At 60.8% G+C, this 115,343-nt stretch carries 96 protein-coding genes and 1 tRNA gene (1 of these 97 running past the window's edge); 56 read left to right on the top strand and 41 right to left on the bottom strand.

Annotated features, from left to right (window positions below):
- Positions 1 to 677 precede the first annotated feature (677 nt).
- The 3 genes from AC07V8_RS07620 to AC07V8_RS07610 form a co-directional block, all read right to left on the bottom strand.
- Positions 678 to 875 carry a major capsid protein gene (locus AC07V8_RS07620; protein ID WP_494678966.1) on the bottom strand — a complete coding sequence of 66 codons (198 nt, stop codon included), beginning with the start codon at positions 873 to 875 and terminating at the stop codon, positions 678 to 680.
- Between the two features lie 239 nt (positions 876 to 1,114).
- Entirely contained in the window at positions 1,115 to 1,291 is a 177-nt protein-coding gene (locus AC07V8_RS07615) for a hypothetical protein (protein ID WP_494678967.1), read from the bottom strand.
- A 119-nt stretch (positions 1,292 to 1,410) separates the two neighbouring features.
- Positions 1,411 to 1,731 carry a hypothetical protein gene (locus tag AC07V8_RS07610; protein WP_494678968.1) on the bottom strand — a complete coding sequence of 107 codons (321 nt, stop codon included), beginning with the start codon at positions 1,729 to 1,731 and terminating at the stop codon, positions 1,411 to 1,413.
- 129 nt (positions 1,732 to 1,860) lie between these two features.
- Here AC07V8_RS07610 and AC07V8_RS07605 point away from each other — a divergent pair, with 129 nt between their 5' ends.
- Positions 1,861 to 2,181 (top strand): hypothetical protein, encoded by a 321-nt coding sequence (locus tag AC07V8_RS07605; protein WP_494678969.1) that lies wholly within the window; start codon positions 1,861 to 1,863, stop codon positions 2,179 to 2,181.
- A gap of 464 nt (positions 2,182 to 2,645) precedes the next feature.
- Here the strand turns inward: AC07V8_RS07605 and AC07V8_RS07600 are convergent.
- From AC07V8_RS07600 to AC07V8_RS07565, 8 genes are all read right to left on the bottom strand, one after another.
- Positions 2,646 to 2,721 (bottom strand) — tRNA-Thr (locus AC07V8_RS07600).
- A 71-nt stretch (positions 2,722 to 2,792) separates the two neighbouring features.
- Positions 2,793 to 4,283 (bottom strand): xylulokinase, encoded by a 1,491-nt coding sequence (xylB, locus tag AC07V8_RS07595; RefSeq protein ID WP_494678970.1) that lies wholly within the window; start codon positions 4,281 to 4,283, stop codon positions 2,793 to 2,795.
- 104 nt (positions 4,284 to 4,387) lie between these two features.
- Positions 4,388 to 5,788: a D-arabinitol 4-dehydrogenase gene (gene dalD, locus AC07V8_RS07590; protein WP_494678971.1), complete on the bottom strand. Its 1,401-nt coding sequence runs from the start codon at positions 5,786 to 5,788 to the stop codon at positions 4,388 to 4,390.
- Positions 5,789 to 5,890: 102 nt separating this feature from the next.
- The gene (locus AC07V8_RS07585) at positions 5,891 to 7,036 is read right to left on the bottom strand and encodes an ABC transporter ATP-binding protein (protein ID WP_494678972.1); all 1,146 of its coding nucleotides are present in this window, start codon (positions 7,034 to 7,036) and stop codon (positions 5,891 to 5,893) included.
- Between the two features lie 72 nt (positions 7,037 to 7,108).
- Positions 7,109 to 7,813 carry an HAD-IA family hydrolase gene (locus tag AC07V8_RS07580; RefSeq protein ID WP_494678973.1) on the bottom strand — a complete coding sequence of 235 codons (705 nt, stop codon included), beginning with the start codon at positions 7,811 to 7,813 and terminating at the stop codon, positions 7,109 to 7,111.
- Positions 7,814 to 7,833: 20 nt separating this feature from the next.
- The gene (locus AC07V8_RS07575; protein ID WP_494678974.1) at positions 7,834 to 8,649 is read right to left on the bottom strand and encodes a carbohydrate ABC transporter permease; all 816 of its coding nucleotides are present in this window, start codon (positions 8,647 to 8,649) and stop codon (positions 7,834 to 7,836) included.
- The gene (locus tag AC07V8_RS07570) at positions 8,646 to 9,575 is read right to left on the bottom strand and encodes a carbohydrate ABC transporter permease (RefSeq protein ID WP_494678975.1); all 930 of its coding nucleotides are present in this window, start codon (positions 9,573 to 9,575) and stop codon (positions 8,646 to 8,648) included. Before AC07V8_RS07570 ends, AC07V8_RS07575 begins: the two co-directional genes overlap by 4 nt.
- Positions 9,576 to 9,750: 175 nt before the next feature.
- Positions 9,751 to 11,031, bottom strand: coding sequence for an ABC transporter substrate-binding protein (locus AC07V8_RS07565; RefSeq protein WP_494679089.1), 1,281 nt, complete (start codon positions 11,029 to 11,031; stop codon positions 9,751 to 9,753).
- Here AC07V8_RS07565 and AC07V8_RS07560 point away from each other — a divergent pair.
- Genes AC07V8_RS07560 through AC07V8_RS07550 form a run of 3 tightly spaced genes read left to right on the top strand, consistent with a single transcriptional unit; the run spans position 10,958 to position 12,411 of the window.
- A complete protein-coding gene (locus AC07V8_RS07560; protein WP_494679092.1) occupies positions 10,958 to 11,311 on the top strand; it encodes a hypothetical protein in 354 nt (117 codons plus the stop codon). The genes AC07V8_RS07565 and AC07V8_RS07560 overlap by 74 nt on opposite strands.
- Positions 11,274 to 11,462: a hypothetical protein gene (locus AC07V8_RS07555; protein WP_494678976.1), complete on the top strand. Its 189-nt coding sequence runs from the start codon at positions 11,274 to 11,276 to the stop codon at positions 11,460 to 11,462. Before AC07V8_RS07560 ends, AC07V8_RS07555 begins: the two co-directional genes overlap by 38 nt.
- Positions 11,446 to 12,411 (top strand): sugar-binding transcriptional regulator, encoded by a 966-nt coding sequence (locus tag AC07V8_RS07550; protein ID WP_494678977.1) that lies wholly within the window; start codon positions 11,446 to 11,448, stop codon positions 12,409 to 12,411. The genes AC07V8_RS07555 and AC07V8_RS07550 overlap by 17 nt, the downstream gene beginning before the upstream one ends.
- Positions 12,412 to 12,515: 104 nt before the next feature.
- Here the strand turns inward: AC07V8_RS07550 and AC07V8_RS07545 are convergent, their stop codons facing one another.
- The 4 genes from AC07V8_RS07545 to AC07V8_RS07530 all read right to left on the bottom strand — a co-directional run bounded on the left by AC07V8_RS07545 (position 12,516) and on the right by AC07V8_RS07530 (position 16,929).
- Positions 12,516 to 12,815: a DUF6587 family protein gene (locus tag AC07V8_RS07545; protein ID WP_494678978.1), complete on the bottom strand. Its 300-nt coding sequence runs from the start codon at positions 12,813 to 12,815 to the stop codon at positions 12,516 to 12,518.
- The gene (feoB, locus tag AC07V8_RS07540) at positions 12,812 to 14,656 is read right to left on the bottom strand and encodes a ferrous iron transporter B (RefSeq protein WP_494678979.1); all 1,845 of its coding nucleotides are present in this window, start codon (positions 14,654 to 14,656) and stop codon (positions 12,812 to 12,814) included. The genes AC07V8_RS07545 and feoB overlap by 4 nt, the downstream gene beginning before the upstream one ends.
- Before the next feature lie 10 nt (positions 14,657 to 14,666).
- The gene (locus AC07V8_RS07535) at positions 14,667 to 14,891 is read right to left on the bottom strand and encodes a FeoA family protein (RefSeq protein WP_233212355.1); all 225 of its coding nucleotides are present in this window, start codon (positions 14,889 to 14,891) and stop codon (positions 14,667 to 14,669) included.
- A gap of 253 nt (positions 14,892 to 15,144) precedes the next feature.
- Positions 15,145 to 16,929 carry a DUF885 domain-containing protein gene (locus AC07V8_RS07530; RefSeq protein ID WP_494678980.1) on the bottom strand — a complete coding sequence of 595 codons (1,785 nt, stop codon included), beginning with the start codon at positions 16,927 to 16,929 and terminating at the stop codon, positions 15,145 to 15,147.
- A gap of 500 nt (positions 16,930 to 17,429) precedes the next feature.
- Between AC07V8_RS07530 and AC07V8_RS07525 the strand changes: the two genes are divergently transcribed.
- From AC07V8_RS07525 to AC07V8_RS07445, 17 genes are all read left to right on the top strand, one after another.
- Positions 17,430 to 18,560: an ABC transporter substrate-binding protein gene (locus AC07V8_RS07525; protein WP_494678981.1), complete on the top strand. Its 1,131-nt coding sequence runs from the start codon at positions 17,430 to 17,432 to the stop codon at positions 18,558 to 18,560.
- 508 nt (positions 18,561 to 19,068) lie between these two features.
- Positions 19,069 to 19,539 (top strand): transposase, encoded by a 471-nt coding sequence (locus tag AC07V8_RS07520; RefSeq protein WP_494678982.1) that lies wholly within the window; start codon positions 19,069 to 19,071, stop codon positions 19,537 to 19,539.
- 448 nt (positions 19,540 to 19,987) lie between these two features.
- Positions 19,988 to 21,643 carry a glycosyltransferase gene (locus tag AC07V8_RS07515; RefSeq protein WP_494678983.1) on the top strand — a complete coding sequence of 552 codons (1,656 nt, stop codon included), beginning with the start codon at positions 19,988 to 19,990 and terminating at the stop codon, positions 21,641 to 21,643.
- A gap of 67 nt (positions 21,644 to 21,710) precedes the next feature.
- Positions 21,711 to 23,036, top strand: coding sequence for a glycosyltransferase (locus AC07V8_RS07510; protein WP_494678984.1), 1,326 nt, complete (start codon positions 21,711 to 21,713; stop codon positions 23,034 to 23,036).
- Positions 23,033 to 23,938: a class I SAM-dependent methyltransferase gene (locus AC07V8_RS07505; protein WP_494678985.1), complete on the top strand. Its 906-nt coding sequence runs from the start codon at positions 23,033 to 23,035 to the stop codon at positions 23,936 to 23,938. The genes AC07V8_RS07510 and AC07V8_RS07505 overlap by 4 nt, the downstream gene beginning before the upstream one ends.
- Before the next feature lie 19 nt (positions 23,939 to 23,957).
- Entirely contained in the window at positions 23,958 to 25,100 is a 1,143-nt protein-coding gene (locus tag AC07V8_RS07500; protein WP_494678986.1) for an acyltransferase family protein, read from the top strand.
- 88 nt (positions 25,101 to 25,188) lie between these two features.
- Positions 25,189 to 25,992 (top strand): class I SAM-dependent methyltransferase, encoded by an 804-nt coding sequence (locus AC07V8_RS07495; protein WP_494678987.1) that lies wholly within the window; start codon positions 25,189 to 25,191, stop codon positions 25,990 to 25,992.
- Positions 25,993 to 26,043: 51 nt separating this feature from the next.
- Positions 26,044 to 26,985, top strand: a complete 942-nt coding sequence (locus AC07V8_RS07490) for a GDP-mannose 4,6-dehydratase (protein ID WP_494678988.1) — start codon at positions 26,044 to 26,046, stop codon at positions 26,983 to 26,985.
- A 41-nt stretch (positions 26,986 to 27,026) separates the two neighbouring features.
- Positions 27,027 to 28,004 carry a GDP-mannose 4,6-dehydratase gene (locus AC07V8_RS07485; RefSeq protein WP_494678989.1) on the top strand — a complete coding sequence of 326 codons (978 nt, stop codon included), beginning with the start codon at positions 27,027 to 27,029 and terminating at the stop codon, positions 28,002 to 28,004.
- A gap of 12 nt (positions 28,005 to 28,016) precedes the next feature.
- The gene (locus AC07V8_RS07480) at positions 28,017 to 29,498 is read left to right on the top strand and encodes a mannose-1-phosphate guanylyltransferase/mannose-6-phosphate isomerase (RefSeq protein WP_494678990.1); all 1,482 of its coding nucleotides are present in this window, start codon (positions 28,017 to 28,019) and stop codon (positions 29,496 to 29,498) included.
- A 17-nt stretch (positions 29,499 to 29,515) separates the two neighbouring features.
- Entirely contained in the window at positions 29,516 to 30,337 is an 822-nt protein-coding gene (locus tag AC07V8_RS07475) for an ABC transporter permease (protein WP_494678991.1), read from the top strand.
- Entirely contained in the window at positions 30,337 to 31,593 is a 1,257-nt protein-coding gene (locus AC07V8_RS07470) for an ABC transporter ATP-binding protein (protein ID WP_494678992.1), read from the top strand. The genes AC07V8_RS07475 and AC07V8_RS07470 overlap by 1 nt, the downstream gene beginning before the upstream one ends.
- Positions 31,590 to 32,990: a glycosyltransferase family 4 protein gene (locus AC07V8_RS07465; protein ID WP_494678993.1), complete on the top strand. Its 1,401-nt coding sequence runs from the start codon at positions 31,590 to 31,592 to the stop codon at positions 32,988 to 32,990. Before AC07V8_RS07470 ends, AC07V8_RS07465 begins: the two co-directional genes overlap by 4 nt.
- Positions 32,965 to 34,107, top strand: a complete 1,143-nt coding sequence (locus tag AC07V8_RS07460; RefSeq protein WP_494678994.1) for a glycosyltransferase family 4 protein — start codon at positions 32,965 to 32,967, stop codon at positions 34,105 to 34,107. Before AC07V8_RS07465 ends, AC07V8_RS07460 begins: the two co-directional genes overlap by 26 nt.
- Positions 34,108 to 34,233: 126 nt before the next feature.
- Positions 34,234 to 35,382 (top strand): glycosyltransferase family 4 protein, encoded by a 1,149-nt coding sequence (locus tag AC07V8_RS07455; protein ID WP_494678995.1) that lies wholly within the window; start codon positions 34,234 to 34,236, stop codon positions 35,380 to 35,382.
- A 154-nt stretch (positions 35,383 to 35,536) separates the two neighbouring features.
- The gene (locus tag AC07V8_RS07450) at positions 35,537 to 37,357 is read left to right on the top strand and encodes a GGDEF domain-containing protein (RefSeq protein ID WP_494678996.1); all 1,821 of its coding nucleotides are present in this window, start codon (positions 35,537 to 35,539) and stop codon (positions 37,355 to 37,357) included.
- A gap of 45 nt (positions 37,358 to 37,402) precedes the next feature.
- Positions 37,403 to 39,154 carry a DUF885 domain-containing protein gene (locus AC07V8_RS07445; protein ID WP_494678997.1) on the top strand — a complete coding sequence of 584 codons (1,752 nt, stop codon included), beginning with the start codon at positions 37,403 to 37,405 and terminating at the stop codon, positions 39,152 to 39,154.
- A 28-nt stretch (positions 39,155 to 39,182) separates the two neighbouring features.
- On the opposite strand, the gene AC07V8_RS07440 is transcribed toward AC07V8_RS07445, so the two are convergent.
- Positions 39,183 to 40,082 carry a LysR family transcriptional regulator gene (locus AC07V8_RS07440; protein ID WP_494678998.1) on the bottom strand — a complete coding sequence of 300 codons (900 nt, stop codon included), beginning with the start codon at positions 40,080 to 40,082 and terminating at the stop codon, positions 39,183 to 39,185.
- A gap of 162 nt (positions 40,083 to 40,244) precedes the next feature.
- Between AC07V8_RS07440 and AC07V8_RS07435 the strand changes: the two genes are divergently transcribed.
- On the top strand, positions 40,245 to 41,252 hold the full coding sequence (locus tag AC07V8_RS07435; protein ID WP_494678999.1) for an aldo/keto reductase: 1,008 nt from the start codon (positions 40,245 to 40,247) through the stop codon (positions 41,250 to 41,252).
- Between the two features lie 42 nt (positions 41,253 to 41,294).
- Here AC07V8_RS07435 and AC07V8_RS07430 read toward each other — a convergent pair whose 3' ends face one another.
- Both AC07V8_RS07430 and cadR read right to left on the bottom strand, forming a co-directional pair.
- Positions 41,295 to 42,176, bottom strand: coding sequence for a LysR substrate-binding domain-containing protein (locus AC07V8_RS07430; RefSeq protein ID WP_494679000.1), 882 nt, complete (start codon positions 42,174 to 42,176; stop codon positions 41,295 to 41,297).
- Positions 42,177 to 42,181: 5 nt separating this feature from the next.
- The gene (gene cadR, locus AC07V8_RS07425) at positions 42,182 to 42,637 is read right to left on the bottom strand and encodes a Cd(II)/Pb(II)-responsive transcriptional regulator (RefSeq protein WP_494679001.1); all 456 of its coding nucleotides are present in this window, start codon (positions 42,635 to 42,637) and stop codon (positions 42,182 to 42,184) included.
- 118 nt (positions 42,638 to 42,755) lie between these two features.
- Here cadR and AC07V8_RS07420 point away from each other — a divergent pair, with 118 nt between their 5' ends.
- Complete coding sequence (locus AC07V8_RS07420; protein ID WP_494679002.1) at positions 42,756 to 45,059, top strand: heavy metal translocating P-type ATPase; 2,304 nt, start codon at positions 42,756 to 42,758, stop codon at positions 45,057 to 45,059.
- 39 nt (positions 45,060 to 45,098) lie between these two features.
- Here AC07V8_RS07420 and AC07V8_RS07415 read toward each other — a convergent pair whose 3' ends face one another.
- Complete coding sequence (locus tag AC07V8_RS07415) at positions 45,099 to 46,712, bottom strand: bifunctional protein tyrosine phosphatase family protein/NAD(P)/FAD-dependent oxidoreductase (protein WP_494679003.1); 1,614 nt, start codon at positions 46,710 to 46,712, stop codon at positions 45,099 to 45,101.
- Between the two features lie 385 nt (positions 46,713 to 47,097).
- Between AC07V8_RS07415 and AC07V8_RS07410 the strand changes: the two genes are divergently transcribed.
- Positions 47,098 to 47,967 carry an MBL fold metallo-hydrolase gene (locus AC07V8_RS07410; protein ID WP_494679004.1) on the top strand — a complete coding sequence of 290 codons (870 nt, stop codon included), beginning with the start codon at positions 47,098 to 47,100 and terminating at the stop codon, positions 47,965 to 47,967.
- Positions 47,968 to 47,993: 26 nt separating this feature from the next.
- On the opposite strand, the gene AC07V8_RS07405 is transcribed toward AC07V8_RS07410, so the two are convergent.
- From AC07V8_RS07405 to AC07V8_RS07385, 5 genes are all read right to left on the bottom strand, one after another.
- Complete coding sequence (locus tag AC07V8_RS07405) at positions 47,994 to 48,596, bottom strand: DUF924 family protein (RefSeq protein WP_494679005.1); 603 nt, start codon at positions 48,594 to 48,596, stop codon at positions 47,994 to 47,996.
- A 52-nt stretch (positions 48,597 to 48,648) separates the two neighbouring features.
- Positions 48,649 to 48,879, bottom strand: a complete 231-nt coding sequence (locus AC07V8_RS07400) for an RNA-binding S4 domain-containing protein (protein WP_098493548.1) — start codon at positions 48,877 to 48,879, stop codon at positions 48,649 to 48,651.
- A gap of 30 nt (positions 48,880 to 48,909) precedes the next feature.
- Positions 48,910 to 49,197 (bottom strand): hypothetical protein, encoded by a 288-nt coding sequence (locus AC07V8_RS07395; RefSeq protein WP_494679006.1) that lies wholly within the window; start codon positions 49,195 to 49,197, stop codon positions 48,910 to 48,912.
- A 174-nt stretch (positions 49,198 to 49,371) separates the two neighbouring features.
- Complete coding sequence (ypfJ, locus tag AC07V8_RS07390) at positions 49,372 to 50,259, bottom strand: KPN_02809 family neutral zinc metallopeptidase (RefSeq protein WP_494679007.1); 888 nt, start codon at positions 50,257 to 50,259, stop codon at positions 49,372 to 49,374.
- Positions 50,260 to 50,373: 114 nt separating this feature from the next.
- The gene (locus tag AC07V8_RS07385; RefSeq protein ID WP_494679008.1) at positions 50,374 to 51,492 is read right to left on the bottom strand and encodes an SDR family oxidoreductase; all 1,119 of its coding nucleotides are present in this window, start codon (positions 51,490 to 51,492) and stop codon (positions 50,374 to 50,376) included.
- Positions 51,493 to 52,018: 526 nt separating this feature from the next.
- On the opposite strand from AC07V8_RS07385, the gene AC07V8_RS07380 reads away from it, so the two are divergent.
- From AC07V8_RS07380 to AC07V8_RS07370, 3 genes are all read left to right on the top strand, one after another.
- Positions 52,019 to 54,517 carry an acyl-CoA dehydrogenase gene (locus AC07V8_RS07380; protein ID WP_494679009.1) on the top strand — a complete coding sequence of 833 codons (2,499 nt, stop codon included), beginning with the start codon at positions 52,019 to 52,021 and terminating at the stop codon, positions 54,515 to 54,517.
- Between the two features lie 41 nt (positions 54,518 to 54,558).
- Positions 54,559 to 55,095, top strand: a complete 537-nt coding sequence (gene speG, locus AC07V8_RS07375; RefSeq protein ID WP_211444554.1) for a spermidine N1-acetyltransferase — start codon at positions 54,559 to 54,561, stop codon at positions 55,093 to 55,095.
- 164 nt (positions 55,096 to 55,259) lie between these two features.
- Positions 55,260 to 55,793 (top strand): PadR family transcriptional regulator, encoded by a 534-nt coding sequence (locus AC07V8_RS07370; protein ID WP_494679010.1) that lies wholly within the window; start codon positions 55,260 to 55,262, stop codon positions 55,791 to 55,793.
- A gap of 106 nt (positions 55,794 to 55,899) precedes the next feature.
- On the opposite strand, the gene sbcB is transcribed toward AC07V8_RS07370, so the two are convergent.
- Positions 55,900 to 57,333, bottom strand: a complete 1,434-nt coding sequence (sbcB, locus tag AC07V8_RS07365; RefSeq protein WP_494679011.1) for an exodeoxyribonuclease I — start codon at positions 57,331 to 57,333, stop codon at positions 55,900 to 55,902.
- 356 nt (positions 57,334 to 57,689) lie between these two features.
- Here sbcB and AC07V8_RS07360 point away from each other — a divergent pair, with 356 nt between their 5' ends.
- Positions 57,690 to 57,863, top strand: coding sequence for a DUF3563 family protein (locus tag AC07V8_RS07360; protein WP_231880138.1), 174 nt, complete (start codon positions 57,690 to 57,692; stop codon positions 57,861 to 57,863).
- 231 nt (positions 57,864 to 58,094) lie between these two features.
- Here AC07V8_RS07360 and AC07V8_RS07355 read toward each other — a convergent pair whose 3' ends face one another.
- Entirely contained in the window at positions 58,095 to 58,397 is a 303-nt protein-coding gene (locus AC07V8_RS07355) for an antibiotic biosynthesis monooxygenase family protein (RefSeq protein WP_098493538.1), read from the bottom strand.
- Between the two features lie 148 nt (positions 58,398 to 58,545).
- On the opposite strand from AC07V8_RS07355, the gene AC07V8_RS07350 reads away from it, so the two are divergent.
- Both AC07V8_RS07350 and AC07V8_RS07345 read left to right on the top strand, forming a co-directional pair.
- Positions 58,546 to 59,064 carry a DUF1269 domain-containing protein gene (locus tag AC07V8_RS07350; protein WP_494679012.1) on the top strand — a complete coding sequence of 173 codons (519 nt, stop codon included), beginning with the start codon at positions 58,546 to 58,548 and terminating at the stop codon, positions 59,062 to 59,064.
- 224 nt (positions 59,065 to 59,288) lie between these two features.
- A complete protein-coding gene (locus tag AC07V8_RS07345; protein WP_494679013.1) occupies positions 59,289 to 60,584 on the top strand; it encodes a solute carrier family 23 protein in 1,296 nt (431 codons plus the stop codon).
- 72 nt (positions 60,585 to 60,656) lie between these two features.
- On the opposite strand, the gene AC07V8_RS07340 is transcribed toward AC07V8_RS07345, so the two are convergent.
- Entirely contained in the window at positions 60,657 to 62,240 is a 1,584-nt protein-coding gene (locus tag AC07V8_RS07340) for a BCCT family transporter (RefSeq protein ID WP_494679014.1), read from the bottom strand.
- Positions 62,241 to 62,508: 268 nt separating this feature from the next.
- Here AC07V8_RS07340 and betI point away from each other — a divergent pair, with 268 nt between their 5' ends.
- Genes betI through betA form a run of 3 tightly spaced genes read left to right on the top strand, consistent with a single transcriptional unit; the run spans position 62,509 to position 66,347 of the window.
- On the top strand, positions 62,509 to 63,105 hold the full coding sequence (betI, locus tag AC07V8_RS07335) for a transcriptional regulator BetI (RefSeq protein WP_494679090.1): 597 nt from the start codon (positions 62,509 to 62,511) through the stop codon (positions 63,103 to 63,105).
- A gap of 41 nt (positions 63,106 to 63,146) precedes the next feature.
- Complete coding sequence (gene betB, locus AC07V8_RS07330) at positions 63,147 to 64,619, top strand: betaine-aldehyde dehydrogenase (protein ID WP_494679015.1); 1,473 nt, start codon at positions 63,147 to 63,149, stop codon at positions 64,617 to 64,619.
- A 57-nt stretch (positions 64,620 to 64,676) separates the two neighbouring features.
- Positions 64,677 to 66,347 carry a choline dehydrogenase gene (gene betA / locus AC07V8_RS07325; protein WP_494679016.1) on the top strand — a complete coding sequence of 557 codons (1,671 nt, stop codon included), beginning with the start codon at positions 64,677 to 64,679 and terminating at the stop codon, positions 66,345 to 66,347.
- Positions 66,348 to 66,598: 251 nt separating this feature from the next.
- Here betA and AC07V8_RS07320 read toward each other — a convergent pair whose 3' ends face one another.
- Complete coding sequence (locus AC07V8_RS07320; RefSeq protein ID WP_494679017.1) at positions 66,599 to 67,858, bottom strand: MFS transporter; 1,260 nt, start codon at positions 67,856 to 67,858, stop codon at positions 66,599 to 66,601.
- Positions 67,859 to 67,997: 139 nt separating this feature from the next.
- On the opposite strand from AC07V8_RS07320, the gene AC07V8_RS07315 reads away from it, so the two are divergent.
- Positions 67,998 to 68,912 carry a LysR family transcriptional regulator gene (locus AC07V8_RS07315; protein ID WP_494679018.1) on the top strand — a complete coding sequence of 305 codons (915 nt, stop codon included), beginning with the start codon at positions 67,998 to 68,000 and terminating at the stop codon, positions 68,910 to 68,912.
- A gap of 83 nt (positions 68,913 to 68,995) precedes the next feature.
- Here AC07V8_RS07315 and AC07V8_RS07310 read toward each other — a convergent pair whose 3' ends face one another.
- From AC07V8_RS07310 to AC07V8_RS07285, 6 genes are all read right to left on the bottom strand, one after another.
- On the bottom strand, positions 68,996 to 69,505 hold the full coding sequence (locus tag AC07V8_RS07310; protein ID WP_494679019.1) for a DUF1993 domain-containing protein: 510 nt from the start codon (positions 69,503 to 69,505) through the stop codon (positions 68,996 to 68,998).
- A gap of 93 nt (positions 69,506 to 69,598) precedes the next feature.
- Positions 69,599 to 70,183: a DUF4429 domain-containing protein gene (locus AC07V8_RS07305; protein WP_494679020.1), complete on the bottom strand. Its 585-nt coding sequence runs from the start codon at positions 70,181 to 70,183 to the stop codon at positions 69,599 to 69,601.
- 199 nt (positions 70,184 to 70,382) lie between these two features.
- The gene (locus AC07V8_RS07300; RefSeq protein WP_494679021.1) at positions 70,383 to 72,158 is read right to left on the bottom strand and encodes a glutamine--tRNA ligase/YqeY domain fusion protein; all 1,776 of its coding nucleotides are present in this window, start codon (positions 72,156 to 72,158) and stop codon (positions 70,383 to 70,385) included.
- 192 nt (positions 72,159 to 72,350) lie between these two features.
- Positions 72,351 to 73,145 carry a LytR/AlgR family response regulator transcription factor gene (locus AC07V8_RS07295; RefSeq protein WP_494679022.1) on the bottom strand — a complete coding sequence of 265 codons (795 nt, stop codon included), beginning with the start codon at positions 73,143 to 73,145 and terminating at the stop codon, positions 72,351 to 72,353.
- Positions 73,142 to 74,254, bottom strand: a complete 1,113-nt coding sequence (locus AC07V8_RS07290; RefSeq protein WP_494679023.1) for a sensor histidine kinase — start codon at positions 74,252 to 74,254, stop codon at positions 73,142 to 73,144. Before AC07V8_RS07290 ends, AC07V8_RS07295 begins: the two co-directional genes overlap by 4 nt.
- Positions 74,251 to 74,535 carry a 2TM domain-containing protein gene (locus AC07V8_RS07285; protein ID WP_494679024.1) on the bottom strand — a complete coding sequence of 95 codons (285 nt, stop codon included), beginning with the start codon at positions 74,533 to 74,535 and terminating at the stop codon, positions 74,251 to 74,253. The genes AC07V8_RS07290 and AC07V8_RS07285 overlap by 4 nt, the downstream gene beginning before the upstream one ends.
- Positions 74,536 to 74,764: 229 nt before the next feature.
- On the opposite strand from AC07V8_RS07285, the gene ugpQ reads away from it, so the two are divergent.
- The 6 genes from ugpQ (at position 74,765) to AC07V8_RS07255 (ending at position 81,822) form a co-directional block, all read left to right on the top strand.
- On the top strand, positions 74,765 to 75,541 hold the full coding sequence (gene ugpQ / locus AC07V8_RS07280) for a glycerophosphodiester phosphodiesterase (protein ID WP_494679025.1): 777 nt from the start codon (positions 74,765 to 74,767) through the stop codon (positions 75,539 to 75,541).
- Positions 75,542 to 75,665: 124 nt separating this feature from the next.
- Positions 75,666 to 76,253: a hypothetical protein gene (locus AC07V8_RS07275; protein WP_494679026.1), complete on the top strand. Its 588-nt coding sequence runs from the start codon at positions 75,666 to 75,668 to the stop codon at positions 76,251 to 76,253.
- 62 nt (positions 76,254 to 76,315) lie between these two features.
- Entirely contained in the window at positions 76,316 to 76,540 is a 225-nt protein-coding gene (locus AC07V8_RS07270; protein WP_494679027.1) for a hypothetical protein, read from the top strand.
- Between the two features lie 274 nt (positions 76,541 to 76,814).
- The gene (gene alaS, locus AC07V8_RS07265; RefSeq protein ID WP_494679028.1) at positions 76,815 to 79,439 is read left to right on the top strand and encodes an alanine--tRNA ligase; all 2,625 of its coding nucleotides are present in this window, start codon (positions 76,815 to 76,817) and stop codon (positions 79,437 to 79,439) included.
- A 123-nt stretch (positions 79,440 to 79,562) separates the two neighbouring features.
- Positions 79,563 to 80,117 (top strand): NUDIX domain-containing protein, encoded by a 555-nt coding sequence (locus tag AC07V8_RS07260; protein WP_494679029.1) that lies wholly within the window; start codon positions 79,563 to 79,565, stop codon positions 80,115 to 80,117.
- A 115-nt stretch (positions 80,118 to 80,232) separates the two neighbouring features.
- Positions 80,233 to 81,822: a rhomboid family intramembrane serine protease gene (locus tag AC07V8_RS07255; RefSeq protein ID WP_494679030.1), complete on the top strand. Its 1,590-nt coding sequence runs from the start codon at positions 80,233 to 80,235 to the stop codon at positions 81,820 to 81,822.
- A gap of 8 nt (positions 81,823 to 81,830) precedes the next feature.
- On the opposite strand, the gene AC07V8_RS07250 is transcribed toward AC07V8_RS07255, so the two are convergent.
- Positions 81,831 to 83,180 carry a hypothetical protein gene (locus AC07V8_RS07250; RefSeq protein ID WP_494679031.1) on the bottom strand — a complete coding sequence of 450 codons (1,350 nt, stop codon included), beginning with the start codon at positions 83,178 to 83,180 and terminating at the stop codon, positions 81,831 to 81,833.
- Positions 83,181 to 83,455: 275 nt separating this feature from the next.
- Here AC07V8_RS07250 and AC07V8_RS07245 point away from each other — a divergent pair, with 275 nt between their 5' ends.
- From AC07V8_RS07245 to AC07V8_RS07230, 4 genes are all read left to right on the top strand, one after another.
- Positions 83,456 to 83,683 carry a sulfurtransferase TusA family protein gene (locus tag AC07V8_RS07245; RefSeq protein WP_038491550.1) on the top strand — a complete coding sequence of 76 codons (228 nt, stop codon included), beginning with the start codon at positions 83,456 to 83,458 and terminating at the stop codon, positions 83,681 to 83,683.
- Between the two features lie 400 nt (positions 83,684 to 84,083).
- Complete coding sequence (locus AC07V8_RS07240) at positions 84,084 to 84,836, top strand: electron transfer flavoprotein subunit beta/FixA family protein (RefSeq protein ID WP_494679032.1); 753 nt, start codon at positions 84,084 to 84,086, stop codon at positions 84,834 to 84,836.
- 90 nt (positions 84,837 to 84,926) lie between these two features.
- Complete coding sequence (locus tag AC07V8_RS07235; RefSeq protein WP_494679033.1) at positions 84,927 to 85,856, top strand: electron transfer flavoprotein subunit alpha/FixB family protein; 930 nt, start codon at positions 84,927 to 84,929, stop codon at positions 85,854 to 85,856.
- A gap of 123 nt (positions 85,857 to 85,979) precedes the next feature.
- Positions 85,980 to 87,770 (top strand): acyl-CoA dehydrogenase, encoded by a 1,791-nt coding sequence (locus AC07V8_RS07230; RefSeq protein ID WP_494679034.1) that lies wholly within the window; start codon positions 85,980 to 85,982, stop codon positions 87,768 to 87,770.
- A 60-nt stretch (positions 87,771 to 87,830) separates the two neighbouring features.
- On the opposite strand, the gene AC07V8_RS07225 is transcribed toward AC07V8_RS07230, so the two are convergent.
- Positions 87,831 to 88,250, bottom strand: coding sequence for a TM2 domain-containing protein (locus tag AC07V8_RS07225; protein ID WP_494679035.1), 420 nt, complete (start codon positions 88,248 to 88,250; stop codon positions 87,831 to 87,833).
- A gap of 369 nt (positions 88,251 to 88,619) precedes the next feature.
- Here AC07V8_RS07225 and rpsP point away from each other — a divergent pair, with 369 nt between their 5' ends.
- The 11 genes from rpsP (at position 88,620) to AC07V8_RS07170 (ending at position 103,984) form a co-directional block, all read left to right on the top strand.
- Positions 88,620 to 88,874, top strand: coding sequence for a 30S ribosomal protein S16 (rpsP, locus tag AC07V8_RS07220; protein WP_038491540.1), 255 nt, complete (start codon positions 88,620 to 88,622; stop codon positions 88,872 to 88,874).
- Between the two features lie 59 nt (positions 88,875 to 88,933).
- Positions 88,934 to 89,497: a ribosome maturation factor RimM gene (gene rimM / locus AC07V8_RS07215; protein ID WP_494679036.1), complete on the top strand. Its 564-nt coding sequence runs from the start codon at positions 88,934 to 88,936 to the stop codon at positions 89,495 to 89,497.
- Positions 89,498 to 89,565: 68 nt separating this feature from the next.
- A complete protein-coding gene (gene trmD / locus AC07V8_RS07210) occupies positions 89,566 to 90,315 on the top strand; it encodes a tRNA (guanosine(37)-N1)-methyltransferase TrmD (protein WP_211470261.1) in 750 nt (249 codons plus the stop codon).
- 173 nt (positions 90,316 to 90,488) lie between these two features.
- Positions 90,489 to 90,881, top strand: a complete 393-nt coding sequence (gene rplS / locus AC07V8_RS07205) for a 50S ribosomal protein L19 (protein ID WP_211444528.1) — start codon at positions 90,489 to 90,491, stop codon at positions 90,879 to 90,881.
- A gap of 208 nt (positions 90,882 to 91,089) precedes the next feature.
- Entirely contained in the window at positions 91,090 to 91,764 is a 675-nt protein-coding gene (locus AC07V8_RS07200; protein ID WP_494679037.1) for a CoA pyrophosphatase, read from the top strand.
- 219 nt (positions 91,765 to 91,983) lie between these two features.
- Positions 91,984 to 92,940: a CobD/CbiB family protein gene (locus AC07V8_RS07195; RefSeq protein WP_494679038.1), complete on the top strand. Its 957-nt coding sequence runs from the start codon at positions 91,984 to 91,986 to the stop codon at positions 92,938 to 92,940.
- A gap of 197 nt (positions 92,941 to 93,137) precedes the next feature.
- The gene (locus AC07V8_RS07190) at positions 93,138 to 93,485 is read left to right on the top strand and encodes a DUF3579 domain-containing protein (RefSeq protein ID WP_098493512.1); all 348 of its coding nucleotides are present in this window, start codon (positions 93,138 to 93,140) and stop codon (positions 93,483 to 93,485) included.
- 205 nt (positions 93,486 to 93,690) lie between these two features.
- Positions 93,691 to 96,474 (top strand): bifunctional diguanylate cyclase/phosphodiesterase, encoded by a 2,784-nt coding sequence (locus tag AC07V8_RS07185; RefSeq protein ID WP_494679039.1) that lies wholly within the window; start codon positions 93,691 to 93,693, stop codon positions 96,472 to 96,474.
- 61 nt (positions 96,475 to 96,535) lie between these two features.
- Positions 96,536 to 97,927 carry a class II fumarate hydratase gene (fumC, locus tag AC07V8_RS07180; RefSeq protein WP_494679040.1) on the top strand — a complete coding sequence of 464 codons (1,392 nt, stop codon included), beginning with the start codon at positions 96,536 to 96,538 and terminating at the stop codon, positions 97,925 to 97,927.
- A 273-nt stretch (positions 97,928 to 98,200) separates the two neighbouring features.
- Positions 98,201 to 99,928: an autotransporter assembly complex protein TamA gene (locus tag AC07V8_RS07175; protein WP_494679091.1), complete on the top strand. Its 1,728-nt coding sequence runs from the start codon at positions 98,201 to 98,203 to the stop codon at positions 99,926 to 99,928.
- A 24-nt stretch (positions 99,929 to 99,952) separates the two neighbouring features.
- Complete coding sequence (locus AC07V8_RS07170; RefSeq protein ID WP_494679041.1) at positions 99,953 to 103,984, top strand: translocation/assembly module TamB domain-containing protein; 4,032 nt, start codon at positions 99,953 to 99,955, stop codon at positions 103,982 to 103,984.
- 15 nt (positions 103,985 to 103,999) lie between these two features.
- Here AC07V8_RS07170 and AC07V8_RS07165 read toward each other — a convergent pair whose 3' ends face one another.
- Positions 104,000 to 105,394 (bottom strand): MFS transporter, encoded by a 1,395-nt coding sequence (locus AC07V8_RS07165; RefSeq protein WP_494679042.1) that lies wholly within the window; start codon positions 105,392 to 105,394, stop codon positions 104,000 to 104,002.
- 180 nt (positions 105,395 to 105,574) lie between these two features.
- Between AC07V8_RS07165 and pabB the strand changes: the two genes are divergently transcribed.
- Positions 105,575 to 107,455, top strand: coding sequence for an aminodeoxychorismate synthase component I (gene pabB / locus AC07V8_RS07160; RefSeq protein ID WP_494679043.1), 1,881 nt, complete (start codon positions 105,575 to 105,577; stop codon positions 107,453 to 107,455).
- A 13-nt stretch (positions 107,456 to 107,468) separates the two neighbouring features.
- Here pabB and AC07V8_RS07155 read toward each other — a convergent pair whose 3' ends face one another.
- The 4 genes from AC07V8_RS07155 to AC07V8_RS07140 all read right to left on the bottom strand — a co-directional run.
- The gene (locus AC07V8_RS07155) at positions 107,469 to 107,900 is read right to left on the bottom strand and encodes an EamA family transporter (protein WP_494679044.1); all 432 of its coding nucleotides are present in this window, start codon (positions 107,898 to 107,900) and stop codon (positions 107,469 to 107,471) included.
- A gap of 70 nt (positions 107,901 to 107,970) precedes the next feature.
- On the bottom strand, positions 107,971 to 109,470 hold the full coding sequence (locus AC07V8_RS07150) for an efflux transporter outer membrane subunit (protein ID WP_494679045.1): 1,500 nt from the start codon (positions 109,468 to 109,470) through the stop codon (positions 107,971 to 107,973).
- A 62-nt stretch (positions 109,471 to 109,532) separates the two neighbouring features.
- Positions 109,533 to 112,754, bottom strand: a complete 3,222-nt coding sequence (locus AC07V8_RS07145) for an efflux RND transporter permease subunit (protein ID WP_494679046.1) — start codon at positions 112,752 to 112,754, stop codon at positions 109,533 to 109,535.
- A 7-nt stretch (positions 112,755 to 112,761) separates the two neighbouring features.
- Positions 112,762 to 115,343: the 3' portion of an MdtB/MuxB family multidrug efflux RND transporter permease subunit gene (locus AC07V8_RS07140; protein ID WP_494679047.1), read on the bottom strand. Its footprint extends 562 nt past the window's final position; the window shows 2,582 of its 3,144 coding nt (coding positions 563-3,144); its start codon lies beyond the right edge, outside the window; its stop codon occupies positions 112,762 to 112,764.

Here is a 115,343-nt window from a genome sequence, read left to right as displayed (position 1 = left end):
GAATGCACTGGCCGGTAGCGTTTTCCTCCTGGCTCAAAGTACAGTCCTTTATGCACTGGTTATAACCGCCTGTACTGTCATTGTGCATGCCAAAATCACAGCCATCACGCCCAGGTATATAGCAACCAGTGCCAACAGAACCGGGTTGCTGCGGCACCTGGCCAGAGGGGCAAGGGGCATGACAAGAACCGCCCCACATGAAAGAGGGTGACGTACAAGCAGGAGGCATACACGCGCCAGTGCCGTCCACGGCATTAGGTGCATCACAAGAGCCAACTACGTAAGCAGTCGAAAATTTATGATAGCCGGCAGCACCATCGTCATTATGAAGCATGCAATCGGCAGTAGCCGAAGTAACGTTTTGCGTGATGACATGAACTGGAGACCCTGATTGATTCGCGCCATCAGCAGCTGAGGCACAAGCCGCTAACGGCGTAGCGTAAGAGCCAGTCCCAGTAGTCCAGCCATAGCCAGCAGCGTGAGACACTTTATGCACAAGCATCAACACCAGCGCAATGCACACGCCCACCAGAATTCGTTTAAGTATGTTGGTCATGATCTAAGTAGGATCCAAGTGCCACCAACGATGGCGATGATTACCAGCAGCCCCATACATCCCCCGTAAACAAAATCGGGGAGCCGAAGCCCCCCGCACCACGCACGGAAAGCCCGTCGAATTAATGGATAATGCGACGCGCCCAGGCGATCACAGCGATAGCGACAACAACTGCCAGAATGGCGGCACCATAAGTGCCGACATCGGTTTTCCCAGCGTCGATAGCCGTGGTATCAGCCACAGCAAACGCATTGCCCATACCGATTGCGCTAACGGCCAGCGCGGCTACGGCACCCTTCAGATAATCACGTACTTTCATTTGAACCTCCATTGATAACCCGCGAAATTGCGGAAACTACCCAAGCAGCTATAAATAAGCCAGCAATCGCCGACCCGTAAATAGCGCCATCCTGAGCCGACATCGTGAGCAAACTATTCGCGATATCTGGCCCGCTTTGCACGACATAACTGCACGTCGATACATCGGTCACGGACGGGTCAATAAACAACGCGTATGACCCGTTCGCTTGTTGCACGGCTACGGCGCACGTAGCCACGTCAATCTAACTGCGAGAAGTCGTCCTCAGTCATCTCAGACCAATCAACGTCAATCTCCTCATCGGGAAAAACGTCGCCCCAATCCATGGCTGCGGACAAAGGGGAATCGACGAAATCGAGAAACTCCCCATGTTGCGAATGCCGATCATCATCGGCTGAGACAGTGATAGTGGGCATCGGTTAAAACTCCAAAGAACAGAGCAATCTGCGAAGCACGTACACGCCGCATACGCTCATTGGGAAAGAAAGCCAGAGCGCCGCCATGGCATACGCAAATTGGAGCTCTGGCCGCATGATTACGCTGCCTTCGTGGCAGGTTTCTGGTCAGCAGCGGGCACAGGCTGCCGGTTCGCCCAGGGATGCAAAACAGTGACACGCGGAACGACCTGCATCTTGTAGTCGACAGCGAGCTCAAACTCTGCCAAGTACTTGCCCGGAGGCGTCTCGATCAGATGCTTAGGCAGCATCAGCTGCCCAATGAGTACACCGCCATCACCGCCATGCATGAGGCATTGCGCCTTAAAGATTTTTCCGGCCGCACGACCATCTTTTGCAGGGTATTCCTGTGGAACGATATTGACTATTTCAAGCAAGTGTTTGTTATCGATTGCGGACATGGCAGTTTCCTTTTAGGAGTTTTAAAAAGCGCTTATGCGCGGGTGAAAAGCGGAATTTGGCGCCACCAATGGCGATAAGAGCAAGGACGTTTACACATCGGAACTACCGCAGGAGCAATTAGCAATGTCATGACCACACCAATGACATTCTTCGACCCATACACACGACTTCAGGCACTCATCAAGAACGCGCTGATAGACCTGTCGTTGAGCAGTGACGTAGTTACAGGCACGGGTGAAAGAATCGGGACCGGTGAAAAGCTCAGCAGCAGCACAGATACCCTCAATAGACGGAGACACAGAGCAGAAACCGATATCGCCCTGGTGGATAGCGTCCTCAGAGGCATCGAGGCAGTATCGAAGCTGCGGAACAACGCCGGACGTCACCTCAGCGCCTATGTCGCGTGCAACAGGAATGCTCATGCCATCGCCGAGCTTGACCATACGTAGGTAGCGGCCCATTACCACGCCCCTGCCATGCCACCGAGCGAGTGCAGAATCCAGAACGCATCCTCATCGTCGCCAAAGGCGATACCGGATATCTGGTTGTGGAAAAGATGGCTTAAGCGAATTCGATCTACGGTAGACATGGCAGCGTCATTAGAAATGATGTATGGTTAACCCGTGAGTCCAAATGACCTAAGTTCATTTGAGCTAATTAAGATATTAGTTCATTTGGGCTAATTATTGCTAATGAGGAATAACTATGAGTTACGCAGAAATGATAGCTAAGGCACTGAAAGGAAGATCAGTGAACGCCGCAGCTAAGCAATGGGGGGTGCCACAGAAAAGTCTCGATACATACGCAAAAGGAAAGCGACTACCACCATTCCACTTAGCGCTACTGATTGCAGACGAGGCAGGGATAGATAGAGGCGAGGCATTTAAAATGCTCGCAGACGAGGAATTGAAGCTGGTGCCGGAGAGAGGAGTCGAACCCCCGACCTCTTCATTACGAATGAATTGCTCTACCAACTGAGCTACACCGGCACTGCTCTCGCAAGATATCCTGCAAAAGCTGACAATGATTTTATCAGCAATTAATCAAAAGTGAAGCCCGGTCAATGCGGACCCAGATCGGGGTCTGCGGCGCGTTGCGGCCGGCAGCGGTAAATGTCTCGGTAAGCCTCCAGCCGCGGCTGCAAAGCCGCATGGCGCAGCGGGTTGGGCGTGAATGCTTCGCGTTGCGGCGGCTTGGCGCAAATGACGGCTTCCTTGTCGGATTGATCATTGGCCGCCAGCCAGGCCAGCCGTGCAGCGCCAAGCGCGCCGCCGGTTTCGCTGCCGATGTGGGTCACCATCCGCACGTTCAGCGTGTCGGCGATCAGTTGCGCCCAGTAGGGGCTGCGCGAGCCGCCGCCTACCAGCGACAGTTCGGTCACTTCGGTACCTGCCGTGTGCAGGGCATGCAGGCCGTCGGCCATGCCGAAGCTGACGCCTTCGATCACGGCGTAGCCCAGGGCGGCACGGCCGTGGGCGTGCGACAGGCCGTGGAAGACGCCTTGGGCGTAGGGGTCGTTGTGGGGCGTGCGTTCGCCGGACAGGTAGGGCAGGAACAGCGGTGCGTTTTCCAGTTCGGCGGCGCTTAGCGTTGCGATTTCGTTGAGCAGGGTGGCTTCGTCGACGCTGACCAGGCGGCAGAACCAGCGCAGGCAGCTGGCGGCGGAGAGCATCACGCTCATCTGGTGCCAGCGGCCGGGCAGGGCGTGGCAGAAGGCGTGTACTGCCTGGGCGGGATTGGGGCGGAAGCGGTCGTTGACGACGAACAGCACGCCGGAGGTGCCTAGCGATATGAAGCCGTCGCCGGGATTGACCGCGCCGATGCCGACCGCGCTGGCGGCGCCGTCGCCGCCGCCGCCGGCGACGATGACCGCGGGCGACAGGCCCCACGCCTTGGCGACTTCAGGCAGCAGCGTGCCGGAGGATTCGCCGCCTTCCACCAGGCGCGGCATGTGCGCGCGCCGCATGCCGGTGGCGGCCAGCAGCTGGTCGGACCAGTCGCGTTTGGCGACGTCCAGCCACAGCGTGCCGGCGGCGTCGGAGGGTTCGGAGACTTTGTTGCCGGTGAGTTTCAGGCGCAGCCAGTCCTTGGGCAGCAGCACGGTCGCCATGGCGGCGAATATTTCAGGTTCATGGCGCGCCAGCCAGAGCAGCTTGGGGGCAGTAAAGCCGGGCATGGCGAGGTTGCCGGCGATCTGGTGCAGTTGCGGCGCGCGCTCGGTAAGTTCGGCGCATTCGCTGATGCTGCGCAGGTCGTTCCACAAGATCGCGGGACGCAATACCTTGTCTTTGGCATCGAGTAGCACCGCGCCATGCATCTGGCCGGACAGGCCGATGGCGCGCACTGCGCTGAACTGCTGCGGCGCCTTGGCGCGCAGCTTGGCGATGGTGTCGCCGGTGGCTTGCCACCACTGCTCGGGATCCTGCTCCGACCAGCGCGGCTGCGGCCGCGAGACAGTGAGTGCGGAGCCGGCGTCGGCCAGCAGATTGCCGGCCTGGTCCATCAGGACTACCTTGACTTCCGAGGTGCCCAGGTCTATGCCCAGATACATGTTGCAATTCCTCTTTGGGTGTGGCGTTTTGCTGCAGGCAGGGTGATCTGGTGCCGGCCGGTTCAATCCCGGCCTGCGCCATCGGTCGCGTTATTCGAGTCGATTCAGTGCTGCTGCGCCAGCCAATCCTGGACGCGGATGACCGCCTCGCGCAGCGGCAATTCCAGCTGCGCGCTGCCAGCTAGTTTGCCCCATAAGGCGGTATCGGCGCAATAGGCGCGCAGCGGGTCGGCGCTGGCCAGCATGGCGCGGGTGGCGGTGGCGTCGAACACGCCGTCCTGGTAGGCGTAGGGCAGCTCGCCGCTGGCCCAGCGCTGCAGGAACAGGAAGAACAGCGCCGGCAGCATCAGCGTGGCATGCGGCACGACGCCGCGCGCCAGGCATTCCTGCAGGGTCGGCGCGATGAAGCCAGGGATCTTGGAGAAGCCGTCGGCGGCGACGCGCTGGTTGCTGTCCTGGATATTCGGATTGCTGAAGCGTTCCAGCACGGTGTCGCGGTAGCTTTCCAGATTGAGCGGGCTGGGCGTCAGGCAGGGAATGACATCCTGCGTCACATAGTCGAAGGCCATTTTGCGGATATCCGGACGCGCGCAATCCTGGTCGATATAGGTCAGCCCCACCAGCGTGCCGGCCCAGGCGACGCAGCTGTGGGTGGCGTTGAGTATGCGGATCTTGGCTTCTTCGTAGGGCAGCACCGATTTCACCATTTCGACGCCGACTTTTTCCAGCGCCGGACGGCCGGCGGCAAAGTCATCCTCGATCACCCACTGGATGAACGATTCGGCCATGATCGCGCATGGATCAGGCTCACCGCAAGCCTGCGCCACGCGCGCCCGCACTTCGTCGGTGGGGCGCGGCGTGATGCGGTCGACCATGGAGTTGGGGCTGCGGGCATGTTCCTTTACCCATTGCTGCAAGGCGGTCTCGCCGCGCAGTGCAAGAAACTGCAGCAAGCCGTCATGGAAGCGTTCGCCGTTATGGCGCAGGTTGTCGCAGTTGAGCAGAGTCACAGGGCCGCCGTTGGCTGCGGCGCGGGCGCGCAGGATGGCGGTCATGGCGCCGTAGATGGTGTTCAGTTCGCCTTGCAGGTCGGCGGCCAGGTCCGGGTTGGCGGTATCGAGGCGATGCTGGTGATCGAGATAGTAGCCGCCTTCGGTGACGGTGAAGGAAATTACCTTGGTGCTGCTGCGGGCGCCGATGGCGGTCAGTTCCAGCAGCGCAGCGTCCCACGGCACGATGGTCTTGATCGAGCGTATCACTTCATAGCTGCGTACGCCGCCGGGCGTGACGGTTTCCAGCGTATAGGCGCCGTCCTGCCGTTCCAGCGCATCCAGCAGCGGCGTCATGTCGTCGCGGATGTTGGCCAGCGCCAGCGACCAGCTGCGGTCGCCGCTCTCCATCAGGTGGTGAAGATAGACCGCCTGGTGGGCGCGGTGGAAGGAGCCTGCGCCTATGTGCAGCCAGAACTGTTCGGGCCCATTGGCAGCGGAGGAAGTGACTTGCATGATGAGTCCTGATGAATATTGATAAATGCGATTGATAAATGCGAATGACAAAAGCAAATGACGAAAGCGCGGTTCTCGATAGTTGTCCGGTTGGCGACGGTCTTATGCCACCTGTGCAGCTGCGCGGTTCTGGTCCGCCGCTGCGGCGCCGCCGGCGACATCCAGCCGGGGCAGGGCGCGGCCGCTCTGGTCGAACAGATGGCAGCGCAGCGGGTCGGCGGAGACGCCGATCTCGCTGCCATGCTGCATGCTGACGGTGTCGGCCACCCGCAGCACCAGCGGTTCTTCGGATGCCGTCGAATCGGCATACAGATAGGAAAAATCGCCGAGCGCTTCCAGCACCGTGAATCTGGCTTTGAGCATCGGCGTCTGCGCATCCAGCATCAGGTGCTCGGCGCGCACGCCGATGCTGACCGCGGCGCCGATCTGCAGGCTGCCGCCATCCACCGCGACCGATTGGCGGCCGCCGCTGGCCAGTTCCACCAGCACGCCGTTGTTGCCGATAGCGACCACTTTGCCGTCGATGAAATTCATCTTCGGCGAGCCGATGAAGCCGGCCACGAAACGGTTGGCCGGATGATGGTATAGCTGCTGCGGCGAGCCGATCTGCTCGATGCGGCCGGCCGACAGCACCACGATCTTGTCGGCCAGGGTCATGGCTTCGATCTGGTCGTGGGTGACATAGATCATGGTGGTCTTGAGCTGGTCGTGCAGCCGTGAAAACTCCAGGCGCATCTTGACCCGCAACGCCGAATCCAGGTTGGACAGCGGTTCGTCGAACAGGAACACGCTGGGTTCGCGGGTGATGGCGCGGCCGATGGCGACGCGCTGGCGCTGGCCGCCGGAGAGGGCCTTGGGCTTGCGGTCCAGCAGATGGTCGATATGCAGAGTCTTGGCAGCCTTCTGCACGGCGGCGTCGATCTCGGCTTTCGATTTGCCGGCGATCTTCAGGCCGAAAGCCATGTTGTCGTACAGCGTCATGTGCGGGTACAGCGCATAGGACTGGAACACCATGGCGATGCCGCGCTTGGCCGGCGGCACGTCGTTCATGCGGGTGTCGCCGATGAACAGGTCGCCGCTGCTGATGTCTTCCAGGCCGGCGATCATGCGCAGCAGGGTGGATTTGCCGCAACCGCTGGGGCCGACGAAGACCACGAATTCGCCATCGTCGATATCCAGGTTGATGTCGCGCATGACTTCATTGTCGTCGTAGCTCTTGATGAGGTTCCTGATTTTTACGCCTGCCATGATGGTCTCCTTCTGTTTTATTCTCGAATCGCCGTGCCGCTCAGCGCCAAGGCGATGACTGCAATCGTGTCACTAAGCCGCCAGCAGGCCGGGCAGCTGCTGCATGTTTTCGAATACCTGTTCGGCGCCCGCCGCCAGCAGGCGCGCGGCAGCCTGGCCGCGATCGTGGGCAACGCCGGTAAAGCCGAACACGCGGATGCCGGCGGCGACTGCGGACCGGACGCCGGTAACGCTGTCGTCGATGGCGATGCAATGCCGCGGCGCGACCTGGAAGCCGGCGGCGGCCGCCAGGTAGACATCCGGCGCCGGCTTGGGCGTGCCCATGTCGTGGCCGCTGTGGATATGGCCGTCGAACAGTTCCAGCAAGCCGCAGCGACGCAAGCCGGCGGCTATGCGCAGCAGGCTGCTGTTGCTGGCGACGGCCTTGGGCAAGGGGATCGCCGCCAGCACGTCGATGACGCCCGGCACCGCCGTGACTTCTTCGCTGCAGGCGCGGCTGACGGCCAGGTTGATGGCGGAGTAATCGGGCGCCAGCAAGCCGAGGCTGAACTGGGCGTTGAGCTCATCCAGCAGCTGGTCGGTCATCATGCCCAGCCGTTCGGCAATCGCGCCATGCAGTGCCAGCTCGAGCGCCAGTTCGGTCTGGCTGTCGCCTCGCACCAGGCTGCGCGGCAGGTAGCTGCCCAGCTGCCGATGCAGGACAGCGAGGGCGATGCTTTCGCTGTCCAGCAGGACGCCGTCGCAGTCACAGATCAGGTGCGTGATATGTTGGTTCATTGCGGTATTCGTCATCAGCGTCATTTCACCGCGCCAAAGGTCAGGCCGCGCACCAGCTGCTTTTGCGCCAGCCAGCCAAGCACCATGATCGGCGCGATCGCCAGCAGGGAAGCGGCTGACAGCTTGGCCCAGAACAAGCCTTCCGGATTCGAATAGGAAGCGATGAAGACGGTCAGCGGTGCGCCGCTGACGCTGGTCAGGTTGATGCTCCAGAATGCTTCGTTCCAGGACAGGATGATCAGCAGCAGCGCGGTCGAGACCAGTCCCGGCATCGACGTCGGCAGCAGCAGGTACAGCATTTCCTGCCAGGCGTTGGCGCCGTCTATGCGCGCCGCTTCCAGGATTTCCTTGGGCACGTCGTTGAAGTAAGTGAACGCCATCCACACCGCGATCGGCAGGTTGATCAGGGTATAGATGATGGTCAGGCCGGTCACGGTATCGAGCAGGCCGGTATTCTTGGCCAGCAGGTAGATCGGGATCAGCACGCCGACTGCGGGCATCATCTTGGTCGACAGCATCCACAGCAGCAGTTTCTGGGTCTTGGCGGTAGGGAAAAAAGCCATCGAGTAGGCCGCCGGCACCGCGATCAGCAGCGCCAGCGCGGTGGAGCCGAGCGAGACGATCAGCGAGTTGCTGACGAAGTTCATGTAGCTGCTGCGCGCCAGCACCTCGTGGAAGCTTTCCAGCGTCGGCCAGAAAAGCAGGCTCGGCACATAAGCCTGGTGCTCGGTCTTGAAGGCGGTGATCGCCACCCAGAAGATGGGGAAGAACAGGACGATGGCGCAGGCCCAAGCCAGCACGCCCAGCCACAGGCGATTGATGTTTTTAGCTTTCATTTTTCGTTCGCTCCTTTCAGGTTCTTGGCCATCATCCGCACCAGGAAGAACGACACAATGTTAGCCAGCACCACGGCGATGATGCCGCCGGCCGAGGCGATGCCGATATCGAATTGCTGCAGGCCGATCGAATACACCAGGTAAGCCAGGTTGGTGGTCGCCGTGCCGGGGCCGCCGGCGGTGGTGGTGAAGATTTCGGCGAAGATCGACAGCAGGAAAATGGTTTCGATCATGATGACGACCGTGATGGCGCGCTTGAGATGCGGCAGCACCACATACCAGAACACCCGCACCGGCCCGGCGCCGTCCAGCTGCGCCGCTTCTTTCTGTTCCATGTCCAGCGATTGCAGCGCGGTCAGCAGGATCAGGAAGGCGAACGGGATCCATTGCCAGGCGACGATCATGATCACCGACAGCATCGGGTATTCAGCCAGCCAGTCGACCGGTTCCAGGCCGACCAGGCGCATGGCCCATGCCAGCAGGCCGTAGACCGGATGCAGGATCATGTTTTTCCAGATCAGGGCGGCCACGGTCGGCATCACGAAGAAGGGGCCGATCACCAGCAGGCGGGCGATGCCGCGGCCGAAGAAGGGCTGGTCGAACAGCACCGCCAGCAAGGTGCCGCCGACCACGCTGATGACCAGCACCGAGCCGATCAGCACCAGCGTATTGAGGATCGACGGCCAGAATGCCGGATCGCTGAGCAGGAAGGCGTAGTTGTCCAGGCCGACGAAGCCGGTAGCATCCGGCATCATCAGGTTGTAGCGGATGACCGAGAAGTACAGCGTCATCGCCAGCGGCACGATCATCCACAGCAGCAGCAACAGCACTGAAGGCGTTTGCAGCAGTCGTACCGGCTTGAATTTGCCGGCGCTGGGCCGCGCCGGCGCGGCCGCGTTGGCGGCCTGGGCGAAAGGAGTGGACATGATTTACCTCTTATATTATTTCGCGCCGATTGACGGGAGTGCAGGGTGGGCACCTCGTGCCCACGGGTGGATGTACTCCGCGTATTTGCCTGCTTTGCTGCCGTGTGAGTCTGTACTCCGGCTATTGCGGTCACGCGTGGGCACGAGGTGCCCACCCTACGGATTACTTGCGCATTTATTTGATATAGCGCCCTTGACGCATCACCCGGTCCGCCTGCGCCTGCGATGTCTGCAACGCCACGTCGACGGTCGACTTGCCCGCCAGCGCGCCGGCAATCGCCTGGCCGACTACCGTGCCGAGCGACTGGAACTCGGGAATCGTCGCAAACTGGATGCCGGTATAAGGTACTTTCTGGGCGGTCGGGTCTTTGGTGTCGGCAGTCTGGATGGCGCTCAGGACGAAATCGGAATACGGCGCGGCCTTCTTGTAGTCAGGCGACGCGTAGGTCGACATGCGGGTGCCGGGAGGCACCAGGCCCCAGCCCTTTTCCTTGGCGACCAGCTGGATGTATTCCTTGGAAGTGGCCCAGGCGGCGAATTTCTTGGCGGCGTCTTGCGATTTCGACGATTTCGGAATCGCCAGCGACCAGATCCACAGCCAGTGCGCGCCCTTTGGCGTGACGGCCACCGGCGACGGCGCAAACGCCACCTTGCCGACCACTTTCGATTCCTTGCTGCTGTAGATCATGCCGGCCGCCACCGTGGCGTCGATCCACATGCCGCATTTGCCGCTGGAGAACAGCACCAGGTTTTCGTTGAAGCCGTTGGAGGTGGCGCCTTGCGGACCGTATTTTTTCAACAGGTCGACATAGGTGGTGACGGCGTTTTTCCATTCCGGCGTATTGAGCTGCGGCTGCCATTTTTCATCGAACCAGCGGGCGCCGAAAGTGTTCGCCATGGTCCCGACCAGCGCCATGTTTTCACCCCAGCCGGCGCGGCCGCGCAGGCAGATGCCGGCGATGCCGTTCTGCTTGTCGGTGAGTTTTTCCGCGAAGCCGGCGATGTCCGTGTAGGTCGGATGCTCAGGCATTTTCAAGCCCTTTTCCGCAAACAGGTCCTTGCGGTAGTAGGTCATCGAGCTTTCGGCGTAGAACGGCAGCGCGTACAGCTTGCCGCCTTCGGTCAGGCCGTCGCGCACGGTCTTGATCAGGTCGCCTTCGTCGTAATTGGCAGGCAAGCCTTCCATCGGCGCCAGCCAGCCTTTCTTGGCCCAGATCGGCGCTTCATACGCGCCGATGGTCATCAGGTCGAACTGGCCGCTGCCGGTGGCGATGTCGGTAGTGACGCGCTGGCGCAAGACGTTTTCTTCCAGCACCACCCAGCGCAGCTTGATGTCGGGATTGGCGGCTTCGAAATTGGTGGAAAGCTTTTGCAGTTCGATCATGTCCGGATTGTTGATCGTTGCGATGTTGACGGTAACCGGGGCGGCCCAGGCGCTGCTGCAGAGCATTGCCATGGAAAGAGGGGCCAGGATGGCTGTGAACGGACTGCTGCAAATGCTGCGACGTTTCATGTTTGTCTCCGTGGTAGGAATCATCAATTCGCCATGCCGACTTGCGCGGCTTCGCTTTGTCACTTTCTGCGCTATCCCGATGGGTTGCCTGAAAGCGGTTGTAACGCCGTCCCTTGATTTTGTATTTCCGGGTGTGTCGATGAAAATATTGAGCAAAAGACTTTTCGTTGAGCAAATAATCAATCATGATCCAAGTCATGTCAAGATTTTTTTTGCCGAATAAATCCCTGTCGAATGCTTATGTTGCGGTGCGCTATCTGGGACAATTCGTGATCGCAAGCCGTGCGCAGGCGGTAGTTGCATTGCGCTGCAACAAGACAGAAAAATTACCGTGCGTCGACGGAAAAAGGACATCAAATGGCATCAAGAAATGAAAAGCTGGATCTCGCGGCCCGCGCTGCGTGGATGTATTACGTGGTTGGCGATACCCAGAACGAGATCGCCGACCACCTCGGCATTTCGCGGCAGATGGCGCAGCGGCTGGTGGCTTATGCGCGCGAATCGGGGCTGGTCAAGGTGCGGGTCGAGCATCCGGTATCGGAATGCCTGGAGCTGGCGGCAGCCTTGCAGCAGCGCTATGGCCTGGAACTATGTCATGTAGTGCCGAGCGTGGGAGCGGCCGGCAGTGCGGTGGACGACGCCGGCGTGCAGCAGATGCTGGCGGTAGTGGGCGCCGAGATTGTCGAGCGCTACCTGCAGCAGGAAAATCCGCTGGTGGTGAATGTCGGTTCCGGCCGTACCTTGAAGGCGGTGCTGGAGGCGGTGAGTGAAATGGACCGGCCGCAGCACCGGATTGTGTCGATGGTGGGGGCGATTGCGGCGGATGGTTCGTCGAACCGTTATGACGTCGCGTTGACGGTGGCGGACAAGACGCAGGGGCGCTTCTTCCTGCTGCCGGCGCCGCTGGTGGCCGACAGCGCCGAGGATATGCGGCAGTGGTGCCATCACCGGGTGTACCGCATCGTCGCGGACCTGGCGCAGCAGGCGGATGTGACGTTCATCGGGGTCGGCACGATTGCGCCCGGCTGTCCTATGCATGAGGATGGCTTTCTTACCGCGGCGGAGGTGGCGCAGTTGCAGGCGCATGGCGCGGTGGGGGAGATGATCGGGCATGCGATTGCCGGGGATGGGCGGCTGATTGCGTCGCCGATCGAGGATAGGGTGACCAGCCTGCCACTGACGTCGCCGCCATCGAAGCCGGTGATCGGGATGGCGGGTGGAGCCAAGAAGGCGGAGGCGATCCGGGCGGTGTTGCGGGGCGGGTGGTGGTCGGGCTTGATTACCGACGAGTATTGCGCGCGCTATGCCCTGCAGGACGATTAGCCAATCGCAAAAGCAGTCAAATGGGGTCGGAGTCGAATTATTTAATTCGACTCCGACCCCAATTAATGCCAATTAATGCGTCAACTGCTGAATCAGCGCGCGCTTTATTCGCTAGGCCGTGCGCGGAATTTAACTGCTTGCTCTTCTGTTGCTGGGGAGTTTGAAGCGCATCCGCTGGAGCAGGAGCCGCATCCACTGCCGCAACCGCCCGCTGCTGCTGTCGGTTGCAGCTGCCTGCCAAGTTTGCGTAGCAAGGCCGGGTGCGACGACCGGCTTAGCGTGTTGGCCAGTTTGGCTTGCAGGCGCTGGCTGGTGGCCGGCATCAGGCGGCGGCAAGCGTAGACCAGGCTGGCGATTACCGCCAGGCTGATGATCAGGGCCTGGACGATCAGGAAGGGCGTCATGTCAGCAGTCTCGTGATTTGGTAGGTCAGGAAAGCGGCCAGGTAAGCCAGGCCGAACAGGTAGGCAGTGGCGGCGGCGACGACCTTCCAGGAGTTGGTTTCGCGCCGCATCACCGCCAGCGTCGACATGCATTGCGGTGCAAACACATACCAGGCTAGCAACGACAAGGCAGTCGCCAGCGACCATTGATGCGCAATCACCTGCCCGAGCTGCGATGCGATCGCCTCTTCGCTGCCGGACATGGCGTACACCGTGCCGAGCGCCGATACCGCCACTTCACGCGCCGCCATGCCGGGCACCAGTGCGATGCAGATCTGCCAGTTGAAGCCGATCGGCGCAAACACGTATTCCAGCAGGTGGCCGATGCGGCCGGCCAGGCTGTAGTCGATGGCCGGCATCGTGGCGCCTGCGGGCGGGCCGGGGAAGGTCGACAGGAACCACAGCAAGACGGTGAGGGCGAGGATGATGGTGGTGACGCGGCGCAGGAAGATCAGCGCCCGTTCCCACAGGCCGATGGCGATGTTGCGCGCGCCGGGCAGGCGGTAGGAGGGCAGCTCCATCAGCAAGGCATGCTCGCTCTTGTCCTTGCGCACGCGCTTGATGACCCAGGACACCGCCAGGGCACTGGCGATGCCGGCCACATACAGCACGAACAGCACGATGCCCTGCATATTGAACAGGCCCCATACGCTGGTGTTGGGAATGAAGGCGGCGATCAGCAGCGTATACACCGGCAGGCGCGCCGAGCAGGTCATCAGCGGCGCCACCAGGATGGTGGTCAGGCGGTCGCGCGGATCCTGGATGCTGCGCGTGGCCATGATGCCGGGAATCGCGCAGGCAAAGCTCGACAGCAGCGGGATGAAGGAGCGGCCGGTGAGCCCCGCCTTGAACATCATGCGGTCCAGCAGGAAGGCGGCGCGCGGCAGGTAGCCGGATTCTTCCAGCGTCAGGATGAAGAAAAACAGAATCAGGATCTGCGGCAGGAACACCAGCACGGTGCCGAGGCCGCCGAAGATGCCGTCGCTGATCAGGCTGCGCAGCAGGCTTTCCGGCATCGCCGCGGCGACCCAGGCGCCGACGGCGCTGACGCCGGCCTGGATTGCCGCCATCAGCGGCTGCGCCCACGAAAATACTGCCTGGAAAATGAAGAACATGATGGCGGCCAGCAGCGCCAGTCCTATCACCGGATGCAGCACCCAGCGGTCGATGGCGTCGTCGATCATCGAGGTATTGCGCGGCATGGCGACAGCCGCAGCCAGCATCGCGCGCACCTGTGCGTGCAAGTCCTCGTCGCTTGTTTCGGCCGTGGCTGCTGTCGCCGGCGCGCCGGCCTGGTCCAGGTGCTGGATCAGCGCGCGGGCGCCGCCGCTGCGCACCGCCACCGTCTCGATCACCGGAATGCCGAGGCGGCGTTCCAGTTCTTCGCGGTCGATGACTATGCCGCGTTTGCGGGCGGCGTCCATCATGTTCAGCGCCAGCACCATCGGCCGGCCCAGCCGTTTCACTTCCAGCACGAAACGCAGGTGCAGGCGCAGATTGGTGGCGTCCGCCACGCACACCACCAGATCGGGCAGCGCCTCGCCCGGCATCTGGCCGAGGCAGACCTTGCGCGTGATCATTTCATCCGGACTGGTCGCTTCCAGGCTGTAGGCGCCGGGCAGGTCCAGCAGCTGGAACACGCGGCCGGACGGCGCGGTGAAGCGTCCTTCCTTGCGTTCGACCGTGACGCCGGCATAGTTGGCGACCTTCTGGCGGCTGCCGGTCAGCTGGTTGAAGAGGGCGGTCTTGCCGCAATTGGGATTGCCGACCAGGGCGATGCGCAGGGAGGTAGTGCTGGACATGGTGCTTGATTCAGGAAGCCAGGTTGACATGCACCCGGTGCGCTTCGGCGCGACGCAGGGCGAAACGGGTGAAGCCGATTTGTATCATCAGCGGATCGGCGCCGACCGGGCCGCGCGCCACTACGCTGACCGCTTCGCCGTTGACGAATCCCAGTTCGCGCAAACGTTTGGCGATAGGGTCCGCAGCCAATACATCTTCTACCTGTTCGATGACTGCAGGTGTAAACGGGGTCAAGTCGCAAAGTCTCATACAAACGCCATTACTAATAATGATTCTCATTATAACCATTGAAGGTCACCCGCATGCGTTTCGGTTACAAAACAAAGGGATTGCGGCCGGTGATTGGCGCAAAAATGCCAGGTGGAAATAAATTGAGTTGCTCGTGTTTTCTTGTCAAGCGCCAGGCCTCAAAGAGTCATCGCGTTGCGCTCCCGGTGCGATGCCCCTGGCAGGCAGGAAGCGCGCGACTGCGCTCCCGCCGCCGGTCTTATGATTTTTGCCTGGCCAGCAGTGTTGGCTGCACGAAATCCTTTTGCACTTCATGCGCCAGTTCATCCGGCGGCAGCAAGCCCTGGCTGACGACAAAGTCGTTGAAGGCCTTGCGGTTGAAGCGCGGACCCATGGCGATCTGCGCTTCGGCGCGCAATTGCATCAGCCTTGCATAACCGTAAAAGTAAGAAGTTGCCTGACCGGGGCTCTGGAATGTATAGCGGTCCAGTTCTTCCTGCGCCAGCGCTTCGGAGGCGCAGACGTCGTGCACCAGGATGTCGTGCGCGCGCTCGGGCGTGATCAGTCCCAGGTTCAGCATCGGGTCCAGGAATGCGCGGGCGGCGCGCAGCAGGCGGGCGTCGAGCGCGGCCAGCTGGGCTTCCTGCGGCTCGTACGGCAGCATTTCCGCTTCCGAGTAGAGCGCCCAGCCTTCCACGTTGACGCTGTTGAAGGAAAACACGCTGCGCGCCAGCGAGACGCCGCCTTCCAGCATGCCGGCAAACTGCAATTCATGTCCCGGCCGTCCTTCATGCGCGGTCAGCGACCAGGCCGCTGCCTTATAGGTGAAGTCGTCGAACCTGGCGTTGGCGACCCCGGTGCTGGCCGGCACCCCTAGCGAAAGAATGAATTCCCCGGACTCGCCCTGATTATTGACCAGCGGCGGCGGCTGCATGTGCGGCGCCGGCACCTGCGCGCTCTCGGCGTCGGACGCGGTGCGCATCACCATGGGCCGTTGCGGCAGGGTGATGATGTTTTCGCGGCGGATGATATCTTCGATCTTGCCGATGACGGCGTGATAGTGCGGTTCGATAGACTGCTTGTCTAGCTGCTGTTTTTTGAGCGCATTCACGACATCGCGATAGCCGCTGGCATTGATGCCCTGGCTCTTGGCGACCATCGGCGCGATCAGCTGCATGGCCGCCTGGGTCTCCATGAACTCCAGCTGTGCTTCGCGCATCAGCTGCGCCGGCGGGATATCCACTCCCATCTGTTTCAGCTGGAAGGCATACAGTTCCGGCGGCAGCTTGAAGTCGCTGCGCGTACGCGGCATGACTACGCTTTTGGTCCACGCCGAGTAATCATCGAGCTGCTGTTGCAAGGCGCTCAATGCCGCCTCCGCGCCGGCGATCTTGTACTTGGCGTACAGCTGCCGGATGCCGTCCACGTATTCGCCGGTATTGCCCAGCGCCTGCGCGATTTCCTTGTTGTAGGGGCCGAGCAGGCTGGCGTTGCCGCGCAGCGCTTCGAAACGTGCCTTGGCCAGCTTGGTCAGCGGGGTGTAGCCGGCTTCCAGGCCAAGATAGCGTTTTAGCCGCACCAGCGCCTGAGCACGGCGGGCCGGGGCGACCTGGTCTTGCAGCAGGGCGAACTGGCCGCTGAAAATGTCCTGGCCGACGTCCTCGTACAGCAGCATGTAGCGTTCATTGAGGTCATGCCCTTCGTTGGTCAGCTCGGCGGCGCGGATCATGATGCGCAAATCCTGCTGCACCTTGAGATCGCCCTCCTGCTCCAGCTGGCTGCGCAGTTGCCGGATCGCTGCCAGCGTGGCTGCGCGTTCGCGCGCTTCAAGATCCGGTTTCAGGTCGATGATCTTGTCGTCGTATTCGGCCATCCCTTGTTGCGATGCATTTTCCGGGTTGAACTCGGCTTGCGTCTTCAAGAGCATCTGGGCGGCGGCGTTGCTTTTTTCTATCCAGGCCGGGGCTGGCGTCGCCGCCATGGCGCAGTTCGATGCAGTCAGCGTGGCGACGCTCAGCAGCATGGGAATGGTAAATCGATTCATGGGCTTCTCCGTATTCGCAGCGATGAGGCGGCTGCGGCTAATGAAAGGGATTGGCTGACCGGAACAGGGTGGGGCGCGGTCCGCGCAACGTGGCCACATCATATTGGTAATGTTGCGAGGTGGCAATTTCGCGCGAATCGTGAGGCTTGCCTTCGCTATTCCCATGGAAATATAGCGAGAGCCGTTTCTCTGTTTTTTAGCGACGAATATGCTTCGCTTGCTTGACAGCATTACCTGCTTTGCGTTTTACTTAGCGAAATTTTCTGCACTGCAACAAACCGCGCGCTCGTTTTTTTGCTATTGCCTGCGCGCTGATTCAGGTTGCAGCGTGCAGGCAAATCGGCTTTGTCCTCGCCTGATCTCGCGCTCATTTCGCAATACCAAGTAAATATCGGGCCCGCACAATTGCGGGCGCCGTTTTACGCGGCTTTTCGGTAGCGCTAACATCGGCTGGCCTTGCCGTCTCTATCAACTCAATTCCTGTGAAGGATCGGATTCCCATGCGCTTCAACAAAATACTTGTCCTCTCATCGCTGCTGCTGACGGCCGCCATCTGCCAGGCCGAAACCGGCGTCACCTCCAGCACCATTACCCTGGGACAGTCGGCAGCGTTTTCCGGTCCGGCGAAAGAACTGGGCAAGGGCATGCATGACGGCGCCCAGGCTTATTTCGATCAGGTCAACGCCAGCGGCGGCGTGTTCGGCCGCAAGATCGTCTTGAAAACCCTGGACGACGGCTACGAGCCGGACCGCGCCGCCGCGAATACCAAGCAATTCATCGAGCAGGATGAGGTGCTGGCCTTGTTCGGCTATGTCGGCACGCCGACTTCGAATGCTTCGATTCCGGCAGTCAGCAAAGCCAAGGTGCCGTTCTTCGCGCCGTTCAGCGGCGCGCAATCGTTGCGCGAACCGTTCAACCGCAACGTCTTCAATATCCGCGCCAGCTACTTCGTCGAAACCGAGAAGATCGTGCAGCAGATCTCGACCTTGTCGCTGAAGCGGATTGCCGTGTTTTACCAGAATGACGCCTACGGCAAGGCTGGGCTGGAAGGCGTCACGCGGGCCTTGAAGAAGCGCGGCATCGAAGTGGCCGCGCTCGGCACGGTAGAACGCAACAGCGTCGAGGTCGGCGAAGCCGTCGCCAAGATCCGCGCCGGCAAGCCGCAGACGGTGATCATGGTGTCGGCCTACAATTCCAGCGCAGCCTTCATCAAGGCCATGATCGCCGCCGGCAGCCCGCCCTCGTTCTGGAACATCTCCTTCGTCGGCAGCCAGCAGCTGGTGACCGCGCTCGGCAAGGATGCCAGCGGCGTGCAGATATCCCAGGTCATGCCGGCGCCGTGGGACGAAACCCATGCCATCGTCAAGGAGTACCGTAAATACTATCTGCAGGACGGCAAGAAGCAATGGGACTACGTCAGCATGGAAGGCTTCATCGCAGCCAAGGTGTTTGTCGAAGGCCTGCGCCGCGCCGGCAGCAACCTGTCGCGCGACAGTCTGATCCGGGCGCTGGAAACCGTCAGCCATTACGATGCCGGCGGCTATTTCATCACCTTCAGTCCAAGCAGCCACAACGGTTCGGAGTTCGTCGATCTGACCATGGTGGCAAAATCGGGCAGGTTCCTGCACTGAGATATAACCTTGCCTTGCTACCTGCCTGAGTATCTGATCTCGGCGGGCGGCAAGTTGTATGCCGATACGCTACCGGCGCCGCAGGGCGCCGTTTTTTTTGCTGGCGAGATGGGCAAAGCAAGGTGAATTGTTAACTTCGAATTATCGGATTGTGAAACATCGCGATTGGTTTTCTTGAAAACCCGACAGTCAAAAAATGTTATCCAAAAGAAATAGTTAAATCATTTAGTTTTCTTGTGGAAAGAATGATTGTGCATCTAACCCCATTTTAGGGTTAAATATCGTTAATTTATGTGAACTATAGTTAAAAATCCAATTTTTCAGTGGTTTCATAAGGCTCTTGCTTTTACTCTTTGTGTGTATGCAGCCGCTAAACTTAACAAACCGGTGAGCGCATAGCGACAGGGTTAACCGATTGAATATGATCTGGCGATTTTCGAAAGAAAAAGATTTGCCGAAAGACAAATCGCGCTACCTGATCCAAGTTCAACAATCAAAGAGTAGATAGATGCAGAAAATTAACCGCGTTCTTCGAGATGATCAATGGGAGAAACTGGAGCCTTTGCTGGTAGGGCGGCCAGGGGATTCCGGCATGTGCGGCCGCGACAATCGTCTGTTCATGGAGGCTGTGCTGTGGGTGGCGCTGAAAACCGGCACATGGAGCAACCTGGCGCCGGAATTCGGCCGCTGGAGGACCAGCTACATGCGCTTCCGGCGCTGGACCAAGGCCGATGTCTGGCGGCGCGTGGCCGAGAGCCTGGCCGATCACCATGAATTACAGGCGATCTTGCAGGCCATTATCGTGCTGGGCGACGAGCACACCCGTCTGAATACGGAAAGATCGATCAGGCGCGCCAATGTGAAAACCTATGGCCGCGCCCTCGCTTCGGCCACCGGCGCCGGCGCCAAGCCGGCACGCGGCGATGAACTGTCGTCATCGTGGGTATGGCTGGTGAGCAACGACGTCCAGACCAGCTGATCGCGCAGAAGACAACAATCCGCAACAAGCCCTAAGGCTGCCGGCGCCGGGTGGTATCTCCCTTGCGCCAGCGGCAGCCTGCGCATATTGGCCAATGATATTGTTCGTTGCGCCACGCCATTCTCCTTCCGCCCCAGCAATTCCAGCGTGTTTTTGTCTATGAATCCGGCAAAAAATTACCGTATCGGCAAGCCCTTCCATAATAGGGGCTACTCTCTAAAGCCCTTCCTCATTTGACTACCCCCGCGCGGGATCAGGTATCATCGCCCAAGGGGAGTGTTTGGCAGGAAACTTCTTGACGCATGGCAGCTTCTGCATTTTTCCCCACGATAAAAATGAATGGCCTCGACTACGAGGCTGAGACAGGTCTGAAGCGGCGCGACGGCAGGCGGTAAGTGGCCAAGGCAATGATTCGGACGATTAACATTCGATTAAAAGTACGATTTTGATGAATTTCATTCTGTATTCGGATATTGGCGAAAATACAATCAACAAAAGCCTTGGTTTGCCAGAGTACAGCTACTACTTTGTCTTGAAAGCTTTTCGCACCGTCTTGCAGGAGCTCGGCACAGTGACCGTGGTTCGGCAGCCGGAGACTGAAGTCGATCCACTGTTCGACGCCTGCCGCGATCGCGGCGAAGAATGCGTTTTCCTTTCCTTTTCCCCGCCCAACAAAACCTTGATCGACCTGCGCTGCCCGACCGTATCGGTGTTCGCCTGGGAATACAGCAACATTCCCGACGAGCAGTGGGATGAGGATGTGCGCAACGACTGGCGCAACGTGTTTGGCCGCCATGGCCGGGCGATCACCTTGTCCAGCTATACCGCGCGCATCGTCCGGGAAGCGATGGGGCCGGCGTTCCCGGTGCTGGCGGTGCCGGCGCCATTGTGGGAGCAGTTCGCCGCTCCGCGGGCGCGCTTCGGATCCAGCCTGCCGCCCGCTCAAAGCCAGCTGCAGGTGCGCGGCATCGTGATCGATAGCCATGTTCTGGGTTTGTCTGCCGACGGCCTGATCGCACATGTCACCTTCCCGCAGGCGTCGGACGAGCTCGATGCGCCCGATGAGTCCGATGAGGCGCCGCTGCCGCCGCCAGTCCAGCCGGAACCTGCGCCGGAAGCGGTCGCGCCGCCGCCCCAGCCTGAACCCGCGGCGCCGGCCAAGAACCTGCGCTATCGGCTGGCAGTGACCAAGCGCCATCTGCTGACCTGGTACCGGGAAGCGGTGCGCGACCTGCTGCCTTTATGGCTGGCCCGCGCGGTGGCGCTCAGCGGACGCAGCGGCAATACCGTTGCGCGCGCCGTCATGGGCTACGAGAGCCGCACGCTTGCGCCAGTGCAGCCCTTGCCGGCGGAGCCGCAGGCGCAGCAGCAAGCGGCGCCGGCCGCGCCGTCAGCGGCAGCAGCAGCCGTTGCGCCGGAGCCGCCGCAAGAGCCCGCGGTGAGCGTCAATCTGGAAGGGGTGGTCTACACCTCCATCCTCAGTCCCAAGGATGGCCGCAAGAACTGGTTCGACATGGTGACCGCGTTCTGCTGGACTTTCCGCGACGTCGAGGATGTGACGCTGGTGCTGAAGATGAATGAGCGCGATCTGTCGCTGTATCACAACACCCTGCTGACTTTGCTGTCGCAGCTGGCGCCGTTCAAGTGCCGGGTCCTGACCTTGCACGCCTATCTCGACGACGCCACCTATGAAGAACTGATAGGCGCCACCAGTTTTTACGTCAATACCTCCTTGTGCGAAGGCCTGTGCCTGCCGCTGATGGAATTCATGAGCTGCGGCAGGCCGGTCATCGCGCCGCGGCATACGGCGATGGAAGATTACATCGACGACGGCGCCGCCTTCATCGTCAAGTCCAGCCTCGAGCATAATGTCTGGCCGCATGATCCGCGCGACCTGTTCCGCACCCTGCGTTACCGCCTGGATTGGGAATCGATCTGCAACGGCTATGCGGAGAGCTATCAGATAGCGAAACAGCATCCGGAAAAATACCTGGCGATGGGCCGGCACGCTATCGCGCGCATGCAAGCGTACAGCGCGGGCGCGGTCGTCAAGGAACAGCTGCGCGACTTTTTCCAGCAAGAAGCTGTGGAGGAGCAGGCATGACGCTGTCCTCTTCACGCTGCGTCTGCGGCACCGTTCATCCCCGCTCTTACCTGACATCCGGCGCCAGATGATTATCATTATTTATTCCGAAACCAACTCCGGTTCGATTGCCTCGAACCTCGGCCTGCCTGAGTACAGCTACTACTTCGTGCTGAAGGAATTTCGCCCGGTGCTGGAGCAGCTCGGCATCGTGGTGACTGTCAGCGATCCCGCGCGCGAAGTCGACGACATCTACCGCAGCGCCGCCGCGCACGGTGAATCCTGCGTGTTCCTGTCGTTCTCGCCGCCGCATAAAACGGTGGTCGGCCTGGCCTGTCCGACTATTCCGGTGTTCGCATGGGAGTTCAGCACACTGCCGAACGAGGTCTGGTTTGGCGAGCCGCGCCATGACTGGCGCTATGTCTTCGACAAGGTCGGCAGCGCCATCACGCATTCGGTATTCACCGCGGATTCGGTGCGGCGCGCGATGACGCCGGCATTTCCGGTGGTCTCGATACCGGCGCCGGTATGGGACCGCTTTTCCGCGTTGCGCGAAAAGCTGTCGATCGCCAATCATCCCGACGGCGTCGACCTGCATGTTGCCGGCACCGTGGTCGATAGCCGCACGGTCGATCTTTCCCCCTACAGCGTGCCGCTGCGGCGCTTCCCCAAGCCGAACCTGGTGCGGCCGCCGGCGCTGGCCCGGCGCGAGCCGGTCAAGGTGCATATCGACGGCGTGGTATATACCTCGGTCTTCAACCCGTATGACGGCCGCAAGAACTGGTACGACATGATCAGCGCTTTTTGCTGGGCATTCCGCGATACCGAAGATGCCACGCTGGTGTTGAAGCTGACCCACCACGACGTCCGCATCGGCATCGACAATCTGCTGGAGAACGTCTACAAGCTGACGCCGTTCAAGTGCCGCGTGCTGCTGATCCACGGCTATCTGAGCGACGCCGACTACGAAAAACTGGTGTCCGCCACGACCTATGTACTGAATACCTCGCACGGCGAAGGCCAGTGCCTGCCGCTGATGGAGTTCATGTCTTGCGGCAAGCCGGCGATCGCACCGGTCAATACCGCAATGGCTGACTATATCGATCGCGACAACGCTTTCGTGCTGGACTCCAGCACAGAGCCGAGCCACTGGCCGCACGACCCGCGTCAGGCCTACCGGACTTTGCGCTACCGCATAGACTGGGGCACGCTGCTGGCCGCCTACAAGGACAGTTATCGCGTCGCCCGGCAAGATCCGCAAAGGTACTGGCAAATGGCGGAGCACGCGGTACAGAGCCTGCAGCAGCATTGCTCGCGCGCCGTGGTGAAGCAGCGCCTGGATGCCTTTCTTTCAGAGCGCCTCGCCAGGCACGCGCGCGATGCCGGCAAGACAGCGGACAAGGCCATCGCATGATGAAATTTCTTACCGATTGGCTGCGTCCGCCGAAAGCCGAGGCTGTTGAGCCGGCACGCAAGCAAGAAGCTGAGCCAGAAGCGCTGCCGGCGCCGGTGTCGCCGGAAGGCGTGGTCGATTCGCGCGTCTGCGGTTTTATCGACACCGTGCAAAGCGGCTGGTTTCAATCGGACAGCGGCGAGCTGCTGAAAGGATTTCCGATCACGCCTGCGGATGTCGTGCTCGATGTCGGCTGCGGCGAGGGCGGGGCGACCTTGTTCGCCGCGCGCTGCGGTGCGCATGTGATTTTTTCCGATACCGATGCCGACCAGGTGGCGCGGCTGGCCGCCAATGTGGCGAACAGCCCGGCGCGCGGCTATCAGGCCCTGGTCGGCGACACCAATCCGCTGCCGCTGGCGGATGGCAGCGTCAGCCGCGTCGTCGCCATGGAAATGCTGGAACATGTCGACGACCCGGCGCAAGTGCTGGCCGAACTGGTGCGCGTCGGACAGCCCGGAGCGCTATATCTGCTGACGGTGCCGGATCCGGTCGGCGAAGGTCTGCAGAAGCAGCTGGCGCCGCCGTCGCATTTCCAGAAGCCTAACCATATCCATGTTTTCGAACGCGACGCGTTCGCAAAGCTGGTGACCGACGCCGGCCTGGAAATCGAACAGCGGCATGCTTCCGGTTTTTTCTGGTCGATCTGGATGTGCCTGTACTGGGCCGATCAATCCGCCGCCGATAGCGCCGAAGGCGCAACCCGCGACAATATCAAGCCGCCTCATTCGCCGTTGCTCAATGAATGGGCAAACACCTGGTATCAATTGATTTCGTTGCCGGAGGGCGCCAGGATCAAGCAGTTATTGGATAGCGTCATGCCCAAGAGCCAGGCGATCATCGCCCGCAAGCCGCACCGTCGGTAACTATCGGAGCAGAGGGCACATGAATCATCGAATCAAGGATATCGAGCTGCTGCGCGGAATTGCGGTGCTTTTCGTTTTGTTCGAGCATACGCGTTTCAATCTGTTCGGGCAGCCAAGCGAGATTCTTGCATTCATCTATACCCATTTCGGATTCTGGAATGGCGTCGATCTGTTCTTTGCGATTTCCGGCTTCGTGATTGCCCGGGACTTGATCCCGCGCCTTGACCGCAGCGACAGCCGGGCTTCTTTTTTCTCCGTTGCCGCCAAGTTCTGGGTGCGGCGCGCCTGGCGCCTGTGGCCTACCGCGTGGCTTTGGCTGGCGCTGCTGTTGCTGGCGACAGTGGCGTTCAAGAAGTCGGGCATATTCAGTTCCCTGCAGGTGAATCTGGAGGGCAGCCTGGCAGGATTGCTGAACTATATGAATTTCCGCGTGATGCTGAAATTCGGCCACGATGAACTTGGTCCCACCACGCCGTACTGGAGCCTGTCGCTGGAAGAGCAGTTTTATCTGTTGCTGCCGCTGGCCGTGTTCCTCTGCCGCCGCTGGCTGTCAGGCGTGCTGATTGTCCTGGTTGTGCTGCAATTTTTTGCCAATCGCCACCAATCGCTGTTTTTGATGCTGGTGCGTTCCGACGCCTTGCTGCTGGGGGTGCTGCTGGCAATCTGGAGCAAACGCGGCAGTTACCGCAAGCTCGAACCGGTATTTTTGAAAGGCTGGAAATGGGCGCGCTTGCTGCCACTCTTGATCCTGGCGGCTTGCCTGGCAAAGATCGGATCGCCGCAATATCAGGAATTCCGTTTCTGGGTCGGAAGCGTCGCGCTGATATCGATTGTGCTGGTCTGGATCGCTTCGTATGACGCGGACTATCTGATGCCGGACAATCCTCTGAAGCGTCTCTTGTTGTGGGTCGGCAGCCGTTCCTACGCGCTGTACCTGACGCATATGCCGGCCTATCTCATGAGCCGTCAGATCTGGTTCTGGATTGCTCCCACCGATACCATTTTCGACCATACCTATAACGTCAGGCTGGCGTTGACGGCTGCAGTGCTGGTGGTGGCGTTCAGCGAGCTTAACTACCGCTTCATCGAGACTCCTTTGCGCGCGCGGGGCAAAAGAATTGCCGACGCGATGGGACAGTCCCGGCTCCAGTTGCAGACTTAGATCATAACGATGGAAGCAAGAAAATAGCATGCGAGACTTGATCAAAAGGCTTTTCGGCAGCGTTAAATCAGATGCCTCCGCGCAGGTAATGCCGGTAGCCGAAGCTGCGCCGCCGGCACCGACGCCGGCGCCAGCGGCGGCGGTCGATTCCTTTCATATCGGATTGCGCGATGCCCTGGCGAGCGGCTGGTATCTGCAGGAAAGCGATGAACTGTATCGCGGCTTTGTCATCAATGCGGAGGATGTGGTGCTGGATGCCGGTTGCGGCGACGGCGGCAATTCATTGTTTTGCGGCCATCGCGGCGCCCATGTGATCGTGGCCGACATCGACGCCGGCAAAGTCGAATTCACCAAGCAGCGCCTGACTGAAACCCCGGCTCGGATAGTGCAAGGCCTGGTCGGCGACGCCAATCCTTTTTTGCTGGAAGACGGCATCGCCAGCAAGGTGATCTGCATGGAGGTGCTTGAGCACGTCGACGATACGGCGCAGTTCCTGGGCGAACTGGTTCGGGTTGGCAAGGCGGGCGCGCATTACCTGTTGTCAGTACCGGATCCGGTGCAGGAGCACATGCAAAAGAAAGTGGCGCCGGCGTCGCATTTTGAAAAGCCGAACCACATCCGCATCATCGAGCGCGAGCAGTTTGAAAAGATGGTGACGGACGCCGGCCTGATCGTCGAACGCCACGATTACTACGCTTTCTACTGGTCGGTCTGGTGGCTGCTTTTCTGGGTCTGCAAGGTGGACCTGAGCAATGCGCATCATCCCTTGCTGGACAGCTGGGCGAAAACCTGGGAACTGCTGATGGACAGCCCGAACGGGGAACAGGTGCGGCAGGCCTTGAATGATTTCATGCCGAAAAGCCAGATCATTATTGCGCGCAAGCCAGGATGAAATGTGCGCGATGGCTTTAACCGAACAACCGCAGGAAAGGAGCGACCGCTTATGAAACGGCTATTCATCACCGGACAGTCAGGCTTTGTCGGCCTTGCCTTCGAGCGCCTGCGCGAACATCAGGTCGCGGCGCATGGCTGGCAACTGATATCCGCCGACAGCGCTTATGATCTGCTGGATCCGGCATCGCTGGACCGGGTGCTGCAACAGGCGCGTCCGGACGCTGTGATCCATCTCGCCGGCCAGACCTTTATCCCGGAAGCCTTCCGCGATCCGGCGCATACCCTGGACGTCAACCTGAAGGGCACGCTGAACCTGCTGCAGGCGCTGCAGCGCAACGGTTTCAGCGGCACTTTTCTCTATGTCAGTTCGGGCGACGTCTACGGGCGGGTCGATCCGGAACTGTTGCCGGTCAGCGAGCAGCAGCCGGCGCGTCCGCAAAATCCGTACGCGGTCAGCAAGGCGGCGGCGGAACTGCTTTGCTATCAATGGAGCTGCAATCTGCCGTGGCGCATCCTGGTGGCCCGGCCGTTCAATCATATCGGTCCTGGGCAGCGTGAAGATTTCGTGATCTCCAGCGTCGCCCGCCAGCTGGCGCGCATCAGGCTGGGGTTGCAAGAGCCGCGGATACTGGTCGGCGACGTTGACGTCAGCCGCGATTTCCTGGATGTGGAAGATGTCATTTCTGCCTATCTGGCCTTGCTCGCAAGCGGCCAGAACGGTGAAATCTACAACGTCTGCTCGGGCAAGGAATATCTGGTCCGCGACATGATCGCCAGCATGCTGTACCTGACCGAGACCGATGCAGCGATCGAGCAGGATCCGGCGCGTTTGCGGCCTTCGGACTTGCGCCGGGTAAAGGGCAGCAACCAGAAAATCACGCAGGCAACGGCATGGCAGCCAGCCATTCCCATGCAGCAGACTTTATTGAGCGTCCTGGCGGACTGGGATGCCAGGGTAGCCGCGGAGAGCGCAGCGCAAACGCGGTCGTGACCCACGAACAGATAAAAAACAGATATTTGGAGATACAGGCTATGACAAAGACAGCATTGATTACCGGCGTCACCGGACAAGACGGCGCTTACCTGGCCAAGCTGCTGCTTGACAAGGATTACAAGGTATACGGCCTGCTGGCAAGGCGCAGCAGCGACACATTATGGCGCTTGCGCGAGCTGGGAATCCTGGAGCGGCTGCAATTCATAGAAGGCGATCTGGCGGACGCCACTTCCGCCATACGCGCCGTGTGCCAGTCCCGTCCTGACGAAATCTATAACCTGGGTGCGCAAAGTTTTGTCGGCACCTCCTGGAACCAGCCGGTGGTGACCGGGATGGTGGATGGCCTGGGCGTTACCCACATGCTGGAAGCGATTCGCCAGTTCTGCCCGGCGGCGCGCTTCTACCAGGCATCCACCAGCGAAATGTTCGGCCTGATCCAGGCCCAGCACCAGGACGAAAACACGCCGTTCTACCCGCGCAGCCCGTATGGCGTCGCCAAGCTTTACGGCCACTGGATCACCGTCAATTATCGTGAAAGTTTCGGCCTGCACGCCTCCAGCGGCATCCTGTTCAATCATGAATCGCCTTTGCGCGGCATCGAATTCGTCACGCGCAAGGTGACCGACGCCGCGGCGCGCATCAAGCTCGGCAAGCAGCGCGAACTGCGGCTGGGCAATATCGACGCCAAGCGCGACTGGGGATTTGCCGGCGATTACGTGGAAGCGATGTGGCTGATGCTGCAACAGGAGCAGGCCGAGGACTACGTGATCGCCACCGGCGTCACCACCAGCGTGCGCGAGATGTGCCGGATTGCCTTCGCTCATCTCGGTCTGGATTATGAAGAGCACCTGGTGATCGACCCGCAGCTGTTCCGCCCGGCCGAAGTCGACGTCTTGCTCGGCAATCCGGCCAAGGCGCAGCGCAAGCTGGGCTGGAAGCCGAAGACCGGACTGGAACAATTGATACAGCAAATGGTTGACGCGGATATGCGCCGCCTGACCTCAGCTAAAGAATAAAGGGAGACCAAGATGCGTACGCCAGAACCGGGTATTCCATTGACAGCGACGGCAGTGATCGTGCCGGTGGTCCTTTCCGGCGGCGCCGGCACGCGCTTGTGGCCGGTTTCGCGGGAAGGGCATCCGAAGCCCTTCATCAAGCTCCCGGACGGCAAAAGCTTGCTGCAGAAAACCTATCAGCGGGTGGCCCAGTTAGGCATCCGCGGCGACATCCTGAGCGTGACGAATCGCGATTATTATTTCCAGAGCAAGGACGAATTCATCTCGGCCGACCTGGGAATCCATCATCGCCCGCATTTCATGCTGGAACCCGCCGGCCGCAATACGGCGCCGGCCATCGCGGCGGCGGCAGTGTCCCTGCGCGCCTTGCATGGCGATAACACCATCATGGTGGTGATGCCGGCGGATCACCTGATCAAGGACGTCGAATGCTTCGCCGAAGCGGTGCGGCATGCCGTGGAAGTCGCCAAGCAAGGCTACCTGGTGACCTTCGGCGTGCGGCCGCTGACGCCGGAAACCGGCTTTGGCTATATCGAATGCGGCGCCGAGATCGACAGCGCCGGCGCTGCGCAGGTAAAGCGTTTCATCGAAAAACCGGATGCCGAGCGCGCCGCCGGCTTTGTTGGCAGTGGCAAGCATCTGTGGAATGCCGGCATTTTCTGTTTCTCGGTGTCGGCCTTTCTGGCCGAACTGGAAAAGCATGCTCCCGAGATCCTGGCGGCGGCCAGCGCCTGCATCGAGGCCAGTCCGGCCGGTCCGTCGGCCGGCGTCCTGCTGCAGGAACTGGACAGCGCAAGCTTCATGGCGATGCAAGACATCTCGATCGACTATGCGGTGCTGGAACGCTCCGACAAGGTGGCGGTGATACCGGCCGGCTTCGACTGGAACGATATCGGTTCCTGGGGCGCCTTGCGGCAGCTGGTGGAGCCGGACGAACAGGAAAACCGGGTGCTGGGCGAGGCGGTGCTGATCGACAGCAAGAACAATTACATCTATTCGGAACAACGCCTGGTGGCGACTGTCGGCGTCAACAACCTGATCGTGGTGGACACGCCCGACGCCTTGCTGATCGCCCATCCCGATCACGTGCAGAACGTGAAGAAGGTGGTGCAGCAGCTCAAGAGCAGCGAGCACGATACCTATAAGCTGCATCGCACCGTGTTCCGCCCATGGGGCAGCTATACCTTGCTGGAGCAGGGGCCCAACTTCAAGATCAAGCGCATCGTGGTCAAGCAGGGCGCATCGCTGTCGCTGCAGATGCATCATCACCGCAGCGAGCACTGGGTGGTGGTGCACGGCATGGCCAAGGTGGTCAACGGCGACCGCGAAATCTACGTCAACACCAACGAGTCGACCTATATCCCCGCCGGCACCAGGCATCGCCTTGAAAACCCTGGCTTGCTGGAGCTGGTCATGATCGAAGTGCAGAGCGGCGCCTATCTGGGCGAAGACGATATCGTGCGCTTTGACGACAAGTATGGCAGGTGCAAATAGTGCAGAAAGTGCAGAAAATGCTGACCATCATGCAGAAGAGCAAGGCGCAAACCTTGTTGCGTTCGATCTGGCACTATCGCGGCTTCATTGCCGGCAGCGTCAGGCGCGAGTTCCAGTCGCGCTATCGCAATTCAATGCTGGGCGCCGCCTGGATGGTGCTCAATCCGCTGGCCATGATCGTGGTCTATACGGTGATTTTTTCGCAGCTCATGCATGCGCGCCTGCCGAATGCCGGCAGCCAGTTCGCCTACGGGATTTATCTTTGCGCAGGCTTGCTGACGTGGGGATTTTTTACCGAGACGGTATCGCGCATGCAGAACGTGTTCCTGGAAAATGGCAACATGATCAAGAAGCTCAATTTTCCGCGCATCTGCCTGCCTATCATTACGGTGCTGAACGCGGGCTTGAATTTCTCCATCATCTTCGCCCTGTTCCTTGGCTTCTTGCTGGTCTCCGGCAATTTCCCGGGCTGGGTCTTTTTCGCGATGCTGCCGCTGCTGCTGATACAGGTGCTGTTTTCGGTCGGCCTCGGCATTGTGCTCGGCGTGCTGAACGTCTTCTTCCGCGATATCGGCCAGCTGTTCGGCATCGTGCTGCAGTTCTGGTTCTGGTTTACGCCGATCGTCTATACGGTGTCGACCCTGCCCGCCGGCGTGCAGACCTTGCTCAAATTTAATCCGATGAGCGCGCTGATCGTCGCCTACCAGGGTATTTTCATCAGCGCTGCATGGCCGCATTGGAGCGACCTGTGGGCGGTTGCCTTGCTGAGCGTTGCCCTGTGTATTTTCGGGATGTTGCTGTTTCGCAGGCACGCGGGTGAAATGGTGGATGAACTCTGATGGGTAAAGTGACGGTTAAAGGGCTCGGCAAGGCCTACAAGACATATGACGGCCGCTGGGCTCGCCTGGCCGAATGGATTTCGCCGTTTTCCAGGGTGCGGCACCAATTGCACTGGGTCTTGCAGGACATCGATTTCCAGCTGGCGGCCGGCGAAGCGGTCGGCATTGTCGGCATCAACGGCGCCGGCAAAAGCACTTTGCTGAAGCTGATTGCCGGTACTACCCAGGCGAGCGCGGGCACTATCGATATCCAGGGGCGGGTGGCGGCGCTGCTGGAACTCGGCATGGGTTTCCATCCCGATTTTACCGGCAGGCAGAACGCGATCATGGCCGGCCAGCTGCAAGGCTTGCGGAACGACGAAATAACGGCCTTGATGCCGGCAATAGAGGCATTCGCCGAGATTGGCGAATACATCGACCAGCCGGTGCGCACCTATTCGAGCGGCATGCAGATGCGGCTGGCGTTCAGCGTCGCCACGGCCAGCCGGCCGGACGTGCTGATTGTCGATGAAGCCTTGTCCGTCGGCGACGCCTATTTCCAGCACAAGAGCTTTGAGCGGATCCGCGAATTCCGGCGCGCCGGAACCACCTTGCTGATCGTCTCGCATGACCGTTATGCGATCCAGACCATTTGCGACCGCGCCATCCTGCTCAATCGCGGCCGCCTGGAAATGCAGGGCGATCCGGTGGACGTCATGGATTTTTACAATGCCATGCTGGCCGAGCGCGAACAGCAGACCGTGCGCCAGGAACGTCTCGAAGACGGCAGGTTAAGAACGATTTCCGGCACCGGCGAAGCCAGCATCGCGTCGGTGAATCTGCTGGATGACGCCGGCAAGCGGATCGATGTGGTGGAAGTCGGCGCCTACGCCACGCTGGAAGTACGGGTTGCGATCAATGCTGAAGTGCCGCGCCTGGTGATGGGTTACATGATCAAGGACAAGCTCGGGCAGTCGATCTTCGGCATCAACACGCACCGGCTCGAGATGCCGCAGACCGACTTGCAGCCCGGCGAAAACGTCATATACCGCTGCCGTTTCCCGATGAACCTGGGCAAGGGCAGTTACTCGATCGCCATTTCCTTGTCGCGGCTGGATTCCCATCTCGACACCAACTATGAGTGGCGCGACTACAGCGTGATTTTTCATGTGATCAATACCCGCCATCCCGATTTTGTCGGCTGCGCATTCCTGGACGCGGAGATTGCGGTTGAACGGTCGTCTGGAAGCATGCGCCCGGATGGAGTGGCGGCATGAGCAGACTGCTGATCGAATGTACCTATGTGTTCCATCATCCTGAAATGAATTCAGGGATACAGCGCGTGGTGCGCAATATCATCAATCATCTGCCGGCAGTGCAAGATGAAGCGGTATGCATTCCCGTCATCTTCAAGCAGGGGAAAATACTCGAAGTCACGCAGCTGACGCCCACGCATTCCGACGAGTGGCGCAGCCGCGTGCAGAAAAAACTGGAGAAGGTGGCGCAGAAGCTGGTGCAGGTGCGCAACCGTTACTGGCTGATCCACTCGCGCCTGTTGCGCTTCTGGCCATGGCGGGCATCGCATAACGTAAAGCGGGTGACATACGTGCTATGCCGTCTGCTCAGTTTCTCATTCATGCTGCCCCTGTATCTGACCGAGAAGATCCTGGAAAACATCGAACTGCAGCCGCGCGCTGTTGAAATGGCATGCCGCGCCGACGATATCCTGGTGCTGCTCGATTCCTCCTGGCATGCCGATTTTTTCCCGGTGGCGGAAAAGCTGCAGCGGCAGGGCGTCTCCATCGTATCGGTCATCTACGATCTGATTCCCTTGACCCACCCGCAATTTTGCGATGGTCCGCTGGTGCAGGTATTCGATCGCTGGTTTGAATGGATCGCCAATACCGCCAACGGCTTCATCGCCATATCCGGCACCATTCGCGACGAAGTGCATGCCGAGGTGCGGCGGCGGCTCGGAAGCGAGCAGGCCCGCGGCCGCTGGTTCGATTTTTTTCACCTGGGTTCCGAGCTCGACCAGGTTGACGCCGGCAAAGCGGTGCGTCCGGCGGTACAAAAACTGTTCTCGTCCGGCCGTTCTGTCTACCTGATGGTCAGCACCATTGAGCCGCGCAAGAACCACGCCTATTTGCTGGATGCCTTTGACCAGTTGTGGGAAGAGGGCAGCGACGCGGTCCTGTGTTTTATCGGACGCATCGGCTGGAAAAATGAGCGCCTGATCGAACGCGTAAGGAAGCATCCGGAATTGAAGCGGCGGCTGTACATGTTCAACGATCTTGACGACGCCGAGCTGGAGCATGCCTATAGCCATGCGAAAGTGCTGGTCTTTCCATCGTTCGTGGAAGGTTTCGGTTTGCCCTTGGTGGAAGCCATGCAGCGCGGTTTGCCGGTGATGGCCAGCGACATTCCTGTTTTCCACGAGATCGGCGGCGACTTCATCAGTTATTTCGATTTGCATCAGCCGCAATCGCTAGGCCGGCAAGTCACGCAATTTGAAGACAGCGGCATCTTTCCGGCATTGCAGGAAATGAAGGACTGGTCCTGGCTCAGCTGGGAAGATTCGGCGCGGCAGCTGGTGCAGCGCGTTCTGCAGCAGGTGAAAACCCAAAAGCATGTGCAAAGCGCCTGTGATGAAACTGACCATTGCACTGAATAGCAAGGTGCTGCTGGCGCCTCGCACCGGCATCGGCAACTATGTTGCCGAGCTGGCGCAGGCCTTGCAGCAGCACCCTGAGCTGGAAATGCAGTATTTTTACGGCGCCGGCTGGCGACCTGCGCTGGCCGCCGCAGCCATGCCTGGATATGCGCGCTGGGCCGGCGCCGCCAAGCGGCTGCTGCCGGCTGCCTACCGGATGCGGCGGCTGCTTGAGCAGCGCTGCTTCGACCGCGGCGCACGCAGGATCCGTCCGCATGTTTATCATGAGCCGACCCTGTGGCCGCTGGATTTTTCCGGACCGACCGTGATGACCGTGCACGATCTGACGCATGTTCATTATCCGCAGACCCAGCCGCAAGACCGCTTGAAGGAAATTGAAAGGCGCTTGCCGTCTGCGGTGGCGCAGGCCAGCCGGATACTGGTCGACTCCGCCTATATCGGCGCAGAGCTCAGGCAGCAGTTCAGCCTGCCGCCGGAGAAGGTGGTGCTGGCGCCGCTGGCCTGTTCTGACATTTTCCAGCCGCGCGATGAACGCGAACTGCTGCCGCGCCTGAAAGCAATGGGCCTGGCTTATCGCCGCTTCATTCTTTCTGTCGGGACGCTGGAGCCGCGCAAGAACCTGCTGTTGACGCTCAAGGCGCATGCGCGCCTGCCGCCGCCGCTGCGCGCGCGTTATCCTCTGTTGGTGGTCGGCATGGCGGGTTGGCAGGCGGATGAACTGAAGGGGGCGCTGGGGCAGGCGGTGAGTGCCGGCCATGTACGTTTTGCGGGTTATCTGGATCAGGCCGATCTGGCTTGCGTCACGGCAGCCGCCAGGATCATGGTGTTTCCTTCGCTGTACGAGGGCTTCGGCCTGCCCTTGCTGGAAGCCATGGCCAGCGGTACGCCGGTGATCGCATCGGATTGCGCCAGCCTGCCTGAAGTTGCGGCCGCGGCCGGTACCTATGTCCATCCCCAGGATGACATCGCCCTGACTGAACAGATGCGGCGCTTGATGGAAGATGACGCGCTCTGGACGGAACGGCGCGGCGCTGGCCTGCTGCGCTCGCAGGAGTTTTCCTGGGCAAGATGCGCGGCGATCACCGCCGAGGTGTATCGGCAAGCAGCAAACAGTTAAATAACATTTGTAGACATTAAATAACATTAAAAGATATAGACTGGCGCTGAGACCGGCAGTTGACGTTAACAGAAAACTGCCCTTCGCGTTGCAACAGATGAGGCGGCAGAATGAAAAGAGGATGCAATGCGAGTTCTTCATTTTTACAAGACTTATCAATCTGAATCGTACGGCGGCATCGAGCAGACCATATTCCAGCTGTGTAAATGCTCGCCTGCCAGCGGCATTGAAAGCGAAGTGCTGACCCTGAGCGAAGCGCCGGATCCGGCCGAACTGCAATTTCACGGACACACCGTGCATCGGGTCAAGCTGGACTTGCAGATTGCTTCCACCGGCTTTTCCCTGTCCGCCATCAGGCGCTTCGCGCAGCTGGCGGAGGATTTCGATCTGGTGCACTATCATTTCCCCTGGCCGTTCATGGACCTGGCCCATTTTGTCACGCGCATGAACAAGCCGAGCGTGGTCACCTATCACTCCGATATCGTGCGCTACAAGGTGCTGCTGCAGCTGTACCGGCCCTTGATGCATCGCTTCCTGAGCAGCGTCGATGCTGTCGTGGCGACTTCGCCTAACTACCTGCAAACCAGTTCGGTGCTGGCCGGCTACAGGGAAAAAACCCAGGTCATTCCTATCGGCCTCGATAAAAACAGCTATCCGACGCCGTCGGACTCCGTAACGGAGCAATGGCAACAGCGCATAGGCGGCCGTTTCTTCCTGTTCGTCGGCGCCATCCGCTACTACAAAGGCTTGCACATCCTGCTGGACGCAGCGCGCGGCACCGACTATCCGATCGTGATCGTCGGCGCCGGTCCGATCGAACAGGAACTCAAGCAGCGCGCCGCCGAGCAGGGCTTGAGCAATGTGATATTCCTGGGCATCGTCAGCGATGAGGACAAGGTCGCGTTGCTGCAGCAATGCTATGCGCTGGTCTTTCCATCGCACCTGCGTTCGGAAGCCTTCGGCATCTCCCTGCTGGAAGGGGCGATGTACGGCAAGCCGATGATTTCCAGCGAGATCGGCACCGGCACCAGTTATATCAACAACCACGGCGAAACCGGCATCGTGGTTCCACCCAGCGATCCCGACGCGTTCAGGGCGGCCATGCAACGCTTATGGGATAACCCGGACCAGGCGCAGGCGATGGGAACGCGTGCGCAGGCACGCTACCAGAAATTGTTTACCGCGCGGGTGATGGGTGAAAGTTATGCCTCGCTATATCGCGATGTGCTGGCGATGCGCGGCGTGACGGAGCAGCCCGCCGGCCTGGGCGCCTGAGCCCACGGCCGGATCCCATCTTGGGATTTTAGCGTTTTGTGATACGATCATTTAATAGATAAGCTATTGATTATATTTTTCAAATAGCGTTTAACTATTAAAAACTATAGATTACATTCACACCGGATTTTTGCGGGTGCGGGTGTCGTTTCGTATGTCGCTAAATCGCTTATTCGGGATCATTTCCCTGCTGCTGATGTTGCTGTTCCTGGCCCTCGCCGGCAAAATTGTCGACAGCGAGTGGACTGTGTATGAGCGCAGTACGAAAAGCATTCCGGTCATCAGAAAACTGCATCTGGCGCTGCAGGCGGAAGAAAAGCTGGTCATCGAGCGCGGGGCCACCAATCTGCTGCTCCAGCAAGATTTGCAGGACGGAGAAGCGGTGCGCGCCAGGCTGGCGCCGGCGCGTGCCGCCAGTGACCACGCGCTACGCAACCTGCGGCTGGTTTTGCGGGAGCAGGCCAGTCCCTGGCTGGCGCCGGTGATGGCGAACGTGCTGCTGACAGAGCAGTCGCTCGCTGCTGCGCGCCAGGATGTCGACTTGCTGGCGGCTAAGCCAAAAGCGCAGCGCGATCCGGAAACGGTCGCTGTCGCCACCGGCATGGTCATGAACACGATGGATGTTTTTGCGCCGGCCATTGCCGCTCTTGCCAGCGTCGCCATTCAGTCGGATCGGCAACTTCATGACGGCGTGGCCAGCGCGCAGCTGGCTTCGAGCCTGCGCGATGTCGCCGGCCAGATGGTCTCGACCCTGGCCGCGCCGATTGTCGCCCGCCGGCCGCTGACGGTGCAGGAAAGGTATACCTTCGTTAAGCTCTCCGGGCAGGCCGACCAGCTGTATGCCGTGATTGAACTGCAGCTGCGCGGCTACAGCTACAAGCCGGAGTTCAAGGCGGCGCTGCAGATCATTCGCGATCATTCCCTGGGCGAGGGGCTCGATTTCCTGACGAATCTGTTCATCACTGGACGCAGTTCGGGAAACTATGGCCTGAGTTCGGATGAAATGGTCGCCAGCTACGTGCCGAGGATGGCGGCGATTCCCGGCCTGCGCGATCTGATCGTCGCCGACATGATCCGCGAAGCAGAACAGCGCAACCTGCGGGCGCGTAATTTCTTGCTGGCGACAGTCGGCCTGGCGCTTCTGGCCCTGGGCATTTTCGTGCTGCTGCTGCGCGTGATACGGCGGCGCGTCCTGAGGCCGATCATCGACGCCACCGATGTATTCGTTTCCCTGGCCAACGAACCCCTGACTACTGCCATCCCGACGCCGTACTACGACGATGAAATCGGCGACATGATGCGCGCGATCCATGTACTGAAGGCGCATAGCCAGGAACGAATCTGCCTGGAAAAAGAACGCGAAGAGATGATCTCTCAGCTGCAGGCCGCCTCCGACACGGATTTCCTCACCGGCCTGTTAAACCGGCGCGCTTTTTTTTCCCACGGGGAACACCAGTTCGGCGTCGCCCAGCGTTACCGGCGACAGCTGAGCCTGATCCTGATGGATGTCGATCACTTCAAGGCCGTCAACGACCGGCATGGCCATCATGCCGGCGATCAGGTGCTGTGCAAGGTGGCGGAGCTGAGCGGGCGCTGCCGGCGCAAGGTTGACCTGCTGGCGCGTTACGGCGGCGAAGAGTTCTTGCTGATGCTGCCTGAAATCGACCTGGAGCACGGGCGCGCCGTTGCAGAGAAACTGCGCGGCGAAATCGAAGCCTGTCATTTCCAGCTGGAGGGGGGCGTGTCCATCAAGATCACCGCCAGTTTCGGCGTGGTCGCTTTTGATCATGACGATACGCTGGAAAACCTGATCGTGCGGGCCGACCAGGCCTTGTACAAAGCCAAGGATGGCGGCCGCAACATGGTCACGGCCTTGCCGCGCGAGCCCGGGCAGGGCGCTCGCGGCAGCGCTCGGGATGGCCGTGACCGGGGCCGCGAGGGCGCGCAAAGGAAAGGTGTTGAGGATTTCCATTGAGAAATGAATCCGGCTAGAATGACGGGCTAATCTCCGGAGACATGCATGCATAAAATCCTTTTTGTCCTTGCTCTTTTACTGGCGCCGTTCAGCAACGCGGCGACCCCTGGTCAACAGCTCAACACACTATTCGACAGCGACTGGCAATGGAGCCTGCGCAATGCGCCGGAGATGGCGACAGCAGTCGGCGACAACCGCTATAACGACCGCCTGTCGGATGCTTCGCCGGCCGCCAGCCTGGCCGCCAACGCCCATCAGGAACAGATGCTGGCGCAAGCCAGGCGCATCGACCGCAGCAAGCTGCGCGGCCAGGACCTGCTCTCCTATGATTTGTTTGTCTACGAGAAGCAAAAGAATATCCGGGCCGCCGGGTTCTATCCCTACGACCCCTCGCCGCTGACGCAGTTGAGCGGCGTCCAGTTCGCTTTCCCGCAGCTGGTGGCGCAGACGCCGTTCAACAACGCCAAGGATTACCGCAACTACCTGGCGCGTCTGCGGGCGCTGCCTAAGTACGTCGACGGCGTGATCGCGCAATTGCAGCAAGGCGTCAAATCCGGCTGGGTAGCGCCCAAGGCGACCATGGGCGTGGTGCCTGGGCAGTTGCAGGAATTCGTCGCCAAGCTGGATAGCAGTCCGCTGGCAGCGCCGTTCAAGGACATGCCGGCGGCTATCCCGGCGGCGCAGCGCACGCAGCTGGCACGCCAGGGGCAACTGCTGTTGCAGCAGGGTGTCGCGCCGGCTTTCCGCAAGCTCGATGCGTACATCAGCAACACCTATCTGCCGGCCTGCCGCGACAGCATTGCCGCGTCCAGCCTCCCCGGCGGCGCCGCTTACTATGCCTACAAGGTCAAGGAAAACACCACCACCGGCATGACGCCGCAGGAAATCCACCAGGTCGGCCTGGAGGAAGTGGCGCGGATCCAGGCGGAAATGAAGCTGGTGATGCAGCAGACTGGATTTACCGGTACGTTCGCGGAATTCATCACCTTTCTGAATACCGATCCGCGTTTTTATTTCACCAAGCGGGAAGACCTGCTGGCCGGCTACAAGGACATCATCAAGAAATCGTCGGCGCAGTTGCCGCGCTTCTTTGCCGACATCCCCAAGGCGCCGGTCGATGTCAAGGCGGTGCCTGACGTCGGTGCGGAAAACCAGGCCGGCGCCTATTACGAGCCTGGCACGCCTGACGGTTCGCGCCCGGGCTATTTCTTCGCCAACCTGTCGAAGCTCGAGACCCGGCCGAAATGGGAAATGGAAACCCTGACCTTGCACGAGTCGATCCCGGGCCACCATCTGCAGACTGCACGGGCGCAGGAAATCAAGGGCTTGCCGGCGTTCCGCCGCTTCGGCTGGTATGTCGCTTTCGGCGAGGGCTGGGCGCTGTACGCGGAAAGTCTGGGCGGCGAAATGGGCTTCTATACCGATCCCTACTCGAAATTCGGCCACCTCAACGACGAGCTGTTCCGCGCTGCGCGGCTGGTGGTCGATACCGGCATGCATGCCTTGGGCTGGACGCGCCAGCAGGCGATCGACTACATGAACGTGAACACGGCCAACCCGCCGCACGACAACCAGGTTGAAATCGACCGCTACATCGTCGATCCGGGCCAGGCCCTGGGCTACAAGATCGGCCAGCTGAAGATCAAGGCGCTGCGTGAAAAGGCGCAAGCGGCACTGGGCGACAAGTTCGATTTGCGGCGCTTCAACAATGCGGTGATCGACAACGGCGCCTTGCCGCTGGAGATGCTGGAGACGCAGATCGACGGCTGGATCGCACAGCAAGCCAAGGCCGGATAATTTTTTGATGGCCCCGGCCGGGGCCGCTTTATGCGTAACGGGCCGCCAGCAGCCTGGCGATCCAGTCGACAAACACCCGCACCCGCGGCGACAGATGCCGGTTGTGGGCGTACACCACCGATACCGGCAACGGCGCCGGCTTGAAATCCGGCAGCACTTCTTCAATTTCGCCGCTCGCCAGCAATGCTTCCAGGCCGAACCGCGGCGCCTGTATCAATCCCAGCCCGGCGGCGCAGCTGGCCAGGTAGGCATCGGAACTGGCCACTGAGATCAGGCCGGGCAGTTTCAGGAAACGCGCTTCGCCATCCGCCATGTATTCCCAGCCCAGGTCGCGCCCGGTGCGGCTGGAAAAATAATTCACCGCCATGTGATGCTGCAGATCGTTCAGGGTTTGCGGCCTGCCGTGGCGCTCCAGATACGACCTGGCGCCGCAGTTGATCTGCTCCATGCTGCCGATGCGCCTGGCGATCAGGCTGGAATCGCTGAGCGCGCCGACCCGCACCACGCAATCGACCGCTTCGCCGACCAGGTCGACAAAGCGGTCTGTGGCGCTCAGTTTCAAGCGCAGCTGCGGATAGAGCGCGAAAAATTCCGGCAGCGCCGGGATCACCACCATGTGCGCCAGGCGCTCCGGCAGGTCGACCCGGATCACGCCGCGCGGCTGCAGCTGGTCATGCTGGAACAAGGCGTCGACATCTTCGAATTCCGTTAATAATTGCGTGCAACGATCAAGGTAGGTGATGCCCTCGTCAGTCAGCGTCACTTTGCGCGTGGTCCGGTGCAGCAGCCGCACGCCCAGGTGCTTCTCCAGCGCTTGCACCGCATTGGTGACAGTCGCGGCAGGCAGGTTCAGCTGCTCCGCCGCGCGGCTGAAGCTGCCCAGTTCCGCTACTCTCGCAAAGACTTCCATGGTCTGGATGCGGTCCATTGTGCTCTCTCCCATATCAAGGGGATTATTGGTTATTTTCGAATAAAGAAATCATTTTATGCCCATTTATTCGCTGGCGGGGATGGTCAATAATGGTTTCAAGGCAGCCGAACCCGGTCTTGCCTGTTCGCTGCATCTGGATAAACCAACCAAGGATTCAATATGAAAACCCGACAACTAGGCAGTACCGGCCCGCAATCTTCGATCATCGGTCTCGGCTGCATGGGCATGTCCGATCTGTACGGCCCGGCCGATGAAAACGAAAGCATCGCCACCCTGCACGCCGCTATCGATGCCGGCATCACCTTGCTGGACACCGGCGACTTCTACGGCATGGGCCACAACGAAATGCTGATCCGGGAAGCGCTGCGCAGCCGCAAGCGCGAGCAGGTTCTGCTGAGCGTTAAATTCGGCGCCATGCGCGATCCCGCCGGCGCCTGGAGCGGCATCGACGGCCGCCCTGAGGCGGTGAAGAATTTCCTGTCCTACACCTTGCGCCGGCTGGGTACCGACCATATCGATATCTACCGCCCGGCGCGCCTCGATCCGAACGTGCCGATCGAGGAAACCGTGGGCGCCATCGCCGATCTAGTGAAGGCTGGCTATGTGCGCCATATCGGCTTGTCCGAGGTGGGTGCGCAAACCATACGGCGGGCGCAGGCTGTGCATCCGATTTCCGACCTGCAGATTGAATATTCGCTGATCTCGCGCGGCATTGAAGCCGAGATCCTGCCTGTGTGCCGTGAGCTCGGGATCGGCGTGACCGCTTACGGCGTGCTGTCGCGCGGTCTGATCAGCGGCCACTGGAACCAGGACAAGACGCTGACCTCAGGCGATTTCCGCAGCCGCAGCCCGCGCTTCAGCGGCGACAACCTGGCGCACAACCTGTCTCTTCTGGATGCCTTGCGCGCTATCGCCGACAGCAAGCAGGCTACCGTGGCGCAGATTGCCATCGCCTGGGTGATGTCGCGCGGCAGCGACATCGTGCCGCTGGTCGGCGCCCGCCGTCGCGACCGCCTGGCCGAATCGCTGGGGGCAAGCAATGTTGAGTTGAGCGCCGACGACCTGGCGCGCATAGAAACCGCGCTGCCGGCCGACGCCATCGCCGGCGAACGCTATGCGCCGGCGATGATGGCGCATCTGGATAGCGAGCAGTCGCACTCGAAGTGAGTATCTGGCGGCCAGCCTTGACGGGCAGGGCCGGCCTCGAACTCACAGTTTCAATTGCAGGAAATCGAGGAAGCAGCTGATGCGCCGCGCCAGCTGGGTATTGCGGTAATACACCGCGTGAATCTGCTGGCGGTAGCCATTGTTATAGGGCGCCAGGATATCGACCAGGGCGCCGCGGGCGATATCTTCGCGCACCATGAACGCCGACAGGCAGGCGATCCCCAGCCCGTGCAGCGCCAGCTGGCGTATGGTTTCGCCGCCGGATGCGAGCAGGGTAGGGCTGATGCCGAGCTGTTCATCCTGCTGGTGGCGCAAGGGCCAGATATTCAGCGATTCGGGCTGGGTGAAGCCGAGCAGCTGATGCTGTTTCAGCTCGGCGGCGTCGGCCGGCGTGCCATGCCGGCGCAGGTAGCCGGGACTGGCGACGATGTGCAGCGCACTCGCGCCCAGCCGGCGCGCATGCAGCATCGAATCTTGCAAGGCGCCGTGGCGGATGGCGATATCGGTGCGCTGCTCCAGCAAGTCGATATTCTGGTCGTTGCTGGTAAGTTCCAGCGTGATGTCGGGGTAGCTGCTGCGGAATTCGGCAATGTGCGGCACTATGCAATGCAGCATGAACGGCGGCGACGCATCCACCCGTAGCCGTCCGGACGGCCTTTGGTGGCGCACCTGGATCGCTTCTTCCGCCTCTTCCATCGCCGTGATGATGGCGCGCGCCTTTTCCAGGAACAGATGGCCTTCTTCGGTCAGCTCCATGCGGCGCGTGGTGCGCGTCAGCAGCGAGGTGGCCAGTTTCTGTTCCAGCCGCGACAGGGCGCGGCTCAGGCCCGAGGTGGTCTGGCCCAGCTGTCCGGCGGCGGCGCTGAGGGTGCCGCAGTCAACCACTGCAATGAAAATCCGCAGGTCATCCGAGTGAATATTCATCTGGCTTAATGGACGCCGCCGCCATGGCTGCCGAGATTGGCCGGCGCTTCATCGTCCATGCTGGCCAGGCCCTGCAGGATGCCGCAATCCTTGGCCGCCTGGGTTTTCTGGCATTGCTTGCGCAATTGCTTCAGCTGCGTCTGCAGCGCCTTCAATTCCGCGATCCTGGCGGCGACGTGATCGATATGGTGGTCCAGCAGAGTGTTCACTTCCGCGCAATTATCTTCAGGCAGGTCGCGGAATTGCAACAGTCGGCGCACTTCATCCAGCGTCATGTCGAGCGAGCGGCAGTGGCGGATGAACTGCAGGCGCTCGATATGCGCCTGTCCATACAGGCGGTAGTTGCTTTGCGAGCGCGCCGCCAGCGGCAACAGGCCTTCGCGCTCGTAATAGCGGATGGTTTCCACCGGGCAGCCGGCATGCGTGGCCAGTTCGCCGATCTTGAGTGCAGTTGCAGCCATGGCTCTGCTCCTTTCCTGATTATTTCAAGTCAATCCTTGACCTTATAGTAGCTACAGGGTTTTAAATATGCAAGGAGTATGCAATCTGCATCACTAAAACCTGCATCAAGGAGGGCGCATGGCCGCTTGCAAGCACGATCACAACGATCATCATGATCATCATCACGACCACCAGCATGGCCATGAGCATAGCCACGAACATGGCCAAAGCCGGCGCCACGAGCACGCCCAGGCCGATGCCGGCGCCAGCCGCCCAGTCCTGGCAGCCGGCGCGCAAGAGGCAGTGTTCCTGATCCAGAAGATGGATTGCCCCACGGAGGAAAAGCTGATCCGCGACAGGTTCAGGCAGATGGCCGGCATCGAGGCCATGCAGTTCAACCTGATCCAGCGCGAGCTGACGGTCCAGCATCGCCTGCCGTCGCTGGATTCCATCGTCGCGACCCTCAAGGCGCTGGACATGGAGCCGGCGCTGAAGTCGGACACACTGACCGGCGCCGTCGGCCTCACTGAAGGCCTGGGCGACGGCGGGTTCAAGATATCGCGCAAGAAATGGCTGTTGATGGCGATCTCGGGGATCACCGCGGTCGGCGCCGAGGTAGTGGTCTGGAGCGGCGGCCAGGACAGCTCGTGGCTGGTGATCGGCCTGGCGCTGGCCGCGATCCTGACTGGCGGCCTCGATACGCTGAAGAAGGGCTGGATCGCGCTGCGCAATTTCTCGCTCAACATGAATTTCCTGATGTCGTTGGCGGTGATCGGCGCGGCCATCATCGGCCAGTGGCCGGAAGCGGCGATGGTGATTTTCCTGTTTGCGCTGGCGGAAATGATCGAAGCGCTGTCGCTGGACCGCGCCCGCAATGCCATCAAGGGCTTGATGGCCATGGCGCCGGACCTGGCGACGGTGCAAGGTGCCGATGGCGGCTGGCGTGAGGTGGCCACCGGCGAGGTTGAAATGGCGGCGCTGATCCGCGTCAAGCCGGGCGCGCGCGTGCCGCTCGACGGCGTGGTGACGGAAGGGCAGACCACCATCAACCAGGCGGCTATCACCGGCGAAAGCATGCCGGTGGCCAAGCAGGCCGGCGACCAGGTATTTGCCGGCACCATCAACGAACGCGGCTCGTTTGTCTACCGGGTCACCGCATTGCAAGCCAATTCGACGCTGGCGCGCATCATCAAGAGCGTGCAGCAGGCGCAGGGCGAGCGCGCCCCGACCCAGCGCTTCGTCGACCAGCTCGCCCGCTATTACATCCCGGTCGTGGTGCTGGCGGCGCTGCTGGTGGCGACCTTGCCGCCGCTGCTGATGGGCGCGGCTTTCTATCCATGGTTGTACAAGGCGCTGGTATTGCTGGTGATTGCCTGTCCCTGCGCGCTGGTGATTTCGACGCCGGTGACGGTGGTCAGCGGCCTGGCGGCTGCGGCCAGGCACGGGATACTGATCAAGGGCGGGGTCTACCTGGAAATGGGGCGCAAGATCAAGGCGCTGGCGCTGGACAAGACCGGCACCCTGACCCTGGGCAAGCCGCGCGTCACGGATGTGCAGCTGGTGCAGCCGGCGGCTGACGCCGACGGCCGCCTGCTGCGCCAGTTGCAGCATCAGGCCGCCAGCCTGGCCGGCCGTTCCGACCATCCGGTATCGACGGCGGTGGCGGCGCATTGGCAAGCGGCCGAGAGCCTGCTTGAGGTCAGCGCCTTTGAAGCGCTGACCGGGCGCGGCGTGCAGGGCAAGATCGGCAACCAGCAGCTTTACCTCGGCAATCACCGCCTGGTGCATGAGATGAACATCTGCAGCCCGGCGCTGGAGGCGCGCTTGTCGGCGCTGGAGAGCGAAGGCAAGACCACGGTGGTGCTGTGTTCGGCCTCGCAGCCTCTGCTGATACTGGCGGTGGCCGATACGGTGCGCGACACTGCGCCGCAAGCGGTGGCCGCGCTGCGCGCGATCGGCGTGGAAGCGGTGATGCTGACCGGCGACAATGCGCACACCGCGCAAGCCATCGCGGCCCAGGTCGGCATCAGCGATGCCCGCGGCGACCAGCTGCCGCAGGACAAGCTGGAAGCAATCAACGATTTGCGCGCGCGCTTCGCCTGTGTCGGCATGGTGGGCGACGGCATCAACGATGCGCCGGCGCTGGCGCAAGCCAATATCGGCTTCGCCATGGGGGCGGCCGGCAGCGACACGGCGCTGGAAACCGCCGACGTGGCGCTGATGGACGACGATCTGCGCAAGATTCCGGACTTCATCCGCCTGAGCAAAAAGACTTACGCCGTGCTGATGCAAAACATCACGCTGGCGCTCGGCATCAAGGCCATTTTCCTGGTGCTGGCGCTGAGCGGCGAAGCGACGCTGTGGATGGCGGTGTTCGCCGACATGGGCGCTAGCCTGCTGGTGGTGTTCAACGGCTTGCGGCTGCTGCGGGCGCTACGCTGAGATTGCGTTTGCATGCGCGCCGGCGGAACAATGCCGGCGCTATGGATGTTCTTTGGACACCGAGGATTTGGCGAGCCACTCCCGGCCTTTCAGCATCAGCGTCCAGTAGACCCAGGGCAGCACGGTGGTTTTCAGGAGCCAGTTGCTGCGGCGGGCAATGGTCGGATCGAGCGGGAAGGTCGGCAGCAGTTTGCCGCCATAGCCGAATTCGGCCAGTATCACCTTGCCTTTTTCCACCGTAAGCGGGCAGGCGCCATAGCCGTCATAGTGCGCGCTCAGAGGCTGTCCTGCGCAAGCCGACAGCAGGTTGGCGGCGACCACCACGGCTTGCTTGCGGATGGCGGCAACCGTTTTTGCATTGCCGGTGGAGCTGATGTCGCCGAGCGCAAAGACATTGCGGTAACGGACATGGCGCAGCGTCGCCGGATCGACTTCGCACCAGCCGTCGAGATTGGCTAGCGGGCTGTTGCGGACGGCGTCGGGCGCCACCTGCGGCGGCACCACGTGCAGCATGTCGAAGGATTTTTCCTGGCGCACGATATTGCCGGCGCGGTCCTTGACATCGAACCAGGCCAGCTTGCGATCGCCGTCGACCTTGACCAGATTCGATTCGAATGCCAGCTGCGCCTGGTATTTTTTGACGTAGGACATCAGCGGCGGCACAAACGCAGGAACGCCGAACAAGGCGACGCCGGCGATATTGAATTCAACCGCGATCTTGTTGAGCACGCCTCTGCGCAGCCAATGGTCGCATGACAGGTACATGGCTTTTTGCGGTGCGCCGGCGCACTTGATCGGCATGGCAGGCTGGCAGAACAGCGCCTTGCCTTGTTTTAACTGCGACACCAGCTGCCATGTATACGGCGCCAGCTCGTAGCGGTAGTTGGAGGTGACGCCGTTGCGGCCCAGGGTCTGCTCCAGGCCTTCTATTTTTTCCCAGGCCAGACGCAGGCCGGGGCAGACAATCAGTTGCTGATAGGCGATCAGGCTGCCGTCGTCGAGCCGGACGCGATTATGGTCCGGCAGGAATTCCACCGCCGACCGCTGCAGCCATTGCACCCGCTCCGGGATCACCGAGGCCATTGGCCTTACCGTCTTTTTCTGCGCATAGGCGCCGCCGCCAACCAGGGTCCAGGCCGGCTGGTAGTAGTGCCGGCTGGCGGGGTCGATCATGACGATCTGCATATTCGGTGCGCGCCGCAACAAGCTGGCGGCGACGGCGATGCCGGCAGCGCCAGCGCCGACGATCACGACTTCAAATTGCCTGGGCCTGTCGTCCGCCGGTCCTGCCGGCGATGCGGGAGCCGCTGTCTCGGCTGCATTCGCCAGGCGGAAGATGTTGGTGGAACGGTTGCCGGTGCGGCAATAAGCCAGGATGGGGGGCGGCATGCTGACCAGCAGCCGGCGCAAGGCGGCGCCATGCTCTTTGCTGAGATGGGTGGCGTCCGCCGGCAGATAGCTGAAGGCCAGCCCAAGTCTTTCGCAAGCGGCTGCCAGTTCGCCGCTGGAGGCATGACGGCCGCCGTCTTCGGCATCGGGCCGATTGCAGATCACCGACCGGTAGCCGGCCGCTGCGATCTCGTTCAAGTCTTCCTTGTCGATTTGACCGGCAGTCGAAAATAATTCGCTATGCTTGATGATATTAAGATTCATAGGCGCTGCTTCCATCGTGACGGGTGAATGGCGCAGCTTCTCTGCGCATTGTTTGGCTGGCCGGCTTCTTTGCTCGCGTGGCCAGCGGATCAGGTATCGATATGCGCCAGTATCGCCACAGGTCGCAAATGTTTAAGATGGCGAGACAAACGCGCACAGATGAATGACCGGGGCTAGACATGCTCTTCGGTGTACCAATGCGTTTAACAATCTGCGAGCATGTTGCGACTGGCCGCGTTATAGCGGATGCTCCAATGAAACACTATGTTAATTGTTAGATTGTTACTTATTTAATTGTTAATAATATAAAGGCGGATTAAGTATTTGTCAATGTTATATATTTTTATATATAGTTACCTATTGTTAAGTTTAAGGATGTGATTTGATGCCTAGTCCTCAGGTAGAAGTGATTTTTGATCAGAGTACCGCCACGTTTACTTATGTTGTGTACGAGAAGGCGGGCAGCGAATGCGCGATCGTCGATTCAGTGCTTGATTACGATCCGGTGTCAGGCCATACCTCGACCGCGGCTGCCGACCGCGTGATTGAATTCGTGCGCGCCAAGAATCTGAAAGTGCAATGGCTGCTGGAAACCCATGCCCACGCCGACCACATTTCCGCAGCGCCCTATCTGCGCCGGCAGCTAGGCGGCGCCATCGCGATCGGCGATCAGATCCGGGTGGTGCAAGGGGTATTCAAGAAGGTCTTCAACTTGCAGTCGGAATTCCTGCTGGACGGCGCCCAGTTTGATCGCCTGTTTGCTGCCGACGAGATTTTCCATATCGGCAATTTGCGCGCACAGGCGCTGCATGTGCCCGGCCATACGCCGGCCGACATGGCTTATCTGGTGGAGCAGGAGGTGGCGTTTGTCGGCGATACCCTGTTCATGCCGGATCTCGGTTCGGCGCGCTGCGATTTCCCCGGCGGCAGCGCCAGCAGCCTGTATCGCTCGGTCGGCAAGCTATTGCAGCTGCCGCCGGCGACCCGGCTGTTCGTCTGCCACGACTATCCGCCGGAGGGACGGGCGCCGGCCTGCGAGGCCACGGTCGCCGAGCAGCGTGCAAAGAATATCCATGTCAGGGACGGCATCAGCGAAAGCGAATTCATCGCCATGCGTACCAGGCGCGATGCCTGCCTGGGTTTGCCGACCCTGATGCTGCCGTCGATCCAGCTGAATATCTGTGCCGGGGTATTGCCGGCGCCGGAAGAGAACGGCGTCAGCTATCTGAAGATTCCCTTGAATATCGCCCTGTAGGGCTCCGAGTGGACTGTTACAGTCCGCTAGAAAGAGGATCCAGGCTGTTGCAGGAATGCCAGTTCCTGCGCCGTCGATGGCCGCTGCAGGATGCGGTTGCGATGCGGGAAGCGGCCGAAGCGGGCGATGATGTCGCGGTGCCGGACCGCAAACGAGAGGTAGCCGGCAAAGCATTCCTTGTGACTGGCGGGGACTTGCTCGACCAGCGCGGCGGCAAGCGCCACCGCCTGCTCCTGGTCGGCCAGCAGTTCCGAATGGGTCAGCGGCAAATGCAGGAAGCTGCGTTCGATCGGGCGCAAGGCGTTATAGAAGCCGGGCTGCAGGCCAAGCCGGCAGAAACCGCGCGCCTGCTCGTCGAAAGCAAACGAGCGCGGCGTCTCGCGGTACATATTGCGTGGGAACTGATCGCTCAGGATCACCAGCGCGAGTACGCCGTGCGGCGTTGTTTCCCAGTCGGACAACTGCTTGTTTTCAGCCGCCAGCAGTGCGCTTTCAAAGCGTTCTCTGATCTGCCGGTCGATGGCCGGGTTCTTGCTCCACCACAGGGCCGATTGCTGGCTGGCGACGGCAGCGTCATCCGGATTGTCGCCAAACCAGAATTGCCTGATCGTCAGAATATCTTCTGCCATTTCGTCTCTCCCTCGATGCTTCGCGCTTGCTCGTCTTGCCGGGTTTTGCCGATCAGTTTGTCCCGCGCCGCGGCAGCACGTAGATCAGCAGATCGCCGATGGTGACCTTTTGGCCAGCCACGATCTTGCAGGTCTTGCGCAGCTCGACCTTGCCGTCGACCGACACCACGCCGCTGGCGACCAGCGCCTTGCCGGCGCCGCCGCTGTCGCAGACGCCGGTCAGCTTGAGCAATTGATTGAGTTCGACGTAATCGCTGTTGAGGCGTAATTCCAGTTGTTGCATAGTATTCCGATGATGGTGGTGATGAAAAAATTAAAGACTGGCGCTCTTTTGCAGCGCCAGCTGCGCCTGATCGAGCCAGGCGCCCAGATGATCGAGCAGGTCTTGCTGGCTGTACGAGCAGCTTTCTTCCGAAAACAGGCTTGCGGCTTCCAGCCGGCCGAGGAAATGTTCCGCCACTTCGGTAAAACGCGGCGGCAGCGCCGACAGCAGGGCAGTCTGCGCGCGCCAGGTCTGGGCCAGTGCGGCGATTCCTGGGGGAGTGCCTGGCATCGTAGCGAGGGCGGTGCGCAGTATGTGAATGGTTTCTTGATGTGACATGCTTGATGAGTCGCGATGAATGTTTGAGGGTGCGCGCTTGGCCTCAGGGCTTGGCGGCTGGTCCCGGCCAGCCCATCTGGTTTTGACAGCTTGCGCCCTGTCTCGACACGGTTGCATTGCGTTGCGCGGAGCGCTTGCGCAAGCCGGACGTGCCGGCTTGCCATGTGTCGTCAATTAAAGCGTCTTGACTTCAAAGGTATTGCAGGATTTGACTTCGCCGCTGCTGACGCCTTGCTTGAACCAGCGCACCCGTTGCGCCGAGGTGCCATGGGTGAACGAATCCGGTACGACGTAACCCTGTTCCTGTTTTTGCAGGGCATCGTCACCGATGGCGGTGGCCGCGTTCAGCGCGCCTTCGACATCGCCTTGTTCCAGGATGCTGCGCGCCTGGTTGGCATGGAAGGCCCAGACCCCGGCCAGGCAATCGGCTTGCAGTTCCAGCCGTACCGACATGGCGTTGGCCTGCGCCTTCGACATCTGCCGTTCGGCGCCGTTGACCTTGTCCATGATGCCCATCAGGTTCTGTACATGGTGGCCGACTTCATGGGCGATCACGTAAGCCTGGGCGAATTCTCCCGAGACATGGAAGCGCTGCTGCATCAGCTGGTAGAAGCTGAGGTCGATGTAGACCTTGCGGTCGCCCGGGCAGTAGAACGGTCCGGAGGCGGTCTGGCCGGTGCCGCACGCAGTCTGGGTGGCGCCCGAAAACAAGACCAGTTTTGGCGGCGGATAAGTCTTGCCGTTGGCGCGGAAAATCTGGGTCCAGACATCTTCGGTGTCGGCCAGCACGGTCCTGACGAATTTCTTCTTTTGATCTTCCGGCTGGTTGGCGCGGTTAGGTGCAGGTGCCTGCTGGGATTGCGGCTGGCTGACCGGACCGCCGCCGCTCAGCAGGCTGATGACGGTGGTCGGGCTGATGCCGAAGAAGTATGAGGCGACCAGGGCAATCGCAATGGTCCCGAGGCCTATCGAGCGGCCGCCAAATCCGCCGCCGCCACCGCCGCCGTCATCGCCGCGACGGTCTTCGACGTTGTCACTTTCCCGATTGCCTTCCCATTTCATGATCGTTACCCCTGTTGATTTTGTTGTCCGCGAGGAGCCAATTCTAACGGAAAGCGGCGCTAATTAGGGGGCAAGCGATGAATGCAAAAGATATGTGCGGCCTGATGGCGAAGACTATTTAAAGTCCCATTTCATCTGTTCTGCTATCGGGATGTGCCTTGCCGACTCGACGCACAGCGGGATGTAGTCGGTAAACAGCGGCGCCGGGCGGATGCCTTCTGCCAGCAGGTTGCTGTTGTCGAATACGTAATTCAGGCCGGCGAAGGCGCCATACAGCTTGAGTGCGCGCAGCAGCAGGCGGTCATTGCATTCCGGCACGCATTCGCGCATGCGCGGCAGCAGGGTGGCGATGGCGTCCGGCGTGATCTGCTTGTAGGTAGCGCCGATCGGTTCGATGCCGCGCGCCGCCGCCAGTGCCAGGTCGATCTCGCGGAACGATACGCTGGAACCGGTGCCGGCCGAGATATGGAACACATTGTGCGTCAGGGTTTCCTTTTGCGCCAGGTCGATGATCGCTTGCGCGCACCAGTCCACCGGCACCACATCGACTTTTTCATCGAGGGCGGTGGTCAGCGCGCCCAGCAGCTGCCACACCATGAAGACCCAGAAAATGCTTTGCGACGGTGCGCAGCCGAGCACGGTGTGGCCGACGATGATCGATGGCCGCACGTAGATCACCGGCAGGTCGGGATAGGTGTCGCGCAGTTTCTTTTCGCCCATGGCCTTGGAGCGGGTATATGCCACCAGATGTTCGTCGCCCAGCGGCAGGTCGATTCTTTCCTTGACGATGGCATTGATGCCGGCGCCTTCGCCGCAGGCCATGGCGGTGCCGATGTACATGAAGCGTTTCAAGGCAGGGCGCCGGTGCATCAGCTTGCCGAGCGCCAGGGTGCCGTCGACGTTGATTTTTTCCAGCGAGGGATGATTCGAGAAAGTTGCCAGCGCCGCCGAATGGACGACCACCGATACCTGGTCCAGGCGCGGATCGCCGGCGACGCTGTCGAGCTCGGACAAGTCCGAGCAGAGGATTTGTTCGACGCCGATCTGTGCGATGTCGGCCGCGCTGGCGCCCAGCAACTGCAGGTTCTTGATCACCCGGGCGTGCGCTGCCTCAGGGGTGTCCGCGCGCGCCAGCAACAACAGATTTTTGCCTAGCCCACGGTGAATTGCCTCGACAGCGTTTGCGCCACCCAGAAAGCCGGTCGCGCCGGTCATCAAAATTAAATTATTCATTAAAGGCTAAATGCTCTTGTAACTGGTCTGATACGGGTTGGAGACTCGCCTGCGGGCGGGCTGGCTACGGGGTACACATAAGCAATATGGGCCGAGCGCTCAGGCTAGGATTTGGTTTTACTAGGTTTTCCCATAGCAATGCGTAACTATACGAAGGTCTAACGCGCGATTGTATAGTATGGTTGACAAATGGATACAAAGATTTACAAAGGGTTGCATGTTGCCGATTCCATATCTTTTTAATTGTTCCCTAAGTTGTTCCCTCAAGCGCTGCATAGAATAAGCTAACTTGTTGTTGTTTAACATTTAAATTTGCTGTTCGTGAACTTTTCGCGTCCCAAAAGTGACCAAAGGATAAAGAATTACCTTATTTCTTTAACTGGGCTATGGTTTTCCGGGCAATGCTTTTGTATGCCCATTATGTGCTCATCTACATTCAGTCACATCCTGTCTTCCTGATCGCGTCCGCCTGGCGGTGGTCATGTCAAGACTCGCCGCACGAACAACAGTGAAATTGGGAGCAAGCATGTTCTATTGGATCGCAGCGCTGCTTATCGGCGCTTTGGCATTGATGCAGTTGCGTGTCAGCGCCTGGGTTTGGCTGGGCGCCATGCTGCTGTGGATAGCCGGCGGCTTCCGGCTGGCCGGCATCGGCGCGCTGGCGGCCATATTGCTGTTGCTGCTGCTGGTGATCCCGACCTTGATCGTAGCCATCCGGCCGTTGCGTTACCGCCTGCTGAGCGGGCCGGTGCTGCAGATGTTCCAGCGCATCCTGCCGCGCATGTCGCAGACCGAACGCGACGCCATCGAGGCCGGCACCACCTGGTGGGATGCCGAACTGTTTTCCGGCAAGCCGGCATGGGACAAATTGCTGCAGCTGGCGCCGCCCAGGCTGACGGCGGAGGAGCAGGATTTTCTCGATCATGAAGTCGAGCAGCTGTGCGGCTTGGTCACCGACTGGGACAGCACCGAAATCTGGCAAGACCTGTCGCCGCAGGCCTGGCAATTCGTCAAGGACAAAGGTTTTCTCGGCATGATCATTCCCAAGCAGTACGGCGGCAAGGAGTTCTCCGCCTATATGCATTCGCAGGTGATCATGAAGCTGTCCTCGCATTGTTCGGCGGCGGCGATTTCTGTGATGGTGCCCAATTCGCTGGGGCCGGCCGAGCTGCTGCTGCAATATGGCACTGAAGCGCAAAAGGATTATTTCCTGCCGCGCTTAGCCGCCGGCGAGGAGATACCTTGCTTTGCCCTGACCAGTCCTTACGCCGGTTCCGATGCGGCCGCGATTCCGGACGTCGGCGTAGTGTGCGTGGGCGAATACGATGGCCAGGAAATGCTGGGTTTCCGCCTTACCTGGGACAAGCGCTACATCACCCTGGGTCCGGTGGCGACCGTGCTGGGGCTGGCGTTCCAGGTGCAGGATCCTGATCATCTGCTGGCCGCGGGAGACAGCAGCGCGGCAGTGGATCTCGGTATCACCTGCGCCTTGATTCCCACAAGTCATCCCGGCGTGGTCGCCGGCCGGCGCCATTGGCCGCTGAACGCGGTGTTCCAGAACGGCCCGACTTCCGGCAAGGACGTGTTCATTCCGCTGGACTGGGTGATCGGCGGCCGCGAACAGATCGGCAAGGGCTGGCGCATGCTGATGGAATGCCTGGCGGCCGGCCGCGCCATTTCCTTGCCGTCCTCCACGGTCGGTTTTTCCAAGCTGGCGGTGCGCGGCACCAGCGCTTACGCAGCGATGCGCCATCAGTTCAGGATCCCGATCGGCAAGTTCGAAGGCATCCATGAAATGCTGGCGCGCATGGGCGGCAACCTGTATCTGATGGATGCGGTGCGGCGGCTGTCGGCGCTGGCGGTGGATGCCGGCGAAAAGCCATCGGTGATTTCCGCGATCTCGAAATACCATGTCACCGAACGCGGCCGCATCCTGGTCAATGCCGGCATGGATGTATTGGGCGGCAAGGGTATCTGCATGGGGCCGAACAATTTCCTGGCGCGCAGCTACCAGCAGATGCCGATCGCCATCACGGTCGAGGGCGCCAACATCCTGACGCGTTGCCTGATCATCTTCGGCCAGGGCGCGATCCGCTGCCATCCTTATGTGCTGAAGGAAATGGCGGCGGCGGGCGAGGCCGACCAGCAAAAGGCGCTGGCCGATTTCGACCAGGCATTCTTCGGCCATATCAGTTTCATCTTCGCCAATTTTTCGCGGACCCTGGTGGCCGGCCTGTCGGGCGGCAGTTTCCCGGCGGCGCCGAGCGCGGCGCCGGCCGAGCTGCGCCATTTTTATCGCGCGGTCAACCGCATGTCGGCCGCGTTCGCGCTGCTGAGCGACAAGTCGATGTTCGTTTTCGGCGGTTCGCTCAAGTTCCGCGAACGGATTTCCGGACGCCTGGGCGATATCCTGTCGCAGCTCTACCTGGTTTCCAGCGTCCTCAAGCGTTATGAGGACGATGGCCGTCCGCAGGAAGATCTGCCGTATGTGCACTGGGCGATCCAGGATGCCTTGCACCAGGCGCAGGAAGCTTATCTGGGCGTGCTCGACAATTTTCCGAACCGGTTGCTGGCGGTTTTGCTGCGGGCCATCGTGTTTCCTTTCGGCCGGCCTTACGACAAGCCCTCCGATGCGCTCGACAGCGCCGTGGCGAAAGCCATGCAAACCAATGGCGCCAGCCGCGACCGCCTGGTCGGCGGCATCTTCATGCCGAGCGCCGAACAATCGCCGCAAGCTTTTGGCGAACTGGCGTTCCAGCTGATTCCGCAAGTGAATGCCGTCGAAGCGCGGCTCAGGCCCTCGTTCAAGGCCGGCACCCTGGCGCCGATGCCGCAAAGCCTGATCGAGATGCCAGGCTGGATCGCGGCGGTGGCGGCCACTGGCGCGATCACCGAAGAAGAGCAGCAGGTGCTGCAGGATTTCGCCCGTTATGGCGACATCAGCGTGCAGGTGGACGACTTCCCGCAAGACTTCAACCGGCTTGAGTCGATGCAGGCAGGCGGCAATCATTCAAGCCGTCAATAACGATAATCGATAATTTTGGCAACAAACAAGAAAGACGTTTTATGACTACCCTCGTGCAACCGGGCCTTAAACTGCGCCCATTGGAACGCAACGATCTGCACTTTGTGCATCAGCTCGACAATAACAGCCACATCATGCGCTACTGGTTTGAAGAGCCGTACGAAGCCTATGTTGAACTGACCCAGCTATATGACCAGCACGTGCACGACCAGAGCGAGCGCCGGTTTATCCTTGAAAGCGATAACGGCGAAATGGTGGGACTGGTCGAACTGGTCGAGATCACGCACATCCACCGCCGCGCTGAATTCCAGATCATCGTGGCGCCGAGCGCCCAGGGCAGGGGCTATGCCGAACGCGCTACACGGCTGGCGATCGAGTACGCGTTTTGCGTGCTCAACCTGTACAAGCTGTATCTGTATGTGGACAAGGAAAACCACAAGGCGATCCACATTTACCAGAAGTGCGGATTTGAGCTGGAAAGCGAATTGAAGAGCGAGTTTTTCATCAATGGCGTGTATCGCGATGCGATCCGCATGTGCATGTTCCAGCCCGAATACCTGGCCAAGCGTCCGCGTTGAAGCTGTTTTTGCCTGTTTGCCGGTTTGCCGGCCCGGGCTCGATCGGATTCGAAAAACATAACTCAACCTTGACTTAGTAATTTCTAAGATATATCTTACTATCTCGTTCAATGAGATAAGGAAGAGCTATGTTTGGTCATAGAAGAGGCTGCGACCACAGCCGTATGCATCAAGGTCATGAAAGGCAACATCGAGGCGGCGGTCTGTTCGAGCGCGGCGGCCGGCGTGAAGGCGGCCGTGGCGGCCGCATGTTTGAACAGGGCAGCCTGCGCCTGGTGATACTCAATCTGTTGCAGGAAAAGCCACGCCACGGCTACGAAGTCATCAAGGCGATCGAAGAATTGGTCGGCGGCGATTACAGCCCGAGCCCGGGCGTGATCTATCCCACCCTGACCCTGCTGGAAGAGCTGGGCTATGCGGCTATCGAAGCGGAAGCGGGCGGCAAGAAGCTGTATCGCCTGACGCCAGAGGGCGCGGCGTTCCTGGCGGCCAATAGCGAAGCCTTGAACCTGGCGCTGCAACGGCTGGAAGCAGCGCAACGCGCATCCGGCAGTTCGGCGCCTGAATTGAAGCGCGCTATCCAGAATTTCAGGATGGCGATACACACCCGGCTGGAAAAAGGCGAACTCACGCAAGAGCAGATCCATGCCATCGTCGATGCCATCGACCTGGCTGCGGTGAAGATCGAGCGCGCCTGAGACCGAGTAAATAAACGGGGCCAGGATAGTTTTCGTGCAGCTGATCGAAAACTATCCTGGCCCCGCTTTGTTGCTGTGGCTCTGGCGTGCGCCGCGGCCAGCACGCTTATTCCCGCGCCGGCGCAATCATCTCGGCGTAGTCATACAGGGCGCCGAGGACTTCTTCGCCGCGCTCGTCCGCTGTCTCCGACAGCTTGTCGATCTCTTCAAACAGCATGTCGATCGTGCGCGCCTTGCCTTCGCCGTCGAACAGGCGCGCTGCGCGATGCTCTTCCCAGCGTTCCTGCTCCGCCGGGACCAGGGTGTCGGGAAAATTGCGGGCACGGTAGCGGAAGGTCAGTTCTTCCAGCCGCTGGTCGTCGAAACTGATATGCGCCGCCGCCAGCTTTTGCGGCGTCATGGCGCGCAGCTCGTTCAGCTTGCGCCTGTCGTTATTGCCGACAAAGCCGCCGTACAAGTCCTCGTCGACATCGCTTGCGCCTTCGTCCGGACGCTGGAACACCTGGCGCCACAGGCCGCTCAGATCGGGCGCCCGCGCCGCGATTTCCGCATGTTTCAGAGCCTGTGGAATATCGATGCCCCAATGCGCCGCCATGTCGCCCGACAGGGTTTGCAGCTTGTTGATCACCATTGGCGATTTATTCAGGTGCACCGATTTCAAGGGTAGCCGCGTCACGCCTTCCGGCAGGTCGGCCGACTTGCTGAACAGGCGGGTGCGTACGGTGTCGGCGTCGAGAGCAAACAGTTCGCTCGGATCGTAGGCCAGGTCCCAGGCCAGTATTTCATTCTTGTTGGTCGGATGCACGCCGAGCGGCCACATGACCGCGAGGCAGCCGTGCTCGGCCGGGAACATGCCCGAAATATGCAGGAAGGGACGCGGCGTCGGCAGGCCGATTTCGGCACCGGCGCGGTCTTTCTTGTGCAGCGCCAGGCAGAAGTCGAACAGCTTGGGCTGGTGCTGGCGGATCAGACGCGCCAGGGCGATCGTCGCCCGCACATCGGACAGCGCGTCGTGCGCCGCTTCGTGGCTGAGGCCGTTGGCCTTGGTCAGCAGTTCGAGGCGGAAACTGGGCCGTCCTTCGTCATTGATGGGCCACTGGATGCCGTCCGGCCGCAGCGCATAGGCGGTGCGCACTACGTCCAGGATGTCCCAGCGGCCGCACTGGTTTTGCCATTCGCGCGCATAGGGATCGATCAGGTTGCGCCAGAACAGGAAGCGCGTGACTTCATCGTCGAAGCGGATGGTGTTGTAGCCGACACCGATGGTGCCGGGTTCGGAAAACGCCTTTTCAATCCGGGCAGCGAACTGGTGCTCTGGAATGCCATGCTGCAGGCAATGCTGCGGCGTGATGCCAGTGATCAGGCAAGACTGCGGATCCGGCAGGAAGTCGTTTGCCGGCTGGCAATACAGCATGATCGGTTCGCCGATTTCATTGAGCTCGGCGTCGGTGCGGATCGCCGCAAACTGGGCCGGGCGATCGCGGCGCGGCTGCACGCCGAAGGTTTCGTAGTCGTGCCAGAGGAAGGTGTGGTTAGACATCGGAGCTAGGCTGGTAAGGAAGGTGCTGCAGTTTACAGGCATCTTTCCATGCCTGTATAGCAGTTTTACAACACATCAAGACAAATCCTGAGAGTGCTCGGAAAACCGCGTGTAGCCCCTTAAATTCACAAAACTGATAACTGCTATTGGCAATCGAAATTGGATAATTAATGGGGAAACGCTATTCTGATTGTGCGACGCAACAATTGGCTTGCGGTGAACGCAAAACGAAAGAGGAATTCATCATGTCTACAATGACAATCAGCAACAGTTCTAGTATTGCCCGTCCAGCCCCAGCAGCCCGTCCTGCTGCCGTGAGCCGTCCAGCAGCACCTGCTGCGCAAAGCGCCAGCTCCCTGAGCAAGGTCGCCGCATTCTTCAAGCGTCTCGGTACCGCCTACGAGCGTTCGGAAGCTGCGCGCAAGGAAGCCTACTTGGCAGAAGCCGTCGACTTGTACGATCTGGAATACCGCATGCAACGCCTGGACCGTGAAAGCGCCCAGACTGCAGCATGGATCAAGGGTTTCTAAGACCGCATCACAGTCTGAAATTGACTGAGCTTGGGCGTTATTGCCGGAATTGCCGGCAATTGGTAGTCGGCTGCAGCCGTTTGCAGCGAGCAGTATAGCTTTAGCAGTAGTTTCAACATCCGTAGTACATCGTCGCTGCGTAGCAGTCGGGCATCCCGCCGGCATTGGCCGTCAGAACGGGTTGCCCTGCTGCTCACACAGTGCACGTCTTCTTATTTCCCCGCCCTGCAATCAATGCGATTCTGTCAAGAGCGTAAAGTGCTCGACGGTCGGCGCGACGGCAAAAAACGGTCCTACCAGCGCCCGCCAGTCGGTAAATGCCGGCGATTCGCGGAAATCCACGGTGTGGTTTTCCAGGGTTTGCCAGAGAATGGTCAGGACGTAGCGCTCCGGCGATTCAATTCCTTTGTGCACCTTGTAACCGGCAAAGCCCTTGGCCTTGCTGATGATCTGCTCGACTCCGCGCTGGATCGCGGCGTCGAATTCCTGTTGCTTGCCTGGCTGGATACGGATATCGGCTAATTCGAGGATCATGGGGTTTCCATCGTGATTGGTTAACTGAGTGGCGATTGTCGCATTTTTCATTGTTTCGGGTTGTTCACGGCGCCAGGCGCCAATCAGACTTTGTGGATTCGAGCACGATTGACTATGCTGAAGGCATAACCAGTCATAGGAGACCATCATGTTGGGCAGACAAAGGCTTTACTTCATGTTGCCGGATGTTCCCAGTGCGCGCGGTATGCTGGATGATTTGTTGCTGGCGCGGGTAGGGATCAGGCATATCCACTTCTGGGCCGCCGACGGCAAATTACCGGCAGATATGCCGGAAGCCAATGTGTTCCATAAGACCGACCTGGCCAACGGCGCGGAAGTCGGCTTGCTGGCTGGCGGCGTGATCGGCCTGCTGCTGGGCATGTGGCTGGTGTATTTCCCGCCCGAGTGGGTGCATTTGAACTGGCTGGCGCTGGTCGCGCTGACCCTGGCCGGCGCGGTGCTGGGCAGCTGGATGTCGGGCATGGCGGCGGCGGCCTTGCCGAATTCCCGCCTGAAAGCCTTCCATGCCGGTATCGAAGAAGGCAAGATCCTGCTGCTGGTCGACGTGCCGTTCAAGCGCGTGCCGGAAATCGAGGAGCTGCTTGAAAAGCGCCATCCGGAAGCATCGTTCTCCGGGGTTGAAAAGCATATTCCGGTTTTCCCGTAGCATCGTTGAACCGGCGATGAAAAAGCACCGTGCCGCCGGCCGGTGCTTTTTTTGCGTCCGTGGCGTCGATTTCTTCTGCTTTTCTCCCGATCTCGATTGTTATTTCATGGCCGCCTTCGTACACTAGCCTCCGGTTAAAAACAAAATCAATCACACGATTCAGCCATCTTCCTGCGGTCCGCGGGCGGCAAGCAGATGGCTGGTCGGCATACAGGGAGGAACACATGGCAGGATCTTATTTTCCCAGGTGGCGTTTGCGCGCCAGCACCGCGGACGGGCAGGGCCAGGTCATCGCCGCCGACGAGCGCCTGCCTTGGCCGCAGACTTTTGCCATGGGCGTGCAGCACGTGGTGGCGATGTTCGGTTCGACCGTGCTGGCGCCGTTGCTGATGGGCTTCGATCCGAACCTGGCGATTTTCATGTCAGGCATCGGCACCTTGCTGTTCTTCGTGCTGGTGGGCGGCCGTGTGCCGAGCTACCTCGGCTCCAGCTTTTCCTTCATCGGCCTGGTGATCGCCGTCAGCGCGTATGGCGGACACGGCTTGAACGCCAATCTCGGCGTGGCGCTGGGCGGCATCATTGCCTGCGGTGTGCTGTATGCGCTGATCGGCTTGCTGGTGATGGCGATCGGCACGCGCTGGATCGAAACCCTGATGCCGCCGGTGGTCACCGGCGCGGTGGTGGCGGTGATCGGCCTGAACCTGGCGCCGATCGCGGTCAAGGGCGTCAGCGGCAACAACTTCGACGCCTGGATGGCCTTGGGTACGGTGCTGTGCGTCGGCGCCGTCGCGGTATTCGCGCGCGGCATGCTGCAGCGTTTGCTGATCCTGGTCGGCCTGATGCTGGCCTATGTCATCTATGCCGTGCTGACCAACGGCGCCGGCCTCGGCAAGCCGATTGACTTTGCCATGGTCGCCAACGCCGCCTGGTTCGGCATCCCGCATTTCTCGGCGCCGGTATTCAAGGCCGACGCCATGGCCTTGCTGGCGCCTATCGCCATCATCCTGGTGGCGGAAAACCTCGGCCATATCAAGGCGGTGGCCGCCATGACCGGGCAGAACCTGGACAAATACATGGGCCGCGCCTTCGTCGGCGACGGCCTGGCGACCATCGTCTCCGGCAGCGTCGGCGGCACCGGCGTGACCACTTATGCGGAAAACATCGGCGTGATGGCGGTCACCAAGATCTATTCGACGCTGGTGTTCGTGGTGGCAGCCTGCCTGGCGATCATCCTCGGCTTCTCGCCGAAATTCGGCGCCGTGATCCAGACCATTCCCGGTGCGGTGCTGGGCGGCGTCTCGATCGTGGTGTTCGGCCTGATCGCGGTGTCGGGCGCGCGGATCTGGGTCGAGAACAAGGTGGATTTTTCCGATAACCGTAACCTGATCGTGGCGGCCGTGACGCTGGTGCTGGGCGCCGGCGACTTTACCCTGAAGCTGGGACAGTTCTCGCTGGGCGGCATCGGCACCGCGACTTTTGGGGCGATCATCTTGCATGCTCTGTTACGGAAGAAGTCCTGAGGCGGAAGTCCGTTGTGATTCGCATGAAAAAAAAGCTGCGCATTGCGTAGCTTTTTTTACAGCTGGTTTTGGCTATGTTTGGCTGACTGTCTTTACCATGGTTTTGGGGGCCGCCGCGGGTTTGAATTCCATCCGCAGGCTCTTCATCAGGCACACCATATACAGCGCGAGCACCACTGAAAACGGCAGGGACGCCAGCACGATGGTGGTCTGGATGGAACTGATGTTATCCGCGAACATCAAGCCCACCGTCACCGCCATGATCAGCGCCGACCAGAAAATGCGCAGCCAGTGCGGCGCATCGCCTTCGCCGCCGTTGCTGCTGTCGCGGATCGACAGGTTGGCCAGCATCACGGCGCCGGAATCGGCCGGCGTCAGGAACAGCACGAAGCCGACGAAGATCGCCACGCCCGACATCGCCGTGCCAAACGGATAATGGGCCAGCAGTTTGTACATGGTCATGGCCGGCTGCTGCAGCGCGGTCTGGCTCAGCTCGGCGGCGCCGTGGTTGATCAGCAGGTCAAGCGCGCTGTTGCCGAACACCGACAGCCATACCAGGGTAAAGGCCAGCGGCAGCAGCAGCACGCCGGTCACCACTTCGCGGATGGTGCGGCCGCGCGAGATGCGGGCGACGAACAGGCCGACGAACGGCGCCCAGGAAATCCACCAGGCCCAGTAGAACAGGGTCCATTTGCCGAGCCAGTCGCTGGGGCGGTCGTAGGCGTACAGGTCGAATGTCTTGCCGACGAAATTGCTGACGTAGTCGCCCAGGTTCTGGATCAGGGCGTTCAGCAGGTGCAGGGTCGGTCCCATCGACAAGGCGAAGATCAGCAGGCTGGCAAACAGCACCACGTTCAGATTCGACAGGCGACGTATTCCTGTCTCGATCCCTGAGACGGCCGCCAGCGTGGCGACGATCGTCATCACGATGATGACCGCCAGCAGCGTGCCATGGCTGTTTTGCAAGCCGAACAGATGCTCCAGGCCGGCGCTGATCTGCAGCGAGCCGATGCCGAGGTTGCTGACCAGGCCCAGCACCGTCACCACGATGCCGAAGCAATCCACCGCATGACCGGCGACGCCGTGCACGCGTTCGCCCAGCAAGGGATACAAGGCGGTGCGCAAAGCTAGCGGCTGCTTGTGGCGATACGCAAAATATCCCAGCGCCACCGCGATCAGAGCGTAGATGGCCCAGCCGTGCAGGCCCCAGTGGAGGAAGGTCAGGGTCATCGCCTGGCTGGCGGCTGCCGGTGTCGCGGCTGTCCCCTGCGGCGGATACAGGTAATGCGTAATAGGTTCCGAAGCGCCGAAATAGAGCAGCGAAATCCCGATCCCGGAAGAGAACAGCATGCCGGCCCAGGCGCCGTAACTGAAGGCCGGCTGCTCATCGTCCGTGCCCAGTTTTATCTTGCCGTAAGGCGAGGCCGCCAGCCAGACGATGAAGCCGAGATAGGCGGCGACGACCAGCATGTAGTACCAGCCGAAACTGTTGGCCAGCATTACCTGGGCTTGCGACAGCCAGGTGGTCGAGGCCTGAGGGAAAGCGATGATGACGATGGTGAAAGCGATGATCAGCAGCGCCGATGAAAAAAATACCGGGCGGTTGAGCCCGATCTTGGCCGGCAAGCTGCCGGCAATGGTAGTCGCCGCGCTCATTGGGTTTGCCCGCGGCTTGCTGGCATGGCTGGTTGGTGTCTCGTATTTGCTTGTCGTTGCATTTGAATAAACCTCATTCCGATTCTGTTGCCGGGTATGGATATTGTTTCCAAAAGAAAATGTTGTGTTGTGACTGACATTGTAACGAGAGCCTAAACTTAAATTGATTGAACGTCCAATCAATTTAAATTATACTGATTTCACGCAGCGGAATACGGCCCGCTTTCCGCGAACGCAATGGGAGAGTGAGTTGAGGAAAAGAAACGAGATGCAGCCGCTGCGCCGCAAGCAGCTGATCCAGGCGACGCTGGAAGTGATCGACCGGGTCGGCCTGGCGGACGCCACGATTGCCCTGATCGCCAGACAGGCGGGCCTGTCGACCGGCATCATCAGCCACTATTTCGGCGACAAAAGCGGTTTGCTGGAAGCCACCATGCGCCAGATCCTGCACGACCTGAGCGCGGATACCCGGCGCCGCCGCAACGAACTCAGCACCGACAGCGCCGCCGCCCATCTGCGCGCCATCGTCGACGCCAATTTCAACGACAGCCAGGTGAGCGGGCCGGTGATGAAAACCTGGCTGGCGTTCTGGTCTTCCAGCATGCACCAGGAATCCCTGCGCCGGCTGCAGCATGTCAACGACCAGCGCCTGCGCTCCAACCTGTGCTGCCAATTTCAGCGCGAACTGCCGCTGCTGCAGGCACGCCAGGCTGCGCGCGGGCTGGCCGCCATGATCGACGGACTATGGCTGCGCGGTTCCTTGTCCGGCACGGCTTTCGATGCCGATGCGGCCCGGCAGATGGCGTACGAATATCTGGATTACCAACTGGCAAAGAAGAGCGGCGCAGCCACGGCAGCGGCCTGATCTTTGACCTATCTGACAGCAACCCATTGAGGAGAATCTGCATGCCTGTTTTCAAGCAACAACAACTTTACATTGGCGGCCGCCGTGTCGACGCCAGCGGCAGCGATACCTTCCAGACTATCAATCCCGCCAACGGCGAAGTGCTGGCTGAAGTCCAGCGCGCCACCAAGGAAGACGTCGACCGCGCTGTCGCCAGCGCCAGGCAGGGCCAGCGCGTCTGGGCTGCGCAAACCGCGATGCAGCGTTCGCGCGTACTGCGCCGTGCGGTCGCCATCCTGCGTGAGCGCAATGACGAACTGGCTGCGCTGGAAACCCTGGACACTGGCAAGGCGCTGTCGGAAACCCGTGCGGTCGATATCGTCACCGGCGCCGATGTGCTCGAATACTACGCCGGCCTGGTGCCGTCTATCGAAGGCACGCAAATCCCGCTGCGCGAAAGCTCGTTTGTCTATACCCGCCGTGAACCGCTGGGCGTGGTGGCCGGCATAGGCGCCTGGAATTATCCGATCCAGATCGCCCTGTGGAAATCGGCGCCGGCGCTGGCGGCAGGCAATGCCATGATTTTCAAGCCAAGCGAAGTGACGCCGCTGAGCACGCTCAAGCTGGCCGAAATCTACACTGAAGCAGGCTTGCCTGACGGCGTCTTCAATGTCCTGACCGGCAGCGGCCGCGAAGTCGGCACCTGGCTGACCGAGCATGCCGGCATCGAAAAAATCTCTTTCACCGGCGGCACCGCTACCGGCAAGAAGGTGATGGCCAGCGCTTCCAGCTCGACCTTGAAGGAAGTGACGATGGAACTGGGCGGCAAGTCGCCGCTGATCGTGTTTGCCGATGCCGACCTGGAGCGCGCCGCCGACGTCGCCGTCATGGCCAATTTCTACAGCTCCGGCCAGGTCTGCACCAACGGCACGCGGGTCTTCGTGCACAGTTCGGTCAAGCAGGCGTTTGAAGCCAAGGTGCTGGAGCGGGTGGCGCGCATCCGTCTCGGCATGCCGCTCGACGCCGGCACCAACTTCGGTCCGCTGGTCAGCTTCCCGCACATGGACAGCGTGCTGTCCTACATCGAATCCGGCATCGCCCAAGGCGCGCGCCTGCTGATCGGCGGCAAGCGCGAAGTCAACGGCGCCTTCGCCCAGGGCGCGTTCGTGCAGCCGACCGTCTTCACCGACTGCCGCGACGACATGAAGATCGTGCGCGAAGAAATCTTCGGCCCGGTCATGTGCATCCTCGGCTTCGAGGAAGAAGATGAAGTGATCCGCCGCGCCAACGACACCGAATACGGCCTGGCGGCGGGGCTGATGACTGAAAACCTGAGCCGCGCCCACCGCGTCATTCATCAGCTGGAAGCCGGCATCTGCTGGATCAATACCTGGGGCGAATCGGCGGCGGAAATGCCGGTGGGCGGCTACAAGCAATCCGGCGTCGGCCGCGAAAACGGCCTGACCACGCTGGAGCATTACACCCGCATCAAATCGATTCAGGTGGAGCTGGGCGCCTATACCTCGGTGTTCTAAAAGCCGTCGGATTTCATCACGCTGCCGCGCGAGCGGCAGCGGCAAGCAAGGAGCATCATGCAACAAGCAAAAGAATACGACTACATCATCATCGGCGCCGGTTCGGCCGGCAATGTACTGGCGACCCGCCTGACGGAAGACGCCGGCACCACCGTGCTGCTGCTGGAAGCCGGCGGTCCCGATTACCGCTTCGATTTCCGCACCCAGATGCCGGCGGCGCTGGCGTTTCCGCTGCAAGGGCGGCGCTATAACTGGGCCTATGAAACCGATCCGGAACCGCACATGAACGGCCGCCGCATGGAGTGCGGCCGCGGCAAGGGCCTGGGCGGGTCGTCGCTGATCAACGGCATGTGCTATATCCGCGGCAATGCGCTCGACTACGATCATTGGGCCAGGCGCGAAGGCCTGGAAAACTGGTCTTACCTGGATTGCCTGCCATACTTCAAGAAGGCCGAAACACGCGATATCGGCGGCAACGATTATCACGGCGGCGACGGTCCGGTCAGCGTCACCACGCCGAAGAGCGGCAACAATGTGCTCTATCACGCGATGGTGGAAGCCGGCGTGCAGGCGGGCTATCCGCGCACCGACGACCTCAACGGCTACCAGCAGGAAGGCTTCGGTCCGATGGACCGCACCACCACGCCGCATGGACGGCGCGCCAGCACTGCGCGCGGCTACCTGGACCAGGCGCGCGCGCGGCCCAACCTGACCATCGTCACCCACGCCTTGACCGACCGTATCCTGTTCGCCGGCAAGCGCGCCGTCGGCGTCGCCTGGCTGCACAAGGAACAGCCGCAAACGGCGCAGGCCCGGCGCGAAGTACTGCTGTGTTCGGGCGCGATCGCCTCGCCGCAGATCCTGCAGCGTTCCGGCGTCGGCCCGGCGGCGCTGTTGCGCCAGCATGACATTCCGGTGCTGCTGGATTTGCCTGGCGTCGGCGCCAACCTGCAAGACCATCTGGAAATCTACCAGCAATACGAATGCAAGCAGCCGGTATCGCTGGCGCCAGCGCTCAAGCCCTGGAACCAGCCGCAGATCGGCGCTGAATGGCTGCTGATGGGAAGCGGCGTCGGCGCCAGCAACCAGTTCGAAGCCGGCGGCTTCATCCGCAGCGACGACAGTTTCGAGTGGCCGAACATCCAGTATCACTTCCTGCCGGTGGCGATCAATTACAACGGCAGCAATCCGATCAAGGTGCACAGCTTCCAGGCGCACATGGGATCGATGCGTTCGCCCAGCCGCGGCCGCATCCATCTGCGCTCGAAAGATCCACGCCAGCATCCGAGCATCCTGTTCAACTACATGTCGACCGAGCAGGACTGGCAGGAATTCCGCAACGGCATCCGCATCACGCGCGAGATCATCGCCCAGCAAGCCTTGTCCGCCTACGCCGGCCGTGAAATTTCCCCGGGCGTGCAAGTGCAGAGCGATGCCGAGCTGGATGCCTTCGTCCGCCAGCATGCGGAAACCGCCTTCCACCCATCCTGTTCCAACGCTATGGGCTACGACGAGATGGCGGTGGTGGATAACCAGGGACGGGTGCACGGCCTGGATGGCTTGCGCGTGGTGGATGCCTCCATCATGCCGCTGATCACCACCGGCAACCTGAATGCGCCGACCATCATGATCGCCGAAAAAATCGCCGATCAGATCCGTGGCCGTGATCCGCTGCCTCGGGTTGACGTGCCGTATTACGTCGCTGGCAGCAATCCCGCCAGGAAATAAGCGGAACGCTTGGTTATTTTTTTCCGGCGCAATGTCTGGCCGGAGTAAGGCCATAAAACTGCAATCTGCTTTTCGTCGCGCTTAATACACGCAGCTAACTGGGGGCAGAGTGGACTTTCTGCGCGCTTTTTGCAGAAACTCCACTCTGCCCCCACTTAGCGGGCCACGGAGCACATGCCTCTGTCCATTTTCTGTGACGATGTCATGGATGATGAAACTCTCGGTAACTTGCCACGCTGGATATCCACGGCTCAATGTTTTTGCAGCACGCCGATCACCAGCGTAGCCACTGCATAAGCAATCCCCAGCAGGCAAACCGCAGTCCAGCCGCCATTTACCCAGGCCAGCGCCGCGCTGGCCGCGCCGAGCGCACCGCCGACGAAAAAAATCCCGACAAATAAGCCGTTCAATCTGCCGCGCGCTTCCGGCTGCAGCAGGTTGATGGCGCGCCGGCCCAGCGTCTGGTCGGTGGTGACGCCGGCATCCAGGCCGATTGCTGCCAGCACCAGCATGGCGATCGCCAGCAAGGGGTGCGCGGCCGCTGTAAAGCCGCCCCAGCCGGCGCCGGCGATGCCGGCCAGCAGCAAGGCTGCAATCATCGTCAGGTGCGCCGCATGACTGGCAGGGCGGCTCCAGCCGCGGTCGCCGATGCGGCCGGCGAGCGGCGCGGCGATGGCGCCGGCGGCCCCGGCCAGCGCAAACAAGGCGATATGGCGCTGGTCCAGATGGAAGGGCGCTTGCGTCAGCAGCAGCGCGACGGCGGTCCAGAACAGGCTGAAGGTGGCCATCCCCAATGCCGCGGTCAGGGCGCGCCGGCGCAGCACCGGCTGGCTCAGCAGCAGATGCCACAGGGATGTGATCAAGGCCAGGTAAGACAGGCCGGCGAGCGGTTGCCGCCTCGGCAGCGTGCGGCTCAGGGTGGCCGCCACCAACGCCACCGACATCGTCAGCACCAGGTATAGCAAGCGCCAGCCGCCGAGATCCACCAGCAGGCTGGCCAGCGGCCGCGACAGCAGGATTCCCAGCATCAGGCCGCTCATCACATTGCCGACCACGCGGCCGCGCTGCGCTTCGGGCGCCAGCAGGGCGGCCAGCGGCACCATGATCTGGATCGCGCTGGAAGCGCTGCCGGCCAGAAAGATCGCCAGCAGGAACAGCCAGCCGGAAGTCGACACCGTAGCCGTCGCCAGGGCCAGTGCGCAGCAGGCCAGCAGGCGCACGATCAGGCGGCGGTTTTCCAGCAGGTCGGCCAATGGCACCAGCAGGATCAGGCCGGCAGCGTAGCCCAGCTGCGGCAGCATGGCGACCATGCCGCTCAGGCGGGGATCCAGGCCCAGCGCTGCTGCGATAGTGGCGATCAGGGTCTGGGTGGCGAACAGGTTGATCACGGTGACGCCGACCGCGGTGGCAAACAGCATCTGCAGCGCGGAGGTGATGCCGCCGCTGGCGGCGGGCAGGGCGATGGGGTGTGTGGCCGGATAGGCGGCGTTGGGAGGCAGGGGTGCATTCATGGCATTTTTCACATGGCAAGGCTGGCAGCGGGAGCAGCGGAGTCCGTTCCCTGGCAAGCGTTTTTCAACGCAGTGATTGTGCATCCGCGATCTTTATGCTACAAGTGAATTATTATCATAACTATTATGCGAGTTTGTTATGAACACCCATGACATCGAAGCCTTTGTCGCCGTGGTCGAGACCGGTTCGATCATTGCCGCCGCCACCCGCCTGCATCTGACCCAGCCTGGCATCAGCCGGCGCGTCCAAAGCCTGGAGGACAGGCTGGGGGTGGCGCTGCTGGAGCGGCAGTCGAAGCCGCTCAAGCCTACCGCGGCTGGCAGGGAAGTCTATGAGCGCGGCCGCCGCGTGCTGGGTTCGGTGGCCGATCTGCTGGCCGGGGTGGAACCGGGTTCGCAGGCGAGCGGCGAATTCCGCCTGGGGGTGGCGCCATTCCTGGCGGAACTGGCGCTGACCCATCCGATTGATTGCCTGCGCAGCGAGTTCACCAAGCTGACTTTGCGCATTACCACCGGCTGGTCGCCAGCTTTGCTGACTCTGCTGGAAAGCAATGCGATCGATGCGGCGGCGGCGGTCTTGCCGGATGATGTCATGCCGCCCAATACCCTCACGGCCCATCTGCTCGGGCATCAAATGCCCTTGATCGTCGCCAGCCAGGCATCGTCGTTGTGCAGCAATGGCAGTGTATCTTTGGCGCAACTGGCAAGCCATGCCTGGGTGCTGAACCAGGATGGCTGCGGCATACGCCGTTCCATCCGGCACGCGTTGGATGCGGCGCGTTTGCCGGTCGACGTGGCGGTCGAAACCTTCGGCACGGAGTTGCAGCTGTCGCTGGTGGCGCGCGGCATCGGCATCGGCATGATCATGCCTGGGGCGTGGGCGCGCAGCGCCTTCCGCGATCAGCTCAAGGTGCTGGACGTGCCTGAGTTCAAGGGCGGCGTGAACACCTGGCTGGTGCATGCCAGGACTCCCGGCCGCGTGGCGGCGCCGATCGACCGCTTGCGGCTGGACATGAGCGCGATGCTGGAGGAAGAGCTGCGCCTGCTGTCATGAATGGTGACATGCCGTGACGGCAGACAGCCATGAAAAAAGCGGCTCGAGGCCGCTTTTCAAATCAACAGAAAATCCTGTCGGGCTTAGTAAGCGCCCATGAAGTCGCGCTTGCCGATTTCCACACCGTTGTGGCGCAGGATGTCGTAGGCAGTGGTGACGTGGAAAAAGAATTGCGGCAGGCCGTAGCCCAGCAGGTAAGTCTGGCCGTTCAGTTTTTTCTCTTTCGGCGTGCCAGGACGCAAGACGATTTCCAGCGCTTCGCTGCCATCGATTTTTTCCGCCGGCAAGCTGTCGATGAATGCCAGCGTCTTCTTGATGCGGGCATGCAGGTCGGCAAAGCTTTGTTCGCTATCTTCATAGGAAGGAACTTCGGCGCCGGCCAGGCGTGCCGGCACGCTCTTGGCGAAGTCGGCGGCGATCTGCACCTGGCGCACCAGCGGGAACATGTCCGGGAACAGGCGTGCCTGCAGCAGCGCGTTCGGATCGATCTTCTTTTCGGCGACGTGCGCCTCGGCTTTTGCCAGGACGTCGCTGAGGGCGTTCAGCATTTGCTTGAAGACGGGAATGGAGGTGCTGTACATGGAGATGGTCATGAGTATTCCTTGGTTGGTGGTCGCGTGATGCGGGAGGAAAGGTGCATGATTATAGTGCTTGCGTGGCGAGTCCGCTGAGCGCGGCTCAAACGGCTAAAGACCCAGCAGTTTGCGCTTGGCGGCGACCCATTCGGCACGTGAAATCAATCCCTGCTTGTACTGTTCCGCCACCCGGTCCAGCGCATCGAAATCGACAGGCGGACGTTCTGCAGGGATTATCGGGGCAGCAATTGCAGGTGCAATGAATGCAGGAGCAGCGATCTCGGACGTGGTTGTCTCGGATGCAGTTATTTCAGGTGCGCTTGCTTCGACTGCTGTTATCTCTGGCGCTGGCAACAGCAGCATCGGCGCAGGCTGGTTAGCCGCGATCTTTTTTTCAACAGCGGTTTTCAGCAGCGTGAAACGGGACAGTTGCCGGCCGTTGAATAATACGGTGTTGCCATCGCTGGCGGCGCGGATCAGGCTGGCGTCGACTGCTTCGCCGTTGACCAGGAAAAAGCGGATATAGCCGTTGCTGAAGAGGTTGGGCAACTGAATGCGGACCCCGCTCAACTCAGTGAGCAGGATATCCTTGTCGCCGTTGCGGGCCTGCGTCAGGCGGGCCATGGCGCCCGCGCGCTTGATCTGAATCCGGTCACTGAGTAGCGTTACCTGGCCGTTTACGCCCCGTACTTGCATCTCTACCTGTATAACCGCTAGCCCCACGTTTGCTTACCCTGTATTTACTTTTACTACCTATTTGGCGTCATATCAGCGCAAAACGCTGATGCTTATAGCCAGTTAATGTAACACCGGCTGCAAAATGAATAAAGACGCCAGACCGAATTTACGGTGTAGCGTCTTTCTTTGTTGTCGCCTGGAAAAATGAGGCGGACTGTTACTTGCTCCAGCTATCCTTCAAGGTGACAGTCCGGTTGAACACCGGCTTGCCAGGCAGCGAGTCAACGCGGTCGGCGATGAAATAGCCATGCCGTTCGAACTGATAGCGCTCTTCCGCCTTGGCATCTTTGAGGCCCGGTTCGAGATAGGCGGTGATGACTTCCTTGGCGTTCGGATTCAAGGCTGCCTTGAAGTCCTTGCCGCCGGCATCCGGATGCGGATCGGTGAACAGGCGGTCGTACAGCCGCACTTCCGCTTCCAGCGCATGGGCCACGCTGATCCAGTGGATATTGCCCTTGACCTTGTAGTTGGCGCTGCCTTCCGTACCGCTCTTGCTGTCAGGAAAATACGTGCAGTGCACGGCAGTAACCTTGCCATCGGCATCCTTATCGAAACCGGTGCACTCGACCACGAAACCATGGCGCAGGCGCACCCGGCTGCCCGGCTTGTCGGCGGTCGGCGGGAACAGGCGGAAATAGCCTTTGACCGGCGTTTCCATGAAGTCTTCCTGCTCGATCCACAGCGTGTTGCTGATGGGGAAATGACGCAGTGCGGTGGCGTGCTCCGGATGCGCCGGCGGATAGACCGGCGCATGGCAGGCCACGGTCTCGCCTTCCGGGAAATTGTCGATGATCAGTTTCAGCGGCCGCAGCACCGCCGAGGCGCGCGGCGCCTTCGGGTCGAGGTCTTCGCGCAGCGCGCCTTCCAGCGAACTCATGTCGATCCAGCCGTCCGACTTGGTGACGCCGGTGCGGTCGCAAAACAGTTGCACCGATTCAGGCGTGAAGCCGCGGCGGCGGATGCCGACCAGGGTGGGCATGCGCGGATCGTCCCAGCCGTCGACGATGCCTTCGTCCACCAGCTGGCGCAGCTTGCGCTTGCTGGTGATCACATAGGTGACGTTGAGGCGCGAGAATTCGTACTGGTGCGGCACCGGCTTTTGCAGGAAACCGGCGCTGCTCAGGTGTTCCAGGATCCAGTCGTAGAACGGCCGGTGATCCTGGAATTCCAGGGTGCAGACCGAGTGCGAAATGTTTTCCAGCGCATCGGAAATCGGATGCGTGTAGTCGTACATCGGGTAGATGCACCACTTGTCGCCGGTGCGGTGATGATGGGCGTGGCGGATCCGGTAGATGGCCGGGTCGCGCAGGTTCATGTTGGGCGAGGCCATGTCGATCTTGGCGCGCACGATGTGCTCGCCGTCCTTGAATTCGCCCGCTTTCATGCGGCGGAACAAATCCAGCGACTCGGCCGCGGGACGGTTGCGGAACGGCGAATCCTTGCCCGCCTCGCCGAAATTGCCGCGGTTGGCAGCCATTTCGTCGGCGCTCTGGCTGTCGACATAGGCCAGGCCGGCGGTGATCAGGTATTCCGCCATTGCATACAGCTTGTCGAAGTAGTTGCTGGCGAAGTAAAGATGCTCGCCTGTGCTGTCTTTCCAGTCGAAGCCGAGCCAGCGCACGCTGTCGATGATGGTGTCGACGTATTCCTGTTCTTCTTTTTCCGGATTGGTGTCGTCGAAGCGCAAATGGCAACGGCCGGCGTAATCGCGCGCCAGGCCGAAGTTGACGCAGATCGACTTGGCGTGACCGATATGCAGGTAGCCGTTAGGCTCCGGCGGAAAGCGCGTGACCACTTGCGGCAATGGCTGACCCTGGCTGTCCTGGCGGCCGGCATAGGCGCCAGCCGTCAAATCGGTTTCGATGATGCCGCGCAGGAAATTGGACGAGGCAGGGGCAGGTGGGGTGTGGCCGTTGGTGTGATCTGTGCTCATGGAGGATTTATTTATACGCTTTGCAGAATGAGGTGATGGCTCATTTTACCGTAGCGTGGCGCTTTGCAGGCAGCCCGCTAGGGATTTTGTTGCACTGCGATTCAGCAATCGCAAAAAGGGTGATGGGGGACACGAATTTGTTGTCAAAAAAAAGCATCTCCACTGTCATAGGCCGATGCAAAGCGCCGACCTCTACATTTGCTTGAAAAGATGCGCAAATACCCGGCTGACCGCCAGGCTTTCGCCGCGTCCGCGCAGCTTCAGGGACAGCTTGCCGCTTTCGTCGCGTATCGCCATCTGGATGCACTGGTGGTTGACGATGGTGCCGCGGTGCACCTGCCAGAACTGGCGGCTGTCGATCTGCGGCAGCAATTCCTTGAGGCTGGTGCGTATCAGCGATTCGCTGTCGGCGGTGACGACGTTGATGTATTTGTCGCTGGCTTCGAAATAGATCACCTCGTTGATCGGGATCATGCGGATCTGGTTGCCGACCGCGGCCCGTATCATGGTCAGCGGCTCGGCGCTGGTGCGGGGTTGCATATTTTGCAACTGGCCGATCAGGCGGTCGAGCGCGGCATTGCCGTCGCCGTTTTGCTGCAGGCGCTGCTGCAGGCGGGCGATGGTCTTGCCCAGGCGGGCATCGCTGATCGGCTTCAGCACGTAATCGGCGGCGGCATGTTCGAAGGCGGAGATCGCGTATTCGTCGTAGGCGGTGACAAACACGATCAGCGGAAATGCATCGTTCTCCGGCCATTCCTCAGCCAGTTCCTGGGCCGCTTCCAGACCGCTTTTGCCGGGCATCTTGATATCCAGGAACAGGATGTCGGGACGCTGCTTCAGGGTTTGTTCGACCACCGCCTGGCCGTTGTCGACGCTGGCGACGATCTGCAGTTCCGGCCACAGGCGCTGCAAGGCCTGCAGCAGCGCCGCCGCCAGGATCGGTTCGTCTTCGGCTATCAGGGCGCGCAGATGGGATGGTGTAGTCATGACAGGACAGGGAGTTGGAGTTGGGCGATGACGCCGTGCGGCAGATTGGGCTTGACGCTCAGGCTGGCCTGCGAACCGTACAGCGCCTGCAGGCGTTCGTGGATATTGCTGAGACCGATGTGGCTGCCCTGGCTGGCGGGCGTCTGTAACGGTTCGGCAGCCAGCCCGAGGCCGGTATCGCAGACATCGAGCAGCAGCAGCTGGCCTTGGCAGCTGGCGCTGACGTCGATGCGGCCGCCTTCGATCTTGGGTTCCAGGCCATGCTTGATGGCGTTTTCCACCAGCGGCTGCAGCAGCATCGGCGCAATCACGGTGTCGCGCAAGGCAGCCGGCAGTTGCAGCTCGAAGCTGAGGCGGCTGCCCATGCGCAGCGACATCAGTTCCAGATAGGCTTCCATCAGGCTGAATTCCTGCGCCAGCGTGGTTTGCTCGATGCGCGAAGAAGACAGCGAGGCGCGCAGGAACTGGATCAGCTGGTCCAGCATCTGCTGCGCCCGCGCCGCATCCAGCGCGATCAGGCTTTGCAAGGTGGCCAGTGTATTGAACAGCATGTGTGGTTCGATCTGCGCCTGCAGCATCTGCAGCTGCGCCTGCAAGGCTTGTTTCTCGACGGCGGCGGCGCGCGCTCTTTCGGTGGCGGCCTGGTTGCGCAGCTCAGCCAGCGTGCTGAGGTTCCAGAAGAACAGGGTGGCGCCGACGCAGACCGAGACGGTCAGGATAATCAGGCCGAGGCCGCTAACATTCATATACATGGAAGAAAAATTATCTGTGGGCAGTCCGAGCAGCAGGTCGGCCAGGCGGATGCCGATAAACTGGGCGATGCCAGCCGCCACCAGTATGTAAGCGAGGAAATGCACTTTGGGCGGCGTAGCGTTGCGCCAGACCAGGGAGCGGCCAGCTTCGATCAGCACCATCGCCGTCAGGCCGATGCACAGCGAAAACACCAGGTTAGGCAGGAACTGGTCGCTGAGGCGCATCACGTAAGTCACAATCACGGCGCACATGACGTCGATGCCGAGATTGATGTACAGGGTGCGCAGCAGGCGCCGCGCCAGCGGTTCGGCGGCGGGCGGCAATGCGCTTGGCGGTAATGTCGTGCTTGGCTTCATGGTGGTGGAGTACGGTGATGTTTTTGTAATTCTCGTTCTATCGTGCGCTGCTTCCACTGCGCGCCCGGGTCCCTGAGGAACACCGCCAGGCCGTGGAACAGCAGGCCGATGCCCCAGCCCAGGATCGGTCCCAGCACCCAAGGCTGACCGGGATTATGCAAGAAATTCAGCAGCAACAGGCCGCTGTTTACAAGCAAATAGACCGCCAGGTGCAGATAAAAGCCGATTTTACGTTCGACCTGGCGGCGGGCGTCCTGCAAATTCTGGTTGGCGTCGTTCATGGCAGTCCTTGATGGAGTGGGAGTAAGGCTATTTTGGGCCGGCTCGCTATCGCCAAAAAGCGAAATGCGACGAAAGCGGAATTGCGTGGCGCGAATCGCCGCCGGCAGTCGCCGATTGCCAAAATACCTAAATCCATTAAGAATGAGGTTAGCGACGGCCTGCCGGCAGCAGAAACTGCCCGCACAACACGCCTGTCATTCTTGCAATTTCGATAGAAAGAGACGATTCATGTGGCCTTATCCCAAAATAGTCGCGCATCGCGGCGGCGGCACGCTGGCGCCGGAAAACACCATTGCAGCGATGCGCTGCGGCCTGGAGCACGGTTTCCACGCGGTCGAGTTCGACGTCATGCTGTCGCGCGACGGCGTGCCGATCCTGATGCACGATCCAGTGTTCGGCCGCACCGTGCGCGGCGTCGGCAAAGTCGCCGATTTCAACGCCGACCAGCTGACAGCCATGGACGCCGGCAGCTGGCTGGGGCCGCAGTTTGCCGGCGAGCGCATCTGCACCTATCGCCAGGTGCTGGACTTCTGCCGCCAGAACGCGATCTGGATGAATGTCGAAATCAAACCGGCCGAGGGGTTTGAAATAGAGACCGGACGCGTGGTCGCGCAGCTGACCGAGGAAGTCTTCGAGGCTGAACTGGCGGCTCACACAGCAGCGGGCCAGGGCACTTGGCCGGACCCGGCCTTGCCCTTGTTTTCTTCATTTTCCTTTGATGCGCTGCGCGCCGCCCAAGTCGCCGCGCCGGACATCCCGCGCGGTTTCCTGAGCGACGCCATCGAGGACGACTGGCGGCAGCGGCTGGAAGAACTGGATGCCGTGGCGCTCCACACCAATCACAAATACCTGTCGCCGATGCAGGCACAGGCGGTCAAGCAGGCCGGCTACGGCTTGTTTTGCTATACCGTGAATACCCCGGCGCGGGCGACCGAGATACTGGGCTGGGGCGTGGACGGTTTCTGTACCGACCGGATCGATCTGATTGCGGCCGATTTCGCCTAATACTTAGTTTTACGATTCGTTACACGGCTTACAAATCCTTGGTCGGCGTACGGTCGCAGCTGGCGTTTAAGGTCACATGAGCAAGCTGCTCATCAGCCCAACCAGCCACACCGAAAGGACTACCATGAAAACCACAAAATCGATCTCCTTCCTGCTGACCGCGCTCGTCACCACCATGTTGGCAGCGCCGGTCTTCGCCCAGACCGCCGCCAGCGAAACCCAGCGCGACGTCAACCAGCAGAACCGGATCGAAAGCGGCTTGAAGTCGGGCCAGCTGACCACGCGCGAAGCCGGCCAGCTGGAGCATCAGGAAGCCCGGATCGACCGCACCGAAGCCAATGCCCTCAAGAACGGCAACCTGAGTCCGGCGGAAAAAGCCCGGATCCAGGGCATGCAGAACAAGGTCAGCCAGAACATCAATGCAGACAAGCATAACGGCGCGGTCGGCAATCCGAATTCGGTCTCCAGCCAGCGCATGCAGGCCGATGTGCAGCGCAACGCCAATCAGGAGCAGCGGATCGAAAACGGCATCAAGTCCGGCAGCCTGGACAAGCGCCAGGTCGGCAATCTGCAGCGCGGCGAAGCGCATGTCGACCGCACCGAAGCTCGTGTTGCCCGCAACGGTCATGTCAACGCAAATGAACAGGCCCGCGTTAATCGAGTGCAGAACCGAGTTTCAGGCCGTATTCATCGTGACAAGACGAATGGCTGATCCTGTGTTATCTTTAGTGCAATAAATTCACTTGTTTTTATTTAACTGAAAAGGATGTCCAAATGAAGATCAATAAATTGCTGGCTGCCGTAGTCGTCGCTGCTTTCGCTCTGCCAGTCATGGCGCAAACCGCTGCTCCAGCCCCGGCTCCAGCGCCTGCCGCACCGATGGCCGCTCCTGCTGCCGCTGCTCCGGATGCCGCTCCAGCCAAGACCATGAAAAAGCACAAGAAGCATCACCACAAGAGCCACAAGATCACCGCGACACCAGTGAACAAAGGCGCTTGATAGCGCGCAGTACGGCTGCGCAGTGCAGCGGATACCGGGGCGGATTCAGGCCGGATTTATCTGAATTCCTTACCTGATATCATTGAAAGCCCGCCGGGAGCGATCCCGCCGGGCTTTTTTCATGCGCTTCCTGCTGAATCGCTCGGCAGGTATCACGTATAATCGAAGGTTTGCAAAAGTACCTATTTGGCAACGCCGCCTGGACCGGACCCCGGTTTCTTCGCGCTGCCGAATGTCGATTGCCTTTATTCCGTTTCATTTTTTGCCCAAGAACATGAACTCAGCCGAAATCCGCGAAAAGTTTCTCCAATTCTTTGAATCCAAAGGGCACACTATCGTGCGCTCGTCGAGCCTGGTCCCCGGCAACGATCCGACACTGCTGTTTACCAACTCCGGTATGGTGCAGTTCAAGGACGTGTTCCTGGGCACCGAAAAGCGCAATTACGTGCGCGCCACCTCGGTGCAGCGCTGCCTGCGCGCCGGCGGCAAGCACAACGACCTGGAAAACGTCGGCTATACCGCGCGCCACCACACTTTTTTCGAAATGCTGGGCAACTGGTCGTTCGGCGACTACTTCAAGCACGATTCGCTGGTCTGGGCCTGGGAGCTGCTGACCAAGGTGTACGGCTTGCCGGCCGATAAACTGTGGGCCACGGTATATGAAACCGACGATGAAGCCTACGACATCTGGCACAAGGTCATCGGCCTGCCGAAAGAGCGCATCGTGCGCATCGGCGACAACAAGGGCGCGCCTTACGCTTCGGACAATTTCTGGCAGATGGCCGATACCGGTCCGTGCGGCCCTTGCTCCGAGATTTTCTACGACCACGGTCCTGATGTCTGGGGCGGTCCTCCGGGCAGCCCGGAGCAGGACGGCGACCGCTACATCGAAATCTGGAACAACGTGTTCATGCAGTTCGATCGCCAGATCGATCCGAAAACCGGCGTCGCCACCCTGACGCCGCTGCCTAAGCAATGCGTCGACACCGGCATGGGCCTGGAGCGTCTGGCCGCAGTGCTGCAGCACGTGCACAGCAACTATGAGATCGACCTGTTCCAGCGCCTGATCAAGGCCGCCGTCCGTGAAACCAATGTCACCGACCTGGAAAACAATTCGCTGAAAGTGATCGCCGATCACATCCGCGCCTGTTCCTTCCTGGTGGTCGACGGCGTAATTCCCGGCAATGAAGGCCGCGGCTACGTGCTGCGCCGCATCATCCGCCGCGCGCTGCGCCACGGTCACAAGCTGGGCCAGACCAAGCCGTTCTTCTACAAGCTGGTCAAGGACCTGGTGCTGGAAATGGGCGCAGCCTATCCCGAATTGCCTGCAGCCGCCGAGCGTGTCGAGCAGATCCTGAAGCAGGAAGAAGAGCGCTTCGGCGAAACCCTGGAACACGGCATGAAGATTCTGGAGGCCGAGCTGCTCAAGAATCCGAAGAAACTGAGCGGCGCCACGGCATTTACCTTGTACGACACGTTTGGTTTCCCGCTGGATTTGACGGCGGATATCTGCCGCGAGCGCGAAATCGAACTGGACGAAGCCGGGTTTGCGACAGCCATGGAACGTCAGAAAACGGCGGCGCGCGAGGGCGGCAAATTCAAAATGACAGCGGCTGTGGAATACAGCGGCGACAAGACCCGTTTCGTCGGCTATGACGAGCTGGCGCATGAAGCCAAGGTGCTGGCCCTATATGTGGACGGCAGCGCGGTGCAGAAAATCGAGGCCGGCCAGGACGCCATCGTGGTACTGGACACCACGCCGTTCTATGCGGAATCAGGCGGCCAGGTAGGCGACTGCGGCGTGCTGGAAGCCGCCGGCGCGCTGTTCGCAGTGACCGATACGCTGAAAATCCAGGCCGAAGTATTCGGTCATCACGGCAATCTGCGCAGCGGTTCGCTGGCGGTCGGCGACAAGCTCAACGCCAAAGTCGATATCGCGGTGCGCGGCCGCACCATCCGCAATCACTCGGCCACCCACCTGATGCACAAGGCATTGCGTGAAGTGCTGGGCGCGCATGTGGCGCAAAAGGGTTCGCTGGTCGACGCCGGCAAGACCCGTTTCGACTTCAGCCATAACGCGCCGGTCAGCGCCGACGAAATCCGCCGCATCGAAGAAATCGTCAATCGCGAAATCCTCGCCAACGTCGCCACCGAAGCCAAATTGATGTCGTTCGACGATGCCGTCGGCGCCGGCGCCATGGCCCTGTTCGGCGAGAAATACGGCGATGAAGTGCGCGTCCTGTCGATCGGCACTTCGCGCGAATTGTGCGGCGGCACCCACGTCAGCCGCACCGGCGATATCGGCCTGTTCAAGATCGTCGGCGAAGGCGGCGTTGCCGCCGGCATCCGCCGCATCGAAGCGGTCACCGGCGAAGCCGGCCTGGCGCTGGTGCAAAGCCTGAGCAACCGCGTCAATGAAGCTGCCGCTGCGTTGAAGGCGCAGCCGGAAGAGCTGACCCAGCGCATCGCGCAGGTGCAGGATCACGTCAAGGCGCTGGAAAAAGAACTGAGCAGCCTGAAGTCGAAGCTGGCGGCGAACCAGGGCGACGAGCTGGTGCTGCAGGCGGTCGATGTCAACGGCATCAAGGTGCTGGCGGCGACGCTGGAAGGCGCCGACAGCGCCACCTTGCGCGAAACCATGGACAAGCTGAAAGACAAGCTGAAAACCGCGGCCATCGTGCTGGCGGCGGTCAAGGATGGCAAGGTCAGCCTGATCGCCGGCGTCACCGCCGACGCCACTGCCAAGGTCAAGGCCGGCGAGCTGGTCAACTTCGTCGCCCAGCAGGTCGGCGGCAAGGGTGGCGGCCGTCCTGACATGGCGCAGGCCGGCGGCACCGATCCGAGCGGCCTGGCGGCGGCCCTGCAAGGGGTTGCTGCCTGGGTCGGCGAGCGCGCATAAAGCGGGCGTAAACCAGCGCTCCTGAAAGCGGGGCCGGCAAAGCGGGAAGCATCAAATCGCAGTAGTATCGCGGATTGGTTCTTCCCGCTTTTTTCATTCTGTCTGCAATCAATAAAAACCATCATGAGCGAATTCAAGTTCTGTCCTGTGTGCGCCGCCTCGCTGATCCAGCGCGCCGATGAAGACGAGGGCGGGAAACTGCGGCTGGCTTGCCCTGAGGGGCACTGGACGCACTGGGACAATCCGCTGCCGGTGCTGGCCGCGATCGTCGAGATCGACGGCAAGATCCTGCTGGCGCGCAATGCGGCGTGGCAGGAGGGTATGTTTGCCCTGATCACCGGATTCATGGAACGCGATGAAACGCCGGAGCAGGGCGTTGCGCGCGAACTGAAAGAAGAAACCAACCTCGACGCCCAGCAGATCAGCCTGGTCGGCGTGTATGAATTCATCCGCAAGAATGAGCTGATCATCGCCTATCACGTCAAGGCCGCCGGCACGATCCGGCTGTCGCCCGAACTGCTGGAATACCGTCTGCTGGAACCAGCTGAATTGCGGCCGTGGCGCGCCGGCACCGGCCATGCCGTGGCCGACTGGATGCGGAGCCGGGGGCTGGCGGTGGAATACGTCGAGCGGCCGCTGTTGCAGCCGGCGCTGCCTGAAGCGGCCTTGAAAGCATGAGGCTGGATGTTTGGCCAGGCCGGAAGAAAGCCGATGCGTAAAAAATAACGGTGCCGGGTGGCAATGACTGGGTAAAATCACGCTATCGAAAATTCTGACCTGCTCCTGAGCCGCCATGCTGATCATCCCGGTAGACCGTAAGCCAGACTGGAGGCGTCCGCCGCTGGTCACGATCCTGCTGGTGCTGGTCAACCTGTTGATCTATTTCGGCATCCAGTGGAGCGAACGCAGCCATATGGAGCCGGCTGCCGAGTATTACCTGGCCGAGTCGCGCCTGCCGGAATTCGAATTCCTGGCCTATGCCCGTTTCCTGGAAAACCAGAACAAGCCGGAAGCAGGCGCCGCCATGCGCAAGGGACTGGAACGCTGGCGCCAGATACGGATGCGGACCGAGCTGGCCGCTGCGCGAGACGGCCGGCAGGCTACCCTGAAAGACTATCAGTCGCTGATCGAGCGCTGGTATGTGCTCGATGCCGACGGCAAATTCGGCGCCTTGATGCAGCAGCCCAAGCCGCCGCTGCTGGGCACCGTCGATGCCGACGACCTGGCGGAGTGGAAAGAGCAGCGCGAACACTACCTGACCATCCGCAGCCGCAGCTTCACCGAGCGCTATTCGCTGATCCCGGCGCAGGCCGGCGAACGGCCGCTTACCTTGCTCACCCATATGTTCCTGCACGCCAGCGTCGAGCATGTGCTGGGCAACATGGTGTTCCTGGCGATGGTCGGCTACGCGGTGGAAATCCTGCTGGGCGGCGGCTGCTACTTGCTGTTTTACCTGCTCTCCGGCTTGCTGTCGGCGGCGTTCTACCTGCTGTTCGAAGGCGACAGCATGGTGCTCTCGCTGGGTGCTTCAGGCGCCATTTCCGGCGTCATGGGCATGTACACGGTGCTGTACGGCTTGCGCAAGATCCGCTTCTTTTACTGGTTTCTGTTTTATTTCGATTTCTTCAAGGCGCCGGCGCTGATCATGCTGCCGATCTGGGTCGGTAAGGAAGCGTTCGACCTGCTGTTTGGCGGCCCCTCGAACACCAATTACTACGCCCATATCGGCGGCCTGCTGGGCGGCGCCCTGCTGGCCTTGATCTATCGGCTGCTGGCGCGCGGCAAGCTGGCGCAGGCGCATGCCAGCTATGTCTCCAACGGGGACGACGACAAGCTGCTGCGGAGCTTGCAGCAGAGCGCCTATGCCGCCCTGGCCCGGCTCGACTTCGAGCGCGCCCGGCGCGACTTCAGCAGCCTGGTCAGCAAGACGCTGGCGCAGCAGAAGGCGCCGCAGCCGGACTGGCTGCTGCAGCTGTTCAATCTATCGAAGGGGGCGCCGTCCTCGGCGGCTTTCCACAAAAGCGCCGAGATGCTGCTGAGCCTGCCGAAAGACCGCTTCGACGAAGAGAAAATCCATCAGGTGTATCTCGACTATGTCGCCAGCGCGGAACCGCGGCCGCTGCTCAGCAACGACCAGTCGCTGGCGGTAGCCCGGCGTTTCGCCATGAACGGCCAGCCGCAAACCGCCGCCGCCATCCTGCAGATCCTGCTGGTGACTGCGCGCCAGCACCAGCAGCTGCCGCAGTTGATACAGTTTGTCGCCCGCGGCTTCATGACAGCGGGCAGGAGGGACAAGGCGCAGCACTATCAGCAGCTGTTGCAGCGGCAGTTCCCCTTGAGCGAAGAAAGCCGCTGGGTCTCCAGTCCCGGCAACCGTTATTAAACTGTGCGTCAGGCAGGCTCAGAAGTCCGGCTCAGGCCCTCGATCACCGTTTTGTATTGCTGCGCATCGGCGGCGGCCGGGCTGCCCGGCCATTGTGCAATCACGTGGTTGAACAGCGTCAGGGCGCGCGCGTCCTGGCGCAGGTGGTCGGACAGCAGTTTGCCCGCCAGCACCAGCACCGCCGCCACATCCTTATGGCGCGGCGCGCGCTTGTGGAAGCCGGAGACAATTTCAAGCGCGATCTGATATTCGCGCACGCCGGCGGCAGCGGCGGCGATTTCCAACACATGGTCAGGATTCTCGATCTTGAATTCAGGATCGAGCCGGCGCGCTTGTTGCCAGGCCTCGCCTATGCGCCCGGCTTTCCCCGCGCGCGCCAGAGCGAACAGGTGGCGCGGCGCATATTCGAGCTGCTTGGCCTTGTCGCCCTTTAAGAGCAGCAGCTTGGCGTAGTGGGCCGACAGTTGCGGATTGAGCTGATCGTAGCGCAGTTCTTCCCAGATCATTTCCATGGCCAGATCGATATTGCCGTCGCGAATCAGCGCGCCGACCTGCTGCGCCAGGATGTCGTCGTCGCTCAAGGGACGGTTATTGCGGCTGCTGGCAAGCGCATTGATTTCAAAATTGCGGTCCGGCGAATAGCCGATCTCCTGATGGTATTGGTACATCGTATAACCCATCAGGTTAAAGCCGACCAGAGTGAAGTAAGCGCACGCGAAAATAGCCAGTGCGATCAGCACCGCGAGTGGCAATTTTCCGGCAAACAGCATGATGACAATCGGCGCGCATTGGCCTAGTATGAAACTAAAGACCCACAGCGCCAGATAGGGCCAGCCGCAGGCCTTGATCATCTTGAAGACCCTGAGCGGATTGATAGCGTCGCTGAAGCTGTGGGTGTAGCCGAGCACCATAACGCTGGCCGGCAGCATCAGGTTGGCGACGGCGGCTGCCAGCAGCCCCAGCATGGGATGGAACGAGGTCAGGACGCCAACGAAAAAGCCTTGCACGATCATGATCAGCAGCAGCTTGTACGGAGACATCTTGTGGACGTCGTCAGCCTCGTCAAAATCGGCGCAGCGTAAATTGCCAAGCGAGGTTTGTTCCAGGATGCGAAACGCCAGGCGCGTCAGGTCGATGGCAAAGCCGATGCCGACCAGGATCGCAATGGTAAGAATAAAGGGGGAGAAGCCGCCGTCCTCGTCGTTGCGGCCGAGCAGCCACAGGCCGGTGCCGATCAAGGCGTAGACTGCCGGGTGCCAGATCAGCTGGCCCTGCAGCGGGTAGAGGAAAAATTGAGGCAAGCGCTGCCAGAACGGTGTGATGTTGCTGAAACGCTTTTCACTATGGCTGTCCCGCATGCTTGTTTCCTCGGAATTTGTCACTAGGCGGGGGCTGGGAAGCCCGGCGACTGTGCTTGTTATTGTGTTTTATTGTGTTTGTATAGTGCGATACTTGTCAGTTGGATATTAGCATGTAGATGTGCGGAAAGATTGTGTTAAAGACATATTTGCTATTCGCCATGCTGTTGTAAAAATGATTGATGGCATGTTGCGATGCGTCAAACGCGGCATCGTTTGGAGTAGAATCAATAAATAGCAGCAAATGTTAAAAATCTTTACATTACGAAGTGGTTATGGAATTTAATAAAGAACTCGACGCCCGCGGTTTGCACTGCCCACTGCCGATTTTGAAAACGAAGAAGGCGTTGGCGGACATGCTGAGTGGAGAAGTACTGCGTGTGCTGGCTACCGACTCCGGTTCAGTGCGCGATTTCCAGGCATTCGCAAAGCAGACCGGCAATGATTTGCTAGAACAAAGTGAAGAAAACCGGGAATTCATTTTCTTCATGAAGCGCAAGTAAGCAGCCAACTGCTTGAACCTGCGCTTGTCTTTTCCTTGCTCATCGCGTCATTGTTGTGAACGATTACCGCACGGCCTGCGTTCTGTAGGCCGTACCTTGCTTGAACTGTTGCCTGCTTTTCCCTCCTCTGTCTTTTCTTTTCGCCGCCTGCATCCCAGGCCGGCAGCCGTATTCCCAAGCTGAACATTGCCTTGAACGTGTCTTGTTATACAAGATCCGGGTGCGATTAGGTAATTTGCTCTAAGATTTAATAGAACGATCGTGCTAAATTTCAGCGTCGAACCGAATTCTCTCTTATAATTCCCAATTGAGATTTACGTAAACGTTAACCTTGCGTCACCGCGACTATCCGCGTCAATTCAGGTTCCAGATTTTTTTATTTCAATAAAAAGGCATAACGATGAAAGTATTAGTACCAGTCAAGCGTGTCGTCGACTACAACGTCAAGGTACGGGTCAAGTCGGACGGCAGCGGTGTAGATATTGCCAACGTCAAGATGTCGATGAATCCGTTTGACGAAATCGCGGTGGAAGAAGCCACGCGCCTGAAAGAAGGCGGCAAGGTCACTGAAGTAATCGCGATTTCCTGCGGCGTCACGCAATGCCAGGAAACCCTGCGCACCGCGATGGCGATCGGCGCCGACCGCGGCATCCTGGTCGATACCGCAGACACCGACCTGCAGCCGCTGGCAGTGGCGAAACTGCTGAAGGCCGTGGCAGACAAGGAACAGCCGCAATTGATCATCCTCGGCAAGCAGGCGATCGACGACGATTGCAACCAGACCGGCCAGATGCTGGCCGCGCTGCTGGGCTGGCCGCAAGCGACTTTCGCATCCAAGATGGTGCTGGAAGACGGCAAGGTGACTGTGACGCGTGAAGTCGACGGCGGCCTGGAAACCATCGCCCTGACGCTGCCGGCGATCATCACCACCGACTTGCGCCTGAACGAGCCGCGCTATGTGACGCTGCCGAACATCATGAAAGCCAAGAAGAAAACTCTGGACGTGTTCAAGCCGGCCGATCTGGGCGTGGACGTGGCGCCGCGCCTGAAGACGCTGAAAGTGGTGGAGCCTGCCAAGCGCAGCGCCGGCATCAAGGTGCCTGACGTCGCCACGCTGGTCGCCAAGCTGAAGAACGAAGCCAAGGTCCTGTAAGCGCGGCAGACGCACTTACCGGACACTCATCAAGAACCAGGCGCAGCGCTGCAAGAATGCAGGCGCGCGTCAACAAAATCAGGAGCCCACATGACAGCCTTAGTCATCGCTGAACACGACAATGCCTCGTTAAAAGGCAGCACACTCAACACCGTTACCGCCGCCAGCCAATGCGGCGGCGACGTCCACGTACTGGTCGCCGGCAGCAACTGCGGCGCGGCAGCGCAGGCAGCAGCCCAGCTGGCCGGCGTCAGCAAGGTATTGGTCGCCGATGCGGCTTATTTCGCCGACGGCCTGGCGGAAAACGTCGCTGCCCAGGTACTGGCCTTGGCTTCCGCTTATAGCCACATCCTGGCCCCGGCTACCGCCTACGGCAAGAACATCCTGCCGCGCGTCGCCGCCCAGCTGGACGTCGGCCAGATTTCCGAAATCACCAAGGTCGACAGCCCGGACACTTTCGAGCGCCCGATCTATGCCGGCAATGCGATCGCCACCGTACAGTCGAGCGATGCGGTGAAAGTCATCACGGTCCGCACCACCGGTTTCGACGCCGTTGCCGGCGGCGGTTCCGCTGCCGTGGAAAACATTGCTGCAGCAGCCGACTTCGGCAAATCGGCCTTCGTTTCGCGCGAGCTGGCCAAGTCGGATCGTCCTGAGCTGACTGCCGCCAAGATCATCGTTTCCGGCGGCCGCGGCATGGGTTCGGCGGAAAACTTCAAGATCCTGGAACCGTTGGCCGACAAGCTCAATGCAGCGATGGGCGCATCGCGCGCTGCGGTCGATGCCGGCTTCGTGCCGAACGACTGGCAGGTCGGCCAGACCGGCAAGATCGTCGCCCCGCAACTGTACATCGCCGTCGGTATTTCCGGCGCCATCCAGCATCTGGCCGGGATGAAGGATTCCAAGGTCATCGTCGCCATCAACAAGGATGAAGAAGCGCCGATTTTTTCGGTGGCGGATTACGGCATTGTCGGCGACCTGTTCGAGATCGTGCCGCAACTGGTGGCTGAGCTGGGTTAAGCCGACGGGCCTTAGACGGGCGCCGCCAGCCGGCGCCTGTCGAAAATCGAATGCATAGGGGGTGGTAATGTGAATGCTGGCAGCGCCAGGTTCTCTTGCCACCCCGATTTTTAGGAGTAGCACATGAGTTATGTCGCCCCGTTGAAAGACATGCTGTTCGTGTTGAACGAACTGGCCGGCCTGGAGCAGGTCAGCACCCTGCCCGGTTGTGAAGATGCGACCCCGGAAACCGTGGAAGCAGTGTTGCAAGAGAATGCCAAGTTTTGCAGTGAGGTCGTGGCGCCCCTGAACCGTAGCGGCGATCAGGAGCCAAGCTATTGGCACGATGGCGAAGTCACCACCAGCAAGGGTTTCAAGGAAGCCTTCAAGGCGTTTGCCGAAGCCGGCTGGCAGGGTGTGCAGCATCCGGTCGAATTCGGCGGCCAGGGCTTGCCGAAGCTGGTGGCGACGCCTTGCATCGAGATGCTGAATGCCGCGAATCTTTCCTTCGCCCTGTGCCCGCTGCTGAGCGACGGCGCGATCGAAGCGTTGCTGACCGCCGGCAGCGATGAGCAGAAGCGCATCTATCTGGAAAACCTGGTGTCCGGCAAATGGACCGGCACCATGAACCTGACCGAGCCGCAGGCCGGCTCCGACCTGGCGCTGGTGCGCACCCGCGCCGTGCCGCAGGACGACGGTACTTACAAGATTTCCGGCACCAAGATTTTCATCACCTACGGTGAACACGATATGGCGGAAAATATCGTGCACCTGGTGCTGGCGCGCACGCCGAATGCGCCGGAAGGCGTGAAAGGCATTTCGCTGTTCATCGTGCCGAAATTCATGGTCAACGCCGATGGCACGCCGGGCGCGCGCAACGACGTCCATTGCGTTTCGCTGGAGCACAAGCTCGGCATCAAGGCCAGCCCGACTGCGGTGCTGCAGTTCGGCGACCATGGCGGCGCGGTCGGCACCCTGGTCGGCCAGGAAAACCGCGGCCTCGAATACATGTTCATCATGATGAACGCGGCGCGTTTTGCGGTCGGCCTGCAAGGCATCAGCGTGGCAGAGCGGGCTTATCAAAAGGCCGTGGCATACGCCAAGGACCGGGTGCAGTCGCGCGACCTGGCCGGCTCGGCAGGCGCCGTGACCATCATCCATCAGCCGGATGTGCGGCGGATGCTGATGAGCATGCGCTCGCAGATCGAAGCGGCGCGCGCGCTGGCTTACGTCACCGCGGCGGCGCACGACGCTGCCCATCACCACGCAGATGAAGCAACCCGCAAGGCCAACCAGGCGTTCTATGAATACATGGTGCCGGTGGTCAAGGGCTGGTCGACCGAGATCTCGATCGACGTGGCCTCGACCGGCGTGCAGATCCACGGCGGCATGGGCTTCATCGAAGAAACCGGCGCTGCGCAGTTCTATCGCGATGCGCGGATCCTGACGATTTATGAAGGCACCACGGCGATCCAGGCCAACGACCTGATCGGCCGCAAGACGGCGCGCGACGGCGGCGCTGTCGCCAAGGCGATCATCGCCCAGGTGCGCGCTACCCAGGCGGAACTGGCGGGCAGCGGCGCGGCCGACCTGGTGGCGATCGGCAAGCAGCTGGCCAGCGGCGCCGATGCGCTGGAGCAGGTGGTCAGCTATGTCGTCGACAACCTGAAAAGCGATATCAAGGGTGTGTTTGCCGGCAGCGTGCCGTACCTGAAGCTGGCCGGCATCGTGCTGGGCGGCTGGCAGCTCGGCCGCGCGGCGCTGGTGGCAAAGCGCAAGCTGGCCGAGGGCGCCGGCGACAGCGGCTTCTACCAGGCCAAGATCGGCACGGCGCGATTCTTTGCCGAGCATATCCTGTCCCAGGCCGAGGCTTACCGCATCTCGGTAGTCGAAGGCAGCAGCGGTGTGATGGCGCTGGCGGAAGATCAGTTCTGAGATCGCTTCAAGCGTAAAAAAAGCAGCCTCGGCTGCTTTTTTTACAGCTCAAGGCCATGTTCAACCGTAGGCGCCGCCGGTGTACATCAGGTCGAAGGTGCGCGCAATCGCGCCGATCAGGCCAATCGCGCCTACGCCCAGGGTCAGCACCACCAGCAGGACCACAAACCAGCTGGAGTCCGATTGCCGGCCGGAATCGGCATTGTATTTGACGTCCCATTTCTCATCCGGAGTCAGGCCGATGATCAGTGATTCCAGAAAGGCAATCAATCCGGAAACAATCAATGGTCCGAACAGGAATGCGGCCTGCTGATCCTTGCCCCATAGCCAGTAAGCCAGCAGCGAAATTGGCAAGGAAGCAAAATGCAGCCAGCCCCAGATATCGCTGAATCCCTTCAGGTAAAGCCGGTGCAGGCCGATGCTGCCGAATACAGTAGCGAGGAAAGTGGTGAGTGTCTTGTTCTTGTGGGGCGATGTCATTGGCGGGGAGTTGAGTGGTTTATCTGGTCCATGCGGCAAAAAAGCAAGGCAAAAGTACACAATTTGCCTCAAATACGGAAATTGCTAATATACTAGCGCCGTTATCGCTACTGATGTTGCCAACACGCATCGTAAGCATCGGACAGCGAATTGAGGGCTCAGTGTACAGCCTGTATCAATTGACTGTCACTGATAGCATCCACCCAGAGCGCCTGCTACTTGCTCACAGAGCAGTAGGGCGATTTTTACAGCCTGCACACCTTTTGACGTAGTGACGCCACACCGATGACCAGCTTTGGTTGCGGGGTAGGCATAATTTGCGTTATAATTTGCGGCTTTTTCCGTGTTCGAACACTTTTTGGAAACATTATGGTCGTTATTCGTTTATCCCGTGGTGGCGCAAAGAAGCGTCCTTTTTACAACATCGTAGCTACTGATTCGCGCAATCGCCGTGACGGTCGCTTCATCGAGCGCATCGGTTTTTACAATCCGGTAGCGTCTGGTGCTGAAGAGACTTTCCGTATTGCTCAGGACCGCCTGACGCATTGGCAAGGTGTTGGCGCGCAAATGTCGCCGACAGTTGCACGTCTGGTTGCTGACGCTGCTAAGAAAACTGCAGCTTAAGTTGGCCACTGAGTTTGCAACTGAGTCTGCAGCCTGAACCGTTGAGCGCGTTAGCAGAAATGTCGACCACAGCACAAGCCGGGGCAGCAATACCTTCGGATCTGGTCGTGGTCGGTTATATCACAGGCGCTTACGGTATCAATGGCTGGGTGCGGATCAAACCGTATTCGGCGGATGCAGATGCGCTGTTGCACGCCAAGACATGGTGGCTGGGCCGGCAGAATTCGCCGGAACTGCGCGATGTTGACATGCTGCAGGCGAAAAACCACAGTGGCGACATTGTGGCGCGCCTGATGGGCGTGGCAGGGCGCGATGCAGCCGAAGCGATGAAGGGCGCCGTGGTGCACATCCCGCGCAGCCATTTCCCGGCGCTTGCCGACGATGAATTCTATTGGGTCGATCTGATCGGCTCGGTGGTTGATAATCTGCAGGGCGAGCATCTGGGCTTGGTGGCTGATCTGATGGACAATGGCGCGCATCCGATTCTTCGGATTACCGTGCCGGCAGTCGAGGGTCAGGACAAGGCGGCGCCGGAATTATTGATCCCCTTCGTTGAGCAGTTCGTCAAGACGGTGGATCAGGCCGCAAAGAAAATCACGGTTGACTGGGGCCTGGATTATTAAATCCAGATGGTGTTCCAGGCAGCCGCAGTGGCAAACAAGATCGCAAGTGAAACAAGAAGGTGAGCGGTATGCAATTTGATGTCGTCACTCTGTTTCCCGAAATGTTTGCCGCATTGACGCAGTCGGGCGTGACCCGGCGCGCGTTTGAACAGAAAAGGTGTGAGCTGGCGTTGTGGAATCCGCGTGATTTCACTACCGACAATCATCGTACCGTGGACGATCGGCCTTATGGCGGCGGACCCGGGATGGTGATGATGGCAAAGCCGCTGGAAGCTGCGCTGGAGGCAGCCAAGGCGCGTCAGCTGCAGCAAAGCCTGCCTGCACCAAGAGTCATCTATCTGTCGCCGCAAGGCCAGCCATTGACGCATCAGCGCGTCATGGAATTGCGCAGCGAGCCGGGTCTGGTATTGCTGTGCGGTCGTTATGAAGCGGTCGATCAGCGCTTGCTGGACCGTTGCGTGGATGAAGAAATCAGCCTCGGCGATTTCGTTCTGTCGGGCGGCGAACTGCCGGCGATGGCCTTGATGGATGCGGTAATCCGGCAGTTGCCGGGCGTATTGAATGATGGCGCTTCGGCGGTCGAGGACAGTTTTGTCAATGGCTTGCTGGATTGTCCGCATTACACCCGGCCGGAGCAGTATGAAGGCGTGCCGGTGCCGCCGGTCCTGATGGGCGGACATCATGCCGAGATTGAAAAATGGCGGCGTCAGCAAATGCTGTCGGCAACCGCGAGGAAGCGCCCGGATCTGATTCAAAAGATACGCGCGGCAGGCTTGCTCAGCGCCGCAGATGAAAAGTTTTTACGGAATATGGGCTGAGCGCGCGAGCGTGCGGCCGCATCGAAGCAGCAAGCAGCAGTAAATAGTAGCAAACGGTAGTACCAAGGGGAGGCCAGCCGGCCACCTGTGTTTAACCCCATCCTCTACTGAGCAGCCTCGGCCAGCGGCCAAGGCAAAAAACGGCGTCAGCAAGATGGTATATGGAGCTAAAAATGGACTTGATCCAACAACTTGAGCAAGAAGAAATTGCCCGCCTCGGCAAGAATATCCCTGAATTCGCACCAGGCGATACAGTCGTGGTCAGCGTCAACGTAGTCGAAGGCACACGCAAGCGCGCCCAGGCTTACGAAGGCGTCGTGATTTCGCGTCGTAACCGTGGTTTGAACTCCAACTTCATCGTCCGCAAGATTTCTTCCGGCGAAGGCGTTGAGCGTACATTCCAACTGTACTCGCCATTGATCGCTTCGATCGAAGTCAAGCGTCGCGGCGATGTCCGTCGCGCCAAACTGTACTACCTGCGTGAGCGTTCCGGTAAATCGGCACGTATCAAGGAAAAACTTCCGCAGCGTCGCAACACTGCAAAGGCTGCACCAGCAGCTGAGTAAGTTGTGCCGAAGCAGGCATAGGTATTGCATGAGAAGGGGCGCCGTCAGGCGCCCCTTTTTTTATCTGTCGTTCTGTTGCCGCTTGCAGATCGGGCCGCAGTTTTAGTTGCTTCAAAGTAAAATGTCGTAAATTGTTATTATCTGTGAATGTGGTAGGCCATCCGCCGCCGTCGCGGTAAAGTACAGAATAGTTGTTATAGGAATTTTCTTGGTTAAATTGACTTTCGATCCCTTGATGCTGCCAGTCGATGCCGTCGCCGGCGAGTCTGCGCTGGCGCCGGAAAGGATGAGTGCGGCATGGCTGCGCAAGCGCTTTGCGCACCAGACGGAATGGCATCCCGAGGACATGGGCAGCCAGGCCATCCTGCGCATGTCGCCGGGCAAGCCGGTGACGCCTGCCTCGGTGCTGATCCCCATCGTCATGCATGAAGAGCAGCCGACCTTGCTGTTCACCCAGCGCTCCGCGCACCTGACCGATCACGCCGGCCAAGTGAGTTTTCCGGGCGGACGGATGGAACAGAGCGATGCCTCGCCGATAGAGACAGCACTGCGCGAAGCGGAAGAAGAGATCGGCCTGGCGCGCAGCCAGGTCGAGGTGATCGGCAGCTTGCCGGAATATTTTACCGGCACTGGCTATCGCATCACGCCGGTGGTGTGCCTGGTCAATCCACCGGTGAACTTGCGCGCCGATCCCAATGAAGTGGCGGAAATCTTCGAGGTGCCGCTGGCCTTCCTGATGGATGGCTTGAATCATCAATTGCGCAGCATCGATCTGCCTGACGGTTATCGCCGGACGTTCTATGCAATGCCTTACGAACGCTTCTTCATCTGGGGCGCAACCGCCGCCATGCTGAGAAACCTGTTCCATTTTTTGCGCGCCTAGGGCGGCAAAACGGCTGGCGAGAAATAGGCAATGGCAGCAAACAAGGTTGATACAAGTTTGATTCTGCGCCTGTGCTGCGTTATCGTATGGGCTATTGCAATTGTTAGATGTTATGGCAAGGCCAGCGCACTGCACATTCGTGTTCTATAGCGCTGCGGACGGGTTATGCATATCTTGCAGCAGCGTGCTGCACTGTTGGTTGACTTATAAGGCTGGTTGATGACATTTCTCTCTATTCTGTTTGCATTGCTGATCGAGCAACTCAAGCCGCTCCGTGCGGACAATCCCGTGTATGCGTGGGTGAAGCATTTCGCAAGCAAGATAGAAGCTTCGTTCAATGCCGGCCAGGCGCGCCAGGGCCGGCTGGGCTGGTTCTGCGTGATCCTGGCGCTGACCGTACCGACCGCGCTGATCTATTGGCTATGCGTGCATATCGGCGCCTGGGCGGCGCTGCTGTGGAATATCCTGATGGTCTATCTGACCCTCGGTTTCCGCCACTACAGCCATTATTTCAGCTCGATCCAGCTGGCGCTCAACAGCGGCGACGAAGCCACCGCGCGCACCCTGCTGGCGGAGTGGGTCAAGATCGACACCACCGACATGGACGTCAGCGAGATCTCGCGCATCGCCGTGGAGAAGGCGTTGATCACTACCCACCGCCACGTGTTCGGCGTGTTTTTCTGGTTCCTGATGCCGGTAGGACCGGCCTGCGCTGTCATGTACCGCATCGCGGAATACCTGGCGCGCGGCTGGAACGAACCCGATCATATGCGCAACGAAAACTTCGGTCGTTTTGCAGCCCAGGCCTTTTACTGGATAGACTGGATCCCGGCGCGCCTGACGGCGGCGGCGTTTGCCGTGGTTGGCAATTTCGAAGATGCGATTTACGCCTGGCGCAATTTCGCCGGGCGTTGGAAAAACGAAACCGACGGCATCATTCTTTCCACTGGCGGCGGCGCCATGGGCGTGCTGCTCGGCACGCCGCTGGAAACTGCCGCGGTGATCCTGCCGGCGGACGCATCGACCGTCGATTCGACCGCCATGGACGGCGACAGCCCGCCGGGCGACCTGCCTACGCCGCGCGCGTTGCAAAGCACGGTCGGCCTGGTGTGGCGCGCCTTGCTGCTGTGGATGTTCTTGTTGCTATTGTTGTCAGTTGCGGTCTGGCTGGGATAATCGGCCGACGGCACGGAGGCGGGACATTCGGGATGGTGTCCTAGTCTTCTATAAGATATAATACGTAAGAATAATCCTAGTGCAGGTCGCCAAGGGTTTTGACCACGTAATTGAGTTGCTTGAAAATTGTAGCTTGCCGGCGGTACAAGGCAAGCAAATCTCTGTAGCAAGCGTTATAGAAGAAACGAGCTGTACGCATGGCTGATAACATTCCATCTCCTGACGCGCCCGCCAAAGAATTTTTCATCCAAGGCATCACCAGCGATGGCCGGCAGTTCCGTCCCAGCGACTGGGCGGAGCGCCTGTGCGGCGTCATGTCCTGTTTTCGCCCGGAAGGCGCGGGCGGACGCAACGCGCATCTGCAATATTCCCCCTATGTCCGGCCGGTGCTGCTGAATGGCGTACGCTCAGTGGTCGTCAACGAAGATCTGCGTCAGATCGAGCCGCTGGCCTATCATTTTGTGGTCAATTTTGCCAAGGACAACGATCTGCAAATCTTGCAGGGCTGCTTGCTGCCTGACGCCGAAGCGCCCAAATCCACCTGATTGTTCGTCAGCATTTATGCCCGCATGATCGTCGATTCTTGCCCTGCGGCTTTTAGTTGATTTTGTGCACTAAAAAGAAATCGACACGCGGCGTTATCAGGTAACAAGTCCGTGTAATATTTCGCCTATTGTTCGCAATGGAGTAGAAATGTTTCGTCGTGGTTCGTCAATTTTCATACCCATTGCCTCTTTATCCAGTTTGATATTGGGTCTGGCCATCACGCTCGGCTTGTTTGTCTCGGTGCGCCATCTCGAATACGAGAAAATGGATGCCGAATTCCGGCGTCTGGGCAGCGGCCACCTCAAGGCCGTGGTCGACGGCCTCGACGGCCTGGTGCATGAGCTGGAAACCGTGAACCGCCTGTTTGTCACGATGGACGGCGTCAGCCGCGAACAATTCCACAATTTCACGGCGCCGATGCTGCGCCGCGCTCCCTATATCAAATCGCTCGGTTTCCAGCGCATCGTGTCAGCTGCGCAACGGCCGGCCTATGAAGCGGAAATCCGCAAGCACATTCCCAATTTCACGATTCGCCAGCTGAGCGACGGCAAGCCTGAACCGGCTGCCGGCCATGAGCAATACCGGGTGGTGGAATATATCGAACCGATGGCGGGCAACGAAGCAGCATTCGCCCTGGACGTCTCGTCCAGCACGATCCAGGCGGATGCGATGCAGCGCGCGCGCGACTCCGGCCAGGCGGCTTCCACCGATTTGTTCGAGTTAAAGGCGAGCAAGGATGGCGGCAAGCTAGGCATGCTGGTGCTGATGCCAGTGTACCAGCATGGCGCGGTGCTGGAGAGCGTCGACGACCGGCGCCGCGCCCTGGTGGGTTTTACCAGCGCGGCGCTGCGGGCTGATGCTTTTGTCAATAACGTGCTGGCGCGCGACGGCGTGCAGGCGCGCGAAGACTTCTATCTGCGCGTGTATGCCAGCGCCACGCCGGAAGCGGGCACGCTGGTGTATCGCCAGGGCAGCCCGGCAGGGCCATCCAGCGCCAGCCGTTGGCTGCCGGCCTGGCTGCTGTACGATGCGCCGCAAGACATGTCGCAAACCTTCGAACTGGCCGGCAAGTCGTGGTACATCGAAGCCTCGGCGCCGCCGCGCGTGTTCACCAAGAAAAATGCCGGCTCGATCCTGGTGCTGGTGCTGGGCAGCCTGCTTAGCTGGATGGGTGCAACTTACCTGTATTTCCTGTCGACGCGTTCCAAGCGGATCGAACAGCTGGTCGACGCCCGCACCCAGCAGGTGCGGCTGGCGACGCAGATGATGAAAGAGGATATCGTCGCCCGCAAGCGCGCCGAGGATGCCTTGCAGCTGCGCGAGCGCGCCATCGAATCGAGCGCCAATGCGATCATCATCTCCAGCGCCAAGCTGCCGGACTATCTGGTGGAATACGTCAATCCGGCCTTCGAGCGGATCACCGGCTACAGCGCCAGCGATATGATCGGCCGCAACCTGGAAGTCTTGCAGGGCGATGACCACGACCAGATCGGCCTGGAAGAAATCCGTTCCGCCCTGCGCGAGAAACGCAGCGCCAATGCGGTGTTCCGCAGCTACCGCAAGGACGGCACCTTGTTCTGGAATGAGCTGTATGTGGCGCCGGTGAAAGACAGCTCCGGCCGGGTCAGCCATTTCGTCACTTCCCTGTACGACATCACGGAGATGAAGAGTTACGAAGCGGAACTGGAACACCAGGCGCGCCACGACACCCTGACCGGCCTGGCCAACCGCAACGTGCTGAGCGACCGCCTGAGTCAGGCGATCGTCTACGGCGAGCTGTACGGCCATCGGGTATGGGTGCTGTTCGTCGACCTCGACCGCTTCAAGTTCGTCAACGATACGCTCGGCCACAATGCCGGCGACCTGCTGCTGAAGGAAGTCGCCAGCCGCCTCAAGACCTTCACCCGCGAGGCCGACACCATCGCCCGTCTCGGCAGCGACGAATTTGTCCTGATCCTGCCGGAACGCCTCGACGAAGAACTCAGCGTCGGCCTGATCCAGGGCATGATGGACGCCATCGCGCGGCCGCTGCAGATCGAGGGCTACGACTTTTTCCTGAGCTGCAGCATCGGCGTTGCGGTTTATCCGAACGACGGCGCCGATCCGGAAAGCCTGCTCAAGCATGCCGATATCGCCATGTACCGCGCCAAGGAAATGGGCAACAACAATTACCAGTTCTATACCGCGGCGATGAACGAGCGGGCGCTGGAGCGCCTGCGCATCGAAGGCGATCTGCGCAACGCGCTGGAACGCAAAGAGCTGCTGCTGTACTACCAGCCGCAAGTCGACCTGCGCACCGGCCGCATGGTCGGCATGGAAGCCCTGATCCGCTGGAAGCATCCGCAGCTCGGCATGATTTCGCCGACCCGCTTCATCAACCTGGCGGAAGAAACCGGCCTGATCGTGCAGATGGGAGCGTGGGTCATGCACACCGCCTGCGAACAGAACAAGACTTGGCAGCGCCTGGGCCTGGGCTACCTGCGCATGTCGGTCAACCTATCGACCCGCCAGTTCTTCCAGCAGAACCTGGTGCAGCAGGTGGCCAAGGTGCTGGAAGATACCGGACTGGCGCCGCATTATCTCGAAATCGAGCTGACCGAGAGCCTGGTGATGACCGATGTCGAACTGGCGGTCGGCATTCTCAACGACTTGAAATCGATAGGCGTGCAATTGTCGATCGACGATTTCGGCACCGGTTATTCCAGCCTGGCTTACCTCAAGAGTTTCCCTATCGACGCCCTCAAGATCGACCAGTCGTTCGTGCGCGATATCACGGTCGACCAGGACGATGCGGCGATCGTGGCGTCGATCATTTCCCTGGCCCACAACCTGCGCCTGCAGGTGATCGCGGAGGGCGTGGAAACCCAGGAACAGCTGTCATACCTGCAACGCCACCGCTGCGATGAAATGCAAGGTTTCTATTTCAGCGAACCGGTCTCGGCGGCCGACATCGAAGTCCTCCTGCGCGAGGGAAAAGTATTACCATAGGGTTTTGACGCTATGCCTGCCTGATCTCATTGCACGCAACGTCGTCCTCTATGGAGCTCAAATGACCACCACCAGAACCGAACGCGACACCTTTGGCAAGATCGAAGTCCCGGACGACAAGCTATGGGGTGCGCAGACGCAGCGCAGCCTGCATCATTTCCATATTTCCAGCGAACGCATGCCGACCGAACTGATCGTCGCCCTGGCGGCCGTCAAGCAGGCCTGCGCGCAGGTCAACCTGGATCTCGGCAAGCTGCAGAAAGGCCAGGCCGGCGCCATCATCCAGGCGGCGCAGGAAGTGATCGCAGGCAAGCATCCGGATGAATTCCCCCTGTCGATCTGGCAGACCGGCTCCGGCACCCAGAGCAATATGAACATGAACGAAGTGCTGGCCAACCGCGCTTCCGAAATTCTCGGCGGCGTGCGCGGGGAAGAGCGCCTGGTGCATCCCAACGATGCCGTCAACATGAGCCAGTCGTCCAACGATATCTTCCCGACCGCGATGCATGTCGCCGCCGCGCTGGCGGTCGCCGGCAAGCTGTTGCCGGCGCTGCAAAAACTGCGCGCCACCTTGCAGCGCAAATCCACTGAATTCGACGACATCGTCAAGATCGGCCGCACCCATCTGCAGGACGCCACGCCGCTGACGCTGGGCCAGGAATTCTCCGGCTATGTCGCGCAGCTGGACCTGGCGGAGAAAATCATCAAGGCTGCGCTGGAACCGCTGTGCGACCTGGCAGCCGGCGGCACCGCGGTCGGCACCGGCCTGAATGCGCCCAAGGATTTCGGCAGCCGCGTGGCGGCCCAGCTGGCCAAGACGGAGGGCCTGCCGTTCCGCACTGCTGACAATAAGTTCGCCGCGCTGGCGGCGCACGACGGCCTGGTGGCCGCCCACGGCGCCTTGAAAACCCTGGCCGCGGCGCTGATGAAGATCGCCAACGATGTGCGCTGGCTGGCTTCCGGACCGCGCTCGGGCCTGGGCGAGATCAGCATCCCGGAGAACGAGCCGGGTAGTTCGATCATGCCGGGCAAGGTCAATCCGACCCAGTGCGAAGCGCTGACCATGCTGTGCAGTCAGGTATTCGGCAACGATGTGGCGATCAATTTCGGCGGCGCTTCCGGCAACTTCGAGCTGAACGTTTTCAAGCCGCTGATCGCGCATAATTTCCTGCAGAGCGTGCGCCTGCTGGCGGACGGCATGAGCAGCTTTGAAGAGCATTGCGCCGACGGCATCGCCGCCAACCGAGACCGCATCGCCGAGCTGATGGAGCGCTCGCTGATGCTGGTGACCGCGCTGGCGCCGCATATCGGTTACGACCGCGCGGCGCAGATCGCCAAGCATGCGCATCATGACGGCAGCACGCTGAAACAGGCGGCATTGGCGCTTGGCTATGTGACCGAACAAGAGTTCGTGGAATGGGTGCAGCCGCAGAAGATGACCTATCCCGAGTAAGTTGTTTGCCGACATGACGTTAAATCATGTTACCGCTGGCCAGAAGCGCTTCTCTTCCCCTACAATGTGGGCAGGGGACAATGTCGTTTTCGCAATATAAAAATAATATTTGTTAGAATGACCCTCCGTATTGTTGCGCTTGCCTATGTTCCTACAGTTTCTCTCGAAGACAAAGACCATGCCGCTGCCCGTGACAGGCAGTCGCGCATGATGCATCGTTTTGGCGGGCGCTTGACGCCAATCGTCCATCGCACGGTTTTCGCTCTGCTCGTCATGGCCGGCAGCTTTGCCGCGTCCGCTGCCCACGCCGCATATAAGGTGGAGATCGACGCCCCTGGCGACCTGAAAGCGCTGCTGGAACAGCATCTGGATTTGTCGCGCTATAAGGATCGAGAAGATTTGAGCGAGGACCAGTTGAAATTCCTGATCGATACGGTGGACGAGCAAGTCACGCAGCTGACTTCGACGGAAGGCTATTTTTCGCCGAAGACCAAGGTGACCGTGGAGCCCGGCGAGACAAAGACGATTCGCCTGGCAGTCGATCCGCAGCAGCGCACCGTGGTGTCCGCCGCCGCCGTCGATGTCGTCGGCAAAGCCGCGAGCGAAGCGCCCGAACGCGTCAGCCAGATCAAGCAGAACTGGGGGCTGCCGGTCGGCCAGCCGTTCCGCCAGGCCGACTGGGCCAAGGCCAAGGAAGACGGTTTGCAGGTGTTGCTCAAGAAGCGCTATCCGGCAGCCAAGGTGGCGCAGTCGGAAGCGCGCATCACGCCGGAAGACAACGATGCGCAACTGAGCGTGCAATATGACAGCGGCCCCGGCTTTACCCTTGGCCCCTTGCGCATCACCGGCACCAAGCGTTATCCGAACAGCATCATCGAGAACGTCAATCCCCTGCAGGTGGGGGAGGAGTACAGCGTGGAGCGATTGCTGCTGCTGCAAAGGCAGATCCAGAACACGCCTTACTTCGGCAATGTCATCGTCAGCATCGACGACGATCCGCTGCACGCGCAGGAAACGCCGGTCAATGTGCAGGTCACCGAATTCCAGACCCAGCGCCTGCGCACCGGCCTCGGCTACGCATCGGATACCGGCGCCCAGGTGCAAGGCCGTTACACCAACTACAACGTGTTCGGCAAGGCCTGGGTGTTCGATGCCCAGACCAAGATCGAGCAGCGGCGGCAGTATGGCGCGCTGGATCTGTCGATGCCGCCGGACAGCCGTAGCTTCATCAATGGCGTCAACGGCTCGTATGACCGGACCACCTTGCAAGGGGTCGATTTGCGCAGCATGAAGATCGGTCTGAAGCGCGCCCGTTCGCTGGAAAACTACGATACCGCCTTGACCCTGGACTATTATCGCGACCGCCTGCAGCAGACCGACGGCGCCGTGCTGCCGCCGAACACGGTGATCCAGCCGGGCCAGCACCAGGCCCTGGTGCCCGGTTTCTCCTGGGTCAGGCGCGCGGTGGACAACGCGATTTTCCCGCGCAGCGGCCATATCTTTTCGATACAGACCGGTTTCGCCGTAAAAGGCTTCCTGACCGACCAGACCTTTTTCCGGGCCGACGGCCGCTATAAGTATTATTTCCCGGTGGCCAAGCGCGACGTCGTGATCTTGCGCACCGAGCTGGGCGGCGTGTTTACCGCCGGCTCCAGCGCCGCCGTGCCGGCTTCCTTGCTGTTCCGCGCCGGCGGCAATGAATCGGTGCGCGGCTACAGCTATGAAAGCATAGGCAACTCGCAAAACGGCACGGTATATCCGACCAAGTATATGGTGACCGCCAGCGCCGAATATCAGCACTGGATCAGCGAGCAGTGGGGCGGCGCCCTGTTCTACGATGCCGGCACCGCCACCGACAGCTGGGCCAGGCGCAGCATCAAGGTCGGGGTCGGCCCCGGCGTGCGTTATCGCAGCCCGGTCGGCACCGTCAACCTCGATCTCGCCTATGGCGTCCAGGCCAAGCAGTTCCGGCCGCATATTTCGCTGGGTATCGCCTTCTGATTTTTTATTTCCACGATTGAACGCATGACCGAAGCCACCACCAGCCCTGCCGAACCAGTTGCACCGCCACCGAATCGGGGCGCGGCTCCTGGCCGTCTGCGCTGGCTGTGGCGCTTGCTGGCGGCTTTGCCGTTGGTGCTGATCCTGCTGGCGGGAGGCTTGTTCTATGGCTTGCGCACGGAGTCTGGCGCGCGCGCACTGTGGCAGCTCAGTAGCTGGGCGCTGCACGGCAACTTGTCTGGCCAACTGGCCGGCGGCACGCTGGCGGACGGCTTGCGGCTGCGTAACCTGGTGTATCGCGACGCTACCCAGCAATACAAGATCGATCGCATCGATGCCAAGTGGCAGCTGACCTTCTCGCCCTTGAAGCTGCAGGTCGCTTATCTGCATGTGGGCGATGTCGACGCCCGCCTGGAGCCGACGCCGCCGACGCCGACGGTGATGCCGGCCAGCCTGAAGCTGCCGCTGCAGCTGCTGCTCAACGATATCTCGCTGAACAAGCTGTCCTTGCACCAAGGTTTGAGCACGACTGAATTGAGTCATCTGCAATTGCATGGCGAATCGGACGGCGTGCAGCACAATCTGGTGCTGGAACGGCTAGTTACACCCTACGGCAAGGCCAGCGCCAAGCTCAGCCTGAACGGCGTGTCGCCATTTGCGCTGAGCGGCGGCGCCGAGCTTGGCGGCGAATATGAGAAAGAAAAATATCAGCTGGATGCGGTGTTGTCCGGCAGCCTGGCGGCGCTGGGGGTAGACCTCACCGCGCGCGGCGACAAACTGAGCGGCAGCGCCAAGGTCGCCGCCACGCCGTTTGCAGCGATCCCGTTCCAGACGCTGGACTTGCATGTCGCCCACGTCAATCCGAAACTGTTCAGCAGCGGCGCGCCGCAGGCTGACCTGAGCCTGCAGGCGACCCTCAAACCGGTGGCGCCGCCGGCAACGGCGGCCGGCGCCAGCGTCGATTTATCTACGCTGGCAGTAAGCGGTCCGGTGCGCATTGTCAACGCCATGGCCGGCGCCCTGGACCAGGACCGCTTGCCGCTGGTCAGCGCCGGCGCCGAGCTGCGGCTGGATACCCAGACCCAGCAACTCTCGCAACTGCAGCTGAAGCTGGTGAAAGACGCCACCATCAGCGGCCAGGGCGAATATCATAGCGACGGCAAGAACAAGCACAGTGGTGAATTCAGCTTCAATGCCGCCGGCCTCGATCTGCAAGCCTTGCACGGCAAGCTGAAGCCGACGCAGCTGCGCGGCCCGCTCAACATCAAGCTGACGCCGGACAACCAGCAGATCAGCCTGGACCTGGCGGATGCCGCCTACAAGGCCAAGCTGGAAGCGGTAATCGACGCCAAGCAGGTCCTCCTGAAAACCGCTCAGCTGGCTGCCGGCGCCGCGCGTCTCGACGCCAGCGGCAGCTTGGGTCTGGATGGCGGCATGGCGTATGCGGTAAAGGGGACTTTGCGTGACTTCAATCCCTTCCTCTGGATTAACGGCAACGCGCCGGTCAAGGCCACTGCGCATGCGGGCAAGCGGCCGGCCCCGGTTCCGGCGCCAACAACGTCAACTGCGCGCGCGGTGGCCGCCAATATCAACATGGATATCGATGCCGCCGGCAACCTGACGCCGGAACTCAAGCTGAAGCTCAAATTCGCGGTCCGCGACAGCAGCTACGACCAGTTGCCGATGAGCGGCAACGGCTTGCTCAATCTGGCGGGCACGCGCTTGCTGCCGAGCGAACTGGCATTATCGGTGGCTGGCAATGAAGTGCACGCCAAAGGCAGCTTTGGCGCCGCCGGAGATCGTCTCAACCTGAAAGTGGATGCGCCGGAATTGCAGCGGCTGGGATTCGGCATGACGGGCGCCGTGCACCTGGACGGGCAACTCAGCGGCACCATACAGAAACCGAATGTGCAGGCCACCTACCATGCAGAGAAGCTGGCCTTTGGCGAGCATCGGCTGGACAGCCTGTCGGGGCAGGCCGATGTGCAGGCGGACCTGAACGCCAGTCTCAATTCAAGCAGCAACCGCCTGGCGCTGAGCATAGACGGGCGCGGCTTGCATAGCGCCGACGTGGCGCTGGATAAGCTCAACCTGAACCTGGCCGGCACGTATGCAGCGCACACCTTGAAACTGGAGAGCAACGGCACCCTGCACGGCAAGCCTTTGCACCTGACCATGGCGGCGCAGGGGAAACTCAGCGAAAGCAAGACAGGCTACGGCTGGCAAGGGCAGATCAGCGAACTGCAAAACCAGGGCGTGCCGCGCATCAGCATGGCGAGCCCGTTGTCGGTTACTGCCGAAGCGGGCCGCGTGCTGCTCGGCGCCACGCGTCTGAATGTGGCGGATGCCCAGATCGACCTGAAGAATTTCAGCTTCGATCACGGCAAGCTGCAGTCGAGCGGCGCCATCAATGCCTTGAATGTGGCAACCATCCTGAGCCTGGCGCACGAGTTTGGCGCCCCGGAATTGCCGGTCAAGACAGACCTGGTGCTCGATAGCAGCTGGGATTTCACGCTGGCGGACAGCATGAGCGGTTTCCTGCAGATCGCCCGCCGCAGCGGCGACTTGCGCGTCAATCCGGGACGCGGCGATGTCAGCCTGGGTTTGTCGGAACTGAAATTGCGGGCGGATCTGCAGGCCAGCCGCATCAAGCTGGACAGCCAGCTGGCAGCGTCCAGAATCGGCACGCTGGCGGCGCAGGTGCAACTGGCTTTGCAGAAGACCGACGGCGTCTGGGGCTTCAGCGATAGTTCGGCCTTGTCCGGACAGGCGGTTGTGCGGGTGCCGCAGCTGAAATCGATAGGCGCGCTGATCGGGCCGCAAGTGGCGCTCGACGGCAGCATCGGCATGGATTTGAACCTGGGCGGCGAGTTGGGCAAGCCTAAGCTGTCGGGCAAGGTCAATGGCGACCAGCTGGCCGTCACCTTGTTTGACCAGGGGATCAAATTAAAGGACGGCACGGCGCGCCTGAGCCTGGCGGATAACGTGGTCGATCTGCAGCAGCTGGAATTCCACGGCGGCGACGGCAATGTGCGCGCCACCGGCAGGCTGCAGCTGGGCCACGACAATCCCGATCTCACCGCCAGCGTGATCGCCGATCGCCTTCAATTGTTCGCCAGCCCGGATCGCCAGCTGATGCTGTCCGGCCAGGCCAAGATCGCCAACGTCAAAGAGCAGTTGCATGTCGACGGCAAGTTCAAGATCGACAAGGCGCAGTTCGACTTGCCGAAGAGCAGCGCGCCGAAGCTGGGCGACGACGTCGTCATCGTGCGCAAGGACGTGAAGACGGCGCGGGCGGCGCCGCTCACGGAACAGGAAAAGCTGGCCAAGACGGCGCAGAAGCCGGCCGGCGCCGCCACGCCGGTGATGAATGTAGAAGTCGATTTCGGCGATGATTTCCGTTTCCGCGGCAGCGGCGCCGATTTGCTGCTGCGCGGCGCTATGCAGGTCCGTAGCGAGCCTTACCAGCCCTTGCGCGCGACCGGCACCATCCGTGTCGCCAACGGCACCTACGAGGTATTCGGCCGCAAGCTGGCGATTGAGCGCGGGCTGATCAATTTCCAGGGACCGATCGACAATCCGAACATCAATATCCTGGCCATGAAGCGCAACCAGGAAATCGAGGCTGGCGCCGAAATCACCGGCAATCCATCCAATCTGCGGGTCAAGCTGGTGTCCGAACCGAATGTGTCGGATGAAGAAAAACTGTCCTGGCTGATGTTCGGCCACGGCAGCGACAGTTCGGCGCTGGGCCAGCGCCAGGCGGCCGGACAGGCGCTGGCGCTGCTGGGGAATTACGGCGGCAAGAAGATCGCACAGGGCATAGGCTTCGACGAATTCTCGATCGGCTCCAGCGATTCCGGCATCGACAACGAGCAGGTGGTGAACCTGGGCAAGGCGATTACCGAGAAGATCAATCTCGGCTATGAACAGAGCCTGACCAGCGCCGCCAGCATCCTGAAGCTGACCTGGCAATTTTCACGGCGCTGGTCGATGGTGATGCGCGGCGGCACCATCAACGGCCTCGAAGTCACGTATAACCTGCGCTTCGATTAAACGCAGGCAGTCGATTCAACCAGCCCTGCGGCCCGACATTTCGGCGCCGGCGTCCGGCTGCAGCTTCAAGGCAAACGGCAGCGAAGCCATGGCGATCAGGGCGATCACCAAAAAGGCGGGCCAGAAGTCGGCGCTGACGATGGCGGCATGGCCCTGGACCTGGTTCGAGACCTGCAACGCAAAGCCGCCCACTGTCACGCCCAGGCCGATCGCCAGCTGCTGGGCGACGCTGGTCAGGCTGGTGGCCTGGCTCATCTGCCGCTGGTCGATTTCCGCATAGGCGATGGCATTCAGGCTGGTGAACTGCATGGACCGCACGCAACCGCCCAGCAACAGCAAAAGAATGATGAAGACATGCGAGGTGTCCGCCTTGAGCACGCCGAAGGCGGCCATCGACAAGGCGCCGAGCAAGGTGTTGTACACCAGCACGCTGCGGAAGCCGAACCGTTTCAGCACCTTGGTGGTCATGGTTTTGACAAAAATCGCACCCGCCGCCGAAGCGCAGGTCAGCAGGCCCGACTGGAACGGCGTTAGGCCGAAGCCCAGCTGGAACAGCAGCGGCAACAGGAACGGCAGGGCGCCGACGCCGATGCGGAACAGCGAGCCGCCGTAGACATTCATGCGCAGCGTCGGGATTTTCAGCAGGCGCAGGTTGATCAGCGGATGCGGCGTGCGCAATGCGTGCCAGACATAGGCCAGCAAACTGAGGCTGCCGGCCACCACGCAGATCAGCGAAACATCGCCGGCCACCAGGTGGCGGCCGGCGCTGGCCAGCCCGAACATCAGGGTCGAACAGCCGATGGCGGACAGCAGGAAGCCGGGCAGGTCGAGCGGCACGGTGTCGTCGCTGCGCAGGTTTTCGATATAGCGCGTCGCCAGGTAGATGCCGAGAATGCTGATCGGGACGTTGATGAAGAAAATCCAGCGCCAATGGAAATAGGTGGTGATGAAGCCGCCCAGGGGCGGCCCGATCACCGGTCCCAGCAAGGCCGGGATGGTCAGGTAGCTGAGGGCGCGCACCAGCTCCGCCTTGGAGGTGGTGCGCAGGATCACCAGGCGGCCCACCGGCACCATCATGGCGCCGCCTATCCCTTGCAGGAAACGGGCGGCGACGAATTGCGCCAGCGTACCCGACATGCCGCACAGGATAGAGCCCAGCATGAAGACGCCGATGGCGCTGCGGAATACGGTGCGGGCGCCGAAGCGGTCGGCCATCCAGCCGCTGATCGGGATGAACACCGCCAGGCTGACCAGATACGAAGTCATCGCCAGCTTGAGCGCGATCGGACTTTCTCCCATGTCTTGCGCCATCATCGGCAATGACGTAGCGATCACGGTGGAGTCCATGTTTTCCATGAACAGGGCGCAAGCCACGATCAGTGGCGTGAGAAAGACGCGGGATATAGCCATCGGGGATAGGTGAGAAGTGCTGTTCAAGACGCAAACTTCATCGCCGCGGCAAGCATCTGGCCGCGGGCGGATCCGCTGCGCTTACAAAGAGCATAATTATAACGTTTTAACCATTTCGCTTCTGATCGGGTAGCATGCAGGCTGTCGCATCAGCCGCTCGTGGCATCTTTGCAAAAAATCATGATCAACACGCCTCACTCACCGACCGAATGTTTCGCATTGCTGGATGACCGCACTGCGGCCGTGTCGGACTCTCCCTCATCGCGCCTGTACACCGGCCATGTGCGTAGCCTGCAATGTTTTGCCGCCGACCAGCTGCCGCTGTTGATCGCCCAGATGCAACAGGCCTTGCGCGAGGGTTTGCACGCGGTCAGCCTGTTCACTTATGAACTCGGGCTGGGCTTGCAGGGGATTTCCCAGGCCGCGCCATCGCCGCCGTCAATGCTGGCGCAGATTCTATTGTTTTCGCAATGCCGGCATTTGAGCGACAGCGAGGTGGACCACTGGCTGGAACAGCGCCAGGCCGCCGAAGGCGACGCCGGCGGCAGCGCCGGCATCGCCAATCTGCAGCCGAACGTCAGTGCAGCGCAGTTTGCCGAGGCCATTGCCAGGATCCATGCCTACATCGAGGCGGGCGATACCTACCAGGTCAATTACACTTATCGCCTGCGTTTCGATGTCTACGGCAGTCCGCTCACACTGTTCCGCCAGCTCAGAAGCCGGCAGCCGGTGCCCTATGGCGGCTTGATCCAGCTGCCTGATGGCACGACCGTGCTGTCGCTGTCGCCGGAACTGTTTGTGCGGCATGCCGATGGCTGGCTGACGGCGCGGCCGATGAAAGGCACCGCCGCCGCCAGCGGCGATGCCGAACTGGATCTCCAGGCGGCGCAGGCGCTCGCGGCCGATCCCAAGAACCTGGCGGAAAACCTGATGATCGTCGATCTGCTGCGCAACGACCTGGGCCGCATCGCGGCGCCCGGCTCGGTGCAGGTGCCGCATCTGTTCGAGGTGACGCAGTTCAATACCGTGCTGCAGATGACATCCACGGTGCGGGCCCAGGTGCGCGACGATGTCAGCCTCAGCGCCGTCATACAGGCGCTGTATCCCTGCGGTTCGATCACCGGCGCGCCCAAGCACCGCACCATGCAGATCATCCAGGAGCTGGAACCCGAGCCGCGCGGCCTGTATACCGGCGCGATAGGCTGGTTCGATGCCGAACCGGCCGGCCGCCAGTTCGGCGACTTCTGCCTGTCGGTGCCGATCCGCACGCTGTGGCTGCAGCCGGCGGCGCCGCAAGGGCCGGATGGCGCCGCTATACGGCGTGCTGAAATGGGCGTCGGCGCCGGCATCGTGCATGACAGCGTGGCGGCGGAAGAATATGCGGAATGCGCTTTGAAGGCGAAATTCCTGACCGGCTTGGCGCCCGATTTTTCCTTGTTTGAAACCATGCATGCGACCAGAGCCGACGGTTGCCGTCACCTGGAGCTGCATTTGCGGCGCCTGCATCAATCGGCCGCCTATTTCGGCTTTCCCTGCGACGATATGGCCTTGCGCGGCCCGCTGCAAGCGCATTGCGCCGCCTTGCCGGCTACCGGCGCCATGCGCTTGCGCCTGAGCCTGTCCGCCGATGGCGCTTGCAGCTTGCAGAGCGCGGAGCTGACGGCGTTGGCGACACCGGTCAGCTTGCTGATCGCGCCGGCGCCGACGCAGTCAGACGACTTGTTTTTGCGCCATAAGACCACCGTGCGGCAGCGTTACGACCAGGCCTGGCAGCAGGCCCAGCAGCTGGGCGCTTTCGACATGCTGTTCTTTAACCAGCGGGGAGAATTAACCGAAGGCGGCCGCAGCAGCGTCTTTCTCAAGCTGGATGGCCGCTGGTATACGCCGCCGCTGAGCGCGGGAGTGCTGGCGGGTGTGATGCGCAGCGTGGTGTTGAACGATCCGGTGTGGAATGCCGCCGAGCGCAGCCTCGGCATGGACGATTTACTGGCGGCGGAAGAAATCATGGTGTGCAACGCCTTGCGCGGCACGATGCCGGCAACGCTGCTGCACGTCGCTTAACAGGTCCTGGGCCCTAGAACGCGATAATCACGACCGAGCCGGCGACGATCAGCGAGCCGCCGATGGCCACCGGCCAGGTCAGCTGTTCGCCGGCAAACAGCAGGCCCAGCACGATGGCGAAGGCGACGCTCAGTTTGTCGATAGGCGCTACTTTTGAAATCGGGCCGATTTGCAGTGCGTGGTAGTAGCACAGCCAGGACAGGCCGGTGGCGATCGCCGACAGCACCAGGAACAGCCAGTTGGAAGCGCCGACCAGCGCCGGCTTCTGCCATTCGTCGCGCAAGGTGACGATGCCGGCGATCACGAACAGGATCACCACGGTGCGGATGAAGGTGGCGAAGTTGGAGTTCATGCCGACTACGCCGAACTTTCCGAAGATCGCTGTCAGGCCGGCGAAAAATGCCGAGCCCAGCGCAAACAATTGCCAGCTGGCGCTGAATTTCATGATTCCCCCGCTTATCTTGTTGTTTATCTCATTCTTATCCCGAACTACGCCGCCGGCCGCGGCCATACGGCTACTTCGCAGCCGGCTTGCCGCTGGCGAGCGTGGCGTCGCGGTCGTTCAATACCTTGTTGGCCGGCAGTTCAGCCTGGTCCCAGCCGCCGCCCAGCGCCTTGATCAGCAGCACGCTGGCAGACAGGCGCCGGTTCTGGATATCCAGCGCTGAGCGCTCGGCGCTGAGCGCGGTTGCCTGCACCGTCGCCACGCTAGTGTAATTCACCAGGCCGGACTTGTACTGGTTGAGGATCAGTTCCACCGCCAGCCTTGCCGACTTGACCGTTTCATCCTGCACCGCCGCTTCCTGTTCCAGGATGCGCAAGGCCGCCAGGTTGTCTTCAACCTCCTGGAAGCCGGTCAGCACGGTTTGCTTGTAGGCGGCGACGCTGGCGTCGAAGCCGGCGATCGCCTGGTCGCTCTGGGCGCGCCGCGCGCCACCGTCAAACAGGGTTGCCGCCAGCGCCGGACCGAGCGACCAGATGCGGTTCGGCACGGTCAGCCAGTTGGCGAAGCTGTTGCTCTGGAAGCCGCCGGAAGCAGACAGGGTCAGGTTCGGAAAATAAGCCGCCTTGGCGACGCCGATCTGGGCATTGGCTGCCGCCGCGCGGCGCTCGGCGGCGCTGATGTCGGGACGCCGTTCCAGCAGGGTGGAAGGGACGCCGACCGGAATCGCCGGCAGCATCGCCACCATGGCGGCCGGCGCAATCGAGAAAGCCGAGGCCGGCTGCCCGGTCAGCATGGCGATGGCATGCTCCAGCTGAGCGCGCAGCACGCCATTGTCCAGCGCCTGCGCTTGGGCGCCCTTGAGCTGGGTCTGGGCCTGGATCACGTCGGACTTGGCCACTACGCCAACGGCATACTGGTTCTGCGTCAGCTGGTACGATCTCTGGTAGGCGGCAACGGTATCGTTGAGCAGGGTTTGCTGCGCGTCGAGCACCCGCAATTGCAGATAGTTTTGCGCCAGCGTGGCTTGCGCGCTCAGTCTGGTTGCCTGCAGATCCGCGGCGCTGGCCTGGGCCGTGGCCTGGTTGGCTTCGACCGTGCGGCTGATGCGGCCCCACAGGTCCGGTTCCCAGCTCACGCTTGGACCGAGCGAGAAGCTGTTCGACACTGAGCCGCCGTTGGTGTTGCTGCTGTTGCTGCCGGTGCGGCCGCCGCCCGAGCGGGTGGCGGACACGCTGGCCGATACCGTCGGCAGGTAAGCTGCCCGCGCCGACTGCACCAGCGCCGCGGCCTGGCGGAACTGCGCTTCGGCCTGCACCAGGTTCTGATTGGAGATGTTGACCTGTTCAATCAGACCGTTCAGTTGCGGATCCTGGTAGATTTCCCACCAGTTGCCGCGCAGCTCCTGGTCCTTCGGCGTGGCGGTTTTCCAGTCCTTGTTTTCCTTGAACGCGGTCGGCGCCTCGGTGGCCGGCCGCACATAGTCAGGGCCGACCGCGCAGGCGCTCAGCAGCAGCGCCGCGGCAGCCGCCGCCAGCAGGGTTTTATGCATAGGTGCTTGCGAGTGTTTCATATCAGATCCGTTGATTGTCTTGTGGCCGTGCTTGTGGCGTCTGTAGCTAGCAGTACACCAGCTTACACCGCTTCAGCCGCATCCGGCGCCGGCCTGCCGCCGCGCCGTTCCCATTTATCCTTGCTCCACAGGCGGAACCTGTCCATGTACAGATACACCACCGGCGTCGTGTACAAGGTCAGCAGCTGGCTCATGATCAGACCGCCGACAATCGCGATCCCCAGCGGCCGTCGCAGTTCGGCGCCGTCGCCGGCGCCCAGCGCCAGCGGCACTGCGCCCAGCATGGCGGCCATGGTAGTCATCATGATCGGCCGGAAGCGCAGCCGGCAGGCTTCGAAAATCGCATCGCGCGGCGACAGCCCCTGTTCCCGTTCCACATGCAGGGCGAAGTCGATCATCATGATGGCGTTCTTCTTGACGATGCCGATCAGCAGGATCACGCCGATCAGGGCGATCAGGCTGAAATCGGTGCCGGTCGCCAGCAATGCAAGCAGGGCGCCGACGCCGGCCGAAGGCAGGGTCGAGATGATGGTGATCGGGTGCACATAGCTCTCATACAGGACGCCGAGCACGATATAGACCGCCAGCAGCGCCGTCAGGATCAGCATCGGCTGGCTGTTCAGGGATGACTGGAACACATTGGCGGTGCCCTGGAAGCTGCCGTGCACTGAGGTCGGCACGCCGATCCGGGCTAGCGCATCGTTGATCGCCAGCGTCGCTTCCGACAGCGAGACGCCGGCCGGCAGGTTGAAGGAGATGGTGGAGGCGATGAACTGGCTCTGGTGATTGACGCCGAGCGAGGTATTGGTCGGCTGGAAGCTGGAAAACGCCGCCAGCGGCATCTGTTTTTCCGCCGCGGTCGACAAGGTCAGCGCCAGCGACGAGTTGGAAGCCAGCTTGCCGTTGGCCGTCAACGCCGGCGGCGTGCCGAGGGCGGAGGTGGTGGGCGACAGGTTGGCGGTGCTGGCCGGAATGCTGACATAGGTGTCATGCAGCACTTGCGGGCTTTGCCAGTATTGCGGCGCCGCTTCCATCACCACGTGATACTGGTTCATGCCGCTGTAGATGGTCGACACCTGGCGCTGGCCGAACAGATCGTTCAGGGTGGCATCGATCAGCTGCGGCGTGACGCCATTGCGGATCGCTGTTTCGCGGTCTATGGTCAGGGTGGTCTGCAAGCCCTTGTCCTGCTGGTCGGTATTGACGTCGGCCAGCTCGGGCAGGGCGCTGAAGGCTTCGCGGATCTTCGGTTCCCAAGTGCGCAGCTCATTGAGGTCGTCGGACTGCAGGGTGTACTGGTACTGGGCATCGCTGGAGCGGCCGCCGACGCGGATATCCTGCACCGATTGCATGAACAGGTTGGCGCCCGGCACATGGCTGAGCTTGCCGCGCAGGCGGGCGATCACCTGGTCCGCGGTGAGCTTGCGTACGGTCAGCGGCTTGAGCGTAATGAACATATTGCCGCGGTTGCTCTGGCCGCCGCCGGTGAAGGCGATCACGCTCTGCACATCGGGGTCGTTGCGGACGATGCCGACGAACTCATTCAGCTTGGTCTTCATCGACTGGAACGAGATCGACTGGTCGCCCTGGATGCCGCCTATCACCAGGCCGGTATCCTGCTGCGGGAAAAAGCCCTTGGGAATCACGGTGTACAGATAGACATTCAGCACGATGGTGGCGAACAGGATGATCATCATCAGAGGCGAAAAGCGCAGCGCCCATGCCAGCGAACGTTCATAGCCGCGCAGCATGGCGTTGAAGGCACGTTCGGTGGCGTTGAAAAAACGTCCCTGCTGGCGCTGCGGTTCGTGTTTCAGCAAGCGCGCGCACATCATCGGCGTGGTCGTCAGCGAGACCACCAGCGAAACCAGGATCGCCACCGACAGGGTGACCGCAAATTCGCGGAACAGGCGGCCGACGATGCCGCCCATCAAGAGGATGGGGATGAACACCGCGATCAGCGAGATACTCATCGACAGCACCGTGAAGCCGACTTCCTTGGCCCCCAGCATGGCTGCGGCAAACGGTTTCTTGCCTTGTTCGATATGACGCGAGACGTTTTCCAGCACCACGATCGCATCGTCCACCACGAAGCCGGTGGCAATCGTCAGCGCCATCAGCGACAGGTTGTCGAGGCTGTAGCCGAGCAGGTACATGACGCCGAAAGTGCCGATCAGCGAGACCGGCACCGCCACCGCCGGAATCAGCGTGGCGCGGCCGTTGCGCAGGAACAGGAACACTACCATGATCACCAGGCCGATCGACATCAGCAGGGTACGTTCGGTTTCGCGCAGGGAAGCGCGGATGGTCGGCGTGCGGTCCAGCACGACGTCGAGATTGATGGCGGCCGGAATCGAGGCGCGCAGCTGCGGCAGCAGGGCCCGTACTTCGTCGACGGTCTCGATGATGTTGGCGCCCGGCTGGCGGTTCAGGATGACCAGCACGGAAGGCTTGCCGTTGGCGGAACCGGCGTTGCGCACGTTGGCGACCGAATCGACCACCGTGGCGACATCGCTGACCCGTACTGCCGCGCCGTTGCGATAGGCGACGATCAGCGGCATGTACTCGGCGGCGGTCTTGGCCTGGTCGTTGGCATAGATCTGCCAGTTCTTGTCGCCGTCTTCCAGCACGCCCTTGGGGCGGTTGGCGTTGGTGGCGGCGATCGCGGTGCGCACATCGGCGCTGCCGATGCCGTACTTGTTGAGCGCGGTCGGATTCAGCTCGACCCGCACCGCCGGCTGCGAACTGCCGCCGACGCTGACCTGGCCGATGCCGCTCACCTGCGACAGTTTCTGCGCCAGGATGGTGTCGGCGGCGTCGTACATCTGGCCTTGCGTCATGCTGTCCGAAGTCAGCGACAGGATCATGATCGGCGCATCGGCCGGATTCACCTTGCGATAGCTCGGATTGCTGGGCAGGCCGGTCGGCAGCAGGTTGCGGGCAGCGTTGAGCGCCGCCTGCACGTCGCGCGCGGCGCCGTCGATGTCGCGGCTGAGATCGAACTGCATGGTGATGCGGGTCGAGCTGAGCGAGCTCGAGGAAGTCATTTCGGTGACGCCGGCAATCGAGCCGAGCGCGCGCTCCAGCGGCGTCGCTACGGTGGCCGCCATGGTTTCCGGGCTGGCGCCGGGCAAGCCGGCCGAGATCGAGATGGTCGGAAAATCCACCTGCGGCAAGGGCGACACCGGCAACAGCCGGAACGCCACCATGCCGGCCAGCGCCACGCCGATGGTCAGCAGAGTGGTGGCGATCGGCCGCTGGATAAAGGGACGCGATATATTCATGCTGTCATCACGGCTTGACCGGCTCCGCTATGGTGCCGTCATGTTGGTCGCCGTCGCCGTCGGCATCCTTGCTGCCGAAGCGTTCACGCATGCGGCGCGCCAGGTTGTCGAAGGCCAGGTAGATGACCGGCGTGGTGAACAAGGTCAGCACCTGCGATACCAGCAGGCCGCCGACCATGGTGATCCCCAGCGGCTGCCGCAGTTCCGAACCGACGCCGCTGCCCAGCATCAGCGGCAGGGCGCCCAGCAGCGCCGCCATGGTGGTCATCAGGATAGGACGGAAACGCAGCAGGCAAGCCTGGTAGATCGCCTCGCGCGGGCTCTTGCCCTCGTTGCGCTCGGCATCCAGGGCGAAGTCGATCATCATGATGGCGTTTTTCTTGACGATGCCGATCAGCAGGATAATCCCGATGATGCCGATGATGCCGAGATCGCTGCCGGCGATCATCAGCGACAGCAAGGCGCCGACGCCGGCCGACGGCAGCGTCGACAGGATGGTGATCGGGTGGATATAGCTTTCATACAGCACGCCGAGCGCGATATACATGGTGATGATGGCCGCCAGGATCAGGATCAGGGTATTGCTGAGCGAGGCTTGGAACGCCAGCGCCGCGCCCTGGAAGTTGGTCTGGATGCTGTCCGGCAAGCCGATTTCCAGTTCCGCCGCATGGATCGCTTTGACCGCGTCGCCCAGCGAGGCTCCCGCCGCCAGGTTGAAGGAAATCGTGGTGGCGGGGAACTGGCCGATATGGTTGATCACCAGCGGCGAGGTGCGTTCTTCGATGGTGGCGATGCTGGACAAAGGCACCTGGTTGCCATTGCCTGACACCAGGTAGATGCTGTTCAGCGCCGCCGGGCCTTTCTGGAATTCCGGCTTCACTTCCATCACCACCCGGTACTGGTTGGACTGGGTGTAGATGGTGGAGATCAGGCGCTGGCCGAAGGCGTTGTACAAGGCATTGTCGATCGCGGCGGTGGTGATGCCGAGGCGCGAGGCGGCATCGCGGTCGATGGCGATATAAGCCTGCAGGCCGAGATCCTGCTGGTTGCTGGCGATATCGGCCAGCTGCGGGATCTGGCGCAGGCGTTCGATCAGCTTGGGCACCCAGATGCTGAGTTCGTCGGGATTGGCATCCTCGACGCTAAACTGATACTGGGTACGGCTGACGCTGTCCTCGATGGTCAAGTCTTGCACCGGCTGCATGTACAGCGTGATGCCGCCGACCTGGCGGTCCAGTTCCGGCTGCAGGCGGCGGATGATGTCGCTGGCGCTCAAGTTGCGCTGGTCGCGCGGCTTCAGGTTGATCAGCATGCGGCCGCTGTTGAGCGTGGCGTTGGTGCCGTCGATGCCGATGAAGGAAGACAGGCTTTCGACTGCCGGATCCTTCAGCACCACGGCCGCCAGCGCCTGCTGCCGTTCCGCCATGGCGGAGAAGGAAACCGACTGGCTGGCTTCCGAAATGCCCTGGATGACGCCGGTGTCCTGCACCGGGAAAAAGCCTTTCGGTATGAAGATGTACAGCACCGCGGTCAGCACCAGCGTGCCGATGGCGACGATCAGGGTGGAGAACTGATGGCGCAGCACCCATTCCAGGGCGACGCCGTAGCGGGCGATGATCTTGTCGAGAAATGCGCCGCTCTTGCGGTAGAACCAGCTTTGCTTTTCTTCCGGGATGTGATGCAGCAGCCTGGCGCACATCATCGGCGTGAGCGTCAGCGAAATCACGGCCGAGATCAGGATCGCCACCGCCAGCGTGATGGCGAATTCGCGGAACAGGCGTCCTACCACGTCGCCCATGAACAGCAGCGGAATCAGCACCGCAATTAAGGAAAACGTCAGGGAAATGATGGTGAAGCCGATCTGCTCGGCGCCTTTCAAGGCCGCCTGCAGAGGCTTCATGCCTTCTTCGATATAGCGCGAGATATTCTCGATCATCACGATCGCATCGTCGACTACGAAGCCGGTGGCGATGGTGAGTGCCATCAGGGTCAGGTTGTTGACTGAAAATCCGGTCAGGTACATGACGCCGAACGTGCCGATCAGCGACAGCGGCACCGCCACGCTGGGAATGATGGTGGCGGGGACGCTGCGCAGGAACAGGAAAATCACCATCACCACCAGCGCGATCGACAGCAGCAGTTCGAACTGCACATCCGACACCGAGGCGCGGATGGTGGTGGTGCGGTCGGTCAGGATCTGGACGTCGATGGCGCCGGGCAGGGTGTCCTGCAGTTTCGGCAGGATCTTCTTGATGCTGTCGACCACGCCGATGACGTTGGCGCCCGGCTGCCGCTGGATGTTCAGGATGATCGCCGGCGACTGGTTGGCCCAGGCCGCCAGCCGCACGTTTTCGGCATCGTCAACGACATCGGCGACATCGGAGACGCGGATCGGCGCGCCGCTCTTGTAGGCGATGATCAGGTTGCGGTATTCGTCGGCCGAGCGCAGCTGGTCGTTGGCGTCGATGGTCGAGGCGCGCGAGGGGCCGTCGAAACTGCCCTTGGCCTGGTTGACGTTGGCGTTGCCGATGGCGGTGCGGATATCGTCAAGATTCAGGCCCAGCGCGGCGATGGCGCGCGGATTCAACT

It is taken from the genome of Collimonas sp. GW821-FHT02H07 (assembly GCF_059421505.1).
Note: the sequence above shows the minus strand (reverse complement) of the source record. Positions and strands in the feature narration are given on the sequence as shown.

Bases quoted from the DNA above. Each gene is read 5' to 3' on its own strand.
- AC07V8_RS07500 (WP_494678986.1), top strand. From the start codon at position 23,958: ATGAATCATCGAATCAAGGATATCGAGCTGCTGCGCGGAATTGCGGTG.
- AC07V8_RS07155 (WP_494679044.1), bottom strand. From the start codon at position 107,900: ATGAAATTCAGCGCCAGCTGGCAATTGTTTGCGCTGGGCTCGGCATTT.
- AC07V8_RS07620 (WP_494678966.1), bottom strand. From the start codon at position 875: ATGAAAGTACGTGATTATCTGAAGGGTGCCGTAGCCGCGCTGGCCGTT.
- AC07V8_RS07240 (WP_494679032.1), top strand. From the start codon at position 84,084: ATGAAAGTATTAGTACCAGTCAAGCGTGTCGTCGACTACAACGTCAAG.
- AC07V8_RS07495 (WP_494678987.1), top strand. From the start codon at position 25,189: ATGCCGGTAGCCGAAGCTGCGCCGCCGGCACCGACGCCGGCGCCAGCG.
- AC07V8_RS07455 (WP_494678995.1), top strand. From the start codon at position 34,234: ATGCGAGTTCTTCATTTTTACAAGACTTATCAATCTGAATCGTACGGC.
- AC07V8_RS07350 (WP_494679012.1), top strand. From the start codon at position 58,546: ATGTTGGGCAGACAAAGGCTTTACTTCATGTTGCCGGATGTTCCCAGT.
- AC07V8_RS07355 (WP_098493538.1), bottom strand. From the start codon at position 58,397: ATGATCCTCGAATTAGCCGATATCCGTATCCAGCCAGGCAAGCAACAG.
- dalD (WP_494678971.1), bottom strand. From the start codon at position 5,788: ATGCAAGTCACTTCCTCCGCTGCCAATGGGCCCGAACAGTTCTGGCTG.
- AC07V8_RS07230 (WP_494679034.1), top strand. From the start codon at position 85,980: ATGAGTTATGTCGCCCCGTTGAAAGACATGCTGTTCGTGTTGAACGAA.
- AC07V8_RS07440 (WP_494678998.1), bottom strand. From the start codon at position 40,082: ATGGACCGCATCCAGACCATGGAAGTCTTTGCGAGAGTAGCGGAACTG.
- trmD (WP_211470261.1), top strand. From the start codon at position 89,566: ATGCAATTTGATGTCGTCACTCTGTTTCCCGAAATGTTTGCCGCATTG.
- AC07V8_RS07485 (WP_494678989.1), top strand. From the start codon at position 27,027: ATGACAAAGACAGCATTGATTACCGGCGTCACCGGACAAGACGGCGCT.
- AC07V8_RS07285 (WP_494679024.1), bottom strand. From the start codon at position 74,535: ATGAACGACGCCAACCAGAATTTGCAGGACGCCCGCCGCCAGGTCGAA.
- AC07V8_RS07190 (WP_098493512.1), top strand. From the start codon at position 93,138: ATGGCTGATAACATTCCATCTCCTGACGCGCCCGCCAAAGAATTTTTC.
- AC07V8_RS07415 (WP_494679003.1), bottom strand. From the start codon at position 46,712: ATGAATCTTAATATCATCAAGCATAGCGAATTATTTTCGACTGCCGGT.
- AC07V8_RS07255 (WP_494679030.1), top strand. From the start codon at position 80,233: ATGCTGATCATCCCGGTAGACCGTAAGCCAGACTGGAGGCGTCCGCCG.
- betB (WP_494679015.1), top strand. From the start codon at position 63,147: ATGCCTGTTTTCAAGCAACAACAACTTTACATTGGCGGCCGCCGTGTC.
- AC07V8_RS07310 (WP_494679019.1), bottom strand. From the start codon at position 69,505: ATGACCATCTCCATGTACAGCACCTCCATTCCCGTCTTCAAGCAAATG.
- AC07V8_RS07505 (WP_494678985.1), top strand. From the start codon at position 23,033: ATGATGAAATTTCTTACCGATTGGCTGCGTCCGCCGAAAGCCGAGGCT.
- AC07V8_RS07250 (WP_494679031.1), bottom strand. From the start codon at position 83,180: ATGCGGGACAGCCATAGTGAAAAGCGTTTCAGCAACATCACACCGTTC.
- AC07V8_RS07585 (WP_494678972.1), bottom strand. From the start codon at position 7,036: ATGGCAGGCGTAAAAATCAGGAACCTCATCAAGAGCTACGACGACAAT.
- AC07V8_RS07490 (WP_494678988.1), top strand. From the start codon at position 26,044: ATGAAACGGCTATTCATCACCGGACAGTCAGGCTTTGTCGGCCTTGCC.
- AC07V8_RS07550 (WP_494678977.1), top strand. From the start codon at position 11,446: ATGGCATCAAGAAATGAAAAGCTGGATCTCGCGGCCCGCGCTGCGTGG.
- cadR (WP_494679001.1), bottom strand. From the start codon at position 42,637: ATGGCTGCAACTGCACTCAAGATCGGCGAACTGGCCACGCATGCCGGC.
- ugpQ (WP_494679025.1), top strand. From the start codon at position 74,765: ATGTGGCCTTATCCCAAAATAGTCGCGCATCGCGGCGGCGGCACGCTG.
- AC07V8_RS07395 (WP_494679006.1), bottom strand. From the start codon at position 49,197: ATGTCACATCAAGAAACCATTCACATACTGCGCACCGCCCTCGCTACG.
- betA (WP_494679016.1), top strand. From the start codon at position 64,677: ATGCAACAAGCAAAAGAATACGACTACATCATCATCGGCGCCGGTTCG.
- AC07V8_RS07305 (WP_494679020.1), bottom strand. From the start codon at position 70,183: ATGCAAGTACGGGGCGTAAACGGCCAGGTAACGCTACTCAGTGACCGG.
- AC07V8_RS07530 (WP_494678980.1), bottom strand. From the start codon at position 16,929: ATGAATCGATTTACCATTCCCATGCTGCTGAGCGTCGCCACGCTGACT.
- AC07V8_RS07165 (WP_494679042.1), bottom strand. From the start codon at position 105,394: ATGGCTATATCCCGCGTCTTTCTCACGCCACTGATCGTGGCTTGCGCC.
- AC07V8_RS07465 (WP_494678993.1), top strand. From the start codon at position 31,590: ATGAGCAGACTGCTGATCGAATGTACCTATGTGTTCCATCATCCTGAA.
- AC07V8_RS07235 (WP_494679033.1), top strand. From the start codon at position 84,927: ATGACAGCCTTAGTCATCGCTGAACACGACAATGCCTCGTTAAAAGGC.
- AC07V8_RS07370 (WP_494679010.1), top strand. From the start codon at position 55,260: ATGCATCAAGGTCATGAAAGGCAACATCGAGGCGGCGGTCTGTTCGAG.
- AC07V8_RS07610 (WP_494678968.1), bottom strand. From the start codon at position 1,731: ATGTCCGCAATCGATAACAAACACTTGCTTGAAATAGTCAATATCGTT.
- AC07V8_RS07245 (WP_038491550.1), top strand. From the start codon at position 83,456: ATGGAATTTAATAAAGAACTCGACGCCCGCGGTTTGCACTGCCCACTG.
- AC07V8_RS07475 (WP_494678991.1), top strand. From the start codon at position 29,516: ATGCTGACCATCATGCAGAAGAGCAAGGCGCAAACCTTGTTGCGTTCG.
- AC07V8_RS07405 (WP_494679005.1), bottom strand. From the start codon at position 48,596: ATGGCAGAAGATATTCTGACGATCAGGCAATTCTGGTTTGGCGACAAT.
- AC07V8_RS07435 (WP_494678999.1), top strand. From the start codon at position 40,245: ATGAAAACCCGACAACTAGGCAGTACCGGCCCGCAATCTTCGATCATC.
- AC07V8_RS07565 (WP_494679089.1), bottom strand. From the start codon at position 11,031: ATGGCAATGCTCTGCAGCAGCGCCTGGGCCGCCCCGGTTACCGTCAAC.
- AC07V8_RS07430 (WP_494679000.1), bottom strand. From the start codon at position 42,176: ATGAATATTCACTCGGATGACCTGCGGATTTTCATTGCAGTGGTTGAC.
- AC07V8_RS07520 (WP_494678982.1), top strand. From the start codon at position 19,069: ATGCAGAAAATTAACCGCGTTCTTCGAGATGATCAATGGGAGAAACTG.
- AC07V8_RS07345 (WP_494679013.1), top strand. From the start codon at position 59,289: ATGGCAGGATCTTATTTTCCCAGGTGGCGTTTGCGCGCCAGCACCGCG.
- AC07V8_RS07545 (WP_494678978.1), bottom strand. From the start codon at position 12,815: ATGACGCCCTTCCTGATCGTCCAGGCCCTGATCATCAGCCTGGCGGTA.
- AC07V8_RS07570 (WP_494678975.1), bottom strand. From the start codon at position 9,575: ATGTCCACTCCTTTCGCCCAGGCCGCCAACGCGGCCGCGCCGGCGCGG.
- AC07V8_RS07150 (WP_494679045.1), bottom strand. From the start codon at position 109,470: ATGAAACACTCGCAAGCACCTATGCATAAAACCCTGCTGGCGGCGGCT.
- xylB (WP_494678970.1), bottom strand. From the start codon at position 4,283: ATGTATCTGGGCATAGACCTGGGCACCTCGGAAGTCAAGGTAGTCCTG.
- betI (WP_494679090.1), top strand. From the start codon at position 62,509: ATGCAGCCGCTGCGCCGCAAGCAGCTGATCCAGGCGACGCTGGAAGTG.
- AC07V8_RS07270 (WP_494679027.1), top strand. From the start codon at position 76,316: ATGAAGATCAATAAATTGCTGGCTGCCGTAGTCGTCGCTGCTTTCGCT.
- AC07V8_RS07445 (WP_494678997.1), top strand. From the start codon at position 37,403: ATGCATAAAATCCTTTTTGTCCTTGCTCTTTTACTGGCGCCGTTCAGC.
- AC07V8_RS07555 (WP_494678976.1), top strand. From the start codon at position 11,274: ATGATCCAAGTCATGTCAAGATTTTTTTTGCCGAATAAATCCCTGTCG.
- AC07V8_RS07275 (WP_494679026.1), top strand. From the start codon at position 75,666: ATGAAAACCACAAAATCGATCTCCTTCCTGCTGACCGCGCTCGTCACC.
- AC07V8_RS07420 (WP_494679002.1), top strand. From the start codon at position 42,756: ATGGCCGCTTGCAAGCACGATCACAACGATCATCATGATCATCATCAC.
- sbcB (WP_494679011.1), bottom strand. From the start codon at position 57,333: ATGTCTAACCACACCTTCCTCTGGCACGACTACGAAACCTTCGGCGTG.
- ypfJ (WP_494679007.1), bottom strand. From the start codon at position 50,259: ATGAAATGGGAAGGCAATCGGGAAAGTGACAACGTCGAAGACCGTCGC.
- pabB (WP_494679043.1), top strand. From the start codon at position 105,575: ATGATCAACACGCCTCACTCACCGACCGAATGTTTCGCATTGCTGGAT.
- AC07V8_RS07175 (WP_494679091.1), top strand. From the start codon at position 98,201: ATGGCCGGCAGCTTTGCCGCGTCCGCTGCCCACGCCGCATATAAGGTG.
- AC07V8_RS07170 (WP_494679041.1), top strand. From the start codon at position 99,953: ATGACCGAAGCCACCACCAGCCCTGCCGAACCAGTTGCACCGCCACCG.
- alaS (WP_494679028.1), top strand. From the start codon at position 76,815: ATGAACTCAGCCGAAATCCGCGAAAAGTTTCTCCAATTCTTTGAATCC.
- AC07V8_RS07510 (WP_494678984.1), top strand. From the start codon at position 21,711: ATGATTATCATTATTTATTCCGAAACCAACTCCGGTTCGATTGCCTCG.
- AC07V8_RS07290 (WP_494679023.1), bottom strand. From the start codon at position 74,254: ATGAAGCCAAGCACGACATTACCGCCAAGCGCATTGCCGCCCGCCGCC.
- feoB (WP_494678979.1), bottom strand. From the start codon at position 14,656: ATGTCCAGCACTACCTCCCTGCGCATCGCCCTGGTCGGCAATCCCAAT.
- AC07V8_RS07195 (WP_494679038.1), top strand. From the start codon at position 91,984: ATGACATTTCTCTCTATTCTGTTTGCATTGCTGATCGAGCAACTCAAG.
- AC07V8_RS07480 (WP_494678990.1), top strand. From the start codon at position 28,017: ATGCGTACGCCAGAACCGGGTATTCCATTGACAGCGACGGCAGTGATC.
- rpsP (WP_038491540.1), top strand. From the start codon at position 88,620: ATGGTCGTTATTCGTTTATCCCGTGGTGGCGCAAAGAAGCGTCCTTTT.
- rplS (WP_211444528.1), top strand. From the start codon at position 90,489: ATGGACTTGATCCAACAACTTGAGCAAGAAGAAATTGCCCGCCTCGGC.
- AC07V8_RS07400 (WP_098493548.1), bottom strand. From the start codon at position 48,879: ATGCAACAACTGGAATTACGCCTCAACAGCGATTACGTCGAACTCAAT.
- AC07V8_RS07145 (WP_494679046.1), bottom strand. From the start codon at position 112,754: ATGAATATATCGCGTCCCTTTATCCAGCGGCCGATCGCCACCACTCTG.
- AC07V8_RS07615 (WP_494678967.1), bottom strand. From the start codon at position 1,291: ATGCCCACTATCACTGTCTCAGCCGATGATGATCGGCATTCGCAACAT.
- AC07V8_RS07300 (WP_494679021.1), bottom strand. From the start codon at position 72,158: ATGAGCACAGATCACACCAACGGCCACACCCCACCTGCCCCTGCCTCG.
- rimM (WP_494679036.1), top strand. From the start codon at position 88,934: ATGTCGACCACAGCACAAGCCGGGGCAGCAATACCTTCGGATCTGGTC.
- AC07V8_RS07605 (WP_494678969.1), top strand. From the start codon at position 1,861: ATGACCACACCAATGACATTCTTCGACCCATACACACGACTTCAGGCA.
- AC07V8_RS07385 (WP_494679008.1), bottom strand. From the start codon at position 51,492: ATGAATAATTTAATTTTGATGACCGGCGCGACCGGCTTTCTGGGTGGC.
- AC07V8_RS07525 (WP_494678981.1), top strand. From the start codon at position 17,430: ATGCGCTTCAACAAAATACTTGTCCTCTCATCGCTGCTGCTGACGGCC.
- AC07V8_RS07560 (WP_494679092.1), top strand. From the start codon at position 10,958: ATGTCCGGATTGTTGATCGTTGCGATGTTGACGGTAACCGGGGCGGCC.
- AC07V8_RS07410 (WP_494679004.1), top strand. From the start codon at position 47,098: ATGCCTAGTCCTCAGGTAGAAGTGATTTTTGATCAGAGTACCGCCACG.
- AC07V8_RS07460 (WP_494678994.1), top strand. From the start codon at position 32,965: ATGAAACTGACCATTGCACTGAATAGCAAGGTGCTGCTGGCGCCTCGC.
- AC07V8_RS07380 (WP_494679009.1), top strand. From the start codon at position 52,019: ATGTTCTATTGGATCGCAGCGCTGCTTATCGGCGCTTTGGCATTGATG.
- AC07V8_RS07260 (WP_494679029.1), top strand. From the start codon at position 79,563: ATGAGCGAATTCAAGTTCTGTCCTGTGTGCGCCGCCTCGCTGATCCAG.
- speG (WP_211444554.1), top strand. From the start codon at position 54,559: ATGACTACCCTCGTGCAACCGGGCCTTAAACTGCGCCCATTGGAACGC.
- AC07V8_RS07515 (WP_494678983.1), top strand. From the start codon at position 19,988: ATGAATTTCATTCTGTATTCGGATATTGGCGAAAATACAATCAACAAA.
- AC07V8_RS07315 (WP_494679018.1), top strand. From the start codon at position 67,998: ATGAACACCCATGACATCGAAGCCTTTGTCGCCGTGGTCGAGACCGGT.
- AC07V8_RS07470 (WP_494678992.1), top strand. From the start codon at position 30,337: ATGGGTAAAGTGACGGTTAAAGGGCTCGGCAAGGCCTACAAGACATAT.
- AC07V8_RS07450 (WP_494678996.1), top strand. From the start codon at position 35,537: ATGTCGCTAAATCGCTTATTCGGGATCATTTCCCTGCTGCTGATGTTG.
- AC07V8_RS07295 (WP_494679022.1), bottom strand. From the start codon at position 73,145: ATGACTACACCATCCCATCTGCGCGCCCTGATAGCCGAAGACGAACCG.
- AC07V8_RS07340 (WP_494679014.1), bottom strand. From the start codon at position 62,240: ATGAGCGCGGCGACTACCATTGCCGGCAGCTTGCCGGCCAAGATCGGG.
- AC07V8_RS07225 (WP_494679035.1), bottom strand. From the start codon at position 88,250: ATGACATCGCCCCACAAGAACAAGACACTCACCACTTTCCTCGCTACT.
- AC07V8_RS07320 (WP_494679017.1), bottom strand. From the start codon at position 67,858: ATGAATGCACCCCTGCCTCCCAACGCCGCCTATCCGGCCACACACCCC.
- fumC (WP_494679040.1), top strand. From the start codon at position 96,536: ATGACCACCACCAGAACCGAACGCGACACCTTTGGCAAGATCGAAGTC.
- AC07V8_RS07575 (WP_494678974.1), bottom strand. From the start codon at position 8,649: ATGAAAGCTAAAAACATCAATCGCCTGTGGCTGGGCGTGCTGGCTTGG.
- AC07V8_RS07580 (WP_494678973.1), bottom strand. From the start codon at position 7,813: ATGAACCAACATATCACGCACCTGATCTGTGACTGCGACGGCGTCCTG.